The organism is Agrobacterium sp. K11, from assembly GCF_059429395.1.
This window is the reverse complement of record NZ_JCAHRB010000004.1, coordinates 221,816-334,902: the sequence shown is the minus strand read 5'-3', so window position 1 is coordinate 334,902 and position 113,087 is coordinate 221,816. Positions and strand designations below refer to the sequence as shown.

General features: G+C 58.7%; 102 protein-coding genes and 1 tRNA gene (2 of these 103 running past the window's edge). 49 read left to right on the top strand and 54 right to left on the bottom strand.

Translation table 11 applies throughout. From position 1 onward, the window contains the following. On the bottom strand, window positions 1-185 hold the 5' end (the start) of the coding sequence (hemF, locus tag AC5SEO_RS11290; RefSeq protein WP_003513531.1) for an oxygen-dependent coproporphyrinogen oxidase. 727 nt of this gene lie to the left of the window's left edge; only the first 185 of its 912 coding nucleotides appear in the window; it begins with the start codon at window positions 183-185; its stop codon lies beyond the left edge, outside the window. Between the two features lie 129 nt (window positions 186-314). Here hemF and AC5SEO_RS11285 point away from each other — a divergent pair, with 129 nt between their 5' ends. Further along, window positions 315-590, top strand: coding sequence for a hypothetical protein (locus tag AC5SEO_RS11285; protein WP_003513530.1), 276 nt, complete (start codon window positions 315-317; stop codon window positions 588-590). Between the two features lie 3 nt (window positions 591-593). On the opposite strand, the gene AC5SEO_RS11280 is transcribed toward AC5SEO_RS11285, so the two are convergent. Continuing rightward, window positions 594-2,246 carry a Na/Pi cotransporter family protein gene (locus AC5SEO_RS11280; protein WP_019565202.1) on the bottom strand — a complete coding sequence of 551 codons (1,653 nt, stop codon included), beginning with the start codon at window positions 2,244-2,246 and terminating at the stop codon, window positions 594-596. Between the two features lie 172 nt (window positions 2,247-2,418). After that, a complete protein-coding gene (locus AC5SEO_RS11275; protein WP_003513525.1) occupies window positions 2,419-2,892 on the bottom strand; it encodes a tRNA (cytidine(34)-2'-O)-methyltransferase in 474 nt (157 codons plus the stop codon). Window positions 2,893-3,117: 225 nt separating this feature from the next. Here AC5SEO_RS11275 and AC5SEO_RS11270 point away from each other — a divergent pair, with 225 nt between their 5' ends. The 3 genes from AC5SEO_RS11270 (at window position 3,118) to AC5SEO_RS11260 (ending at window position 7,734) form a co-directional block, all read left to right on the top strand. After that, window positions 3,118-3,273, top strand: coding sequence for a hypothetical protein (locus tag AC5SEO_RS11270; RefSeq protein WP_174068557.1), 156 nt, complete (start codon window positions 3,118-3,120; stop codon window positions 3,271-3,273). Window positions 3,274-3,655: 382 nt separating this feature from the next. Then, complete coding sequence (locus AC5SEO_RS11265) at window positions 3,656-5,506, top strand: ABC transporter ATP-binding protein (RefSeq protein WP_013636605.1); 1,851 nt, start codon at window positions 3,656-3,658, stop codon at window positions 5,504-5,506. 251 nt (window positions 5,507-5,757) lie between these two features. Beyond that, window positions 5,758-7,734 (top strand): ABC transporter ATP-binding protein, encoded by a 1,977-nt coding sequence (locus AC5SEO_RS11260; RefSeq protein WP_419459972.1) that lies wholly within the window; start codon window positions 5,758-5,760, stop codon window positions 7,732-7,734. Window positions 7,735-7,747: 13 nt separating this feature from the next. Here the strand turns inward: AC5SEO_RS11260 and AC5SEO_RS11255 are convergent, their stop codons facing one another. Then, complete coding sequence (locus AC5SEO_RS11255; RefSeq protein ID WP_112290417.1) at window positions 7,748-8,680, bottom strand: endonuclease/exonuclease/phosphatase family protein; 933 nt, start codon at window positions 8,678-8,680, stop codon at window positions 7,748-7,750. A 310-nt stretch (window positions 8,681-8,990) separates the two neighbouring features. On the opposite strand from AC5SEO_RS11255, the gene petA reads away from it, so the two are divergent. From petA to AC5SEO_RS11230, 5 genes are all read left to right on the top strand, one after another. Then, window positions 8,991-9,569 carry a ubiquinol-cytochrome c reductase iron-sulfur subunit gene (gene petA, locus AC5SEO_RS11250; RefSeq protein ID WP_003513514.1) on the top strand — a complete coding sequence of 193 codons (579 nt, stop codon included), beginning with the start codon at window positions 8,991-8,993 and terminating at the stop codon, window positions 9,567-9,569. A gap of 14 nt (window positions 9,570-9,583) precedes the next feature. Next, complete coding sequence (locus AC5SEO_RS11245) at window positions 9,584-10,867, top strand: cytochrome b (protein WP_019565206.1); 1,284 nt, start codon at window positions 9,584-9,586, stop codon at window positions 10,865-10,867. A gap of 22 nt (window positions 10,868-10,889) precedes the next feature. Further along, window positions 10,890-11,774, top strand: a complete 885-nt coding sequence (locus AC5SEO_RS11240; RefSeq protein ID WP_003513510.1) for a cytochrome c1 — start codon at window positions 10,890-10,892, stop codon at window positions 11,772-11,774. Window positions 11,775-11,853: 79 nt separating this feature from the next. Next, complete coding sequence (locus AC5SEO_RS11235) at window positions 11,854-12,246, top strand: GFA family protein (protein ID WP_003513508.1); 393 nt, start codon at window positions 11,854-11,856, stop codon at window positions 12,244-12,246. A gap of 90 nt (window positions 12,247-12,336) precedes the next feature. After that, window positions 12,337-12,879, top strand: coding sequence for an adenine phosphoribosyltransferase (locus AC5SEO_RS11230; protein ID WP_003513506.1), 543 nt, complete (start codon window positions 12,337-12,339; stop codon window positions 12,877-12,879). 13 nt (window positions 12,880-12,892) lie between these two features. Here the strand turns inward: AC5SEO_RS11230 and AC5SEO_RS11225 are convergent, their stop codons facing one another. From AC5SEO_RS11225 to ychF, 4 genes are all read right to left on the bottom strand, one after another. Next, entirely contained in the window at window positions 12,893-13,528 is a 636-nt protein-coding gene (locus AC5SEO_RS11225; RefSeq protein WP_065687145.1) for a class I SAM-dependent methyltransferase, read from the bottom strand. A 63-nt stretch (window positions 13,529-13,591) separates the two neighbouring features. Next, window positions 13,592-14,059, bottom strand: a complete 468-nt coding sequence (locus tag AC5SEO_RS11220) for a MaoC family dehydratase (RefSeq protein ID WP_003513502.1) — start codon at window positions 14,057-14,059, stop codon at window positions 13,592-13,594. Next, window positions 14,056-14,529, bottom strand: coding sequence for a MaoC family dehydratase (locus tag AC5SEO_RS11215; RefSeq protein ID WP_003513500.1), 474 nt, complete (start codon window positions 14,527-14,529; stop codon window positions 14,056-14,058). The genes AC5SEO_RS11220 and AC5SEO_RS11215 overlap by 4 nt, the downstream gene beginning before the upstream one ends. 321 nt (window positions 14,530-14,850) lie before the next feature. Then, complete coding sequence (ychF, locus tag AC5SEO_RS11210) at window positions 14,851-15,954, bottom strand: redox-regulated ATPase YchF (RefSeq protein ID WP_003513497.1); 1,104 nt, start codon at window positions 15,952-15,954, stop codon at window positions 14,851-14,853. 253 nt (window positions 15,955-16,207) lie between these two features. Between ychF and clpS the strand changes: the two genes are divergently transcribed. After that, a complete protein-coding gene (gene clpS / locus AC5SEO_RS11205) occupies window positions 16,208-16,519 on the top strand; it encodes an ATP-dependent Clp protease adapter ClpS (protein ID WP_003513495.1) in 312 nt (103 codons plus the stop codon). 11 nt (window positions 16,520-16,530) lie between these two features. On the opposite strand, the gene AC5SEO_RS11200 is transcribed toward clpS, so the two are convergent. From AC5SEO_RS11200 to AC5SEO_RS11180, 5 genes are all read right to left on the bottom strand, one after another. After that, on the bottom strand, window positions 16,531-16,983 hold the full coding sequence (locus tag AC5SEO_RS11200; RefSeq protein ID WP_038491777.1) for a GNAT family N-acetyltransferase: 453 nt from the start codon (window positions 16,981-16,983) through the stop codon (window positions 16,531-16,533). 6 nt (window positions 16,984-16,989) lie between these two features. Then, window positions 16,990-17,706 (bottom strand): aminoacyl-tRNA hydrolase, encoded by a 717-nt coding sequence (pth, locus tag AC5SEO_RS11195; RefSeq protein WP_003513491.1) that lies wholly within the window; start codon window positions 17,704-17,706, stop codon window positions 16,990-16,992. 102 nt (window positions 17,707-17,808) lie between these two features. Then, window positions 17,809-18,522, bottom strand: a complete 714-nt coding sequence (locus tag AC5SEO_RS11190; protein ID WP_013636596.1) for a substrate-binding periplasmic protein — start codon at window positions 18,520-18,522, stop codon at window positions 17,809-17,811. Between the two features lie 16 nt (window positions 18,523-18,538). Then, complete coding sequence (locus AC5SEO_RS11185; protein WP_013636595.1) at window positions 18,539-20,923, bottom strand: bifunctional diguanylate cyclase/phosphodiesterase; 2,385 nt, start codon at window positions 20,921-20,923, stop codon at window positions 18,539-18,541. Window positions 20,924-21,229: 306 nt separating this feature from the next. After that, window positions 21,230-21,841 (bottom strand): 50S ribosomal protein L25/general stress protein Ctc, encoded by a 612-nt coding sequence (locus AC5SEO_RS11180; protein WP_013636594.1) that lies wholly within the window; start codon window positions 21,839-21,841, stop codon window positions 21,230-21,232. Between the two features lie 300 nt (window positions 21,842-22,141). Here AC5SEO_RS11180 and AC5SEO_RS11175 point away from each other — a divergent pair, with 300 nt between their 5' ends. The 3 genes from AC5SEO_RS11175 to adh all read left to right on the top strand — a co-directional run bounded on the left by AC5SEO_RS11175 (window position 22,142) and on the right by adh (window position 26,984). Further along, a complete protein-coding gene (locus AC5SEO_RS11175) occupies window positions 22,142-24,226 on the top strand; it encodes a putative bifunctional diguanylate cyclase/phosphodiesterase (RefSeq protein WP_026330768.1) in 2,085 nt (694 codons plus the stop codon). Between the two features lie 107 nt (window positions 24,227-24,333). Further along, window positions 24,334-25,293 carry a helix-turn-helix domain-containing protein gene (locus AC5SEO_RS11170; protein WP_013636592.1) on the top strand — a complete coding sequence of 320 codons (960 nt, stop codon included), beginning with the start codon at window positions 24,334-24,336 and terminating at the stop codon, window positions 25,291-25,293. Window positions 25,294-25,466: 173 nt separating this feature from the next. Continuing rightward, entirely contained in the window at window positions 25,467-26,984 is a 1,518-nt protein-coding gene (gene adh / locus AC5SEO_RS11165; protein ID WP_003513477.1) for an aldehyde dehydrogenase, read from the top strand. A gap of 143 nt (window positions 26,985-27,127) precedes the next feature. Here adh and AC5SEO_RS11160 read toward each other — a convergent pair whose 3' ends face one another. Continuing rightward, window positions 27,128-29,395 (bottom strand): methyl-accepting chemotaxis protein, encoded by a 2,268-nt coding sequence (locus tag AC5SEO_RS11160; RefSeq protein ID WP_174068555.1) that lies wholly within the window; start codon window positions 29,393-29,395, stop codon window positions 27,128-27,130. Between the two features lie 190 nt (window positions 29,396-29,585). Here AC5SEO_RS11160 and AC5SEO_RS11155 point away from each other — a divergent pair, with 190 nt between their 5' ends. From AC5SEO_RS11155 to AC5SEO_RS11140, 4 genes are read left to right on the top strand one after another with little or no spacing between them, the layout of a single operon-like run. Then, complete coding sequence (locus AC5SEO_RS11155) at window positions 29,586-30,425, top strand: glycosyltransferase family 2 protein (protein ID WP_035251843.1); 840 nt, start codon at window positions 29,586-29,588, stop codon at window positions 30,423-30,425. A 20-nt stretch (window positions 30,426-30,445) separates the two neighbouring features. Then, window positions 30,446-30,733 (top strand): lipid-A-disaccharide synthase N-terminal domain-containing protein, encoded by a 288-nt coding sequence (locus AC5SEO_RS11150; protein WP_019565216.1) that lies wholly within the window; start codon window positions 30,446-30,448, stop codon window positions 30,731-30,733. Further along, window positions 30,708-32,216 carry an ArnT family glycosyltransferase gene (locus tag AC5SEO_RS11145; RefSeq protein WP_174068554.1) on the top strand — a complete coding sequence of 503 codons (1,509 nt, stop codon included), beginning with the start codon at window positions 30,708-30,710 and terminating at the stop codon, window positions 32,214-32,216. Before AC5SEO_RS11150 ends, AC5SEO_RS11145 begins: the two co-directional genes overlap by 26 nt. Beyond that, window positions 32,206-33,054, top strand: coding sequence for a phosphatase PAP2 family protein (locus AC5SEO_RS11140; protein WP_174068553.1), 849 nt, complete (start codon window positions 32,206-32,208; stop codon window positions 33,052-33,054). The genes AC5SEO_RS11145 and AC5SEO_RS11140 overlap by 11 nt, the downstream gene beginning before the upstream one ends. A 231-nt stretch (window positions 33,055-33,285) precedes the next feature. Here AC5SEO_RS11140 and AC5SEO_RS11135 read toward each other — a convergent pair whose 3' ends face one another. The 6 genes from AC5SEO_RS11135 to lgt all read right to left on the bottom strand — a co-directional run bounded on the left by AC5SEO_RS11135 (window position 33,286) and on the right by lgt (window position 39,341). Next, window positions 33,286-34,218 (bottom strand): ribose-phosphate pyrophosphokinase, encoded by a 933-nt coding sequence (locus AC5SEO_RS11135; RefSeq protein ID WP_003513466.1) that lies wholly within the window; start codon window positions 34,216-34,218, stop codon window positions 33,286-33,288. A 220-nt stretch (window positions 34,219-34,438) separates the two neighbouring features. Next, on the bottom strand, window positions 34,439-35,215 hold the full coding sequence (locus AC5SEO_RS11130) for a hypothetical protein (protein ID WP_174068552.1): 777 nt from the start codon (window positions 35,213-35,215) through the stop codon (window positions 34,439-34,441). A gap of 90 nt (window positions 35,216-35,305) precedes the next feature. Further along, window positions 35,306-36,457, bottom strand: coding sequence for a M24 family metallopeptidase (locus AC5SEO_RS11125; RefSeq protein WP_025594132.1), 1,152 nt, complete (start codon window positions 36,455-36,457; stop codon window positions 35,306-35,308). After that, window positions 36,458-37,252: a peptidoglycan editing factor PgeF gene (gene pgeF / locus AC5SEO_RS11120; RefSeq protein ID WP_019565220.1), complete on the bottom strand. Its 795-nt coding sequence runs from the start codon at window positions 37,250-37,252 to the stop codon at window positions 36,458-36,460. Between the two features lie 160 nt (window positions 37,253-37,412). Further along, entirely contained in the window at window positions 37,413-38,513 is a 1,101-nt protein-coding gene (locus tag AC5SEO_RS11115) for a class I SAM-dependent methyltransferase (protein WP_097100646.1), read from the bottom strand. Between the two features lie 15 nt (window positions 38,514-38,528). Then, the gene (gene lgt, locus AC5SEO_RS11110; protein WP_029658791.1) at window positions 38,529-39,341 is read right to left on the bottom strand and encodes a prolipoprotein diacylglyceryl transferase; all 813 of its coding nucleotides are present in this window, start codon (window positions 39,339-39,341) and stop codon (window positions 38,529-38,531) included. Between the two features lie 308 nt (window positions 39,342-39,649). On the opposite strand from lgt, the gene AC5SEO_RS11105 reads away from it, so the two are divergent. From AC5SEO_RS11105 to AC5SEO_RS11090, 4 genes are all read left to right on the top strand, one after another. Next, complete coding sequence (locus AC5SEO_RS11105; protein WP_003513446.1) at window positions 39,650-39,913, top strand: accessory factor UbiK family protein; 264 nt, start codon at window positions 39,650-39,652, stop codon at window positions 39,911-39,913. A gap of 432 nt (window positions 39,914-40,345) precedes the next feature. Continuing rightward, complete coding sequence (locus AC5SEO_RS11100; protein ID WP_006311131.1) at window positions 40,346-40,846, top strand: type III secretion system chaperone family protein; 501 nt, start codon at window positions 40,346-40,348, stop codon at window positions 40,844-40,846. Window positions 40,847-40,848: 2 nt separating this feature from the next. Next, a complete protein-coding gene (gene proC / locus AC5SEO_RS11095) occupies window positions 40,849-41,667 on the top strand; it encodes a pyrroline-5-carboxylate reductase (protein WP_174061042.1) in 819 nt (272 codons plus the stop codon). Window positions 41,668-41,694: 27 nt separating this feature from the next. After that, on the top strand, window positions 41,695-42,036 hold the full coding sequence (locus AC5SEO_RS11090; RefSeq protein WP_003513443.1) for a tRNA-binding protein: 342 nt from the start codon (window positions 41,695-41,697) through the stop codon (window positions 42,034-42,036). A 121-nt stretch (window positions 42,037-42,157) separates the two neighbouring features. Here AC5SEO_RS11090 and AC5SEO_RS11085 read toward each other — a convergent pair whose 3' ends face one another. The 4 genes from AC5SEO_RS11085 to AC5SEO_RS11070 all read right to left on the bottom strand — a co-directional run bounded on the left by AC5SEO_RS11085 (window position 42,158) and on the right by AC5SEO_RS11070 (window position 45,613). Continuing rightward, window positions 42,158-43,537 carry an ATP-binding protein gene (locus AC5SEO_RS11085; protein ID WP_003513442.1) on the bottom strand — a complete coding sequence of 460 codons (1,380 nt, stop codon included), beginning with the start codon at window positions 43,535-43,537 and terminating at the stop codon, window positions 42,158-42,160. A gap of 30 nt (window positions 43,538-43,567) precedes the next feature. Next, the gene (locus tag AC5SEO_RS11080; protein ID WP_003513441.1) at window positions 43,568-44,281 is read right to left on the bottom strand and encodes a response regulator; all 714 of its coding nucleotides are present in this window, start codon (window positions 44,279-44,281) and stop codon (window positions 43,568-43,570) included. Between the two features lie 2 nt (window positions 44,282-44,283). After that, entirely contained in the window at window positions 44,284-44,811 is a 528-nt protein-coding gene (locus AC5SEO_RS11075; protein ID WP_003513440.1) for a MarR family winged helix-turn-helix transcriptional regulator, read from the bottom strand. Window positions 44,812-45,013: 202 nt separating this feature from the next. Beyond that, window positions 45,014-45,613, bottom strand: coding sequence for a DUF1236 domain-containing protein (locus tag AC5SEO_RS11070; protein WP_003513439.1), 600 nt, complete (start codon window positions 45,611-45,613; stop codon window positions 45,014-45,016). A gap of 234 nt (window positions 45,614-45,847) precedes the next feature. Between AC5SEO_RS11070 and AC5SEO_RS11065 the strand changes: the two genes are divergently transcribed. Further along, complete coding sequence (locus AC5SEO_RS11065) at window positions 45,848-46,492, top strand: MBL fold metallo-hydrolase (RefSeq protein ID WP_174068551.1); 645 nt, start codon at window positions 45,848-45,850, stop codon at window positions 46,490-46,492. Window positions 46,493-46,584: 92 nt separating this feature from the next. Here the strand turns inward: AC5SEO_RS11065 and AC5SEO_RS11060 are convergent, their stop codons facing one another. The 4 genes from AC5SEO_RS11060 to AC5SEO_RS11045 form a co-directional block, all read right to left on the bottom strand. Then, window positions 46,585-46,800, bottom strand: a complete 216-nt coding sequence (locus AC5SEO_RS11060; RefSeq protein WP_003494703.1) for a cold-shock protein — start codon at window positions 46,798-46,800, stop codon at window positions 46,585-46,587. 443 nt (window positions 46,801-47,243) lie between these two features. Then, window positions 47,244-48,146 (bottom strand): DMT family transporter, encoded by a 903-nt coding sequence (locus tag AC5SEO_RS11055; protein ID WP_173993044.1) that lies wholly within the window; start codon window positions 48,144-48,146, stop codon window positions 47,244-47,246. Window positions 48,147-48,287: 141 nt separating this feature from the next. Continuing rightward, window positions 48,288-48,599 carry a hypothetical protein gene (locus tag AC5SEO_RS11050; protein WP_081307400.1) on the bottom strand — a complete coding sequence of 104 codons (312 nt, stop codon included), beginning with the start codon at window positions 48,597-48,599 and terminating at the stop codon, window positions 48,288-48,290. Window positions 48,600-48,744: 145 nt separating this feature from the next. Beyond that, entirely contained in the window at window positions 48,745-49,674 is a 930-nt protein-coding gene (locus AC5SEO_RS11045; RefSeq protein ID WP_112959332.1) for an EAL domain-containing protein, read from the bottom strand. A 209-nt stretch (window positions 49,675-49,883) separates the two neighbouring features. Between AC5SEO_RS11045 and AC5SEO_RS11040 the strand changes: the two genes are divergently transcribed. Continuing rightward, the gene (locus AC5SEO_RS11040; protein ID WP_003513431.1) at window positions 49,884-51,086 is read left to right on the top strand and encodes a pyridoxal phosphate-dependent aminotransferase; all 1,203 of its coding nucleotides are present in this window, start codon (window positions 49,884-49,886) and stop codon (window positions 51,084-51,086) included. Between the two features lie 60 nt (window positions 51,087-51,146). Here the strand turns inward: AC5SEO_RS11040 and AC5SEO_RS11035 are convergent, their stop codons facing one another. Beyond that, the gene (locus AC5SEO_RS11035; RefSeq protein ID WP_174068550.1) at window positions 51,147-52,253 is read right to left on the bottom strand and encodes a calcium:cation antiporter; all 1,107 of its coding nucleotides are present in this window, start codon (window positions 52,251-52,253) and stop codon (window positions 51,147-51,149) included. A gap of 197 nt (window positions 52,254-52,450) precedes the next feature. Between AC5SEO_RS11035 and AC5SEO_RS11030 the strand changes: the two genes are divergently transcribed. After that, the gene (locus AC5SEO_RS11030) at window positions 52,451-52,717 is read left to right on the top strand and encodes a DUF2188 domain-containing protein (protein ID WP_003513427.1); all 267 of its coding nucleotides are present in this window, start codon (window positions 52,451-52,453) and stop codon (window positions 52,715-52,717) included. 109 nt (window positions 52,718-52,826) lie between these two features. On the opposite strand, the gene AC5SEO_RS11025 is transcribed toward AC5SEO_RS11030, so the two are convergent. After that, complete coding sequence (locus AC5SEO_RS11025) at window positions 52,827-53,798, bottom strand: LysR family transcriptional regulator (protein WP_174068549.1); 972 nt, start codon at window positions 53,796-53,798, stop codon at window positions 52,827-52,829. A 63-nt stretch (window positions 53,799-53,861) separates the two neighbouring features. Between AC5SEO_RS11025 and AC5SEO_RS11020 the strand changes: the two genes are divergently transcribed. Further along, complete coding sequence (locus AC5SEO_RS11020) at window positions 53,862-54,899, top strand: NAD-dependent epimerase/dehydratase family protein (RefSeq protein WP_174068633.1); 1,038 nt, start codon at window positions 53,862-53,864, stop codon at window positions 54,897-54,899. Further along, the gene (locus tag AC5SEO_RS11015; RefSeq protein ID WP_025594112.1) at window positions 54,899-55,288 is read left to right on the top strand and encodes a DUF6220 domain-containing protein; all 390 of its coding nucleotides are present in this window, start codon (window positions 54,899-54,901) and stop codon (window positions 55,286-55,288) included. The genes AC5SEO_RS11020 and AC5SEO_RS11015 overlap by 1 nt, the downstream gene beginning before the upstream one ends. 56 nt (window positions 55,289-55,344) lie before the next feature. Here the strand turns inward: AC5SEO_RS11015 and AC5SEO_RS11010 are convergent, their stop codons facing one another. The 4 genes from AC5SEO_RS11010 to trxB form a co-directional block, all read right to left on the bottom strand. Further along, on the bottom strand, window positions 55,345-56,457 hold the full coding sequence (locus tag AC5SEO_RS11010; RefSeq protein WP_174068548.1) for an alkene reductase: 1,113 nt from the start codon (window positions 56,455-56,457) through the stop codon (window positions 55,345-55,347). 127 nt (window positions 56,458-56,584) lie between these two features. Then, window positions 56,585-56,875, bottom strand: coding sequence for an ArsR/SmtB family transcription factor (locus tag AC5SEO_RS11005; RefSeq protein WP_003513408.1), 291 nt, complete (start codon window positions 56,873-56,875; stop codon window positions 56,585-56,587). A gap of 598 nt (window positions 56,876-57,473) precedes the next feature. After that, window positions 57,474-58,370, bottom strand: coding sequence for a LysR family transcriptional regulator VtlR (locus AC5SEO_RS11000; protein ID WP_003513405.1), 897 nt, complete (start codon window positions 58,368-58,370; stop codon window positions 57,474-57,476). A gap of 24 nt (window positions 58,371-58,394) precedes the next feature. Next, complete coding sequence (gene trxB / locus AC5SEO_RS10995) at window positions 58,395-59,369, bottom strand: thioredoxin-disulfide reductase (RefSeq protein ID WP_174068547.1); 975 nt, start codon at window positions 59,367-59,369, stop codon at window positions 58,395-58,397. 254 nt (window positions 59,370-59,623) lie between these two features. Here trxB and AC5SEO_RS10990 point away from each other — a divergent pair, with 254 nt between their 5' ends. After that, window positions 59,624-60,091 carry an Lrp/AsnC family transcriptional regulator gene (locus tag AC5SEO_RS10990; protein ID WP_003513401.1) on the top strand — a complete coding sequence of 156 codons (468 nt, stop codon included), beginning with the start codon at window positions 59,624-59,626 and terminating at the stop codon, window positions 60,089-60,091. Window positions 60,092-60,122: 31 nt separating this feature from the next. Here the strand turns inward: AC5SEO_RS10990 and AC5SEO_RS10985 are convergent, their stop codons facing one another. After that, a complete protein-coding gene (locus AC5SEO_RS10985; RefSeq protein WP_174068546.1) occupies window positions 60,123-61,178 on the bottom strand; it encodes a glycosyltransferase family 4 protein in 1,056 nt (351 codons plus the stop codon). 91 nt (window positions 61,179-61,269) lie between these two features. Then, window positions 61,270-61,746: a transcription elongation factor GreA gene (greA, locus tag AC5SEO_RS10980; protein WP_003513396.1), complete on the bottom strand. Its 477-nt coding sequence runs from the start codon at window positions 61,744-61,746 to the stop codon at window positions 61,270-61,272. 221 nt (window positions 61,747-61,967) lie between these two features. Between greA and AC5SEO_RS10975 the strand changes: the two genes are divergently transcribed. The 3 genes from AC5SEO_RS10975 to AC5SEO_RS10965 all read left to right on the top strand — a co-directional run bounded on the left by AC5SEO_RS10975 (window position 61,968) and on the right by AC5SEO_RS10965 (window position 65,937). Continuing rightward, a complete protein-coding gene (locus tag AC5SEO_RS10975; protein ID WP_013636565.1) occupies window positions 61,968-63,200 on the top strand; it encodes a putative DNA modification/repair radical SAM protein in 1,233 nt (410 codons plus the stop codon). Beyond that, window positions 63,200-64,645 (top strand): UdgX family uracil-DNA binding protein, encoded by a 1,446-nt coding sequence (locus tag AC5SEO_RS10970; RefSeq protein ID WP_174068545.1) that lies wholly within the window; start codon window positions 63,200-63,202, stop codon window positions 64,643-64,645. Before AC5SEO_RS10975 ends, AC5SEO_RS10970 begins: the two co-directional genes overlap by 1 nt. A gap of 152 nt (window positions 64,646-64,797) precedes the next feature. Continuing rightward, entirely contained in the window at window positions 64,798-65,937 is a 1,140-nt protein-coding gene (locus AC5SEO_RS10965; RefSeq protein WP_003513393.1) for a GGDEF domain-containing protein, read from the top strand. An 83-nt stretch (window positions 65,938-66,020) separates the two neighbouring features. Here the strand turns inward: AC5SEO_RS10965 and carB are convergent, their stop codons facing one another. Both carB and AC5SEO_RS10955 read right to left on the bottom strand, forming a co-directional pair. Further along, window positions 66,021-69,509: a carbamoyl-phosphate synthase large subunit gene (gene carB, locus AC5SEO_RS10960; protein ID WP_003513392.1), complete on the bottom strand. Its 3,489-nt coding sequence runs from the start codon at window positions 69,507-69,509 to the stop codon at window positions 66,021-66,023. Between the two features lie 156 nt (window positions 69,510-69,665). Continuing rightward, window positions 69,666-70,532, bottom strand: a complete 867-nt coding sequence (locus AC5SEO_RS10955) for a LytTR family DNA-binding domain-containing protein (RefSeq protein ID WP_174068544.1) — start codon at window positions 70,530-70,532, stop codon at window positions 69,666-69,668. A gap of 48 nt (window positions 70,533-70,580) precedes the next feature. On the opposite strand from AC5SEO_RS10955, the gene AC5SEO_RS10950 reads away from it, so the two are divergent. Next, the gene (locus AC5SEO_RS10950; RefSeq protein WP_003513390.1) at window positions 70,581-71,069 is read left to right on the top strand and encodes a DUF2306 domain-containing protein; all 489 of its coding nucleotides are present in this window, start codon (window positions 70,581-70,583) and stop codon (window positions 71,067-71,069) included. A gap of 95 nt (window positions 71,070-71,164) precedes the next feature. Next, window positions 71,165-72,094, top strand: a complete 930-nt coding sequence (gene ypfJ / locus AC5SEO_RS10945; RefSeq protein ID WP_003513383.1) for a KPN_02809 family neutral zinc metallopeptidase — start codon at window positions 71,165-71,167, stop codon at window positions 72,092-72,094. Window positions 72,095-72,134: 40 nt separating this feature from the next. Here the strand turns inward: ypfJ and AC5SEO_RS10940 are convergent, their stop codons facing one another. Continuing rightward, on the bottom strand, window positions 72,135-72,614 hold the full coding sequence (locus AC5SEO_RS10940; protein ID WP_038491718.1) for a DUF2938 domain-containing protein: 480 nt from the start codon (window positions 72,612-72,614) through the stop codon (window positions 72,135-72,137). A 200-nt stretch (window positions 72,615-72,814) separates the two neighbouring features. Continuing rightward, the gene (mcpU, locus tag AC5SEO_RS10935) at window positions 72,815-74,905 is read right to left on the bottom strand and encodes a methyl-accepting chemotaxis protein McpU (RefSeq protein WP_174068543.1); all 2,091 of its coding nucleotides are present in this window, start codon (window positions 74,903-74,905) and stop codon (window positions 72,815-72,817) included. Between the two features lie 329 nt (window positions 74,906-75,234). Between mcpU and AC5SEO_RS10930 the strand changes: the two genes are divergently transcribed. Further along, window positions 75,235-76,632: an MATE family efflux transporter gene (locus tag AC5SEO_RS10930; RefSeq protein ID WP_003513377.1), complete on the top strand. Its 1,398-nt coding sequence runs from the start codon at window positions 75,235-75,237 to the stop codon at window positions 76,630-76,632. A gap of 39 nt (window positions 76,633-76,671) precedes the next feature. Here AC5SEO_RS10930 and carA read toward each other — a convergent pair whose 3' ends face one another. Beyond that, the gene (gene carA / locus AC5SEO_RS10925; protein WP_035198637.1) at window positions 76,672-77,877 is read right to left on the bottom strand and encodes a glutamine-hydrolyzing carbamoyl-phosphate synthase small subunit; all 1,206 of its coding nucleotides are present in this window, start codon (window positions 77,875-77,877) and stop codon (window positions 76,672-76,674) included. Between the two features lie 339 nt (window positions 77,878-78,216). Here carA and AC5SEO_RS10920 point away from each other — a divergent pair, with 339 nt between their 5' ends. The 4 genes from AC5SEO_RS10920 to AC5SEO_RS10905 all read left to right on the top strand — a co-directional run bounded on the left by AC5SEO_RS10920 (window position 78,217) and on the right by AC5SEO_RS10905 (window position 84,599). Beyond that, window positions 78,217-78,666 carry a GatB/YqeY domain-containing protein gene (locus tag AC5SEO_RS10920; protein WP_026330775.1) on the top strand — a complete coding sequence of 150 codons (450 nt, stop codon included), beginning with the start codon at window positions 78,217-78,219 and terminating at the stop codon, window positions 78,664-78,666. Between the two features lie 382 nt (window positions 78,667-79,048). Next, window positions 79,049-81,034, top strand: a complete 1,986-nt coding sequence (dnaG, locus tag AC5SEO_RS10915; protein ID WP_003513370.1) for a DNA primase — start codon at window positions 79,049-79,051, stop codon at window positions 81,032-81,034. Between the two features lie 394 nt (window positions 81,035-81,428). Next, window positions 81,429-83,483 carry an RNA polymerase sigma factor RpoD gene (gene rpoD, locus AC5SEO_RS10910; protein WP_003513359.1) on the top strand — a complete coding sequence of 685 codons (2,055 nt, stop codon included), beginning with the start codon at window positions 81,429-81,431 and terminating at the stop codon, window positions 83,481-83,483. Between the two features lie 195 nt (window positions 83,484-83,678). Beyond that, window positions 83,679-84,599 carry a DUF930 domain-containing protein gene (locus tag AC5SEO_RS10905; protein ID WP_038491710.1) on the top strand — a complete coding sequence of 307 codons (921 nt, stop codon included), beginning with the start codon at window positions 83,679-83,681 and terminating at the stop codon, window positions 84,597-84,599. Between the two features lie 178 nt (window positions 84,600-84,777). On the opposite strand, the gene AC5SEO_RS10900 is transcribed toward AC5SEO_RS10905, so the two are convergent. Then, a complete protein-coding gene (locus AC5SEO_RS10900; RefSeq protein ID WP_174068541.1) occupies window positions 84,778-87,330 on the bottom strand; it encodes an HWE histidine kinase domain-containing protein in 2,553 nt (850 codons plus the stop codon). Window positions 87,331-87,583: 253 nt separating this feature from the next. On the opposite strand from AC5SEO_RS10900, the gene AC5SEO_RS10895 reads away from it, so the two are divergent. Together AC5SEO_RS10895 and AC5SEO_RS10890 are read left to right on the top strand one after the other, a co-directional pair. Continuing rightward, window positions 87,584-88,009 (top strand): secondary thiamine-phosphate synthase enzyme YjbQ, encoded by a 426-nt coding sequence (locus AC5SEO_RS10895; RefSeq protein ID WP_038491704.1) that lies wholly within the window; start codon window positions 87,584-87,586, stop codon window positions 88,007-88,009. Between the two features lie 159 nt (window positions 88,010-88,168). After that, a complete protein-coding gene (locus AC5SEO_RS10890; protein ID WP_003513350.1) occupies window positions 88,169-88,546 on the top strand; it encodes a hypothetical protein in 378 nt (125 codons plus the stop codon). Window positions 88,547-88,716: 170 nt separating this feature from the next. Here AC5SEO_RS10890 and AC5SEO_RS10885 read toward each other — a convergent pair whose 3' ends face one another. Continuing rightward, on the bottom strand, window positions 88,717-89,460 hold the full coding sequence (locus tag AC5SEO_RS10885; protein WP_113291192.1) for an SIMPL domain-containing protein: 744 nt from the start codon (window positions 89,458-89,460) through the stop codon (window positions 88,717-88,719). Window positions 89,461-89,638: 178 nt separating this feature from the next. Between AC5SEO_RS10885 and AC5SEO_RS10880 the strand changes: the two genes are divergently transcribed. Further along, window positions 89,639-89,714 (top strand) — tRNA-Ile (locus AC5SEO_RS10880). A gap of 156 nt (window positions 89,715-89,870) precedes the next feature. Here AC5SEO_RS10880 and AC5SEO_RS10875 read toward each other — a convergent pair. Together AC5SEO_RS10875 and AC5SEO_RS10870 are read right to left on the bottom strand one after the other, a co-directional pair. Further along, complete coding sequence (locus tag AC5SEO_RS10875) at window positions 89,871-90,233, bottom strand: hypothetical protein (protein ID WP_003513347.1); 363 nt, start codon at window positions 90,231-90,233, stop codon at window positions 89,871-89,873. 212 nt (window positions 90,234-90,445) lie between these two features. Next, on the bottom strand, window positions 90,446-91,078 hold the full coding sequence (locus tag AC5SEO_RS10870; protein ID WP_003513345.1) for an outer membrane protein: 633 nt from the start codon (window positions 91,076-91,078) through the stop codon (window positions 90,446-90,448). 386 nt (window positions 91,079-91,464) lie between these two features. On the opposite strand from AC5SEO_RS10870, the gene AC5SEO_RS10865 reads away from it, so the two are divergent. Beyond that, on the top strand, window positions 91,465-91,917 hold the full coding sequence (locus AC5SEO_RS10865; protein ID WP_003513344.1) for a hypothetical protein: 453 nt from the start codon (window positions 91,465-91,467) through the stop codon (window positions 91,915-91,917). 202 nt (window positions 91,918-92,119) lie between these two features. Next, a complete protein-coding gene (locus AC5SEO_RS10860) occupies window positions 92,120-92,680 on the top strand; it encodes a dual specificity protein phosphatase family protein (protein ID WP_003513343.1) in 561 nt (186 codons plus the stop codon). Window positions 92,681-92,779: 99 nt separating this feature from the next. Here AC5SEO_RS10860 and AC5SEO_RS10855 read toward each other — a convergent pair whose 3' ends face one another. Further along, on the bottom strand, window positions 92,780-94,039 hold the full coding sequence (locus AC5SEO_RS10855; protein ID WP_162724322.1) for an AGE family epimerase/isomerase: 1,260 nt from the start codon (window positions 94,037-94,039) through the stop codon (window positions 92,780-92,782). A gap of 179 nt (window positions 94,040-94,218) precedes the next feature. Between AC5SEO_RS10855 and metH the strand changes: the two genes are divergently transcribed. Further along, on the top strand, window positions 94,219-97,992 hold the full coding sequence (gene metH, locus AC5SEO_RS10850; protein WP_495363860.1) for a methionine synthase: 3,774 nt from the start codon (window positions 94,219-94,221) through the stop codon (window positions 97,990-97,992). Window positions 97,993-98,062: 70 nt separating this feature from the next. Here the strand turns inward: metH and AC5SEO_RS10845 are convergent, their stop codons facing one another. Continuing rightward, complete coding sequence (locus tag AC5SEO_RS10845; RefSeq protein WP_174068540.1) at window positions 98,063-99,394, bottom strand: MFS transporter; 1,332 nt, start codon at window positions 99,392-99,394, stop codon at window positions 98,063-98,065. A gap of 79 nt (window positions 99,395-99,473) precedes the next feature. Further along, on the bottom strand, window positions 99,474-100,250 hold the full coding sequence (locus tag AC5SEO_RS10840; RefSeq protein ID WP_174068539.1) for an AAA family ATPase: 777 nt from the start codon (window positions 100,248-100,250) through the stop codon (window positions 99,474-99,476). Between the two features lie 200 nt (window positions 100,251-100,450). Between AC5SEO_RS10840 and AC5SEO_RS10835 the strand changes: the two genes are divergently transcribed. Then, a complete protein-coding gene (locus tag AC5SEO_RS10835; protein ID WP_174068538.1) occupies window positions 100,451-101,095 on the top strand; it encodes a hypothetical protein in 645 nt (214 codons plus the stop codon). Window positions 101,096-101,142: 47 nt separating this feature from the next. Here the strand turns inward: AC5SEO_RS10835 and AC5SEO_RS10830 are convergent, their stop codons facing one another. From AC5SEO_RS10830 to AC5SEO_RS10805, 6 genes are all read right to left on the bottom strand, one after another. Then, on the bottom strand, window positions 101,143-102,186 hold the full coding sequence (locus AC5SEO_RS10830) for a zinc-dependent alcohol dehydrogenase family protein (RefSeq protein WP_313595130.1): 1,044 nt from the start codon (window positions 102,184-102,186) through the stop codon (window positions 101,143-101,145). 75 nt (window positions 102,187-102,261) lie between these two features. Next, window positions 102,262-103,320: an ABC transporter ATP-binding protein gene (locus AC5SEO_RS10825; protein ID WP_174068536.1), complete on the bottom strand. Its 1,059-nt coding sequence runs from the start codon at window positions 103,318-103,320 to the stop codon at window positions 102,262-102,264. Window positions 103,321-103,333: 13 nt separating this feature from the next. Further along, window positions 103,334-104,116 (bottom strand): ABC transporter permease, encoded by a 783-nt coding sequence (locus AC5SEO_RS10820; RefSeq protein ID WP_003513330.1) that lies wholly within the window; start codon window positions 104,114-104,116, stop codon window positions 103,334-103,336. Next, on the bottom strand, window positions 104,113-104,997 hold the full coding sequence (locus AC5SEO_RS10815) for an ABC transporter permease (RefSeq protein WP_038491680.1): 885 nt from the start codon (window positions 104,995-104,997) through the stop codon (window positions 104,113-104,115). The genes AC5SEO_RS10820 and AC5SEO_RS10815 overlap by 4 nt, the downstream gene beginning before the upstream one ends. A 202-nt stretch (window positions 104,998-105,199) precedes the next feature. Then, window positions 105,200-106,306, bottom strand: coding sequence for an ABC transporter substrate-binding protein (locus AC5SEO_RS10810; protein WP_495363858.1), 1,107 nt, complete (start codon window positions 106,304-106,306; stop codon window positions 105,200-105,202). Window positions 106,307-106,594: 288 nt separating this feature from the next. Further along, on the bottom strand, window positions 106,595-107,473 hold the full coding sequence (locus AC5SEO_RS10805; RefSeq protein WP_495363856.1) for a MurR/RpiR family transcriptional regulator: 879 nt from the start codon (window positions 107,471-107,473) through the stop codon (window positions 106,595-106,597). 177 nt (window positions 107,474-107,650) lie between these two features. On the opposite strand from AC5SEO_RS10805, the gene AC5SEO_RS10800 reads away from it, so the two are divergent. The 5 genes from AC5SEO_RS10800 to AC5SEO_RS10780 all read left to right on the top strand — a co-directional run. Then, window positions 107,651-108,424, top strand: a complete 774-nt coding sequence (locus AC5SEO_RS10800) for an N-formylglutamate amidohydrolase (RefSeq protein WP_003513321.1) — start codon at window positions 107,651-107,653, stop codon at window positions 108,422-108,424. Window positions 108,425-108,636: 212 nt separating this feature from the next. Then, entirely contained in the window at window positions 108,637-110,151 is a 1,515-nt protein-coding gene (locus tag AC5SEO_RS10795) for an amino acid permease (RefSeq protein WP_003513319.1), read from the top strand. Window positions 110,152-110,215: 64 nt separating this feature from the next. After that, entirely contained in the window at window positions 110,216-111,580 is a 1,365-nt protein-coding gene (locus AC5SEO_RS10790) for a glutamine synthetase family protein (RefSeq protein ID WP_003513317.1), read from the top strand. Window positions 111,581-111,598: 18 nt separating this feature from the next. Next, entirely contained in the window at window positions 111,599-112,987 is a 1,389-nt protein-coding gene (locus AC5SEO_RS10785; RefSeq protein WP_003513315.1) for an aldehyde dehydrogenase family protein, read from the top strand. Continuing rightward, window positions 112,984-113,087 carry the 5' portion of an iron-containing alcohol dehydrogenase gene (locus tag AC5SEO_RS10780; RefSeq protein WP_003513312.1) on the top strand. 1,042 nt of this gene lie beyond the right edge of the window, so 104 of the gene's 1,146 nt are visible here — the first part of the coding sequence; its start codon is at window positions 112,984-112,986; its stop codon lies off the right edge, out of view. Before AC5SEO_RS10785 ends, AC5SEO_RS10780 begins: the two co-directional genes overlap by 4 nt.

The window sequence follows — 113,087 nt, the reverse complement described above, 5'->3', positions numbered from 1 at the left end:
CGCAGCCAGTCCTTCTGCACGAAGCGTCCCGGTTCCTGATCGGCGAGCGGGCCGCTCAGCTCGTCTTCAAGGGTTTCGAAGGAGGTAACGATGGTGTCGCGCAGATGCTGGAACCAGGCCTGGGCGGCGGCCTTCTTGTCTTCTATGTCCTCGGGCAAGCCCTTCGGCAAAGATGGCCGTTCCATGCATGTTCTCCTTTGGTGAAGTCGATTCCCTGTCGCATCTAGCAGGTGCTGGCCTTGCGCACAAATTCGACTCGCCAAGTTCACATGCGGGCACTATCTTTAGCGATGTAGGTGCCAGAGGTGAATATCATGACGAAATTTGCCGGACCGCCGCCCCTGGACGGGCTGAAGCGCAGGATCGCCAATCACCGCAAGGCGCGTGAAAGTGACGGCGGCGATCCGATGCGCAACGGCATGTTCGTGCGGCAGACCTTTTGTCTCAACCGTGAAGAAGCCCGTGCCAAGGCGCGCGAGTGGTTCGACAGTTTTCCGAAGGCCGCCTATTGGACCGAAGTGGAAAGCTGGCGGCAGCTGGAAGGCGACCGCATCGAATTCACCATGCGGCGGCTTCCTTCGGCAGACTAAGCTTTAAGCACGCGGTTCGGCGTAACGCAGGCGGCTTTCGATCAAAACGCCGCTTTCATCCAGAATGGGATGCGCCACAGACACGATATGGGCGTTTATGCGCTTCAGGTCGCGCAGCATGTCGAGATGCAGTGAACTCGTCTGCATGCTTTCCGTCAGCCCATCGCGCAGCCGCTCCAGATGGCGGTTGGACGACTGTTTTTCGAGGCGGCGTATATCCACCTTGCTTTCCATCAGCCGGCGGGCGAGATCGAAATCGCCGGTCACCAGAATGCTCTGGGCGGCCCGCAGATTTTCGATTGTCATGTCGAACAGCGTCTTCAACTCCTCATAACCGTCGTCGGAAAATTTGAAGCTGTTCAGCACCTTCTTGCGGATCTGCTCGCAAATGCCTTTTTCGATGATGTCGCCGATATGTTCGAGATTGATCGCGTAATCGATGATGGCGATCGAACGGCGCGCTTCGTCGTCTGCAAGCCCTTTGCGCCCAAGTTGGGAAAGATAGACCTTCACCTCCTGCTGACGGCGATCGACCTTCTTTTCGAGCAGGGACACCTCCTGAAGGGGTGCCAGATCATTATGCTTGAAGGCGTTTTCGGCGCGGATCAGCATGCGCTCGATAGCATCGCCGACGCTCAAGACCTCACGCGTGGCATTGGCGAGCGCCACAACAGGCGTATCCAGCGCCTGCTGATCGAGGAAATTCGGGCCATCTTCGGTTTTCGGATCGCCCGGCACCAGCTTTGCCATCAGGTCGGATATGAGGGCTGAGAAGGGCCAGGCAACCGCTGCCAGAATGACATTGAAGATGAGATGCGCATCAACAGGCAATTTGGCGGGCGAAAGCGGCAATTGCTGCAAAAGCGTTGCGCCATAGGATGCGAGTGGCATGGCGATGAGGCAGCCGATGGTGCGCACCACAAGGTTGCCGATGGTGATGCGCCGCGCCGAGGCCGGGCCGGAGAGCGTGGCGATGACCGGCGGAATGGCGCCGCCGAGATTGGCGCCGAGAATGAGAACGATGATGAGACCGGCGGACAGCGTGCCGGTAGCAGCAAGCGACAGGATAAGCACCACGACAGCGAGGCTGGAGGAGGAGACGAAGGCCAGCACGGCGGAGAAGATCAACGCGACGGGCCATGCGCCATCAAGCAGACCGATGAAGACGCCAAGGGCTGGCGAGGCACGCATCGGTTCGGTCGCGCCGCTCAACAGATGCAATGACAGAAGCATCAGGCCGATGCCGATGACCGCGGTTCCGCCACCTTGTCGGGCGTTTGAGCTACCCTTTTTGAGCACGATACCGGAGAGGATCAGCAGCGGCGACAGCCACTCCACACCGGCCGCGACAATCCAGGCGGTGACGGCGGTGCCGACATTGGCGCCGAGCAGCACGACCTGCGCCATGCGCGGCTTTATGAGATCGCGTTCTGCGAAGGAGGCGACGGTAAGCGCGGTTGCCGTCGAGCTTTGCAGCGCGACAGTGGCGAAAAAGCCGGAAAAGAAGGAACGCGGGCCGCTCTGGGTGCCCGTCGCCAATACACTTCGCAGTTTCATGCCGAAGGCACGGGTAACCCCGTCCTTGACCTGGGCAAGACCAAAGAGCAGCAGCGCGACTGCGCCGAGAAGGTTGACGATGACAATGGTGGATTGCATGCGACGTCTCCTCACACCCGCCGGCGGATGGCTGCGGCGAGGGCGATTTTTGTTGTCCGGCTAATAAGTATAGGAGCCTGAACGCCTTCGGTACAGGCCGGGTTGCGACAGTTTTGAAGCAAAAACGGTCAATTTTTGTATTTGCACGAAAAAATGGCGCTAAAAAAGGCGCTTAAGACCATGCGGTCTGGCGCAAAGCCTCGCCGGTGATCATCGCGGCGGACATTGCGACGTTGATGGAGCGCTGCCCCTCGACCATCGGGATGATGATTCGCTCCTGCGCCTTCTCATGCACGTGGTCTGGCACACCAGCACTTTCACGGCCGAAAAGCAGGATATCGTCGTGGCGATAGGCGATTTTCGTATAGGGCAGGGCGGCCTTGGTGGAGGCGAGAACGAGGCGGCGGCCGGTGGTTGCGCGCCACTCCTCAAACCGGTCCCAGCTGACGTGGCGCGTCAGCGCCGCCGCTGCGATATAATCCATGCCTGCCCTTTTCAGGTTGCGGTCGGAAATATCGAAACCGGCCGGCTCGATGATATCGACGCCGAGGCCGAGACAGGCCGCCAGCCGCAGGATCGTGCCGGTATTGCCGGGAATATCCGGCTGGTAGAGGGCAATCCTGATTTCGGGTCTGATATCGCTCATGGTCTTCTCACCGCGTTTGGAATGCCGGAGCGCTTATCACGGGCGGCGGGTTTGTGACAGATGCAGCCCGAGAGGACCGTTTCGAAGAGTGCCGTATTCATTCGCGTGACACACAGTCGGGCTACCCATTAACCAACGTGTCGTCAGGCCGATCCGGCATATCCGGTTGCGTCGGATCGGCGTTGTTTCGATCCGGGTTCCACGCAGCAAAAACAGGAAGATATCATGTCCGAACGGGTGAATTTCGTCCATTTGACCGACCTGCATGTGGGCAATCTGCAGGTGCAGGACGATGATCTCTATTCCGACACCTCGGCCACGCTGGCCGATGCTCTGGCGCAGATCAAGGCGCTCGGGCAGGCGCAGGACGCCGCCGAGTAAGCTGCGTATCCAGGCCTCACGACGGGCGGAGACCTTCGCGGGCCATCTCCGCCCGTTCGGCAGAATTGGTCGCAATCGAGAGCTTTTCTGACGCGTTCGGCATCTTTGCGGCTGGTCAACGATTAATTTTTGCGCTACAAGGCGACATCTTCAACACCAGCTAGGGAGGTTCTGATGCAAAATGACATTCGTATTCGCCTCCCGGCCCCAGTAGTGCAGCTGCTGGCCTAGGTGTTACCCCCGCGGTTCGACCGCGTTTCCCATAGTTTGATTCGTCATGTGGCTGTTGCGGCCATATCCAATACTTTTCTGTTCCGTCGTGAGCCATATTTGCGCTTGCTCACGTTTCACGATGGGGCGATTGCTTGCCGGAGCTTGGCCTATGTTTGGCTGGTTTGAAAAACGCCTTGATCCTTTTCCCTCTTCGGCGCCGTCTGTGCCGCCGAAGAAGCTTTTGCCGTTCGTGTGGCATTATGTGCAGCCCGCATGGCCGTGGCTCCTGCTGCTCGGCCTGATGTCCATGGGTATCGCCGTTGCGGAAGCCATGCTCTACAAATTCCTCGGCAGCATCGTCGACTGGCTTTCCACGGCCAATCGCGAGACGTTTTTTGCCGATGAGGGCTGGCATCTGATGGTCATGGCTGGGCTGGTGCTCTTCCTGCTGCCACTGATGGGCGCTATCCACACCATGACGATGCACCAGACGCTTGCCGGCAATTTCGGCATGATCGCGCGCTGGAAGATGCATCGTTTCCTGCTGCGCCACTCCATGAACTTTTTTGCCAACGAATTTGCAGGCCGGGTTTCGACCAAGGTGATGCAGACGGCGCTGGCGATCCGCGAAGTGGCGCTGAAGGTGATCGACGTGTTCGTCTACGCTATCAGCTTCGTCGTCTCGATGCTGTTCATGGTTGCGGCCGCAGACTGGAGGCTGGTCATTCCGCTGCTGGTGTGGCTCGGCATCTATATGGGTATCCTCACCTATTTCGTGCCGAAGCTCGGCCGGCTCGCACAGGAGCAGGCCGATGCGCGCTCGATGATGACGGGGCGTATCGTCGACAGCTATACAAACATCTCGACGATCAAGCTGTTTTCGCATGCGGGCCGCGAGGAAAGATATGCGCGTGAGGGCATGAACGTGTTTCTCGGAACCGTTCACCGCCAGATGCGCAAGATTTCCGGCTTCAACATCCTGATCGACCTCAACAATGCGGTCGTGCTGTTTTCCACGGCCTCGCTCGGTCTTTATTTCTGGATGCAGGGTTCGGTCACGGCCGGCTCGGTTGCCATTGCCATAAGCCTTGCCATGCGCGTCAACGGCATGTCGCAATGGATCATGTGGGAAGTCACCTCGCTGTTCGAAAACATCGGCACCGTCTATGACGGCATGTCGATGATGACGAAGCCGCACGACATCGTCGATGCTCCGAAGGCGCCTCAGCTTGCGGCACCGCAGGGCGCGATCCGTTATGATAACGTCCGCTTCCACTACGGCAAGAACAAGGGCGTGATCGACGGGCTGACGCTGGATATCAAGCCTGGCGAGAAGGTCGGGTTGGTCGGGCGTTCCGGTGCGGGCAAGACGACGCTGATGAACCTGCTTCTGCGCTTCTACGATCTGGAAGCGGGCAAGATCACCATCGACGGACAGGACATCTCCAAGGTGTCGCAGGACAGCCTGCGCGAGTTGATTGGTGTGGTGACGCAGGATACTTCGCTGCTGCACCGTTCGATCCGCGACAACATCGCCTATGGCCATCCCGAGGCCACCGACGAGCAGGTGATCGCGGCGGCAAAGCGGGCGAATGCCTGGGACTTCGTGGAAACGCTTGTCGATATGCATGGCCGCCAGGGTCTCGATGCCCAGGTGGGCGAACGCGGTGTAAAGCTGTCCGGTGGCCAGCGTCAGCGTATCGCCATTGCCCGCGTGTTCCTCAAGAACGCGCCGATCCTGGTGCTTGATGAAGCGACCTCGGCGCTCGACTCGGAAGTCGAGGCGGCGATTCAGGAAAATCTGTTCTCGCTGATGGAAGGCAAGACGGTGATCGCGATCGCCCACCGTCTGTCGACGCTGACCGAAATGGACCGGCTCATCATCCTCGACAAGGGCCAGATCGTGGAATCGGGCAGCCATGCGGAACTGGCGGCGATGGGCGGTATCTATGCCGATCTATGGCGGCGACAGTCCGGCGGCTTCATCGCCGACCACGAAGCGGAAGTGGCTGCCGAGTAAGGAGAGCTCGAAGGGCGGGAAGCATGGTTTCCCGCCCTTTCGTTTGCGGTTCGCGTTGTCTATGTAGGCGAGTTAAACCTCTCCTCCGTCATGCCGGCCTTGAGCCGGTTTCCAGCCACGGCGCGTCTGCGCCGTGAAAGGAGTCTCGGCGATCAAAGACTTGAATCGCGCTTGACCCCGGATCTAGTCTTTGGTGACGGAGTGAGGATGCTGCGAGTGCGCGAAATCCAGGTGGATCTATCCAGAGCCCGGTGGAACATTCTTCGCCCTTTTTCATTTCCCGAACGTTACCGAAATATAATCTCTTCCCGAACGCTCTGCGGCTGTTCCCGCTCCGGGAATCCGCCTATATCCGGATCATGGTCATTACCCGCATCTTCGAGTTTTTCGAGAACTGGATAAAGCCCTTCGCCCGAAAGGACGATTTGCGGCCGCCGGAAAAGACGTCCGGTTTCATCTGGTTCTATATCTCGCAGGCCAAGGCGCCGTTTCTTGCCATGCTGGTGCTGGGCGGGTTGACGGCTGCGATTGAGGCTGCGCTTTTCTGGTTCGTCGGGCGGCTGGTCGACATTCTCTCGACCGTCAAGCCGGAAGAGGGCTGGTCTGGACTGCTGTCAGCCCATGGCGGCGAACTCGTCGGCATGCTGGTATTGATCGGCATCGTGCGTTTTATCGTCACCATGGTGACCGCGCTGGTGGACCAACAGATCATCACGCCCGGCTTTTACAATCTAGTGCGCTGGCAATCGTATATGCATGTGGCGCGGCAATCGCTGACCTTTTTCCAGAATGATTTTTCCGGCCGCATCGTCACCAAGGTCTGGTCGGGCGGGCAGGCGGCAGGCGATCTTGTCACCTCGCTGATGGAAAGCGTCTGGTTCGTCGGCATCTACTCCGTCTCGATGCTGCTGCTGATCGGCGGACTGGACTGGCGGCTTGCCGTCGTCGTCCTCGTCTGGGTGCTGATCTTCTCGCTGCTGGCGCGTTATTTCGTGCCGCGCATCCGCTCCCATTCGAAAGAAACGGCGGAGGCAGCCTCCATGCTTTCCGGCCGGATGGTGGATGCATACAGCAATATCCAGACGCTCAGGCTGTTCGGGCGCGACGATGCCAATGACCGCTACATGCGGCAGGGCTTCGATATCTTCCAGAACGCAACGATGACGTTCACGCGGTTCATCACCGGTGTGCGCGCCTCCATGGCGCTGCTGTCGGGTGTGATGATCACGTCGATGGCGGCGCTGTGTATCGACCTTTGGCTGTCCGGCAAGATCAGTTCCGGCGCTGTCGCGTTCACGCTCGCACTGGTTCTGCGCCTCAACTTCCTGCTCGGGCGATTGATGACGCAGTTCAACGGCATCATGCGCAATTTCGGCACGGTGCAGAATGCGGCGGAGCTGATTTCGCAGCCGATCGGCCTCGTGGACGCGCCGGATGCGACAATGCTGGACGTGAAAAGTCCAAGTATCCGCTTCGAAAACGTCAGCTTCCATTATGGGCGGGCGAATGGGGTCATCGATAATCTTAATCTCGATATCAAGGCGGGGGAGAAGGTCGGCATCGTCGGACGCTCCGGCGCGGGCAAATCCACCCTCGTCAATCTGCTGCTGCGGTTTTACGATGTCGAGAAAGGCCGCATCCTCATTGATGGGCAGGATATCGCCAAGGTCACCCAGGAATCACTGCGCGCCCATATCCGCATGGTCACGCAGGATACATCGCTGCTGCACCGTTCTATCAGAGACAACATCATGTTCGGGCGCACGGATGCCACCGAAGCGCAATTGCTGGAGGCGACGCGCCGGGCCAAGGCGGATGAGTTCATTGCACGGCTGGAAGACCAGCGTGGACGCACGGGTTTCGACGCGCATGTTGGCGAACGCGGCGTGAAATTGTCCGGCGGTCAGCGCCAGCGCATCGCCATTGCCCGCGTGATGCTGAAGGATGCACCGATCCTCGTCCTCGACGAGGCGACGTCTGCGCTTGATTCGGAAGTAGAAGCGGCGATCCAGAGCAATCTGGATGAGTTGATGCAGGGCAAGACAGTGCTGGCCATCGCCCACCGTCTTTCAACGATTGCTGCTCTCGACCGGCTGATCGTCATGGATCAGGGCCGTATCGTCGAGCAGGGCAGCCATTCAGATCTCGTCTCGCAGGGCAGACTTTATTCGGAACTCTGGGCGCGACAGTCGGGCGGCTTCCTTGCTGTGGAAGAGGCGGCCCAATAGGGCCTGTCGCCAGCTATTTCCCGATCATGAAATCCGCCATCAGGCCGAAATGATTGGAACCGAGGCTGTCGGGCAGACGGGTGGTTTTCAAGAGCGTGGCCGGTTCGCGGGCGAAGATATGGTCAATCGCGATGCCGAAGCGACCTGCCTTCGTCGGCCATGTGGCGGGTTCCCATGGCGCTTTCTTCAGGTCGTTGGCGGCGAGGAAGTCGCGCATGTCGGGAGCGATGCTGGCCGAATTGAAATCTCCGGCCAGAATGAGCGGCCCGGTGACACGAAAGAGAATTTCGCTGACTTCGTCCAGTTCGTCCCGGTGATAGTCGTCGAAATAGGGTTTGGTGATGTGACCTGCAGCGAGCGTCAGCTTCGTGCCGTCGAAATCGATGCTGGCGATGGCGAAACGGTCGCGGCGCAGATCGCTGAGGCTATGGAAACGGCCCTCCAGCAGCGGTCGCTTCGACAGAATCAAAAGATCACAGGTCGGTGTTCCGGCATAACAACCGAGCCTGTGGGGGTAGGTTTGCTGCAGACGCGGCAGAACCGATTCCAGCGCAGCCGCCTCGAACAGATAGACAGCATCCGCGTCTGATTCGAGAATCCTGTCGGCAATCGCATCCGCATTGGCGGCGTTATCCATCAATACGTTTAAGGACAATAGCCGGAAGGGTCTGGCGCCAGGTGCCGCATTGGCGCTTGTCGAGAATTCCATGAGCATGGCGACGGCGTGGATGGCGAGCGCAAGCGACCAGATGATGAGGAAAGCGGAAATCGCGTCACGCGTCAGCCAAAATACCAGGCATGACACCAGGATACAGACGAAGGCGATGTGAAGCTGGAAACTGGTGACGAAGGCTAAAAGCCAGAAATCCGTCACATAACGCAGGCTGGCGATGAAAAGTACGGCAGCCACGACCGTGGAGACCATGCACGAGAGCTTCGCCGTCATCCGAATCCCTGCTTTCCAAGCTCTCCCTTGATGTCTCGTAACATGCCGCAAGGGTGGGCACAATGTTGCCCGCTTGCCGGGGCTTAGGAAAAAATGAGAAACAAATCCGCCCCTTCTGGCAGAATTACGGCAGCTTTGTGTGCTTTGCTCTTGCCAAGTCAGTCAATATTTTGCGATCAAACAGAATGACGCGGTTTCTCAAACGCCGCGAGGATGACCGAGACGGTGGGACGGAGATTGTCTTGGATCAAATCATAGCGGGAGGACTCATGCGATTTACGGCAAAAACAGCGCAGAGGATGGTGTAGCGGTGAGCGAGCACGTAACCAATCACGACGCCTCGGGTGAACCGACCCGTCGCGATTTTCTTTATCTAGTAACCGGAATGACGGGCGCCGTTGGTGCCGCCGCAGTGGCGTGGCCCTTTATCGACCAGATGCGTCCAGACGCATCGACGCTGGCGCTTGCCTCCATCGAGGTGAATGTCGCGGCGGTCGAGCCGGGCATGTCGCTGACCGTGAAGTGGCGCGGCAAGCCGATTTTCATCCGTAACCGCACGGAGAAGGAAATCGGCGAAGCCAATGCGGTCGCTCTTGCCGATCTCAAGGATCCGGTGGCGCGCAACGCCAACATTGCCCCCGACGCGCAGGCGACGGACATTGACCGTTCCGCCGGTCAGGGCAAAGAAAACTGGATCGTCATGATCGGTTCCTGCACCCATCTCGGTTGCGTTCCGCTCGGCCAGGCCGGCGATTTCGGCGGTTGGTTCTGTCCCTGCCATGGCTCGCATTACGATACGGCGGGCCGCATACGTAAGGGCCCGGCGCCGCAGAACCTCGCCATCCCGACATTTGCATTCACATCCGATACCGTGATCAAGATCGGATAAGGGGACAGATATTTATGAGTGGTCATTCCAGTTATCAGCCGTCCACCGGCATCGAGAGGTGGATCGATTCGCGGCTTCCCTTGCCGCGCATGATCTATGACAGCTTCGTTGCCTATCCTGTCCCGCGTAATCTGAACTACGCCTACACATTCGGCGCGATGCTGGCTGTCATGCTGATCGTGCAGATCCTCACCGGCGTCGTGCTTGCCATGCATTACGCCGCTGAAACGACGGTTGCCTTCAATTCCGTCGAAAAGATCATGCGCGACGTCAACCACGGCTGGCTGTTGCGCTACATGCACGCCAACGGTGCGTCGTTCTTCTTCATCGCGGTTTACCTGCACATCGCCCGTGGACTTTATTACGGCTCCTACAAGGCGCCACGCGAAATCCTCTGGATTCTCGGCTGCGTGATCTACCTCCTGATGATGGCGACGGGCTTCATGGGCTACGTGCTGCCGTGGGGCCAGATGTCCTTCTGGGGCGCCACGGTCATCACCGGCTTTTTCTCGGCTTTCCCGGGTATAGGTGAGTGGATTCAGCAGTTCCTGCTCGGCGGCTTTGCGGTGGACAATCCGACGCTCAACCGCTTCTTCGCGCTCCACTACCTGCTGCCCTTCATGATCGCGGGTGTCGTCATCCTGCATATCTGGGCGCTGCATGTGACCGGCCAGACCAATCCGACCGGTGTGGAAGTGAAGAGCAAGACCGATACGGTACCCTTCACGCCCTATGCGACGTTGAAGGATGCACTCGGCGTTTCGGTGTTCCTCATCGCTTATGCGTGGTTCGTCTTCTACATGCCGAACTTCCTCGGCCACCCTGATAACTACATCATGGCGGATCCGTTGAAGACACCGGCGCATATCGTGCCCGAATGGTATTATCTGCCGTTCTACGCGATGCTGCGCGCCATCACCTTCAATATCGGGCCGATCGATTCCAAGCTCGGTGGCGTTCTCGTCATGTTCGGCGCAATCATCGTGCTGTTCTTCCTGCCCTGGCTCGATACCTCGAAGGTTCGCTCCGCCGTCTATCGTCCCTGGTACAAGCTGTTCTTCTGGCTGTTCGTGGTCAACGCCATCCTGCTCGGCTGGCTGGGTTCGCGTCCGGCGGAAGGCCTTTATGTCATCATGTCGCAGATCGGCACGCTTTATTACTTCGGTTTCTTTCTCGTCATCATGCCGATCCTCGGTCTGGTCGAAACGCCGCGGCGTATTCCGAATTCGATTACCGAGGCCGTTCTGGAAAAGAACGCCGCCAAGAAGACTGCCGCGCCAGCGGCCGCCCAAGTCTGAGCGCGAAGGAAGGATGACGACAATGAAGAAGCTTGTAACGAGCATCGCGCTTATCGCTGCCATCGGCTGTTCCGCCGCCGCTTTTGCGGCGGAGGAGAGCCACGATCTCGCCACCAAGACCGAGCATGCGATCGCCGGCGGTCACTTCCCGGTCATCAAGCCCGAGGAGCAGAGCTGGTCTTTTGCCGGACCTTTCGGCAAATACGACAAGGGCCAGCTGCAGCGCGGCCTGAAGGTCTACAAGGAAGTCTGCTCTGCCTGCCATTCGATGAGCCTCGTTTCCTTCCGCACGCTGGGCGATCTCGGTTATTCGGAAGAGCAGGTGAAGGCCTTTGCTGCGGAATATGAAGTGCAGGACGGGCCGAACGCCGACGGCGAAATGTATAATCGCAAGGCTGTGCCTTCCGACCATTTCCCCTCGCCATTCCCGAACCACGAAGCGGCTGCTGCTGCCAATGGCGGAGCTGCACCACCGGACATGTCGCTGCTTGCCAAGGCGCGCGGCGTGGAGCGTGGCTTTCCGCAGTTCGTCATCGACATGATTCCGATCATCGGCGGTTATCAGGAAGGCGGCCCGGACTACATCCATGCGCTGCTGACCGGATACCAGGACGCGCCCGCCGGCGTTGAAGTGTCGGAAGGCACGCATTTCAACCCGTATTTCGCCAGTGCCGTGGCGCTGAAGATGGCGCCGCCGATCAGCGCCGATCAGGTGACTTACGACGACGGTGCGCCGCAGACGGTGGATCAATATTCCAAGGACGTGTCCGCTTTCCTGATGTGGGCCGCAGAACCGCATCTGGAAGCACGCAAGCGCACCGGCTTCATGGTCATGGTGTTCCTGTTCATCTTCACGGCGCTGATCTATCTCACCAAGAAATCGGTCTACGCCAACAAGGAACATTGACCGGCTTCAAATGCCTGCAATCATTGGCCCCCATGGTCTTGCCCTGGGGGCCTTTTCATGTGTCGAAGGAGGATGAGAAATGGCGAAAGTCCGGAGCGGTGGCTGCCTGTGCGGTTCCGTCCGTTTCGAGGCCACGGGTGAACCCGGCAATCCGCACAGCTGCTCCTGCGATATCTGCCAGCGGCACTCCGGCGCTTCCAGCCTTGCCTGGGTGGAGTTTGCGAGCGATGCAGTGGTCTGGACGGGAGAGCGCGGTGCGCCCATGGTTTTCCGGTCTTCCGATTATTCCAGCCGTGCGTTTTGCGCAGTCTGCGGCAGCACGCTTGGCGCCATCGACGATGCACCGACTGTCGCCCTCGTTTCCGGCTCTTTTGACGACAGAAATGACGAGGCGCTACGGCCTCTGTCGCATTCCTTCGCGGATGTATGCCCGGTCTGGGCGCGGATCGAGGGAATGTCGGGGCAGGAATGAGCGACGGTCCTTTTTAGTTGGTCCGCAGCCACCAAGTTGATAGGGTGGCCCGAACCTTCTGATCCATTTCCCAATCTAACTGGAAATACCATGACCGTTATCGCTTCGGAGCTTTCCGCTGCCATCCGCTCCATTCCCGACTATCCGAAGCCGGGCATCATCTTCAGGGACATCACGACTCTGCTTGGCAATCCGCGCGCTTTCCGCCGTGCCGTGGACGAGCTTGTGCAGCCCTATGCGGGGACGAAGATCGACAAGATCGCTGGCATGGAAGCGCGTGGCTTCATTCTGGGCGGAGCGGTGGCGCACCAGCTTTCCGCCGGTTTCGTGCCCATCCGCAAGAAAGGCAAGCTGCCGCACACCACCGTGCGCGTGGCCTACAGCCTTGAATATGGTGTCGACGAAATGGAAATGCATGTGGATGCCGTGCAGCCGGGCGAAAAGGTGATTCTGGTCGACGACCTGATCGCGACCGGCGGCACAGCCGAAGGCGCGGTCAAGCTCTTGCGGCAGATGGGCGCGGAAATCGTTTCGGCCTGCTTCGTCATCGATCTGCCCGATCTCGGCGGCCGCAGGAAGCTGGAAAACCTCGGTGTCGAAGTGCGGACACTGGTGGAGTTTTCGGGGCATTGAGGCCGGTTTCCGGCTAGGAATGTTGCGACAGGCCGGCGTTTTTTCCGGTCTTTCGTAGTGCGATCCATGTCCAGTGGACGCCCATGGCGCGATTACCCGCCTGAATGGAAGCAACTTCTACCTGTCGTATCAACGTGAACCCCAGACGGGCTGCATTGCCCGTCGTTTCCGCTGGTGAAATGGAAAAAGCACGGCGGCCTTCGGGTGCGGGGCCGTGACGCAGGGACATGATCAGCAATCCGCCCTCTGCCGTCATCTCCGAGAGGCTTTCCATGGCGGTTTGCCGTGCCTCGTCATCGATATGGTGCCAGACGCCGCACAGCGTAACCAGATCGAACGGGCCGTGGCGGCGCGCTTTCATCAGATCGGGCAAACAGTCGTCAAGCCAGGTTATCTTGTGCGAGAGGTGCAATCTCTTTCCGGGTTCACGCAGTTCCTTGACCGGCTCTATCGCCAGAACATCATGGCCGCATTCGGCAAACCAGGCGGCATCGCGACCGGTGCCGCTGCCAATATCCGCGACGCGGGCCGGTGTGACCGGCAACAGATCGATGACCGGTGCGTAGATTTCCCGGCAATCCAGTCCATCGAACCTGGCAATCAGGTCCGGCGTTGCCGCTTCAGCATAACCCTGTAGGATATCGTTCATTCTTGCCTTCCCGCCGCGACGCCGATTCCGAGGGTATCGCGCGCGGGCTATCTCGGCCAGCCGCTATTCGAACTCCAGAACCCCGCTCTGGAAGGTCATCACGGTTTCTCCGGACTGGTTCACACCCTCGTTGAAGGTGGTGTTCAGCCAAACCCCGGCTCTTGATTCCAGCGGTCGGGCATCGAGCAATGTGACGAAATAGGTCACGTCGTCTCCGGCGAAAACCGGCTTTTTCCATTTGAGTTCACGAAAGCCGGGGGAGGGGCCAAGTTTCGGCGGTTCAAGGCCAAGTTGTTTCAGCCTCTTCACTTCCTTGCCCCAATGGGAAAGGAAACATTTCATCCAGCCAGCGCCGGTGTGCCAACCGGAAGCGCAGAGCGCGCCGAAGACGCTGTTTTTCGCCGCTTCGGCATCGAGATGAAAGGGCTGCGGATCGAAATCGCGGGCGAAACGGACAATGTCTTCGGCGGAAAAATGCAATGTGTCGAGGGTGACGCGTTCGCCGATCGGGGAAAGTTCTGCCAGTCTCATGCCGCAAGGCCTCCGTCCGCACGCATCAGGAACATCACGGTGTTTTCGCCGTGCGATACCAGAACGCCGCGCTGGTTATAAAGCTCATGGCGAAACTTCACGAGGCCGATGCCGGGGCGTGAGCTGGAGGTGCGCTGTTCCAGAACAATGGATTTTCCCGAAAGCGTATCGCCAGCCAGAACCGGCTTTTTCCAGTCGACATAATCGATGCCGGGGCTGCCTTGCGATGTCGAATCGCTGATATAGCTCTCCGCCATCATTCGCATCAGCAGGGCGCAGGTGTGCCAGCCGGATGCCGCCAGCCCGCCGAGAATGCTCTGGCGGCCAGCCTCTTCGGACAGATGCATGGGCTGAGGATCGAACTCGCTGGCGAATTCGATGATTTGTGCTGCAGAAATCGATTGCGGTCCCAGGGGAAATTCCCGTCCAACGGAAAAATCCTCATAGGCATATGTCGCGACCGGCGCCATGGCTTCCTCCCTTGCCTAGTCGATGTCACCGGCATCTAAAATGATTTTTCCCTTTACGTAAAGGTCAAATCGAGAGTGCGTTTGCGGCATAGGGAGATGCTGTTGAGAGAGCGAGTGCGTCATGCTGCCTTCTCCCAGTGGAGGAGAAGGCCGCGATAGCGGAATGAGGGGCAAGGGTCGTGAGATTCGCCAGCGTTGCCTCCTCATCCGATCCTCCGGGCTATCTTCCCCCGCCGGGAGAAGAAACAAGCCACAGGTCTGTGTCACTTCGGTCAGCGCGTCAAAAGACGCGATGTGACCGCCGCCGCGCTTAAGACCAGATCAGGTATTAAAGCGGAAGTGGATGACGTCGCCGTCCTGGACGACATATTCCTTGCCTTCGTCGCGTCCCTTGCCGGCTTCCTTGGCACCAACTTCGCCCTTGTAGGCGATGTAGTCGTCATAGGCGATGGTAAAGGCGCGGATGAAGCCGCGTTCGAAATCGGTATGGATGACGCCGGCGGCAGCGGGCGCTTTGGTGCCGCGCACGATCGTCCAGGCGCGCGTTTCCTTCGGGCCGACGGTGAAATAGGTGATGAGGTCGAGCAGGTGATAGCCGGCGCGGATCAACCGGTCGAGACCGGCTTCGGTGAGCCCGAGGGCCGAGAGGAATTCTTCGGCTTCATCGGCCGGAAGCTGCGCGACTTCGGCCTCGATCGCCGCCGAGATGATCACGCATTCGGCGCCCTGTTGCTTTGCCATCTCCGCGACAGCCGCGGTGTGCTCGTTGCCGGTGGATGCGTCGGCTTCAGAGACGTTGCAGACATAAAGCACCGGGTGCGACGTCAGGAGATTGAGGCCCTTGAGGATTTCGATTTCCTCGTCCGCCAGTGTCTTCAAAAGCAGACGTGCCGGTTTTCCGTCGTTGAGCAGAGCAATTACGGCTTCCATCACCGGCAGTTGGGCCAAGGATTCCTTGTCCTTGCTGGTGGCGCGCTTGCGCGTCTGCTCGACACGGCGTTCCAGGCTTTCGAGGTCGGCGAGCATCAGTTCCGTCTCGATCGTGTCGGCATCGCCAACCGGATTGATGCGGCCTTCCACATGGGTGATGTCGTCGTCCTCGAAGCAGCGCAGCACATGCACGACGGCATCGACTTCGCGGATATTGGCGAGGAACTTGTTGCCGAGACCTTCACCCTTCGATGCGCCGCGCACCAGGCCGGCAATGTCCACGAAGGAAATGCGGGTCGGAATGATTTCCTTCGATCCGGCAATGGCCGCGAGCTGCTGCATGCGGGGGTCCGGCACGGCAACTTCGCCGGTGTTGGGCTCGATGGTGCAGAAGGGATAGTTGGCGGCCTGCGCGGCCGCCGTTTTCGTCAGCGCGTTGAAGAGGGTGGACTTGCCGACATTCGGCAGCCCGACGATACCGCATTTGAAGCCCATGGCTTGAAACCTGTCCGTTTGAAAGAATTCGTTGAGGAGCCTTTTGCGGAAAGGGCAGGGCAAGGTCAAGCCCGGGGGCCGATTTGGGCGGGCAAAGCCCCGCGAATGGCGCGGAATTTTGCGCGAGTGCGGGGCCGGGGTTGTCGATGCTGCGGTTGCGGCGCAATATGCGCCGGTCGAGCAACCGATCTTTCGTCATCAACGGGGATTTTCCCCATGGGCTACAATTGAGTGACAATCACGGGCGACAATGATGAGTGACAGTCCTGTTGATCTCAAACCGAAACCGAAAGTCAAACCGAAGCTGGAGCGGCCTAAGCTCTACAAGGTCATTCTGCTGAATGACGACTATACGCCGCGCGACTTCGTCACCCTGGTGTTGAAGGTCGTTTTCCACATGGGCGAGGACACCGGCCACCGGGTGATGATGACGGCGCATCGCTTCGGGAGCGCGGTCGTCGTTGTCTGCGAGCGCGACATTGCCGAGACCAAGGCCAAGGAGGCGAACGATCTTGGCAAGGAGGCCGGGTTTCCGCTGATGTTCACCACCGAGCCGGAGGAGTGACGGCTTTATGCTCAATCCCGCCGGATCTGAAAACCCGTCTTGTTCTGAATGAAACCGCAGCTTTCGTAGAAGGCATGTACCTCAGGACGCTGCCGGCCGGTCAGCAGCATCACCTTGTAGCAATTTGCGGCAAAGGCGGTCTCGATGGCGTGGCGCACGACTGCGCGGCCATATCCCCGGCCGCGACGGGTTTCCAGCGTCACCACATTTTCGATGAAGGCATAGGGACGGGCAGCGCGCGTCAGGTTCGGGATGACGAGAAGCGTGGCGGTTGCAACGGGTTCCTGGTCTTCCATGGCAAAGAACACGGTGAGGCCGGGTTGGCCGAGCATGGCGGCGAAAACCGTGCTTGCCTCTTGCGTCGTCAGTTGCGGGTCCGAAGGGTTCAGCGCCTGGTAAAGTTCGAGCAGTTTCGGCAGATCGTCCGGGCCAGCTTTGCGAAGGCTCATGGTCTCTGAAGACATCTGCGCTCAATCCTTCTTGCCGAACATCCGCTTCAGCATCTCCGCCATCGGCCCGGTTTCCGGCAGTTTTTTCGGTTGGGCGTTGTTGCGCGCCTGATGGATGTGGGATTGCGCGGCGGGCTTGGCCGCCTTGGCCGGTTTTTCCGTTTCCGGCTTGCTGCCGGTGGCAAGCGCCAGCTTGTTCATCAGCTGCGAATCCTCTGATTTCACCAGCATGGCGGCATTGTCGGCAATGGCGTCCAGCAGCGGATCGAGCCAGACGCGGTCGGTCTTGGCGAAATCACCGAGAACGTGGCCATGCACTCGTTCCTTGTCGCCGGGATGGCCGATGCCGAGGCGCAGGCGGCGGTATTCCTTGCCGCAATGGGCGTCGATCGATTTCAGGCCATTATGGCCGCCATGGCCGCCGCCGGTCTTGATGCGCGCGCGGCCTGCAAGCAAATCGAGTTCATCATGGATGACGATTATGTCTGCCGGTGCAAGCTTGAAAAAACGCATGGCCTCGCCGACGGATTCACCCGACAGGTTCATGTAGGTGAGGGGCTTCATCAGCAGAACTTTCTCACCGCCTATTTCGCCTTCGGAAATCTCCGCCTTGAATTTCCGCGCCCAGGGCGAGAAGGAAGGCAGGCGCTGCAGCGCATCCACGGCCATGAAGCCGATGTTGTGACGGTTTCCCGCATATTGGGCGCCGGGGTTACCAAGGCCTGCGATGATCTTCATGGAGCATGTCCGCTTTTTTGCCTGACGATGCTGTTGTCACCACCCCGAAATGTTCCGGCTGTCAATCTTTTTATGGATTTTTTGGATGTGGCGAGCGGGCGCTCAAGGGCTGACGAGTTTGTAGCGGTCGAATATGCTCTGTTGCGTTCCATCGGCGATCAGTCTGTCCAGGCGCGCCTGCAATTTTGCAATGACCTCGTCTGGAACGCTTTTGTTGCATGCAAGACCCAGCTGTTGCCGCGCCAGCGTTATCACTTCCCTGAATTTGCCTGGGGGTTGGCTTTTGAAAGTGCTTTCCGACATGGGCATCAGGTCGATGCGGCCTGCGTTCAGCTTGTGAAGCGTGATTTGGAAATCAGCGCCGACATCCACATGCTCGAAACCGAGGTTGCCAAGAAGGACCTCGGTGTAGTCGCCACGCTGGGTGCCGACCCGGTATTTCCTCGCGTCTTCCAGACTGGAGACGTTGATATCCGCATTCTGGCGCGCCACGAGGATGTTGCGGTCGCTATGGATCGGTGAGACCCATTTGAAAAGCTTTTCCCGTTCGGGCGTTCTCGCCGTGGCAAAGACGCAATGCATCGCCTTCGTTGTGGCCAATGCGATTGCCCGCGCCCAGGGCATGACGGCAACCTCGTAATCGGTGCCGGTATCCTCAAGTACGATCCTGAGCTGGTCGATATAAACGCCCGCCACGCTGCCGTCGTCGTTTTGCAGATTATAAGGCGGGTAAACCTCGGTGGTCAGGAAAAGCTTGGCTGCGCTGGCCGGGCCGGCAAGAGCAAGAAAGATCAGACAAAAGCGGATCAATCCCATGGCTGCTCCCACCCGTTTACGCCTGTCGCGCCGCGGCGCGGTCTGCGCCGTTATCCGCATTCAATGCAGCGATCAGCCGTTCGATGGGCTGCGGTCGCGCAAAATAATAGCCCTGTCCGTAATCCGCGCCTATCACTGTCAGAAGCTCCTTCTGCTCTTCCGTCTCGACGCCTTCGGCGATGACGGAGCAATTCATCTTGTGTGAGATTGCGGCGATACCCTCGACCAGCATGCGGCTGCGCTGCCTTATCTCCACCGTGTCGTCGCAGATCGAGCGCGTGAAGGACTGATCGATCTTGACGATGTCGACCGGAAAGCGGCTGAGATAGCTTAGCGACGAATAACCGGTGCCGAAATCGTCCAGCGCGATGCGGCAGCCCAGCTGGTGAATGGCATTGAGGATCGCCCGGATTTGCGGATCGTCCTTCATGATGACTGCCTCGGTTATCTCGATAATCAGCCGTTTGGGGAGAATGCCGTAGCGGTGAAGGACGCCGGCGATACGGGTCGGCAATCCCGGTTCGAACTGCAGCGGCGAAAAATTCACCGCCACATAGGATTGCTCCATGCCGGGCAGGTGCGACAGTCTGGCCAGATTGGCGATTGACTGGTCGAGGATGACATTGCCGATGCGATGGATGGTACCGTTTTCTTCCGCAAGGCTTATGATCGTGGCGGGAGAAAGCAATCCCTTTTCCGGATGGTTGAGACGCAACAGTGCCTCGAAACCCGCCGTCTGGCCGGTTGCAAGATCTTGAATCGGCTGGAAATAAGCCTCGAACCAATTGTCGGAAAGCGCCTGCGCGATATCCCGTTCCAATTCCGCATGTTCGCGCGCCCGGTCCATGATCGAGCTGTCGAAGATCTGCGAGCCGTTCTTGCCCGTTCTCTTGCGGGTATACATGGCCATGTCGGCATTCTGCAAAAGTTCGGACGCGCTTGCGGCATGCAGCGGGTAGATCGCCATGCCGATGCTGGCGCTGAGACGGATGCTGTTGCCTTCGATCTCGAAGGGCGTGTCCAGCATGGTGCAAATCCGCTCGCAGAACAGCTGGGCGCGCTCCTCCACCTTGTCGCCGGCAAGCAGGATGGCGAACTCGTCGCCGCCCAGACGCGATGCGCTGTCCAGCGGTGTCAGCAGTGGTTCGATTTTCAGCGTGAATTCCCGCAGAACCGCATCGCCCGCCGCATGGCCGAGATTGTCGTTGATGGCCTTGAACCGGTCGAGGTCTATGAAAAGGCATGCCAGTTCGCTGCCGTTCCTGTCGGCGTCACGGATCTGTACGTCGAGAATGGCCTCGAAACCCTGGCGATTGAAGAGGCCGGTCAAATGGTCGGAAATAGCCTGCTGGCGGTTGCGCTTTTCCGACTGGCGCAACTCCGTCACGTCAGTCATGACGCAGAGATATGTGCCCTGATGTGCGTTGCCGGAATCAAGGGCTTTTTCAAGGATGAGGGCGTCCATAACGCTGCCATCCATGCAATGAAAACGCACCGTGATACCCGCATGTGCGGCGTCGGGCGAATGTTGCGCCGCCTTGCGCTGCAGGAAAAGGGACCGGTCATCCGGGTGGATGAGGTCGGCGAAATTCAGGCCGAGTATTCTGGCCCGATCATAACCTGTCGCCTGCACCCAATAGTCGCTGACCGCGGCAATCCTGTCGTATCTGTCAAGCGAGAACAGCATGGCGGGTGTGCGATTGTAGATTTCCGTCTTCCGCTCATGGGCATGCTTGATTTCCAGCTCTTCCTTTTCAAGCTGGGTCTGCATTTCGTTGAAGCTTTTTGCCAGCCTGCCGATCTCATCCTTCGAGCGCCAGTCGACATGGTGGCGGGAGCCGACGCGGCGTGTCGCTTCTATCGCTGCCGCCAGCCGCATCAGCGGACGGATGACCATGAAGCGGTTGCCGGCGATGGCCGCAAGAACGGTGGTGAGAATGGCGAGAATGAAAATTGTGATGAAGGCCAGTTCGGTGCGGCTGAGAGAGGTCAGAAGACCGATATCGTCGTAATAGACTGTCAGTTGCCCGACGGTGACGACACCGTTTGTGCTTTTGTAGGTCACTTCGCGGGTCGTGGAGGCTGCATCCTGAATGATGTCGCTGCCGGCCGTCTGGATGATGTCCAGCTGGCCAGAGGTATCCTTGACCTCGACCATGCGGATCACGGGGTCGGAAACGAGGGTGCCGGTAATCTGATTTATGGTGTCGTCGTCGAGATCCCATAGCGGGCGGGCGAGCGCCTGCGCATTGGTTGAAAGCAGGATCTCAAGGTGATTGCGCTGGCTACGGATAGCCTCGTGATAGGAGAGGGTCAGCAAAAGGGTGAAAAGCGGGGCGACCACTGTGAGAAGTGCACCGGAAACAATCGCGATAAAGCGACTTTCGACGGAATGAGCCATGTTCTATTGCAGTACCCTCTACCCCAGATAACTGCGCCCCGTTTCCGCCCCGTCCGGAGAGACATCCTTGAGGTTTTCGGCAACGGCCTTGTATCCTCACTGTATTTCTTCAACCCGTCCGGTGTTTTCACGATAACGCAATGGGCATCGTTTCATGGAATTGTTAATTCACGCTGAAACGGGACCGGCATCCTGCACGCGGCGAGAGGTTTTTGCTTTTAAAGTTCATAAAAACTAAAAGGCCCGTTCCGAAAAACGGAACGGGCCTTTTAGCTCAAATCTATCTGGCCTTATGGCCGCAGATTATTATTCAGAAGCTTCGCCGGCTTCTTCTTCTTCTTCAGCAACGCCGCCAGCCGGAGCAACGATCGTTGCGATCGTGAAGTCACGGTCGGCGATTACAGGCGAGATGTTCTTCGGCAGCTTCACATTCGAAATGTGAACGCTGTCGCCGATCTTCAGACCGGAGAGATCAACCGTGATGAATTCCGGAATGTCGTTGGCCGGGCAGTGGAATTCCACCGTGTGGCGAACGATGTTCAGAACGCCGCCGATCTTGATTTCCGACTTTTCTTCGTTTTCGAAGTGAACCGGAACTTCAACGTTGACGAGCGTGTTGCCCGAAACGCGCAGGAAGTCGACGTGCATGGTGAAGTCGCGGACCGGATCAAGCTGGTAGTCCTTCGGCAGGACCTTGATCTTCTTGCCGTCGACGTCGATTACCGCCACAGTCGTCATGAAGCCGCCAGCGTGGATACGCTTGGTTACTTCGTTGGTCGACAGAGCGATGGAAATGGGGGCCTGCTTGTCACCATAGATGACAGCGGGAATCAAACCGTTGCGGCGAAGTTCACGAGAGGACCCCTTACCAACTCGTTCGCGCGCCTCGGCCTTGAGCTCATACGATTCTTTGCTCATGGCAATTCCTTTCGAGGTTATATGGAGAGTTCATGCCCGCGGGCGCTGAACTGGAGAGGCTAAAAGCCATCTCGCCCGCGTTGCCTCCAAGGGTGTCTACACGGGTGCGGGCGCTATAATACAAACGGAAGACAAAGACAAGAGCGGCCGTTTTCCACGGATGCTATGCTGTGATTTTATTAGACTTGTCTAATTCACTCGTGCATTGCAACTTTTAATATATGCTTATCCATTCATATAAACCGGCTGCAAACTTGGCAAGTGATAAGGCTGCCTGGAATTCCAATTGCGTAGATGACAATGCTTAAAGTTCTCCAGTGCCTTACCGTCGATCATGACTTCCGATACACCACAGCAGCGGTCCTCGTCTGCATGCTGGGGAGCTTCGTCACGATGCGTCTTTTCTCGAGGGCGCGTCAGGCGAGGGGTTGGCAAAAGGTCAACTGGCTGTTTCTGGCTGGGGTCAATGGTGGTTCGGCGATATGGACCACCCATTTCGTGGCGATGCTGGGTTATGTCGCTGCCGGGGAGGTGGGGTACGATCCCTATCTGACCGGGCTTTCGCTTCTTATCGCCATTGCCACAACGACAACCGGCTTTGCCATTTCCGCCTATGGCGGACGCACAGCCCTGGTGGAAGCGGGTGGTGCGACAGTCGGTCTCGGTATTGCGGCCATGCATTATACCGGCATGGCTGCCTATCAGATCCAGGGCATGATTTTCTGGAACCAGACCTACGTCATCGCTTCGCTGGTGCTCGGGGCTGTATTCGGCGCGCTCGCGGTCAATCGCATCGCGCGCCCAGTCAACCGGTTTTGCCAATATAGCTCGGTTGCGTTCCTCATCCTGGCCATCGCCTCCATGCATTACACCGGCATGGCCTCGATGTTGTTCGAGTTCGATCCGCGCATCGTCATTTCGGAAAGTCTGCTGCCGCCCGCCATCATGGGTGGGGGCGCCATCGCCGTGACGCTTCTCCTGCTGGCGCTCGGGCTTTCCACCTATGTCATCGACGCCCAGTCCACCCAGCAGGCGGTCGCCCGCTATCGTCATCTTTCGTTGCACGATCCACTGACGGGCATTCCGAACCGCGCGGCATTTATCGAACATCTCAACCGACGCACGCGCCATCTCTCCATGGGCGCACACACGGCGCTTTTGTCCATCGATCTCAACCGCTTCAAGGAAATCAACGACGTTCACGGCCATGCGGCGGGCGATGCCGTGCTGCGCGCCATTGCCGACCGCGCAAGTTCCGTTCTGAAAGCCGGGGAGTTTCTGGCGCGTATGGGCGGGGATGAATTCGTGGCAATGACCCATTCCTATTATACCCGCGCCGATGGTGCGGAATTCGCCCAGCGGCTGATCGAGCAAATCAGCAGGCCGGTCGAATGGAACGGGCAGACGTTTTCGGTCGGCGCGAGTGTGGGCATATCGGTGCGCAATACCGGCGCCATTGACGCCGACACGCTGATGGCGCAGGCCGATGTCGCCATGTATCGGGCAAAAGGCGGGAATTCCGACACGATCTGCTTTTACGACAAGTCCATGGATGAAGCCGCACGCGAACGCAACGCGCTTGCCGTGGCCATGCGCAGCGGTCTCGCCAACAGCGAGTTCGAGCTTTATTACCAGCAGCAGAATGATACCAAGAGCGGCAGCATCGTCGGTTTCGAGGCGCTGTTGCGCTGGAAACATCCGGAACGCGGTATGATCTCGCCCGTCGAATTCATTCCGATCGCGGAGCAGACCGGCTTTATCGTCGAATTGGGCGAATGGGTTCTGCGCGAAGCCTGCGCGCAGGCGGCTCTCTGGAAAAAATCGCTTTCCATCGCCGTCAATGTCGCCCCGCAGCAGCTTGCGGACAATGATTTCCCCGAGAAGGTCGAGAAGATTCTTAGGGAGACGGCGCTTGCACCGGAGAGGCTTGAGCTTGAAATCACCGAAGGCAGCATCATCGCCGACCACCGCCACGCGCTGATCACGATCCGCAAACTCAAGGCGCTCGGCGTCAAGATCGCCATGGACGATTACGGCACGGGCTATTCCTCCCTGTCGACCCTGCAGAGCTTTCCCTTCGACAAGATCAAGATCGACCGGGCCTTTATCGATGGCCTGTCGACCAATGTTCAGTCGGAGGCGATCGTTCGCTCCACGCTCATTCTGGCGCATAGCCTCAATATTCCGGTGCTTGCGGAAGGTGTCGAGACCAAAGCCCATATCGAGTTCCTTCGCCGCGAAGGCTGCCTGCAGGTGCAGGGCTTCTTCTTCGGCAGGCCCGGTCCCTTGACCTCCATCGCCAATCTCGTCGACGACACGTTCCTCTCGACGGAGGACGAGCCGGAGGTCACCACCACCGGCCAACGCTATTTCAAGGCGGTATGATATCAGGCGCAGCCCGCGGTTGCGCTGACGGATGCAGGTCGCAAAGTTTTTAGTTGAAACGTGAACGCTTCCAGCGCACCATTGCCGAAAAGCTTTGGGAGGAGCGAATGCCGACAGACATCGCCCATGCGGACCGCGTGTATGAAACAGCGCGCCAACGTTCCGCAGCCGCAAGTTCTCCGATCATCGCCTCATGGCGCCGTTGCATGGTCACGCACCGTCTTGCGCCGGAGGAAAACCGCAAGCCGATCTTTCTTACCGACGTCGAATTCCGCCGCGCACGCGAAAGTGCGGCGGGCCTGATTGCCGAAAGCACGGATGAACTCGACCGCATTTTTCACAGTGTCGGCAAATCCGGCTGCTGCCTGCTTTTGACCGACGCCCAGGGCGTCGCGCTGGAGCGCCGGGGTGCTGCCGGCGACGATCGTGATTTTCGGGCGCTCGGTCTCTGGTCCGGCGCCGTCTGGAGCGAAGCGAGCGTCGGAACCAACGGTATTGGAACGGCACTTGCCGACGAACGTTCGGTGGTGGTCTATCGCGACCAGCATTTCTTCACATCGAACACGGAACTCTGCTGCACCACGGCCCCGATCCGCGACCATACCGGCCGGGTGACGGGCGCTCTCGATATTTCCACGTGCCGCGACGACATCAACGAAATGACGTTTTCTTTCGTCACGCAGGCGGTGCGGGATGCCGCGCAGCGTATCGAGGGCAATCTCTTCCGCCGGGCCTTTCCCGGCGCGCGCATCGTCGTGGTGCCTACGGGTTTCAGTCCGGCACTTTCGTTGCTTGCCGTCGATCAGGACGATCTCGTGCTTGGGGCGACGCGCGCGGCGCGCCTTGCGCTGAAGCTCGATGACCATCGCATTGCGCAGGGGCTGCCCGCCGCCGATGTGTTGCAGGAACAGCGTCACGACGGCGGTTCCGATCTTGAGGAGGCGGAACGTTCGGCTTTGCGCCGGGTTCTGTCGCGCACCAATGGCAATGTCACGCAGGCCGCGTCCCTGCTCGGCATCAGCCGCGCCACGCTTCATCGCAAGATGAAGAAATTCGACGTGCATTGAGGCTATCCGAGACAATACCCGCTCAATTCAGCGGGATCGGAGCGGGTTTGTCGCAGATGTGAGACAATGTGCGCTGCGGAACCGCGCGGTGCCACTACCCGCCACGATCATCTAGGCCCACCTTCCTGTCATGCGGTCCGTCGCGGATCGTTTTCATCAGGGAGGATGAAATCATGAATATTCAGGTTCAGCACAAAGCTGGCGAAGCGCCCTTCAAGCTGAAATACGGAAATTTCATTGGCGGCAAATGGGTGGAGCCGAAATCCGGCCGCTACATGGACAATCTGTCACCGGTAACGGGTCACAAGATTTGTGAGGTTCCGCGCTCCGATGCGGCCGATATCGAACTCGCACTGGATGCCGCCCACCAGGCGCGGGAGAAGTGGGGCAAGACGAGCGTTACCGAACGTTCCAACATCCTGCTCAAGATCGCCCAGCGCATCGAGGACAATCTGGATCTCATCGCACGGGCCGAAACCTGGGATAACGGCAAGCCGCTACGCGAGACCACCAATGCGGATATTCCGCTGACGATCGACCATTTCCGCTATTTCGCGGGCTGCATCCGCGCGCAGGAAGGCACGATCGGCGAAATCGACAATGACACTGTCGCTTATCATTTCCATGAGCCTCTCGGTGTCGTTGGCCAGATTATTCCGTGGAACTTCCCGATCCTTATGGCCGCATGGAAACTTGCACCGGCACTCGCCGCCGGCAACTGCGTGGTACTGAAGCCGGCGGAACAGACGCCTGCTTCTATTCTGGTGGTGATGGAGCTTATCGAAGACCTGCTGCCGCCTGGCGTGCTCAACATCGTCAACGGCACTGGTGTTGAAGCGGGCAAGCCGCTGGCGCAGAGCAAGCGCATCGCCAAGATCGCCTTCACCGGCTCCACCCCGGTCGGCAAGGAAATCATGCGTTATGCGGCCGACAATGTCACAAACATCACGCTGGAACTTGGCGGCAAGTCGCCGAACATCTTCTTTGCCGATGTGATGAATGAAGACGACGCTTTCCTTGACAAGGCGCTTGAAGGTTTCGCCTTCTTCGCGCTTAATCAGGGCGAAGTCTGCACATGCCCGTCGCGTGCGCTGGTGCATGAATCGATCTACGACCGCTTTATGGAAAAGGCGATCAAGCGCGTTCAGGCCATCAGCCAGGACGACCCGCTCAATCCGTCGACCATGCTGGGTGCGCAGGCCTCGCAGGAACAGTTCGACAAGATCATGCGCTATCTGGATATCGGCAAGAAGGAAGGCGCAAAGGTTCTGACTGGCGGTGACCGCAAGACGCTTACGGGCGATCTTAAGGACGGCTACTATATTCAGCCGACGGTCTTCGAAGGCAACAACAAGATGCGGGTTTTCCAGGAGGAAATCTTCGGTCCTGTCGTTTCGGTCACCACCTTCAAGACGGTGGAAGAAGCGCTCGAAATCGCCAATGACACGGTTTACGGTCTTGGCGCTGGCGTCTGGAGCCGCGATACCAATATCGCCTATCGCGCTGGTCGTGGCATCGAAGCGGGCCGCGTGTGGACCAATTGCTACCACGTCTATCCGGCCGGTGCCGCCTTTGGTGGTTACAAGCAGTCGGGCATCGGTCGCGAGACCCACAAGATGATGCTCGATCACTACCAGCAGACCAAGAACCTGCTCGTATCCTACAGCCCGAACAAGGTTGGCTTCTTCTGAGTTCCTCCCCGGAAGCCGGCGACGGATCGTCCTGATTTCCGGCCGCCGGCGAGTTCCCAGGGGCTTCGGTCCCTGGGAACCCGGATGAAGTTCAGCAAAATAAAAGGCCGGAGGTTTTGCCTCCGGCCTTTTTTTGCTGCGGACTATGCCGCGTAACGCTGGTCGCGGTTTCGGGTGGCACCTACGGAGAACTGGCCCACCTGTTCGGTCAGGCCATCAGCTTCGCTTGCGAGCGAGAAGGCCGCAGCCGTCGTTTCCTCCACCATCGCCGCGTTCTGCTGCGTCACATGGTCAAGTTCGTTGACGGAGGCGTTGATTTCGCCGAGGCGGCCGGATTGTTCGCGCGAAGCTGTGGCGATTTCACCGATCTGATCGTTGACCGACTGGATGCGTTTCTGGATCTGCTCGAGGCTTTCTCCGGTTTTCAGCACCAGTGCCACGCCGCTTTCCACATCGCCCGCAGAGGTGGCGATGAGCGTCGTGATATCCCGTGCGGCAGCCGCCGATTTCTGCGCGAGTTCCCGCACTTCCTGTGCCACGACCGCAAAGCCCTTTCCGGCCTCACCGGCGCGGGCGGCCTCAACTCCGGCGTTCAGCGCCAGAAGATTGGTCTGGAAGGCGATCTGGTCGATGACGTCGATGATCTGGCGGATCTTGGACGACGACGTCTCGATACGCTCCATGGCGACGATCGCTTCTTTGACGACAGCGGTGGATTTATGGGCATCCTGCATGGTTTCCGCCGTCGTTCCGACTGCGACGTCGCAGCGGGAGAGGGAAACGTTGACGGCCTGCGTCATGTCTCCAAGTGCGGCGGCTGCTTCCTCTAGGGCGGCCGCCTGGCGTTCCGTGCGCCGCGACAGATCTTCCGATGCGCTTTTCAGCTCGCCGGAGCCTGAGCGGATGGCATTGGCGCTTTCGCCGATGCTTGAGATCGTCGCATCCAGCCCCGCTATGGAGTTGTTGAAATCGACGCGCAGATGGTCGAGCGACGGCACGAAAGGTTTTTCAATGCGAAGATCGAGCCTGCCCGCAGCAAGATTGGCAAGGCCGGTCGCAAGCGCATCGACTGCTTCTTCCAGCTCCTTCGCACTTCTTGCCTTTTCCATCTCACGCTGGGCACGTTCCTCGTCCAGTTCCTCGCTTTTGCGATGGGACTCGGTTTCCATGCGCTGCTTGTCGAGAATGCCCTGGCGGAAGGATTCCAGTGCGCGCGCCATGGTGCCGATTTCGTCGCCACGGGAAACGGCCTTGATCTCAATATTATGGTCACCACCGTTCAGACGTTCCATCAACCCGGCAAGGCCGGTCAGCGGCTTGGTCAAGCTGGTGGAAACGAAAATGCCGATGAGTGTCATGACGGCAAGCACCGCAAGTGTCGCAAGCGTTGCCCAGAAGGCGAGATCATTGGCCGCTGCCAGCACCTTGCTCTCCTGCTGGCCGATGGCCAGAAGATGCTTCTGTCCGAAAACGGAGACCGGACGATAGGCGTAGAAGATGCTGCCCGCAGGGGTCTTCGCCATGACCGTTCCGGCTTCGCTGGCACCTGTAAGTGCCGCGAGACTTTCGGAAACGGCGACTCCAGCCCCACCGGAGAGCACGCCCGCGCGAAGTTTGCCGTCAGCGCTCAGAAGAACGGCGTCGTCGATGGACTTGCCGGTTTCCTCAGGTGTTACCACCGCACCGATACGGTCTGCTGAAATGCGCATGATGACGGCGCCCTTGCGCTGCAACTGGCCCCAGTTCGAGACTGCAAGCGGCATGCCGATCAGGGCCGAGTCATTGGTGCTGTCATCGTTGAACCCAGTTGTGCTGATGACACCGTCCTTGCCGGCCTCTATGCGGTCGAACAATTCCTTGATCGTGCTGTTTTGCGGTTCCGTCACATTGGTCAGGAAGTTCTTGCCCTTGGTCACGGAATAGATAATGAGGCCTGCCTTGTCGATGACGTAGATGTCGCTGACCCGGGTGTTGCGCCAGACGCTGGCAATGGCCGCGTTGATCGTGGCGTGGCGAATGGCATAGAGCAGCCGCAAACCTTCACCGTTGAAGGAGGCGCGCTCCTCCTCGGATACGCCCTCGCGGCGGAATGCCTGAATGATCGCATCCTTTTCCGTCGGTACGACCGTGGTCATGGTTTCCAGCGCCTGAGCGATCGCAGCGTTCTGCGACAGCTCGGAAATGCTTTGTTCGACGCGCAGCGTATAGGCATCAAGCTGTTTGGACTGGTTTCCCGCAACCGTCTCGAGCCTGATCTTGCTGGCGTCGATCAGGCCGGACTTGCCCATTTCGTATGACAGCAGCCCAACGGCCAGGCACGAAACCAGCGTCGCGCCCGTGACGAGCGCTGCGAATTTGGCTTTGATTGACAATGATTTAGCTGTGACAGCAGTCGGATTTGCACCCGGCATCCTGTTTCCTCCCCCCAAAAGAACGTTGCGGTACCGTCGCAACAATTGTTTACGGTCGCGTTAAGCTTGGCGGGGAATTGTATGATTATTTCCCGCATACCGTGAAAAAATCCAAGGCCCTGGCCGGCCATTCTCCGTAATAAAACTGCAATGGAACGGGCGCATACCGTGCGAAGTTCAACGGCTGTTCATATTCATGCAAGCTTTTCGCGCTCCTGCTCTTGCCACTATCGACGATGTTTGCGGAACACCCGCGGCTGGATATGACGGAGCCCCTTTGAGATCGATCCCGGATTTCGCGGTTATCGTACCCATGCACAATGAGGAAGCGAGCGTGGAAACGCTTGTCGCTGAGATCGTCGCTGCCTGCCAGCCGGTCGGTCCGTTCGAGATTATCGTGGTGGACGACGCATCTTCCGATCGCACGGCGGATGTGGCGCTTTCGCTTGCCGGGCGTTATCCGATGCTGCGGCTGGTGCGGCATGACCGGCAGGGCGGGCAATCGGCTGCGATCCACAGCGGTGTGCAGGCAGCGCGCGCGCCGGTTGTCTGTATGCTTGACGGAGACGGGCAGAACCCGCCGGACAATCTGCCGGCGCTTCTTGCGCCGCTTCTTGCCTCGAACGCGCCGAGCCGGCTTGCGCTTGTGGCCGGGCAGCGCGTCGGCCGGCGCGATACGCTTGCAAAACGTCTTTCCTCCCGCTTCGCCAATGGCTTGCGGGCGCGGATATTGAAGGACGGCACGCGGGATACCGGCTGCGGCCTCAAGGCTTTCCGTCGCGACGCCTATCTCGCCCTGCCCTATTTCGATCACCACCACCGCTATTTTCCGGCGCTCTTCAATCGCGACGGCTGGCAGGTTGCCCATGTCGACGTCACGCACCGGGCGCGCCTCCATGGCAATTCCCATTATACCAATATCGGCCGCGCGCTTGTCGGCATCCACGACCTGATCGGGGTTGCCTGGCTGTTGCGGCGGCGCAAGCGGGCAAGTTGGGCCGAAACCTTCAAAACGGAGACATCGCCGTGAACGCACCGGCCTTATGGTCCATGCTGCATGTGAACAGCTGGAAGGAATTTCTCTGGGTCTGCACCGGCTTTATGGGCCAGATGCTGTTCACCATGCGTTTTCTGGTTCAATGGATTTCGTCGGAACGGGCGAACCGCTCGGTCATTCCGGTAGCCTTCTGGTATTTCTCCATCGTCGGCGGTCTTGTGCTGCTATTATACGCGATCTGGCGTCGCGATCCCGTTTTCATTCTGGGACAGGCCTCCGGCCTGTTCATTTATGCCCGAAATCTCTGGTTGATCCATGCAGAACGCCGCCAGCATGCATGAGGCCGCAGCTCTGCCTTACGCGCAGGCGAATGAGCAGCGCCAATGGATGACGTTTGCGCTTGCGGCAATCGTGCTCGTCACCGTGCTGCGCGTCCTCGGGCTTGCTTTGAACCGCACCGATCTTTTCGTTGATGAGGCGCAATATTGGCTGTGGGGCCGGGAGATGGCGTTCGGCGCCTATTCCAAGCCACCGCTGATCGGCTGGATCATTCGCGCCGCCACCACTCTGAGCGGCGGCGAGAGCACCTTCGACGTGCGGCTCGCCGCGCCGGTCATCCATGGCATAGCGGCCGCGGCGATCCTTGCGCTCGGGCGCATGATCTATGATGCGAAGCTCGCCTCGCTTGCCGCTGTCATCTACCTCACGCTGCCCGCCGTGACGCTCGGCAGTCTGCTGATCTCGACCGATACGCCGATGATGCTGTTCATCGTGCTGTCGATGATCTGCGTGCGCAAGCTCGCGGAAGCACGCGCTGCCGGTGTGTCCGCGATGCTCTGGAGCATTGCGCTCGGTCTAAGCTTCGGCCTCGGGCTGATGTCTAAATATGCGATGATCTATTTTCTGCCCTGCTTCATCGCTGCAGGCTGGCTGTGCGTGGGCTGGCGCATCCGTTGGCGTGACGCCGGTATTGCTGTAGTTGTCTGCGCCGCCGTCATCGCTCCCAATCTTTGGTGGAATGCTGCGCATGATTTCATGACCGCGCGCCACACGGCGGACAATGCCAACTGGCATGGCGTTAAGCTGAAAATTGGTCCGGCGCTCGAGTTCTTCTTCTCGCAGGCGGGTGTTGTCGGGCCGTTCGTCTTCATCGGCATGATCGTCGCGACGTTCAGGGCGAAAACCGCTGAAACCCGGGCGCTTGTCGCCCTTTCGGTACCGATCGTGCTTCTGATCACGGCACAGGGGCTGATGTCGCGGGCGCTCGCCAACTGGGCGGTGGGGGCTTATGCCGCGGGCGTGCTTCTGGCGGTGCCTGTCCTGGCATCCCGGCGTTGGCTAACCGTTTCCAGCCTTGTGCTCGGCGGCATCGTTGCCATCGCACTGCCGCTGATGACGATTGCCGGAACGGAATTGCGCTTGCCGAATGGCGACCTGGCGATGAAGCGCTATCTCGGCAGCTCGGAGCTTGTGTTGACCGGCATTTCAAGGGCGCGAGAGGCGGGGGCGGATGCAATCGTCGCTGCAGATCGCTCCATTCTGGCCGAGCTTTTTTATCAGCTGCGGGACGAAAAGCTGCTCATGCCGCGCGCTCTGCCTGAAACCGGCGTTCCTTCCAGCCACTACGCGCTTCTTTACCCGCTGAAAGCCGGAGAGGCGACAAATCCCGTCTATCTTGCGAGGGCGGACAGCCTGCCGGGCTGTCTCGATGGCCAGGCGCCGCTGTCGACCTGGGTTGCCGGGCCGGGCTCGTTCGAGGGCGAGGAAATCGGTCTCTGGCGTCTGCCGCCACAATGCATCCCGAGGGTTGCCGATGGACAATGATCTTTCGCATATGCGGATCACGATCTGGGTTACGTTCGCCACATTGGCGCTCGTCATCCTGTTCGCGACCTTCCCGTCCATCGACCTCGAGTTTTCTTCCCTGTTTTTCTCGCCCGAAGCGCGCCTGTGGGCTGGAAGCCTGCCGGTTCCGGAATGGTTTCGCGATACGTTGCGGGAGTTAACGGAACTGGCCGCACTTCTGGCCTTCATCGTTCTGGTCGGCAACATCAGGCTGGGCGCGCTGCAGCGCACCGGCTGGCGCGTCTGGGCCTTTCTCTGCGGGCCTGTGGTGCTCTGCGCCGGGCTTCTGGTAAACGGGGTGCTGAAGGCCAATATCGGCCGCGCCCGCCCGTTCAGCGTCAGCGATTTCGGTGGACATCAGCTTTTTACGCCGCCTTTCCAGTTCAGCACGCAATGTTATTCAAACTGTTCGTTTTCCTCCGGGGAAACGGCGCTCATAGCGAGCTTTTTCCTGCCGCTCTGCGCGCTTGTCTGGAACCGCCTGCAATGGGGCGGGCGTCTTTTCATGGGGAGCACTGCCGCCGGCGCCATCATCCTCATGTCCGGTCTGCGTATTGCAGCTGGCGGGCATTTTCTCAGCGATGTGGTGATGTCCGTGCTGTTTTCCGCCCTGACGACGCTGTTCCTTTACCGGGCGCTGGCAATTGCCCGTCATCGTCATCTGTTTACCGGCGATGCCGTTACGGCCGATGCCACCAGCCTTTGGCGCAATGGCAGCCATGCTGTTCGCACCCGCGCTCGGCGCTGGTGGCCGAAAATCAAGGCCGCCGCCACACGGCTGCAACGACCGCCGGATGCGGGCACGGCATCTTCCTGAGTGGTGCAGATGGAGTGCTGCGATCTGTGCGGATGCTGAGATAGCTGGCAAAGTTGATAAGCTTTCTTCTCATCATGCCAATCTTTAACCAGCATCCAGCCACGGCGCGGACGCGCCGTAAGAAAGGGTCTCACGCCATCAAAGACTTGATCGCACTGGACCCCGGACTAAATCCGGGGTGACAGTATGCGGATGCAGTGATTTTGCAGATGTACGAGAGAAACGATTGCTTCAGTCGAACAGGCCGGAAACCGACTGTTCCTGCGCGGTGCGGTTGATCGCTTCGCCCAGAAGGCCCGCAGTGCTGATCACGCGGATATTGTGCGCGGACTGGACGCTGGTGGTCGGCTGGATGCTGTCGGTGATGACGAGTTCGCGCAGCTTCGATGAAGCCACGCGGGCAACGGCGCCGCCGGAAAGCACGCCGTGCGTGATATAGGCGGTGACGCTGGTTGCGCCCTTTTTCAACAGCGCTTCGGCAGCATTGCAGAGCGTGCCGCCGGAATCGATGATATCGTCGATCAGGATGCAGTCCTTGCCGGATACGTCGCCGATGACGTTCATGACTTCGGATTCACCCGGACGGTCACGGCGTTTGTCGACGATGGCCAGCAGACAGTCCAGACGCTTCGACAGGGCACGGGCGCGCACCACACCGCCAACGTCAGGCGAAACGACCATGACGTTGTTGGTGTCGTAGTGGTCCTTGATATCGCGGGCCAGAATGGGCGCTGCGAAGAGGTTGTCGGTCGGAATATCGAAAAAGCCCTGGATCTGGCCGGCGTGAAGATCGAGCGTCAGAACGCGGTCGGCGCCGGCTTCGGTGATCAGGTTGGCGACGAGCTTGGCGGAAATCGGTGTGCGGGGGCCGGCTTTGCGATCCTGGCGGGCGTAACCGAAATAGGGAAGTACTGCCGTGATGCGTTTTGCCGAGGAGCGGCGCATGGCATCGATCATGATGAGCAGTTCCATCAGATGATCGTTTGCCGGAAACGAAGTGGACTGGACGAGAAAAACGTCCTCCCCGCGTACGTTTTCACTGATTTCTACGAAAATTTCCTGGTCAGCAAACCGCTTTACGGTGGCATTTCCCAAGGGAACGTTGAGATACTTGCAGATCGCTTCGGCAAGGTGCCGGTTCGAATTGCCTGCGAAAACCTTCATTGCGCCCGCCTGTTTCCATGCAATCGCCTTGCGCCACGGGAAAGTGTCTGCCGTAACCAAGCGTCGTTCAAGGGGAGGAACATCCGGCTGAAAAGCCTTTGCCGGATACGCCTTGTTGCCATGCGCGCCTTAATAGCGTTGTTGCTTCCGATTGCAAGAGGACTCCGTGCTTTCGCAATGATTTTCATGAAATCTCTGTGACTTCTCCCGCCGTTTCATCTCATCCCCTTTGAGACTGCTTCCATGACGAATACTCGTTGAGCGTTTTTGCGGCGATATCCTGCATGACCCTGTCGGTCGCGGCGGCCCAGGGATCGCTGCCCTTGGCTGCCACCGTTTCCTGCCCCTGCAGGCGATGGAGCCTGACACCATTGGCATCCAGAACGTCCCAGACGTAGATGATGTTGACCTTGCTGCCATCGGCGAAGGCGGAGAAATATCCCTTGAGGATGTTCTCTGCCGAATTGTCGTTGGAGGCGCGGATTGTCAGCCCCTTTGCCCGCGCCTCGGCGCCCAGTTGCCGCGAAAGCGGCGTGACGGCCTGAACGGGCGCGCCGATGATCGGCAGGAAGCGGATGGTGTTGCCGGAAGCAGCGGGGGCAAGTGCAGCCGTCTGCTGTGGAGGCGGCGGCTGGGTGCTGGCGGGTGAGTGGCCTGCAGATTGTCCGGTAGACTGGGTCTGACCAAGAGGTTCGCCGTACTCATTGCCGTTGGAAAGCGCCTGTGCCTGCGCCTGCAGGGAGTTCTGCGGTGCGTAAGCGGGCACGGAAGAGGCGGTTGCCGGTGCGCCTGCGGGCGCGCGGTCGGCAGCGGCAGCCATCTGGTCGAGATCGCCCTGCGTCACCGGTGTCGATTGCAAGCTGTTGTGCCCGACATTCACCTGCGGCGTCAGCGCCTCCGTGGTGTTGCAGGCCGACAGGGTCAACGCCAGCGCCGGAATGACGAGGACCGAAACGACAAACGTCTGGAAAGGGCGGGTAAACCCTGTCCGGCTCATGCGACGTTTCCTCTCATGTTCCGCTCCTTCTTGCCCAAGGTGGCGGCAATGTAGGGCCGGTTTTCCCGCTCTGTCAAACCCGGTGCAGATTTAAGCTGTGAGAAGATCGAGGCTATGGCGCGAGAGCGGTTCCGGCGCGCCTTCCGTGGTGAGGTAGGTCTGGCCGAGGGTCATGGCGGTGCCGGAATCGGAATCCATCACGATCATGTGCACGAACAGGGTCATGTCGCTGGCGATTTCCTGCGAGTTGCCGGCATGGAACATCTGATGCTCCATCCATGACGGTGAGAAACGCGCGCCCAGCGAATAACCGCAGGAGTTCAAACGATGGCGGGTCAGTCCACGCTCGTCCATGACGCGGGCGTGCACGTCGAAGACATCGCCGAAGGTCTTGCCGGGCCGCAGCACCTCTTCGATGTCGGTGAGGTTTTGCAGGCAGGCGCTGTAAAGCTCCTTCTGGCGGAAGTCCTGTTCGCCGATCACCACCGTGCGCATCATGGCGGCGTGGTAGTGGGCGCTGACACCCGCCCATTCCAGCGTCAGCTGATCCTTGTCATCGAGCCTGCGGCGCCCGGCCTTGTAACGGCACAGCAGCGCGTCCGCGCCGGAGCCGATGATGAATTCATTGGCGGGATAGTCACCGCCGCCGGCCAGAACCGCTCCCTGCATTGCCGAGAGGATCGCGGCTTCGTCCGCACCGGGCTTGATGAGCTCCAGTGCAGCGTCCAGAGCCTCATCCGCAAGTCTGCCTGCCTTCCTCGCATAGGCGATCTCGGCTGGGCTCTTGATGAGCCGCAAGCTGCTGACCAGATAGGAGGCGTCGATCATCTGGCAGAAGCTGGCAAGCTGGTTGTCCAGCAGGCGGGCGACGCGCCCGGTCATGCCGTGGGTGTCGTATTCCACGCCGATCTTGGCGCCAAGGAGATCGAGATCGCTGAGGAGGTTCTTAAGATCGAGCGTCGGGTCGGCATTGGGCCGGTCGACCCAGACGAGAATATTCTCGATCGTCGAAGTATTCCGGGCCTGCCGCATATCCGCTGAACGGGTCAGAAGCATCATGGAGCCGTCCGACTTGACCACCAGCGTCTGGAAGAAGCAGTAGCCGAAGGTGTCATAGCCGGTAAGCCAGTACATGCTTTCCTGGGCGAAAAGCAGAATGGCGTCCAGCTTCTCTTCCGCCATCTTCGCAATCAGCCGTTCGCGGCGGGCATCGAATTCCGAGAGCTCGAAGTGCAGGGCCATTTAGTCCTCCAGAATTGCGATTGCGGAAATCTGCCGCCCGTAGTCGGGCTCGGCACGGTGGGTCGTGCGGCGGTAGGAATAGAAGCGTTCTTCATCGGGATAGGTGCAGAGGCCGAGGTTTTCCGCTCTCACGCCCGCATTGACCAGCCGGTCCACCGTAAATTGCTTGAGGTCGAATAGCGCATGGCCGCCTTTGTCCGAAGCGGTGAAATAGGCCGCATAGGCGGGATCGAAATCGGTGAAGCGCGCCACATATTCAGGCCCGACCTCATAATTGGCCTGGCTGATGGAGGGGCCGAGGGAGGCGGAGATGCGCTCGCGGCTGGCGCCCAGCTTCCTCATGGTCTCGATCGTGTTTTCGAGCACGCCGAACAATGCACCCTTCCAGCCGGCATGGGCGGCACCCACAACGCCCGCTTCAGCATCAGCAAAGAGGATCGGGCCGCAATCGGCGCTCAGAACGCCGAGCACGAAACCCGGTGTCGCCGTTACCATCGCATCGGCCTGCGGGCGGCTGCCGTCATAGCTTTCATCGACCACAAGGACATCAGGAGAATGGACCTGATGCACGGTGGCGAGACGTTCCGGAGACAAGCCGAACCATTGCGTGACGCGCCGGCGGTTTTCCTGCACCAGTTCCGGCTCGTCATTCGAACCGAGGCCGACATTGAGGCCCTGATAAAGCCCCTCGGAGACACCGCCTTGCCGGGTGAAGAAACCGTGACGGACACGGTTTTCACTCAAGGCGGCAAGCAGGGGGCTCTGGATGGGGAGCGGCAGCGTTTCGTTCTGCATGGTGCGGGAGTTCCTTGGAGAATGTCGCTGTTGGCCAGTGGGATGCGTTAAGCGAGATGTTTCCTGTTGCCGCGGCGTTGCGCGGCGTTTGTCTGGTGCAGTGTGTCTGCGTTCGCTTGCTTCGTTCTGGGCCGATGTTGGCCCAGAGGTGATTGCACTGTCAATCCACCGCGCGAAACGGCATGAGATGGAGCGCGGGACTTGAAACGGCGATGACCTTGAAAAGTTCCCCCATCCTGCCAGCCCCTTCGCCAGCGAGACGGTTGACCGCTTCGGCGATTTCAAGCGTCTGGTCGGGTGTAGCTTTTGCGGCAAGGGCGGTTGCCCGTTCCTTCAGGCCAAGACCATAAAGAAAGTCGCCCTGCCTGATGCCGCCATTGACATGAACGCCGTTTGCTTCAGCCGTCCTGATAAGGCTTTCGAAATCGACATGGCTGGTCAGATCGGCTTGCCCGGGATGAGAAAGCGGCGGGTCGAAGGCATGGTTGCGCATGGCCTGCAATGTGTCGCCATACCCGGCGACCAGATGGCCGTAGTCGATCGCGAGTGCGGTGCCGCCATATGCGGACAGGCGCTGGCAGATTGCGGTCATTACGGCTTCGCGGGCGGGTGCGATCTCGAATATGCTGCCAATCGGCTGCCGTTCCGGGCCGGGCGGCAGCAGAGCCGGGTCGATGCCGGCAAGCCCAGTCGAGAAGACCAGTTCACCATCGGTACCAAGACTGACCACCCGTTCGCGGAAACCCTGCGGCGTTTTCACGAATTGGCGGATTGGGATGGCGTCGAAAAGCTCGTTGGCGACGAGGAGCAGGAAACCTTCCGGCACCGCATCGAAACTGTCATGCCATGTCAGCCGTTCGGCATGCGCAGCGAGCGTCTCTTTCTGGATGGCGCAAAGGCGAGGGCTGGTCTCCACCAGATGCACCCGCATCGTCTCGTAAAGCGGTGGGGCGATGCGGCGGATGACGCGCAGCATGTCAGACATCATGGTGCCGCGGCCGGGGCCGATTTCCACCAGACGAATATCTGCGGGTGCGCCATGGCGCTGCCAGGCGTGAACCACGAAAACGCCGAGCATTTCGCCGAAAAGCTGACTGACTTCCGGAGCGGTGATGAAATCACCCGATCGGCCGAAAGGCTCGCGGCTCCGGTAATAACCGTGTTCAGGATCGGCCAGGCAAAGCGAGAAGAAATCGGTGACGCTGAGCGGGCCGTTCAGGCGGATGAGAGATTTGATGCGTTGCGCAAGCGGTGTCGTCATGGCAGGCCATTCCGCTTAAGCGCGTATTTTAGCGCGCCGCGCACGCAAGACGGCCCAGAGGCCAAGAAGGAACATCGGCGTGGAGAGTACCATGCCCATGGTCAGCCAGTTGCCCGCGAGATAACCGATCTGGGCGTCCGGCTCGCGGAAGAATTCCACGAAGATGCGCGACAGCGCGTAACCGCAAACAAAGATGCCGGTTACGATACCAGGTGTCTTGAGCGCCCTGAAAACGTAGATGGTGACCGCCAGAATGACGAGGAGAACGAGGCCTTCAAGTCCCGCTTCGTAAAGCTGGCTGGGGTGACGCGCAAACGGCCCGCCGGTCGGGAACACGACGGCCCAGGGAACGTCGGCGATACGTCCCCACAATTCGCCATTGATGAAATTGGCGATGCGTCCGAACAGCAGGCCGACAGGTGCGACGGCTGCGATGATATCGAACATGCTCCAGACAGGGATGCCGTTCTTGCGGGCGAAGAGGATCATGGCGATGGTCGTGCCGATCAGGCCGCCATGGAACGACATGCCGCCGTTCCATATCTCAAGTGCTCTTATAGGGTTTGCGGCGACGGCGCCAAGATCGTAAAACAGGATGTAGCCGATGCGCCCGCCAAGCACGATGCCGCCGGCTGCCCACAGGATGAAGTCGTCAAGATGCTGCGCGGAGATCGGCGATGTATCGTTTGGCCACAGGCGAGGCGTAAGCGCAAGGCGGCGGGCATAAAACCAGCCGAGCATGATGCCGGCGACATAGGCAATGCCGTACCAATGGATCGCCAGAGGCCCGAGAGACAGGGCAACCGGATCGATATTCGGAAATGGCATGATGGCAAGTTGGGTGGGAGCGGCTAACAATCCGTATATTCCGTCATCGTTGCTGGGCGGACAACAGAATGACCCATTGCCTCAAGGAGCCGGGCGATGATGCTCTCCGGTCTCTTTACGCGAGGAAAATGGCGATTGCCGCAGCGCCGGTCAAGATTATTCTTCAAGGGACGCTTTGCGATGCCGAAGGCCATTGCAAGCCATGTGGATTTTTCGATTTTGCTTGCAAGGCGGCTGTCGAGTGCCTACCTGAAAGGCATCAACAGCAGGGAACGGAACGCTCCCTGAACCGACGAAGGAACAGGGCCATGAGCACGACAGGCACCAATCGTTTTCTGGATGAATTCGCCAAGCTGATGACCGATGCGGCGGGCGCTGCGCAGGGAATGCGCAAAGAGGCCGAGGCTGCCTTGCACGCACAGGCGGATCGCTGGCTGAACAGCCTCGACGTGGTCAAGCGCGAGGAATTCGACGCGGTGCGCGAGATGGCGATAAAGGCGCGCGATGAAAACGATGCGTTGCGCGCTCGCATCGAGGCTCTGGAAGCAAAGCTTTCTGCTGCCAAGGATTGATTCTTTTCGCGCTTTTTCATCAATAGGTCCCGGATCGCCTGCGATTCCGGGACTTTTTGTTTGCGGGCCATGCAACCCGAAATTATTCCCTCTCGATCCGGACCTGCCTCCATCGTTAATTTTTTGAGGCCTGTGGACACTTCCAAAAAACGCAATTGCCAGAGTCGCTTATGTATCTCGCCTGAGGTGATGGGGGAGAAGATATCCACTGTTCAAAAAGTAAAAATGCTGCCCGAGGGGTGGCAGCAGGACTCGGCCATTATACACTGATTTTAAATGATGATTCGAAACGAACCTGGTAAGCTCCACACAGGGTGAATGTGTAACTCTGTTGGTGTCGGGCAATCGTCTCAAGTGTTGAATCCGGTTTGTGTGTGCGTTTTGTGCCCGGCGTTCAAAACAGAACATCCATACCGGATGAGAAGGTGCCGCATGAGCCTGATAGAATTTGAAATTGAGCGCCAGTCCAATCCCGTGGACATGATCGAGATTGTCGCCGCCTCGAACGACTGGTCGTTCGAACGTTCCGGCGAAGACGAGATCGCCATGACGGTGGCGGGCCACTGGGCCGATTATCACGTTTCCTTTTCCTGGATGGAAGATTTTGAGGCACTGCATCTGGCGTGCGCCTTCGACATCAAGGTGCCCGATCAGCGCGTCAACGAAGTCATTCGCCTGTTGTCTCAGGTCAACGGCCAGGTACTGATGGGTCATTTCGATCTGTGGCGGCAGGAAGATGTTGTGATCTTCCGCCAGTCGCTGCTTCTGGCTGGCGGTGCGGAGCCTAACAACCAGCAGGTGGAAGTGCTGCTTTCCAGCGCGCTTGAGGCATGCGAACAATATTATCAGGCATTCCAGTTCGTCGTATGGTCGGGGCTGGATGCGAAAAGTGCAATTGAAGCGGTCATGTTCGAGACCGTCGGAGAAGCTTGAAAATGGTCTACAGGGCTTCCGGTCCTCTCGTCCTCGTTGGGGCGGGCAATATGGGCGGCGCTTTGCTTTCGGGCTGGCTGAAAAAGGGTGTGCCGGGTTCGCAGGTTATCGTCATCGATCCGCGCCCCTCCGACGCCATGCGCACGACAATTGCGGAAGCGGGCGCCACGCATAGCGAAAGCGTGCCTGACGGCGTGAAGGCGGGCATTCTGTTTGTCGCGGTAAAACCGCAGATGATGGAAGCAGTGCTACCCTCCCTCAAGCCCTTGCTCGGACCCGAGGCCGTGGTGGTTTCGATTGCGGCCGGCACCACCATCGGCACTTTCGTTTCGCATTTCGGCTCGGTCGCCGCCGTGCGGGCCATGCCGAACACGCCGGCCATGGTTGGCCGTGGCGTGACGGGCGCCTATGCCAACGAATTGGTGACGCCGGCGCTAAAGGCCGTGGTGGATGGATTGCTGAAGGTCAGCGGTCCGGTCGAATGGGTGGAAACCGAAAGCGATATCGACGCGGTCACCGCGGTTTCGGGAAGCGGTCCGGCCTATGTCTTCTATCTGGTTGAATGCATGGCGGAAGCCGGTCGCAAGGCCGGTCTGCCGGCGGATATAGCCATGCGGCTGGCGCGTGAAACCGTGGCCGGTGCTGGCGAACTCCTGCATCAGTCTTCTGACGAGGCGGCGCGCCTGCGCCAGAACGTTACCTCGCCGGGCGGTACAACGGCCGCCGCACTTTCGGTGCTGATGGCCGAAGACGGCATGCAGCCCCTGTTTGACAAGGCGATCGCTGCGGCGAAAAATCGCGCCGAAGAACTGGCTGGTTGAAGACGAGCAGGCTGGCGGGAGCAGGGCATGAGCAGTGAAATTTCCTATGCCGATTTCGAGAAGGTCGATATCCGTGTCGGCACGATCGTTGAGGCAGAGCCATTTCCGGAAGCACGCAAGCCGGCGATCAAGGTGAAGATCGATTTCGGCCCCGAGATCGGCATCAAGAAATCCTCGGCGCAAATCACGGTGCACTATACCCCGGAAAGTCTGATCGGCCGGCAGGTGCTGGGTGTGGTGAATTTTCCGCCGCGCCAGATTGGCCCGTTCCGCTCCGAAGTTCTGACACTGGGGTTTGCCGATGGCAACGGCGACATCGTGCTTGCCGCGGTCGAGCGGCCGGTGCCGAACGGCGAGAAAATGTGCTGAGAAAGCGCAACAACACGCAACCCGAAGATTGCGCAGGCTTAACACTCTTTCTCCGTCATTCCGGTTCAAGGCTGGAATGACGGATGCGGGCGAGCCGCATCACATTTTTCTCTCCGCTGCTCTACGCCGGAATTTTGACGATTACCCGCAATCCGCCCATCGGGCTGTCGTCCAGCGATACGTCACCGCCATGGCTGCGGGCGATGTCTCGGACGATGGAGAGGCCGAGCCCGGTGCCAGAGGCGTTGAGGTTGCGTGCCTCGTCCAGCCGGAAGAACGGCTTGAAGACATCCTCCCTTGACGCTTCCGGAATACCCGGCCCGTCATCATCAAACGTCATGATGATGGAGCGTGGAGCCTTGCGGATGTCGATATGGAGCTTGCTGGCATAGCGCCGGGCATTCTCCGCGAGATTGGCGACGAGGCGGGAGAGGGCATTCGGGCGCGCGATGATCTGGTCGATATTATAAAGCTCGTAGCTGAATTTCTTGCCGTGCAGCTCGAAATCATAGTCGATTTTTTCCAGAAGTGCCGGAAGCTCCAGCGTGCCGACATCCTCCTCGACATCGGTGCGGGCAAAGGTGAGGTAGGCCTCCAGCATCGACTGCATATCCTCGACATCCTTGTCCAACCCTTCCAGATCAGGATTGTCGCCGGCAAGCGCGAGTTGCAGCTTGAAACGGGTGAGGATGGTGCGCAGGTCGTGGCTGACACCGTTCAGCATGGCAGTGCGCTGTTCCATCTGCCGCTCGATGCGTTCGCGCATCAATATGAAGGCAAGTCCCGCCCGCCGCACCTCGTCTGCGCCGCGTGGGGAATAGGCGCTGATCTTCTGGCCCCTGCCGAAGTTTTCGGCCGCCTTGGCAAGCGCTTCGATAGGCTTGATCTGACCGCGCAGGAACAGGATGGAAATGGCGATCAGAACCAGCGATGCACCGACCATCCAGACAAGGAAGATATGCGTGTTGGAGGCATAGGCGGCGCTGCGACTGGTAAAGACGCGGAGTGTCTTGTCTTCGAGCTGGACACGTATTTCAACCAGGGAACCGTTGCCATAAGTATCGATCCAGAATGGCCGGCCGATTTGCTGGGTCAGCTGATTGGCGAGGATCGTATCCAGAATGGAAAACAACGGTTCTGGTCTCGGGGCCGGCAAATCGGCCTTCGGCTCGATGTAGATGCTGAGACCCAGCTTCTCGCGAGCGATGCGGATGACGCGCTGATAGTCGTCTTCTTCCTCATCAGTTTGCAGAAGCTCGATGATCGCTGCGATATCGCGCGTTACGGCGGAGGAAAGGCGCTCGGTAACCAGCTGCCAGTGACGCTCCATGAAAACGGCCGCGACAACGCCCTGAAGCAGGATCATCGGCAGGATGATGATAAGCAGCGAGCGCGTATAAAGCCCGGTGGGCAGCCAGTGGCGAAGCCATCTGGTAAATGCGCGCCAGGTCTTCGCTACGCCGCTGTTCCTGACAGTGATTAGAAAATCGAGGCTCGCCATGGCTGTGCGCCCGCCTTTCGTTTGTCCTTGTCAATCCACGCTCAGGCGGTAGCCGATGCCACGCACCGTTTGCAGATAGACCGGGTTGGCAGGGTCGTCCTCGATCTTGCGGCGAAGGCGGTTGATCTGCACGTCGATTGTTCTTTCGCCCACTTCGGATTCCGCCTCGACCAGCTCGTGCCGTGGAATGGTATCGCCGGCGCGAAGCGCAAAGAGCAGCATGATCTCCTGTTCGCGATCCGTCAGGCGGATCGTTTCAGCGCCGCGCCGCAATTCCTTCCTGGGTATAGAGAAGCTGTAGGGGCCGAACATGATCTGTTCGATCTTGGGCGTATCCGGCGAAGTGTTGCGCCGCAGGATGTTGTTGATACGAAGGACAAGTTCGCGCGGATCGAAAGGCTTCGCGAGATAATCATCCGCGCCGGCTTCCAGCCCAGCAATTCGGGAATCCGCCTCCGAGCGGGCGGTCAGGAGAATGACCGGCACGGATTTGTTCTCATTCAGCGACCGGGTGAGCGAAAGCCCGTTTTCCCCCGGCATCATCACGTCGAGAATGAGAAGGTCGAAACGGATGCCGACCATCTTGCGCCGGGCTTCTGCCGCATCTGCTGCGACGGAGATGCGGTATCCCTTGTCGCCGAGGAAACGTTGCAGAAGATTGCGAATGCGGGCGTCGTCATCGACGATCAGAAGGTGGGCCGCATCGTCATCGGCTGGAGGGAGTTTTGTCGTTGCCGTGGCCATCGTCAGTCGCCTTCCCCCGGTGTCGGGCTGCGCATCTGCGCCAGAAACTTGCGAACGCAAGCGCGGGCGTCGGGTCCAAGCCCTTCCAGCGCACGGTCGATCCGGCGCGACTGCGGCTCGCTCAGCGCCAGCGCCAGTTCGCGCCCTGTCAGCGTTGGATAGAGCCTGCGCTGGCGGCGGTCTTCCGGGCCAGCCATCTGGCGGATATAACCGTCGTCGATCAATTGCTTGAGCACGCGGGCAAGGCTCTGCTTGGTGATCTGCAGGGTGTCGAGCAGGTCCGCCACCGTCATGCCGGGCTGCCTGCTGACGAAATAGACCACCCGGTGATGCGCGCGCCCATATTCCAGTTTCGAAAGAATGACATCTGGATCGGAGACGAAATCGCGATACGCGAAGAACAGCGCCTCTATCGTATCGAAGTCGATCTTGCCGTCGTCAACCTTCGGGAGTGCCGGTGTCTGCCTGGCGGCTGCGGTTTTGAGCGATTGCGGTGGCACTGCGGTTCCTTCATATTCTGCGGCTGACATACGTCGATGCGCCAATATTCTGTAAACATAGCCGAAAATGCGTCCGCTCGGGAGGATGCCGCGATCATTTTCTGTTGCGGTGGATAATATGCTGCGGGTGCCGGTGCAACTGGAATCCTGACTGGCCTTTACCGGAAATAGAAAAGAGCGCGGAAAGCCCGCGCTCTTCATTGGTTTCATGCTGCCGGTATCGAGTTCGCGTCTACTGGTAGACGTAGACAATCCGGCGCGTCGATGGCTCCACCAGAACAGGCACGTCGTTCACCTGAACGTAGCGATACTGGTAATCAGGGATTTCCACGAGCCGGGTATCGGAGGGCAGGGTGCTGCCGACCGCTACCTCGCCATCAAAGGTGACAGTGTCCGCAGGGTGCTCGTCAATATAGGAGATGACTGTTTCGGGCGGATTGACTTCACCGACACGGCCAAGGTTCGGATCGCCGGGGTTGGGTTCTGCCTGTACGCTCGAGGTCTTCTCGTAAGTCACGACCGGCACGCTGATATCGGAGCGGCGCTGTTCGAGAATGACGGGAGAGCCCTCATACATAACATTCAGATAATCCGCATGTGCCCAGCCGCGCAGGCCGTTGACTTCGATGCGGCACCAGCTGCTGCCGTCCATGCAACCATCAAGAACCGCATTGCTGCCACGGGTGGCAAGGCCAAGCTCAGGATAATCCTCGCCTGGGCCCGAACGAACGGAAACGTCCGATGCTGTTGTGGCGACCATGGCGGCGTTTGCGTAACCGGCCATCAGGGCGAAAGCGCCGCCAGCCATGAGCATTTTAAGCGTCTTGTCCATGTGTCTCACTCCTTTTAAGACTGGACCTACAACGTCGCAGCCTTCAGGGCGTTCCACATTTTTCACAGATACCTCCCGTCTCGAGCGGGAAAATTTCCGATATCTAATTGAATTATCTCATAGTTTTTGAGAGTGGCAAGGTCACCGGAAACCGTTGCTTTTTCCTCCGCCATTGTGCCGGAACCGGCCGCAGGCTATAGGAGGCGGGATTTGTCACACAGGGAGACACGGGATATGGGAAAGTTGCAGGCGGGCATTATTCCGGTCACGCCGTTCGAGCAGAACTGCACCATTCTCTTCGATGAGGATACGAAGGAAGGCGTTGTCGTCGATCCCGGTGGGGATGTGGATGTCATTATTCAGGTGGTTTCCGAAAACGGCATCGCGCTCAAGGAAATCTGGCTGACGCACGGCCATCTCGACCATGCCGGCGGCGCCAAGGAACTGCGCGAGAAGCTTTCCCTGCCGGTGATCGGCCCGCATGAGGACGATCGACCGCTGCTCGAGAGGATCGAGACGCAGGCCGAGAAATACGGCATAAGCGGCCTTCAGAACGTTTTGCCGGACAGGTGGCTGAATGAGGGCGACACGGTATCTTTCGGCGATCATGTCTTTGAAGTCTACCACTGCCCGGGTCACGCTCCAGGTCACGTCATCTATTATAATCGCGACCAGCAATTCGCCCATGTCGGCGATGTGCTGTTTGCGGGGTCGGTGGGGCGTACCGACCTGCCGGGCGGGAACCACGAGCAACTGATGGCGTCCATTCGCGACAAGCTGCTGCCGCTGGGTGATGATGTCGGATTTATCTGCGGCCATGGCCCCGGCGGGCGGCTTGGCGAGGAGCGGCGCACCAACCCCTATCTCAAGGGGATCTGAGTTTCCGGGCGCGTATTGGCGCCTCCGGATTGGGCATAAAAAAACCCGGCATTCCTGCCGGGCTTCAACTAGAAATGAAAGCCGTTTTAGGGTTAGCCAGCAATCTGCAGATTGACTGCCTTCGGGCCCTTGCCGCGACGATCCGGTTCCGTGTCGAAGCTCACTTTCTGATTTTCTGAAAGTCCGGACAGGCCGGAAGCCTGTACGGCAGAGATATGAACAAAGATATCAGCGCCACCATTGTCTGGCTTGATGAAGCCGAAGCCTTTGTCTGTGTTGAAGAATTTTACGGTGCCAGTTTCGGCCATGCATCAGGTCCTTTTCGCTCTGCCCGCGTTCAGCTACAGGCAGCATTACAGTTTTGCCCCGCGAGGGCGTTGGCAGGCAGCTCTTGACTATTGAGAAAAAGGACCTTCACAGCGGGAAGTAATGGCGTTCTCATCCAACGTTTTTCGTCCCACCGCCCGAGGTTTATAGCGTCCCCAGTGCGCAAATTTATAGGCCTTCCCATGCTCGCAAATTGCCCGAACCGCAGTAGATTGCTGCGTTTATGGAAAATTGGCAAGCAAAAGTTTTCACGGGCTTTTTGTCGGATAAAAACCTGCGGTAGAATTCCTGCGCGTAGTCGCACATTTTTTCCGCATATTTGATAATTGATGAAATAATTGCCGGTTGCCTTCGGTTTCCGGGCAAAATTTTGAATGCGGCGGTACGATTTTTCCTCGAAACAGAAAAATCAGTTCTTTCTGCGTCAGGCCGTTCCAACGGCGGTTTTTTGCCGTTTACGCGTCAGTTCCGGCACCAGTTCGACGATCAATATAGCGGCGAAAATGATCACGCAGCCGATATAACCGGCGCTGGAAATGGTTTCATTCAGGAAAATCGACGCCAGCAAGGCACCGAAAAGCGCCTCTGAAGACAGAAATATCGCAGCCTGCGGCGCGGTCGTATACCGCTGGGCGACGACCTGCAAAACGAAGGCGAGGCCGGAGGATACGAGGCCGACGTATAGAATTTCCGCCAGCGACCCCTCTATGGACGCCATGCTGATGGGTTCTACCGCAAGGCCGATCATGCAACTCAAGAGAGAGCAAATCGCAAACTGAGTGCATGAGAGCGCAAGCGGCCGTCCGCTTTCGGAAACGAAACGACCTGCGAGCGTAATCTGGATTGCCCAGAAGAAGGCGCAGATGATGCTGAGAATATCGCCCTGCGTCAGCGCCTCGAATGCGCCGCCCGAGAGCAGGAATATTCCGCCCAGCATCATCAGGGCGCCGGGCCAGACGATCCAGTGGGGATGGCGCCGGTAAAGAACGACGGCGATCACGGGCACGAAGATGACGTAAAGTCCCGTCAGGAAGCTGGAATTGGTGACGGTTGTAGTCAAAAGCCCGACCTGCTGCGTCGTCGCGCCGCCGAACAGGGCGAGGCCCACAAGGATGAAGCCGCCGATTTCCCTGCGACGTGGCGACGATTTTTTCGAGCGGTTTTCCATCAGGGCGAATGGCAGCACGGCGATGGCGGCAATGGCGAAGCGCAGACCGACAAACCAGAATGGCCCGATCGAGGCCATGGCGGATGATTGTGCGACGAAACCGCCTCCCCAGATCGCCGCGGCGAGCAGAAGCAGCATGTTGGCCTGAATACGCGTCATTGATGGCACCAGCACAGCAGGGGCCCGAAGATCATTCCGTCGCGGCCTTGGCATTTCGGGGATTTTTGAAACGTCGTTCTGACGACTCCCCCTGTGCTTTAGCAGCAACACGCCGATGCCGCAAGTCGAGGAGAGGGCGGTTTACTTGTGGCGGCGGGCCTCGTCCTTCAGGCTTCGCCGGGTAAGCGCGAGGCCGCCTATGCCGAGGCTTATGAAGGCTGCGGCCGAGAAGATAACCAGCAACAGGTGCCCGCCCGCCCGCGCGGTTGCCGTCACCTGCGGAATAGAGGATGTCTGCAGGGTGTCGATTGCCTGAGGGGCTGCATTGGCCGAGGTTGCGATCCCGGCGGCCATGGTGACGACGACAAGAAAGGCGGCAATGGCCATCCAGAGGGAAAACAGCGTTCTCTGCGCCCTTAACCGTTCAACTGATGTCCTGTCGTTGGTAAACATGGCGATCGCCTCTTGTCCCTGTTCTCAAAGGATAAAAGAGGCTTCGAAATGGACGGCTTGGAGACCGAATTCAGGCGTTCCGCAGTATTTATTGTGGCAATATCGTGGCAAAGCTGATTTCGGGACAATTTCGCTGTCAACGGCCTCAAAGGCCGCGTTTTCCGAAGGTTCTGGTCTGGCGCAGGGTATGCGGCTCGGCGAGGCGTTCTTCACGCGGGAATGCCGGTGTCGCAGCGCTTCTGTCCGACCTTGGCGAGGGTGAAAAATATCCGCTGCCGAGTTCGGGAAAGCGAGCGTCGAAACTCGTCGGCGCTAGTTCGGGTTTTGCCAACACGTATCCCTGCATCAGCAGGACGCCGAGGTCCTCGCAGATATCCACCTGCCTGCCGGTTTCGAGTCCTTCGAACACCGGCTCTATCCCATCGTCGCGAAACTGGCTGACGATGACGCGCAGAAGGGCGGCGCCTGCCGAATTCTGCATGAAATCACGCACCCAGCCTGCCTCGAATTTCACATAGTCCGGCTTGATGAGTTTCACCCGGTCAATGTCGGAATCGCCCGCGCCATAATCGTCCAGCGCCACGCGAAAACCGATGTCATGCATGTGATAGGCGAAGTCGGCGACCATCTGCGTATCGGAGACTTTTTTCTCGGAGATTTCGCAGACGATGCGGTCTGCCGTCATGCCGGCCTCGTGGGCGGTAAGGCGCATGCGCTCCACTTCCTGACGCATCTTGGCCGGGGTCTGGAACAGGCCCGGATGGAAGTTGACGAAAACGCGGGCGCGCGAACGATTGAGCCTGCCGGTATTGAGAATGTGGATCGTGCGCAGAATACTGTCGATATTCTCTATATCTTCAGGCGCCACCAGCGAGAAGAATTCACCCGGTGTCACCGGTTCGCCGTTGCGATGGGGGCGCACCAGGCCCTCGAAGGAATCGATGTCGAGAGCGCCGTTCATCGTTCGGCGAAAGATGGGCTGCAGGGCTGATTTCAAGTTGAAGGTGCCATAGGCCGTGGACCATGTGCCATCGACCTCGCGGACAAGACTGGAAAAGATGCTTTTGGGCGCCATTTTTCAACCAGCTACAGAGACACGACCTCTAGCCGGAGAATATAGCGCATCAAGCGTTACTTCCGGGTTAAGGAAGGTTTAAATTCTTCCCCGTGTCACATATGCTGCTTTTGACCTTGAAAGAGCGCCTGTCTTTCGACATAGAAAATGCCGCAGAAGACAGGATTTTCCGCCTCTGCCGATGTCAACCACAACAGGACCGATTAAAAATGGCCTTCCTTGCCGACATTCTCTCCCGCGTAAAGCCATCCGCCACCATCGCTGTTACCCAGAAAGCCCGTGAGCTTAAAGCGAAGGGCCGCGATGTGATCAGCCTTGGCGCCGGCGAGCCGGATTTCGATACGCCCGAAAACATCAAGGAAGCCGCCATTGACGCCATCAAGCGAGGCGAAACGAAATACACGCCCGTTTCAGGTATTCCTGAACTGCGCAAGGCGATCGCCGACAAGTTCAAGCGCGAAAACGGTCTGGACTACAAGCCGGAGCAGACCATCGTCGGCACCGGTGGCAAGCAGATCCTTTTCAACGCCTTCATGGCCACTCTCAACCCGGGTGACGAAGTCGTCATTCCTGCACCTTACTGGGTCAGCTATCCGGAAATGGTGGCGATCTGCGGCGGTACGCCTGTCTTCGTCGACACGACGCTCGAAGACAATTTCAAGCTGAAGCCGGAAGCGCTGGAAAAGGCGATCACGCCGAAGACCAAGTGGTTCGTTTTCAACTCGCCGTCCAACCCTTCGGGCGCTGCCTATTCGCATGACGAGCTGAAGGCATTGACGGACGTGCTGGTCAAGCATCCGCACGTCTGGGTGCTGACTGATGACATGTACGAACACCTGACCTACGGCGACTTCAAATTCGTCACGCCGGTTGAGGTGGAGCCTTCGCTCTATGACCGCACGCTTACGATGAACGGCGTCTCCAAGGCCTATGCCATGACCGGCTGGCGTATCGGCTATGCAGCCGGCCCGCTGCCGCTCATCAAGGCCATGGATATGATCCAGGGCCAGCAGACCTCGGGCGCCAGCTCGATTGCTCAGTGGGCGGCTGTCGAAGCGCTGAACGGCACGCAGGATTTCATTCCGGCCAACAAGAAGATTTTTGAAGGCCGCCGCGATCTCGTCGTCTCCATGCTCAACCAGGCGAAAGGCATCAATTGCCCGGCTCCGGAAGGCGCATTCTACGTCTATCCGTCCTGCGCCGGCATGATCGGCAAGACCGCGCCGTCCGGCAAGGTCATCGAGTCGGATGTGGATTTCGTCTCCGAGCTTCTGGAAGCCGAAGGTGTTGCCGTCGTGCAGGGATCGGCGTTCGGCCTCGGCCCGAACTTCCGCATTTCCTACGCCACGTCGGAAGCACTGCTGGAAGAGGCCTGCAAGCGCATCCAGCGCTTCTGCGCCGATTGCCGCTGATCGGTCTAGGGATATTGAATAACAAAGCCCGGCAGCGATGCCGGGCTTTTTTTGTTGCGGCTAAAGCCCGAGAAACAACAGCATGATGAAGGTTGCGAAGAGGATGAAATGCGTCATTCCCTCGATCGCGTTGGTTTCACCGTCATTGAGGTTGATGGCGGCGGCGATGAGGGTAATGAAGACCATGACCGTCTGAACCGGCGTCATCGCCATGATGAACGGCTGACCGGTGTAAAGTGCGATGCCCTCCATCACAGGGACGGTGAGGATGACCGTCGAAAGCGATGCGCCCATGGCGATATTGACCACGGCCTGCATGCGGTTGCGCAATGCGGACCTGAGCGCGGTCAGGATTTCCGGTGATGCGGAGATCGTCGCGACCACGACGGCCATCAGTGCCGGTGGCGCGCTTGTGCCCTCGAGGCTCTGGCTTAGGAAGGCCGCCATGAATTCCGCCAGCACGCCGATCAGTACGACGCCCGCGATGATGAGACCGATGGAGAGGGGCACGCTGCCCTCTTCCTCGTCCTCCGTGTGATCGCCGGATGGATGACCGCTGGGATGAGCCTTGCGGGGATAGGCGTAGCTGAAGAAATAGCTGTGCGGACCAACCTGCATTTTCAGGAACAGCGCATAAAGCGCGATCATTGCGACGATGGTGAAGGCGGAATAGACGTGCCAGCTTTCCTTGGGGATGAATTCCGGCACGATCATCGAGATGCCCATGGCAGTCAGGATCATGACGCCGTAGGTCTTGCCTGAGTCGTCATTGTAGGGCTGCTCGCCGTGGCGAAGGCCTCCCAGCAGGGCGGCCAGTCCCAGAATGCCGTTGATGTCGATCATCACGGCGGAATAGATCGTGTCACGCACGAGCGTCGGCGAGTTGGATTCGCTCATGATGATGGCAAGGATCAACACTTCCACCGCCACGGCAGACAGCGTCAGGATCATCGTGCCATAGGGGTCGCCGACCTTGGCGGCGAGGATTTCGGCGTGGTGGGCAACCCGCATCGACACCAGAACGATCATCCCGATCAGGGCGATCGCGGCAATCAGCGACGCCGTTTTGCCGGCCTCGAATATCGCATGTTCGGCCATATAGGCGACGGCTGCCACCGGTATTGCCAGCAGCAACATGCGCTCCTGCTTTAAAATAGAACCCGCCATCGATTTCCCTTCCCCTGAGAGTGTGAGGCTGTGACGTATCGTCGTTAAGATCAAGCAGGATTTGCGCTTGAGTGCTTTTGGTAGGATAGTGGTACAGTCAAGGACATGCTGCTCATGCCGTGTTGTCCCCCGTTGGGTGCAATGCTTGAAGCGCGGTTGTGGTTGCGATGTCGCCTACTGAAACAGGAGGAACATGCATGACAAAAGTGGTATATGAAGTCGTGGAACATGACGGTGGCTTCGCCTACCGCATGAACGGCGCTTATTCCGAAACATTTCCTACCTATGCCGATGCGGTCGAGGCCGCGCGCATCGTTGCTGCCGAACAGCAGGTGGGCGGCGATGATGAGGAAATCAGCTATCAGGACGAACGCGGCCAGTGGCATGAGGAATACAGCCAGGGCGGCGACCGGCCGGAGGCGGAAGTGGTCGACAAGATTTCACCGCCGGCCAGACCGTTTTGATGGAGTGCGTCAACATTTCCGGTGAGAACAGCATCACCCTTCATGCTTCGCCGGTCTGTCTTGCGGATTTGCGGGCGCAAGGCCGTGCGGCATCGATGCTGTAATGGCGCTAGCGTCGTTGCGGCGGGGCGCCCGGATCGGTTTCCTTCAGGTGGGCCTTCAGGCCGTCGACAAGGGCGCTGAACACGGCACGGCATCGCGGCGAGGTCTTGAGATTTTCATGCATCGCGACCCATGCGTGCAGCGGGATGTCGGTTTTCGGAAGGACCTGGACAAGCCGCGGATCCTTGCGCGCCAGGCCGATCTGACAGACGCCGATGCCTGCGCTGGCGCGGATCATGGCAAGCTGGGCGAGGTTGCTGTCGGCGCGAATTTCGAAGGAAATTTCTTCGATATCGGGTATTTCCGGATCGAGCGAGCGCATGCGCTGGATCGCCGCCCTGATGAAAGGCGTCTTGCGGTCGAAACCGATCATACGGTGGTTGTTCAGTTCTTCCATGTTTTTCGGGATGCCGGCTCTTGCCAGATAGTCGCGTGTCGCATGAAATCCCAGACGGAAATTGCCGATATAGCGCATGACGATGGCATCCTGCTGCGGTTCGGTCATGCGGATGGCGATATCAGCCTCGCGCCGCAAAAGGTCTTCCAGCGTGTCGGAGAGTGAAAGTTCTATTTCAAGCCGGGGGTGAATCTCCTGCATGGAAGCGATGATCGGCGGCAGCATTTCAACGCCGATGATGTCCGATGCGCTGATACGCACGGTTCCTTCGATCTTGCCGACCTCGCCGGAGGCCGCCCGCATAAGGGCTGCGGCCGTCGCCGCCAGATTTTCCGCATAGGGCCGGAGCGCCAGCGCCGCTTCCGTCGGCATCAGCCCGTGCGGCGAGCGGATGAACAGCGGAAAGCCGATGGCCTCTTCCAGCGCTCCGATATGTCGCCCAGCTGTCGGTTGGGTAATGCCGAGTTCGCGGGCGGCGGCGGAAAGCGAGCCGTCGCGCAGCACGCTGAGGAAGGTGCGGTAAAAATCCCAGCTGACATCGCGGCTTCTGATTATAAGATTTTGTATAGCGGCTCCACTCATTTGGACAATTTCGTATATCGCCTGATGGCCCGATACTCCAGCCCAGAAGAAGGAGTAATGGCAATGATATATGAAATCCACGCAAATACAGCAGAGAATAAGCGGCCTCTGGCGCTGATTGTTGGGGCGAATGGTGGCGTCGGCAGCCATGTCTCAAAGATGTTGTTGCAGCGCGGCTGGCGGGTGCGGGCGATGACTCGCCGATCGGCACCAGTTGATGCCGTCGATGGCATCGAGCGCGTGACCGGCGATGCCATGAACCGGGAGGATGTGGTGAAGGCGGCAAAAGGCGCCGGGCTCATCGTCCATGCGGTCAATCCTCCGGGGTATCGCAACTGGGACAGCCAAGTGCTGCCGATGCTCGACAATACCATTGCCGCTGCCGAGGCCTGCAGGGCAAGGATCGTGTTTCCAGGCAGCATCTATAATTTTGGCCCGGATGCCTTTCCGCTTCTGACGGAGGACAGCCCGCAAAAGCCTTTCACCCGCAAGGGCGCCTTGCGCGTTGAAATGGAGCGGCGTTTGAAAATGGCGTCGATGCGCGGCGTGCCGGTCCTGATCGTCCGCACCGGTGATTTCTTTGGTCCTGACGCGAAGAACAACTGGTTTTCGCAGATGCTGGTGCGACCGGGCAAACCGGTTCGCAGCGTTCAGAATCCAGCAGTACCGAATGCCGGGCATCAATGGGCCTATCTGCCGGATGTTGCGGAGATAATCGGGCGGCTGCTCGATCGCTCGGACGAGCTTCAGACGTTTGCCGTCTACCACATGGAGGGTGTCTGGGATTTCGACGGGCTGCAACTGGTTGGGGCAATCGAGCGGGCCGTCGGCCATCCGGTCAAGATGCGGCGGCTTTCGTGGTTAGCCGTCGGGCTGGCTGCACCGTTCGTTCCCCTGTTCCGCGAAGTCATGGAAATGAAATATCTCTGGCAGATGCCGATCCGGATGAGCAACCGCAAGCTTGTCGAATTCCTCGGGGCGGAACCGCGAACGCCGATCGATGCGGCGGTATCGGCAACATTGGCGAGCCTTGGGTGTCTCGCCGAGGTGCAGCAACCGGCGGGCCTTCATCATGCGACCGATGCCGGGGGTAGGGTGTGATGGTTACAGTGGCTAATGGATTTTCCCGGCGGCGCCGTATGTTCGCCGTGATTTCGGCAGGCGTGCCGGTGTTGATTTTCGCGCAGGTGCTGCTGGCCGGGCTGTCGATCTATTATGACGGATCGCTGCTTGTGGTTCACAAAGGGCTTGGCATGCTGATCGCCGTTCCCATTGTATCCCTAGTCGTGCTCGCCCTTCGTCATGATGACCTCCGGCCAAACCTTGGGCGCGCGCTCGTGCTGCTCGCTCTCTACTGCCTTCAGGTGGCGTTGATGAGCATCGGTCGGGAAACGGGCAGTGGCTTTCTGCAGGCGCTGCATGTGGCCAACGCCTTCGTGATGGGCGCATTTTCAGACTTTGCTGCGCGGCAGGCGCGAGGCCTGTCCTGAAACGGCAAAACGCCGCACCGCTGTGGAGCGGTGCGGCGTTTCAAGTTTAGCACTGATCAGCCAAGAGCCGGGTAGTCGGTATAGCCTTCAGCCCCGCCACCATAGAAGGTCGGCTGGTTCGGCTCGTTCAGCGGCGCGTTGTCCTTGAGACGGCGCACCAGATCCGGGTTGGCGATGAAGGCCTTGCCGAAGGCCACGGCATCAACCTTGCCGCTTTCCACCGCCTCGATGGCGCTCTCACGGTCGTAGCCATTGTTGGCGATCCACAGGCCCTTGCCGCCCGCATTGCGATAGGCGGCCTTGAAGGCTGCGTAATCGAAGGGCTTGTCGCCCTGCTTGAAGTCGCGCGGACCACCGGTCGCACCTTCAACAACATGGATGAAGGCGAGATTGCGTTTGCCGAGTTCTTCCGCAACGTAATTATAGAGTGGCTGCGGGTCGGCCTCGAAAATGTCGTTGGCGGGCGTGACGGGGGACAGGCGAATGCCGGTGCGGCCTGCGCCAATCTCTTCTGCAACCGCATCCACGACTTCCAGGAGGAAGCGGGCGCGGTTTTCGATCGAGCCGCCATATTCGTCGGTGCGCTGGTTGGTGCTGGATTTCAGGAACTGCTCGATCAGATAACCGTTGGCGGCATGGATTTCGACACCGTCGAAACCAGCCTCAAGTGCGGCGGGCGCGCCGGTCCGGTAATCTTCAAGGATAAGACCGATATCGTCGATGGTCAGTGCGCGTGGCTCGGAGGTTTCCGCAAACGCGCCGGTGCCGTCATCATTGATGATATAGGTCTTGGACTTGGCGATAATCGCGGAAGGGGCGACCGGCTGTCCGCCATGCGGCTGGAGCGAGGTGTGGGAAATGCGTCCCACGTGCCAAATCTGCGCGACGATCTTACCGCCGGCGACATGCACGCCATCCGTGATCTTTTTCCAGCCCTCAACCGCTTCCTTCTTGTAGAGGCCCGGAACATCCGCGTAACCCTGACCTTGCTGGGAAATCGGCGTGCCTTCGGTCACGATCAGCCCGGCTGTTGCGCGCTGCTCGTAATAGGTGGCGTTGAGATTGTTGGGAATTGCCCCCGGCGAGCGGTTGCGGGTGAGGGGAGCCATGACGATACGGTTGGCGAGTGCGATATCGCCGGCCTGTGCCGGTTCGAAAAGACTTGTCATGCGACTTCACTTTCTGGTCGGTTGGCGAAATTGCGCGGCTGGCGCGCTTTCCTAATGTATGGGCATCGGAGAGAAAACCGCCTTGCAGTTTCCGGTCCGACGCCCCGGTCTTATAAGCTTGGGAGGCTCAAAGATTGGCTTGCAGATAATTGCGGAAGGCGTCGATGGTTTCCTCGTTGCGTTCGAAAAACACCCATTGCCCAACTTTCTTTGACCTTATCAGGCCAGCTGCCTGCAAAACCGCCAGATGTGAGGAGACCGTCGATTGCGACAGGCCGCTGATCTGGAACTGATTGGCGCATACGCCCATGCTGAGCGGATGGTCCTGACAGAAGTGACTTTCAGGGCTCTTAAGCCACTCGAGGAACTTCAGCCTTGCGGGGTGTGAAAGGGCTTTGAGGATTTCCTCCGGGTTCATCTGCGTTTCTCTAATATCTGACATGTCCGATATTTATATCGATAGTTTTCGATATACAATTCACGTCTCTGTGAGGTAGTCGCCCGGGCCGAAAACAGCGCGCAAAAAAATGGCCGCCGGATTTCTCCGCGGCCAATGAGTTTGAAGGTTAAAACCTCCAGAGGGGAACAGCTGTCGCGTGCATAGGCAGGCGTGACAGCTGATTGAAATATGGGAGTGGCAAGAATGCAAAACAAGGTTGCATCATGCGATATTTCGCCAAATTGGAGAAAATTCTTGCGGGTAAAAAAAGAGGGCCGCCGGATAAATCCAGGGCCCTTTAAGTGTGAAGGTCAAAAACCTCCAGAGGGGAACAGCTGATGCGGTGGAACTGGGAGGAAAAGCCACCGTGTGCATCAACTGAGAGCGATATGGTGCTTTTTTGTGCACGAAACAACTCTTTTTTGTGCAGGTCAGGCATGCGTGCGATGCAGGTCTAGATATTTCCGGTATAATTTATGTGCAAAGCTGAAGTGCGGCGCGTCTGGCGCGCCGCCATCTTGGGAAGGCCAACTCCATGAATTAGTATGATATTTTGTGGCGCTGGCCTATTTAAACGTCAGAAGTTCCAGTTCCGTGCCTTGGCAACGACGAAGTCGCGGAAGGCTTTCAGTTTTGCAGCGTTTTTCATCTCGTCCGGGTAACAGAAGTAGGTGTCGAACGAGGGAATATCGGCGGCAAGCGACAACTGAATCAATCCCGGATCGCGCCCGACGATGTAATCCGGCAAACAGGCGATACCTATTCCCAGCAGGCAGGCGCGCTTGATCGAGGTCTGGCTGTTGATCTGAAGATGCGGAATGCGGGTGTTGTCCGACGAGCGTCCCGCATTTTCCAGCCAGTTGACATCAAGCAGATAGTTGGGTGCCGGTTCGCCGAAGGAGATGATGCGGTGGTTGTCCAGATCCTCGATCGACTGCGGCTCGCCGTGGCGGTTGATGTAGGACGGCGCCGCATAGACGTGCATGTGCACCGTGAACAGCTTGCGCTGGATAAGGTCGGACTGTTGCGGCTGGCGCAGGCGGATGGCGCAATCGGCGTGGCGCATGTTCACATCCAGCTCCTCATTGTCGAGGATGAGCTGGATCGACATTTCCGGATAGAGCTGCAGGAATTCCTGCACCTTGTCCGTGAGCCAGCCCTGGCCGAGACCAACCGTCGTCGTCACGCGCAGCTTACCGCTCGGCTTCTCCGTCGTTTCGGTCAGTTGCATCTTGACGGTTTCGAGCTTTAGCAACACGTCATGGGCGGTGCGATACAGCAGTTCGCCCTGCTCGGTGAGGATAAGACCTCTGGCGTGGCGGTGAAACAGCTTCACGCCAACATCCTGTTCCAGCGCGCTGACCTGGCGGCTGATGGCCGACTGGGACAAATGCAGCTTGTCGGCAGCGTGGGTAAAAGACCCCGCTTCGGCTGCGGCATGAAAAATGCGCAGTTTATCCCAGTCCAATGGCATTGCCATGCCTATCCTGCCTTTCGGTTATTCGGCTGCTACCGCAAGCGGCTGCTGCGCGGTGAGGTACCGTTCTGCTTCAAGGGCGGCCATACAGCCCATACCGGCGGCAGTGATGGCCTGACGGTATATGTCGTCGGTAACGTCGCCGGCGGCGAAAATACCTTCCACGTCGGTAGCGGTGGAATCGGGCGCGGTCCACATGTAGCCATTGTCCTTGAGCTTCACCTTGCCCTTGAACAGTTCGACGGCCGGCGCGTGGCCGATGGCGACGAAGACGCCGTCGATGGGCGTATCGCTGATCACACCGGTCTTGGTGTCACGCAGTCGCACACCCGAAACAGAGGGTGGCATTGGTGGCTTGGCGGGAGCGCCGGTGATTTCGGCGATTTCCGTGTTCCACAGGATCTTGACGTTTTCCTTGGCCAAGAGCCGTTCCTGAAGGATTTTCTCCGAGCGGAAACTGTCGCGGCGGTGCACGACGGTTACGGACTTGGCGATATGGGCGAGATAGAGCGCTTCCTCCACGGCAGAGTTGCCGCCGCCGACCACGATCACATCCTTGTTGCGATAGAAGAAACCGTCGCAGGTGGCGCAGGCGGAAACGCCAAAGCCCTGAAAGTGCTGCTCACTCTCGATACCGAGCCACTTGGCCTTTGCGCCTGTTGCGATGATCAGCGTGTCGGCGGTCCAGACCTGACCGGAATCGGTCTTGACCACGAATGGGCGCGTGTTGGTTTCGACTTCGGTCACGAGGTCGCTGACGATTTCCGCACCCACATGCGTCGCCTGCTTCAGCATCTGGTCCATCAGCCAGGGGCCCTGGATCGGATCGGCAAAGCCCGGATAGTTTTCGACGTCGGTGGTGATCATCAGCTGGCCACCCTGTTCCATGCCGGCAATCAGCACGGGTTTCAGCATTGCGCGGGCCGCGTAGATCGCCGCGGTATAACCGGCGGGACCAGAGCCAATGATCAATACCTTGGTATGGCGGGCAGACATGGAAACAATCCTTTTTAAAGTAGCGGGGCCTTTCGGCAGCAGAACATTCCAGCCGAAGCACGGTGGACAGGCCGCAACCCCTTCGTTGCCCGGTATTTAAGGTTGTCTAGTGCCTTTATTCAAGGGCAGCCTTGCGTTACCAACAAGGCAGTTGTGGATGCGCGCGCAATTTTGTGACCGGCCGGCGGCATATTGTTGCGAATCCTGCGCCTGGTAGTACAAGGAAGTTCTCCGGCTTAACGAGGAACCTCTCCGTGACCAGCGTCGAACTCGATGCCATCGATCTGAAAATCCTGCGCGAATTGCAGCGCGACGGGCGCATGACCAACGTGGAGCTGGCCGAACGGGTCGGTATCTCCGCGCCGCCGTGCCTCAGGCGCGTCCGCAAGCTGGAAGAAGCCGACGTGATCGAGGGTTATCACGCCATGTTGAACGCGCCGAAGCTCGGTTTCGATCTCGTTGCCTTCTGCATGGTCGGCCTCAAGCGCCAGTCGGACAGCAATCTGAAAGCCTTTGCAGCGGCGACGGCCGGATGGTCGCTGGTGCGCCAGGCCTGGATGGTATCCGGCGAAAGCGATTTCCTTCTGCATTGCATCGCCAGAAACCTGACCGAGTTTCAGGATTTCGTCATCGAGGTTCTGACAGCGGACGAAAACGTCGACACCGTGCGCACCATGCTCACCATCCGTCAGGTCAAGCGCGTCGGTCTGGTGGAAATCTGATCGGCGGACCTTTGAGTGATTGCGCCGGCGCTTACCCGCGCCGCAACGCGTCGTAGATATTGCCGAGGCTTGTCGCCTCTTTTTCCAGCGGAAATGCAGTGCGCACATGCGAAAGTCCGGCACGGGCATGGTCCCTGGCGAGAGCAGGATCGGCAAGATAGGTTTTAATGGCATCCCGCAGGGACGCGTAGTCGCCGGCCTCAACGACCATGCCGGTCTCGCCCTTGACGATCATTTCCTCATAGGCGCCGGCATTGCTGGCAACGACAGCCGTCTCGGACGCCATGGCTTCCAGTGGTGTCAGGCCAAAGCCCTCGTTGCGTGACGGTGCGACATAGAGGGTTAGCCGCCGATACCAGGGCTTGATGTCGTCCACCTCGCCCTGAAACGCGATGCGGTCCGCAAGGCCGGCTGCTGCGACATCGGCCACGAGCTTGTCGGCGAAGGCCTTGTGCTCTGCGGTCACGCGGCCGGAGATGACGGCTGTCCATTCGGGATAGTCGGGCAGAAGTTCGATCATGGCGCGCACGAAAAGGTCTGTTCCCTTCTGGTGGCGCACCCGTCCGAAACATCCGATGAGAAATTGCCCAGGCAGGCCGGTCGAAGCGATCGTATCCTCCGGGCCGGTTGCGGGATGAAACAGCTCGGTATCGACGCCATGCATGACGACGCCGTGTGGTACTTCCAGAAACGAGCCTGAGCGGCCGCTTGTCGCGACGACCGCATCCATTTTTGAAATCAGAAAGCGGGTATAGGCGGAATGTCGCCTTTGCGCCGCCGAGGTGAACATCAGCTTCACCTTCATGCGCAGCACGTCACGCATGAGAATGCCCGGCAACATTTCGAGATTGCGGCGGGCGTGCCAGATGCGCGGACCGCTGAGCGTGCCGTTTTGCCAGAGCCGCCACAGATCACGGAAGCGCACATGTGGCAGATGCTGCGGCAGGCCCGGGCCGATGACGGCCACTTTCTGACCCAGCCGGTTTTGTACCGGAATAAGCTGCACGATGGTGGAGGTAACGCCGGAGAGCCTGCGCTTGAAGTTCGGCGCAAGCACCTGCACATCTTTCAGACTGGCGTGGGACAAGATGGGCTTCCGTCTTTGCGGCTAAGGCAGGATGTTCAGTTCAGGATATCAATGCAATGCGCCCGATGGGCGCATTGCATGAAAGGGCAGATCAGCCCCACTGTACGGCGAGAATCTCGTAACCCTTGGCGCCGCCCGGTGCATTGACTTCGATGCTGTCACCGACTTCCTTGCCGATGAGGGCGCGGGCGATGGGCGAGGAAATGGAAATGCGTCCAGCCTTCACATCGGCTTCCTGGTCGCCAACGATCTGATAGATTCTTTCCTCGTCGCTATCCTCGTCGATCAGCTTGACGGTGGCGCCAAACTTGATCTTGGAACCGGACATCTTGGAAAGGTCGATGACTTCCGCGCGTGCGGTCAAGTCTTCGAGTTCAGTGATGCGGCCTTCGTTATGGCTCTGGGCTTCCTTGGCAGCGTGGTATTCGGCATTTTCCGAAAGGTCGCCATGGGCGCGCGCCTCCGCAATTGCCTCGATGATACGGGGACGCTCCTCCTGCTGGCGAAAGCGCAGCTCCTCCTGCAGCTTGATGAATCCACCGTGCGTCATCGGTACTTTTTCTACCATTTTTTTATCCTTCGCAGTCCTGTCGCTTTACTTGCAGACACAAAAAGAAACAGGTTCCGGAGGGGAACTCCGGAACCATGCCAAAATCATAACTAAGCCGACTATATCAGAAGACGACAACGAAATGCCAGCAAATTTGAGACGGGCATTTTCTTGCATTCGTTCAGGGCTTTAACAGATGAGATTGACATTTTTCAATAGAACATATAGTGAACATAACCATGAAGAAGTCAATCAGGCAACGGCTGGCCATTCTTTCCGATGCGGCCAAATACGATGCGTCCTGTGCCTCCAGCGGCACGACGAAACGCAGCTCTGCTGCATCCGGCGGACTTGGCTCCACAGAGGGGTCAGGCATATGCCATGCCTATGCACCGGACGGGCGTTGCATTTCGCTCCTGAAGATACTGCTCACCAATTTCTGTATCTATGATTGCGCCTATTGCATCAATCGTTCTTCGAGCAATGTCGAGCGGGCGCGGTTTACTGCCGAGGAGGTGGTGTGGCTGACGCTGGAGTTCTATCGGCGCAACTATATCGAGGGGCTGTTTCTCTCTTCCGGTATTATCCGCTCTTCCGATCACACGATGGAAGAGATGGTGCGGGTGGCGCGGGAACTGCGCGTCACGCATGGCTTTCGCGGCTACATCCATCTGAAATCCATTCCCGAAGCATCGCCAAAGCTTATTGAGGAAGCGGGGCTTTACGCCGACCGGCTGTCGATCAACATCGAATTGCCGACTGATAGCGGCGTCAGCCGTTTTGCGCCGGAAAAGCAGCCCGCCAATATTCGCCGCTCGATGGCTGATATCCGCCTGAAGATTGAGGAGGCGGGGGAGCCGACTGTCAGGACGCGAAAGACCAAACGTTTTGCGCCTGCCGGACAGAGCACGCAGATGATCGTTGGGGCGGATGGGGCTGATGACAGCACCATTCTGTCCACCAGCGCCCGGCTTTATGGCAGCTATGGTTTGCGGCGCGTCTATTATTCGGCTTTCAGCCCCATTCCGGATTCGTCGAAGAACCTGCCGCTCATCAAGCCGCCTTTGATGCGGGAACACAGGCTTTATCAGGCCGACTGGCTTTATCGTTTTTATGGGTTCGACATTGGTGAAATAACCGCGATCGGCGGTAACGGAATGCTCGATCTCGATATAGATCCGAAGCTTGCCTGGGCGCTGAAAAATCGCGACCGTTTTCCAGTGGACGTGAACGTGGCGGATCGCGAAATATTGCTGCGCGTGCCCGGCTTCGGTACCAAGACGGTCGCCTCGATCCTGTCTTCACGCCGGTTTCGCCGATTGCGGCTGGAGGATATCGCCCGCTTCGGCGTTTCCCTGAAAAAGGTGAAGGCCTTCATCGTTGCCGAGGGCTGGACGCCGGGCAAGCTGACTGAACGGCCGGATTTGCGAGCGATGTTTGCTCCGCAGCCCGAACAATTATCGCTGCTGTGATGTACGGCCCGGTTCTGGAAGGGCGGGGCGATTTCGGCGAGTGGCGTGATGCGGCGCGCGCGGCTCTCGCCGCCAATGTGCCGCCGGAGGCGATTGACTGGCGGTTGCGGGATGAGAAAGCCGGGCTTCTCGATTTTGCCGGAGAGCCTTTGCCGGCGGCCCGTGCGGATGACGTGCAGGTGTCCGTTCCAGCCTCCTTCGTGACGTTGGCGCAAGCGATTATCTGTCATAGCGATCCGGGTCGTTTCGCACTGCTTTACCGGTTGCTGTGGCGGCTGAAGCGGGATCGCGCCCTGTTGCAGTTCAAGTCCGATGCGGATGTTTCCGAAGCCCGGCAGCTTGAAAAATCGGTCCGCCGCGATTGTCACAAGATGACGGCCTTTGTTCGCTTCAAGGAATTATCCTTGCCGCAGGGGAAGGGCGCGCGGCGGCGCTTCGTCGCATGGTTCGAGCCGGATCACTTCATCGTCGAGCGCACTGCCCCGTTTTTCCAGCGGCGGTTCACGGATATGGACTGGCTGATCGCGACACCGAACGGTTCCGCGCGGTGGGACGGAAACGTGCTGGAGACATCGCGGCAGGCCGCGTCCAAGCCTGAGCTGACGGATGAAACGGACGAGCTGTGGCGAACCTATTATGCCAATATATTCAATCCGGCGCGTCTGAAGATAAAAGCGATGACGGCAGAGATGCCAAAGAAATACTGGAAAAATTTGCCGGAAGCCGAGCTTATTCCAGGTCTCGTTCTCGGTGCCGAGGCGCGGGTGCTGGAGATGGCGGCAAAGGCTGCGAGCCAGCCGCAACCATTCCATCACCGCCTGCAGGCCGCGGCCTCGGCGCGTGAAGAGCCGCCACCGGCGCCGGACGGTACTCTCGCTTCATTGGCGCGGGAGGCTGGCCAATGCACGCGCTGCGCCCTGCATTGCAAGGCAACGCAGACAGTATTCGGCATGGGACCTGAAGATGCGAAAGTGATGATCGTCGGGGAACAGCCGGGAGATCATGAGGATCTTGCCGGAAAACCTTTCGTCGGTCCCGCTGGTCAGCTGTTCGACCGGACGTTGGTTGAGGCCGGTATTGACCGCAAAAAGCTTTATGTCACCAACGCCGTCAAACACTTCAAATACGAGGCCCGCGGCAAGCGGCGCATTCACCAACGACCGGATGCGGGCGAGGTGCAGCAGTGCCGCTGGTGGCTTAACAAGGAAATCGAGCTGGTACGGCCGAAGCTTATCGTTGCCATGGGTGCAACTGCGCTTTATGCGCTGACAGGCGGAAAGGAAAAGGTCTCCGAGGTTCGGGGTCGCCCGATACCGATGCAGGAGGAGCGGACGCTTTTTGTCACGGTGCACCCTTCCTATCTTCTTCGCCTTCCCGACTCGCAGCAGAAGAAGGAGGAAATGCAGAATTTCAGGAATGAAATTGATTTTATAAGATTATTCTAATATACTGTTTTGTGTGTTGCTATGCTATATTGGATGATCATCGATGTCTTCATCGATATGATTAAATTTTTGTTTATTGGTTATTTTTATTGAAATTTTATACTTGATGCCATAATTCAGATATTTATATTTATTCATTGCGTGGATGTATGATGCTCGGCGAACTAGATCTTGCAACAGTGATACTGATGCAAAAGTGTTCTTACATTGTTGGAATGCTGAGTTTTATATATCTGAAGCTCACAAATCGTGGTTTGCACGGCCCGACAGCTCTTGCAGCAGGCTTCGCAGCCATGGCTGCCGGCTCCACGCTCGCTGGGTACGGCGAATGGGGAATAATGTCTCCGGCCTTGTGGCAATTCGGCAGCATCGTATTCGGTATCGTGGGTTATGCGCTGATCTGGCTTGGCCTGAAAATCGTGAGCGATGGACGTGCTGCCAGCAGGGGGACAGTATCAGCTGTCTGTTTGATTGCCTTGCTGGCAATTGTCCTTGCACAGCAGGTGGCTGACAATAACGCTTATCGTGCGGCCCTGTTCAACGGCTGTGCGGCTGTGGCCTATCTTGCGGGAGCGGGCGGGCTTTTTGCGCGGTGGCGCAAGGAGCCACTCCTGTCCCGCTTCGCGCTGGGCGCGATTGCGGGTATTTCCGGCCTGATTTCGTTGTCGGTGGCAAAGAGCGTGCTTTTGCCCCAATACGCCGCCATCGATCTGGTCAATGCGTTTTTCTTGATCATCATGTTGAACTTCGCCATTGCGCTGTTCGTGATGATGCTGGTAGCCGAGCGGTCAGAGCGGAAATTGCTGGTTCTCGCCAACACCGATCCTTTGACGGGCGTCAAGAACCGTCGTTTTTTCTTCCAGGCCATGCCGGCGGTGCCGGGTCCCCACGATGCGGCGATGCTGCTCGATATCGACCACTTCAAATCAATCAACGACCGCTTCGGCCACGCCGTCGGCGACAGCGTTCTTCAGGAAGTCGCGAAGCGTATCGGCGGCAGCATACGCGGTGGTGACGTGCTGGCGCGTTACGGTGGCGAGGAGTTCATCATCTTCCTGCCGGGTGCCGGTGTTCAAAAGGCTTGCATGATCGGAGAACGCATTCGCGATGCGATTGCGATAACCGAAGTCGATTGCGGCGGTTTGCGTGTCGGCGTGACGATCAGCATCGGCGTCGCAACCAGCGGCGATATGCGCTGCGATCTTCAGACCCTGGCGGAAATGGCGGACCGCGCCCTTTACCGCGCCAAGACGGATGGGCGCAATTGCGTGCGCGAAGCCCTGGCGGCGTGAGGCTTTTGAGCTTTTTGTGAGACAATGCAAAACGCCGCAGGCATGACCCGCGGCGTTTCCATGATCTTTGTTGTCGGCTGATTTTACAGGAAGTAGCTCTGCAAGGGCTTCACTTCCAGGTTGCCGGCCTTAAGCGCCTTGATGGCAAGGGCTGCTGCTTCCGCACCGGCCATCGTCGTGTAGTAGGGCACCTTCTGCATCAGCGTTGCGCGGCGCAGCGACTTCGAGTCGGAAATCGCCTTGTTGCTGTCGGTGGTGTTGATGACCAGCTGGACCTGACGGTTGCGGATGGCGTCTTCGATATGCGGACGACCTTCCTGCACCTTGTTGATCTTCTCGGCGTTGATGCCCTGTTCAGCAAGGAAACGCTGGGTGCCGCCGGTTGCCAGTACCCTGAAGCCACTCTCGACCAGAATACGAATTGCGGGCAATACGCGGTCCTTGTCGTCGTCGCGCACCGAGACGAAGACGGTGCCGGAGCGCGGCAGGTCGACGCCGGCGCCGAGCTGGCTCTTGGCGAAGGCGAGTGCGAAATCGGTGTCGAGGCCGATGACTTCGCCGGTCGAGCGCATTTCCGGTCCGAGCAGAATGTCGACGCCGGGGAAGCGGGCGAAGGGGAAAACGGCTTCCTTGACGGCGATGTGCTTCAGGTTGCGCGGGTCGGGTTTCTTGCCGTAAGCGGCAATCGCCGCATCAAGCTTTTCGCCGGCCATGACGCGGGCAGCGATCTTGGCGATCGGCGCACCGATGGTTTTTGCAACGAAGGGCACCGTGCGGGAGGCGCGCGGGTTGACTTCGAGAACGTAGATCGTGCCGTCCTTGATCGCGTACTGAACGTTCATCAGGCCACCGACGTTGAGCGCCTTTGCAAGCGCCGTCGTCTGGCGTTCCAGCTCGTCGAGGGTTTCCTTGCTCAGCGAACGGGACGGCAGCGAGCAGGCCGAGTCGCCCGAGTGGATACCGGCTTCTTCGATGTGCTCCATGATGCCCGACACGAAGACGTTTTCGCCGTCGCACAGTGCATCGACGTCGACTTCGACGGCGTTGGTCAGGTAGCTATCGAACAGAAGCGGGTTCTTGCCGAGCAGGGTGTTGATCTGGCCGGTCTTGTCGTTCGGGTAACGCTGCTTGATGTCCTCTGGCACGAGGCCCGGAACCGTGTCGAGCAGATAGGTCTGGAGCTGGCCTTCCGAATGGATGATCTGCATGGCGCGGCCACCCAGAACATAGGACGGACGCACGACCAGCGGGAAGCCGATTTCCGAAGCGACGAGGCGCGCCTGTTCAACCGAATAGGCGATGCCGTTGTTCGGCTGGGCGAGGTCGAGCTTCATCAGCAGCTTCTGGAAGCGGTCGCGGTCTTCGGCAAGGTCGATCATGTCAGGCGCGGTGCCGAGGATCGGAATACCGTTCTTTTCCAGCGCTTCGGCCAGCTTCAGCGGCGTCTGGCCGCCGAACTGCACGATGACGCCGACCAGTTCGCCCTTTTCCTGTTCGGCGCGCATGATCTCGATCACGTCTTCGGCCGTCAGCGGTTCGAAATAGAGGCGGTCGGAGGTGTCGTAGTCGGTCGAAACCGTTTCCGGGTTGCAGTTGATCATGATCGCTTCGAAGCCTGCATCCTTCAGCGCGAAGGCAGCATGGCAGCAGCAATAGTCGAACTCGATGCCCTGGCCGATACGGTTCGGACCGCCGCCGAGGATGACGACCTTCTTGCGGTCGGAAACCTGCGCTTCAGAGCGGGCGGCGCCGACGAAGGGGATTTCATAGGTCGAATACATGTAGGCGGTGGGCGAGGCGAATTCTGCCGCGCAGGTATCGATGCGCTTGAAGACCGGGCGAACATTGAGGCTGTTGCGCAGTTCGGCCACTTCTTTTGGGCGCTTGCCCGTCAGAATTGCCAGGCGGGCGTCGGAAAAGCCCATGGCTTTGAGCATGCGCAGGTTCTCTGCGTCCTGCGGCAGGCCTTGCTCACGGACACGGGCTTCCATGTCCACAATTGCCTTGAACTGGGCGATGAACCAAGGGTCGATCTTCGAGTTTTCGTGGACTTCTTCTTCCGTCATTCCCATGCGCAGCGCCTGGGCGACCATGCGCAGGCGATCCGGCGTCGGCGTGCCGATGGCGGCGCGGATGGCGTTCTTGGAGCCTTCGCCCTCTTCGAAGCCGGGGATTTCGATTTCATCGAGACCGGTGAGGCCGGTTTCCATGCCGCGCAGCGCCTTTTGCAGCGATTCTGCGAAGGTGCGGCCGATGGCCATGACTTCACCGACGGACTTCATGGCCGTGGTGAGGATCGGCGAGGCGCCCGGGAACTTCTCGAAGGCGAAACGCGGGATCTTGGTGACGACGTAGTCGATCGACGGTTCGAACGAGGCAGGCGTCGCGCCGCCGGTGATATCGTTTTCCAGCTCGTCGAGCGTATAGCCGATGGCGAGCTTGGCGGCGATCTTGGCGATCGGGAAGCCGGTCGCCTTGGAGGCGAGAGCAGACGAGCGCGAAACGCGCGGGTTCATTTCGATGACGACGAGGCGGCCGTCTTTCGGGTTGACGGCGAACTGCACGTTCGAGCCGCCGGTTTCCACGCCGATCTCACGCAGCACCGCAATCGAGGCGTTGCGCATGATCTGGTATTCCTTGTCGGTCAGCGTCAGCGCTGGCGCAACGGTGATGGAGTCGCCGGTGTGGACGCCCATCGGATCGATGTTTTCGATGGAGCAGATGATGATGCAATTGTCCGCGGTGTCGCGGACCACTTCCATCTCATATTCCTTCCAGCCGAGAACCGATTCTTCGACCAGCACCTCGGTGGTCGGCGAAGCGTCGAGGCCGCCCGAGACGATGTCAAAGAATTCGGAGCGGTTATAGGCAATGCCGCCGCCGGTGCCGCCGAGCGTGAAGGATGGGCGGATGATGGCTGGCAGGCCGACATGGTCGATCGCCTGGGCGGCGATTGCAATCGCATGCGCCATGTAACGCTGCTTGCGGTCGGTCTCGCCAAGGTTCCACTGGTTTTCCAGATCGTCCAGCGCCTTGTCCAGTTCCGCACCGGAAAGCTTCGCCTTGAGTTCGGCGCGGGCAGCTTCGTGCTTCTTGCGGTCGGCGTCCTTGATTTCAGTGGCGTTGGCCAGCATGGACTTCGGCGTTTCGAGGCCGATGCGAGCCATGGCCTCGCGGAAGAGGGCGCGGTCTTCAGCCATGTCGATGGCTTCGGGCTTGGCGCCGATCATTTCCACATTGTAGCGGTCGAGAACGCCCATGCGCTTCAGGGACAGCGCGGTGTTGAGCGCGGTCTGGCCGCCCATGGTGGGCAGCAGCGCGTCCGGACGTTCCTTGGCGATGATCTTGGCAACGACTTCCGGGGTGATCGGCTCGACATAGGTTGCGTCGGCGAGGCCCGGATCGGTCATGATGGTGGCCGGGTTGGAGTTGACCAGAATGACCCGGTAACCCTCTTCCTTCAGCGCCTTGCAGGCCTGGGTGCCGGAATAGTCGAATTCACATGCTTGGCCGATGACGATCGGTCCTGCGCCAATGATGAGGATGGACTTGATATCTTGGCGCTTCGGCATGGCTCTCTCGTTCCGCGTTTTGGTTGCGCAAAACACCAGCCAGGGTGAAAGATCACCGGCCGGGGCGCGCAATTCAAAGTTTTCAGGCTAGAAGCGGCTTATAGGCAAATGTTTTTGAGAACGGAACCCCATAAATTCCGGAATCGACAGAAACTCTTAACCCGCCGGTGTATGCGCGGCGAAACGGGCCTGCACGGCCGCGCTATGGGAGCGGCTGACGGGTATTTCCGAGCCGTCTCTTGTAGTGACGTGCAGACGGCCAGCCTGTTTACGTAACGAGACGACGTCGGAAATGGCAATCCAGTGGGAACGGTGCACCTGTAAGCCTTCCGTGAGGCCTATTTCTTTCAGCGCATCGGCAAAACGCAGCAGAACGAGCTGATGGCCGCGCGTGGTGACGATTTCGGTATAGTGGTCCTGCACCGACAGCCGCAGCAATTCGCCGCGCTTTTGCGGCGGCAGCCGCTCCAGCAGCGGCGCGATGCTTTTCACCTCACCTTTGGCATCTCCATTCGGGTCCGCAACGGCATCCGTTGCCGTTGCGCGTGACTGGCAGGCCGTGAGGTAGCTCAGCAGGCAAAAGATGGCGCAGAGCGGCAGGGCCGACAGGCTGCTTTTCAGAAAGGCAGCGAAACCCATTTCCCTGCCGGAAAAGATTTGGTTCATGATGGAAAGCAGCAGCCCGATGGGCAGGGCTGCCGTCAGCGAGCCGATCATCATGCGTGTCAGCATATTTTCAATGCTGCTGGCAAGGATGGTGTTGGCGAGGATGGAAAAGGATATTGCGAACGTCCATGCGCCAGCCTGAACGATTGTCCAGTAAAGCAGCCGGTCGGCGAAACTCATGGTCTCACTTGTCCCGAAAGGGCCGGTCAGAATGAAGATCGCCAATATGGCAAGGAAGGTCAGCCACAGTCTGCGCGATTGCAGGATGGCGTGCATTTCACGAAGCGTGGACTGCAAAGAGAGGTGATCCACGAAGTTTTCCTGCGGTTGACGCCAATGCGTTTTTCTTTCGCGCATGTTTTGCCGAAGTTAGCGATAATTTCAACCGGGTCAAAACGCTTCACCATGTCACTCCAGCCTTTGCTAGACGCACCGCTTGCCGTGCAATTCCATGTCGCCACCGTTGTTCCGGCCGCGATTCTCGGTGCCTTCATTTTTCTTCGCCCAAAAGGAACCGCCATCCACCGGCTACTCGGCAGGATTTGGGTGACGCTGATGGTCATGACGTCCGTTTCGACCTTCTTCATTCATGAATTGAGGGTGTTTTACGGTTTCAGCCCGATTCATCTTTTATCGGTTCTCACCATATATGGCTGTCTGCAATCGGTCCTTTTCGCGCGCAGGGGCGAAATCAGGCGCCATATGAGGATCATGCAGAGTGTTTATCTCGGCGGTATCGTCATCGCAGGCGGTTTCACCTTCGTTCCGGGGCGGATCATTCACGAGGTTGCTTTCGGTGACGGTCAGCCGGGTCTTGTGGTGCTTTTCGCGGGCGTGTTCGTGTTTGCCCTGCTGTCTCTGACCGTCTTCACGCAAAGGCGGCGAGCCTCCTGAACGAATGCACCCACCTCCGCTTTCTTCCGGAACAAGATGTATTATAGTGCCGTTATAAGGTTGCCTGTTGAGGCGACGTTTGCGGAGAGAAAAGCATGGAATGGAGAGGGCGCCGCCAGTCGGACAATATCGAGGATCGGCGCGGCATGTCGGCGGGATCGGGGCCATCCGGCAACGATCCTTTTTCGCGTGGCGGAATGCGCGTGCCGATTGGGCGCCGCGGCGGCGGTATCGGCATTGGCGGTCTTCTGCTGATCTTGCTGATAAGCTGGGTGCTTGGCATCAATCCGCTGACGCTGCTTTCGGGCGGAGACATTTCACTGGATGGGGGCGGTACCACGCAGCAATCCGGCCAGCAGGCGGGCACTCGGCCGCAGGGCCAATCGTCCGACGAGACGACGGCTTTCGTGCGCACCGTGCTGGCTGAGACGGAAGATACGTGGAGCGGCATTTTCCAGTCCGCCGGCGAGACCTATCAGAAACCGACCCTTGTGCTGTTTTCCGGGCAGGTTGCGTCTGCCTGCGGTTCTGCCTCTGCGGCCAGCGGCCCGTTCTATTGCCCTGGTGACCGCAAGGTTTATCTCGACACCAGTTTCTTCAGTGAACTGGACAAGCGTTTCGGCGCGTCTGGCGATTTCGCGCAGGCTTACGTTATTGCGCATGAGGTGGGCCACCACGTCCAGAACCTGACCGGTGTCCTGCCGGAGTTCAACCGCCGCCGCCAGTCCATGAGCCAGGTGGATGCCAACAAGATGTCGGTGCGTGTGGAGCTTCAGGCCGATTGTTATGCCGGTATCTGGGGCAAGTTCACCGAACAGAAGGGAATTCTGGAAACCGGTGACCTTGAGGAAGCGCTCAACGCTGCCCACCAGATCGGCGACGACACCCTGCAGAAGCAGACTCAAGGATATGTGGTGCCTGACAGTTTCAACCACGGTACGTCGGCGCAGCGCATGGAATGGTTCAAGCGCGGCTTCCAGAACGGACGCGTCGAGGACTGCGACACCTTTTCGGCGAATATCTGAGAATCAAATGAACGAGGGGGCTTTTCAGCCCCCTTTTTATTCAGCGCATCAACAGCGCCACGGCATACATGCCAAGCGCGAAGATCGTATGGGCAACGAGGTTGAGAAAGCGAACCTTGTTCGGGTTCGGCGTCTTCGATGCCGCCCAGCCGATGCCGAGGCCAGGTTGCAGTAGGAACCAGCCCGCGCCGACTGTGACGATGCCCACGATCCAAGGCTGAATGAAGGACGGCTCTGAAAACCACGAGGCCGGCACTATCAGGGCGAGAATGATGCCGTAGAGAATGCCGACGGCATAATGCGAGACCCAGCCGAGCGCCAGTTCATGCTCGTAAGGTGCGGCCGTTGCGATAGTATCGTGGAATATCCTGCCCTTCGGCACATGCCAGAACCAGCGGCCGACCGGTGCCCAGTTCGGGGCGGACTGGCCGAAAAACCGGTGCAGCACAATCGCCCATATATCCATAAACACGGTGCCACCCACCCCCATGGCAATACCGCGCCAAATCAAATCCAGCATAGATCCCTCCGCAAATCATGATCGATCAAGCTCTAGCTGATCGTGTGAGTGGCGGGAACAGGGTTTTTCGCGTGCTGAGGGCGGACAAGAAAAATGGCCGGATCGCTCCGGCCATAATGAAGACTGAAACGTCTCCTCCGTCATGCCGGACTGGATCCGGGGTAACGGTGCGATTGTCTCACCAGTGAGCTATTTTCGGTCTACGCAGCACGCCCATATTCAGCCTGCCGCCGCGTTGCCGTGGCGAGCTGGAACTGCGCAAGCAATTCGTTGAGCGCCGCCGCTTCCGAGGCGAGGCCGTGGCTTGCCGCAGTCTGTTCTTCGACCATGGCGGCATTCTGCTGGGTGCCCTGATCGATGGTGTTGATGGCGGTGTTGATTTCCTGAAGTCCGGTGGACTGTTCGCGCGACGACGTTACGATGGCGTCGATGTGGCGGTTGATCTCCTGGACTTCGCGCACGATGGTTTCCAGCGCCTTGCCGGCATTGCCGACGAGATCGACACCGGATTGCACCTGCGATGTTGAGGCGTTGATCAGCGTCTTGATCTCCTTCGCGGCATTTGCCGAGCGCTGGGCAAGCTCGCGCACTTCCTGTGCGACGACGGCGAAACCCTTGCCTGCCTCACCGGCGCGGGCGGCTTCCACGCCGGCATTCAGCGCAAGCAGGTTAGTCTGGAAGGCGATTTCGTCGATCACGCCAATGATGTTGCTGATCTCCGACGACGATTTTTCGATGCCTTCCATGGCGCGAACAGCGTCCTCGACGATGATGCCGGACTGCTCGGCATTGTTGCGCGTGCGGTCGACCAGACGGCCTACCTCTTCGGCACGGCGGGCGGAATCCTTGACCGTCGTGGTTATTTCCTCAAGCGCGGCCGCAGTCTCCTCGACAGAGGCGGCCTGCTGCTCGGTGCGCTTGGCCAGATCGTCGGCAGACTGGCGGATTTCTCCAGCACCGGCATCGATTGCGCGTGCATTCTGGCCGACTGTGCTCAAGGCAACGTTCAGCTTGGCGACGGAGTTGTTGAAGTCGTCGCGCAAGCGGTCGATGCGGGTCACGAAAGGTGTCTCGATCCGGTAGTTGAGGTCGCCGTTCGAAAGGTGCGTCAGTCCCTTTGCCAGCGAATCGACTGCGAACTGGATGTCGGCCGCGTCTTTCGCCGCCAGTCGTTCGCGTTCGTTGCGCTCCTGTTCGGAAAGCGTGCGGTTCTGTTCGGCGTCGCCTTCAAGACGCAGACGTTCCGTGGCGTTCGATTTGAATACTGCAACCGCCGCAGCCATCGAGCCGATCTGGTCACTGCGCTCCTGGCCGGGAATGGCGACATCGAGATTGCCGGCGGCAAGCCTTTCCATGGCAGCAGTCATCTGCGTGACGGGGCGAACAATGAAACGGCTGAGAACGGTTGCCAGCAGGGCGATCATGATCGCGGCGGCAAGGATTGTCGCGATGGTTGCCGCGAGGCGAAATTGGCCGATCGCGCTGTAGGCGACGTCGGAATCGACAACGAAACCGAGATACCAATCGACCGAGGGCAGACCGGCGACGGGAATGAAGCTGGTGATCTTGCCCTTGCCGTCGATCTCGGTTTGCGAAATCGCGGAAGAAATTGCCGGTGTATCAACCTTGAAGAGATCGGTCAGCGGCTTGTCGACGAATTTCGCATCGGGATGCATGAGGATCTTGCCGTCCTTGCTGACGAGGAAGGCGTATCCATCCTTGCCGGCATCCACCGACTTGATCATCGATACCAGCGAATCCAGCGAGAAGTCGCTACCCGTCACGCCGGCCAGCTTGCCGTTGATGGACACGGGAATGGCGGCAGTGATGATAAGGCCGCCGGTCGACGCATCGCTATAGGGCTCGGTCAGTACTGGCTTGCCGGCCTTGACGGCGTCCAGATACCAGGGGCGCTTGCGCGGGTCATACCCTTCCGGCAATGGCAATTTCGGGAAAGTCGTGAAACTGCCGCTTTCGGCATTGCCGAAATAGGTGGACATGAACTGAGCCGTCAGCACGTCGTTCTGGAGGAACTGCAGCTTGGCGTCGTCATCTGGGAGCTTGGCGAGCGTCTTTGCAACCGTTTCGGTCAGCATGATGCGCCCGTTCAGCCAGTTGGCGATGCTTTGCGCTGCCTGCTTGCCGGACGAATCGATATTTTCCGCCACGGCTTGCGTTGTCACCTGGTGCTGAAGACTGTCGATATAGAAGGAAAAGCCGGCAAAAGCGGCGACGACAAGCGATGACGCCGCAAACAGAATGCGCGTCATGAGATTGGTTTTTTTGGGCAAGCTACACGTCCTTGGAACCAGATGTGCCCATTCGGCTCATCTTGGAAAATAATGGGAAAGACATGCCTCAATGGCGGGAACATTCTGCGTCATGCAGCTTATGGTTTGAAAGAACTTCGCGATATTCTAATGCGTAAAGTGAAATGGTAAAATTCGGCTAAATTTGTTTTATGTCACGCCGTTTCGGCCCAAGTGGACGTAAAATTGCCGTTCTGCGTAAATTTTGATCATTGATCCGCAAAGGTTGCGTGCAGGAAGGGAATATTTTATTCATCACCTGCTGCCATTGCGCAATTCGCGGGCAATGGCCAAAATTCAGGTGAATTACAATGTCTTCGTCGGTTGTTGCAGAAACCGTTCCCTCTGGATCGGGGTCGTGGCTTTCGCATTTCAAGGCTACGCTTGCGCTTGGAATTCCGCTTGTCGGTGCGCAGCTCGCGCAGCTTGGCATCCACACTACAGATATGGTCATCGTTGGTCAGCTCGGAGCTGAGAAGCTGGCGGCCATGGTGCTGGCCGGGCAGTTCTTCTTCGTTGTCTTCATTTTCGGCTCGGGATTTTCCGTGGCCGTGGTGCCAATGGTAGCGCAGGCTTACGGGCAGGGCGATGCGACAGCTGCCCGCCGCTCGCTGCGCATGGGCATGTGGGTTGCAATCGCGTACTGGATTCTTGCCCTGCCGATATTCTTCAACGCCGAGCGCATTCTGGTCTATCTCGGGCAAAACCCCGAAGTTGCGGCGTTGACCGGCCATTATCTCGCCATCGCCAAGTTCGGCCTTTTGCCGGCGCTGCTTTTTTACGTGCTGCGCGGGCTTGTCAGTGCCATCGGCCGTGCCGGTATCATTCTGTATGTCACCATCATCATGTTGGTGCTGAACGGCTTGATGGCCTATGCGCTGGTCTTCGGCCATTTCGGATTGCCGGTGATGGGCATGAACGGCGCGGCCGTCGTCGCCGTCATCGTCAATGCCTTCAGCTTCATCTTCATCGTCGCTTATGTGCAGACGCGTGAGGAAACCAGGAAATACGAGCTGTTCGTGCGCTTCTGGCGGCCGGACTGGCATGCGCTGTTCGAAGTGCTGCGCCTTGGCCTGCCTATCAGCATCACCATCCTTGCCGAAGTGACGCTGTTTGCGGCCGCTTCGATCCTGATGGGACAGATTGGCACCGTGCAGCTTGCGGCGCATGGCATCGCCCTGCAGCTTGCCTCCATCGCTTTCATGATCCCGCTCGGCCTGTCGCAGGCGGCGACCGTGAGGGTCGGTGTCGCGTTCGGTCAGGGTGATTTCAGGAACCTCGTGCGCGCCGCCATCATGGTCTACGCGATTGCCTGCGGCATTGCCGTTTGCGGCGGCATCCTGTTTGCGGCTGTTCCGGAATTTCTGGCGAAGTGGTTTCTTGACGCGAAGTTGCCGGAAGCGGCGGAAGTGCTTGCCTACGCAAGCAGCCTCGTAGTGATCGCCGGCATCTTCCAGCTGGTCGATGGTATCCAGGCCGTGACAGCAGGTTTGCTGCGCGGATTGAAGGATGCGCGCATTCCGGCGATGCTGGCGCTGATTTCCTATTGGCCGATCGGGCTGGCGCTGGCCTGGACCATGGCCTTTCCGCTCGGCTTTGGCGGACGCGGCGTCTGGTTCGGTTTCGTGATCGGCCTTTCGACGGCGGCCGTTCTCCTGACTATACGTTTCGTCATTCTGGTGAAGCGTGAAATGAAAACGGCCCGCTGAAAGCGGGCCGTATATCTTTCCTGATTTTCCGAAGATGTCTCAGCGCTCGGCGAGCGCTGCCTCACCTTGTCTCTCGCGCAGCAGGTTGACGAAGCGGCGGAAGAGATAGTGGCTGTCCTGCGGGCCGGGCGATGCTTCCGGATGGTGCTGGACGGAGAAGACCGGCTTGCCGACGATGCGCAGGCCGCAATTGGTGCCGTCGAACAGCGACGTGTGGGTTTCTTCGACGCCATCAGGCAGCGACTTGGCGTCAACCGCAAAACCATGGTTCATGGACACGATTTCCACCTTGCCGGTGGTGAAATCCTTGACCGGATGGTTGGCGCCGTGGTGGCCCTGGTGCATCTTTTCAGTCTTGGCGCCGACGGCCAGGCCAAGCATCTGGTGGCCGAGGCAGATGCCGAAGATCGGCAGGTCGCTGTTGATGAGGTTCTGAATGACCGGTACGGCATATTCGCCTGTCGCTGCCGGGTCTCCCGGACCATTGGAAAGGAAAACGCCATCCGGCTTCAATGCCAGAATGTCTTCGGCGGATGTCTGGGCCGGAACCACCGTGACCTTGCAATCGAGACCGGCGAAGAGGCGCAGGATGTTGCGCTTGACGCCGAAATCCACGCAGACGACATGGTACTTCGCATCGGCTTCACTCAGCGTGCCGTAACCCTCGTTCCAAACCCAAGGCGTTTCCGTCCAGGTGGAGGATTGGCCGGATGTGGCTTCGATGGCGAGGTCGAGGCCGACGAGACCGCTCCATGCCTTGGCTTCCGCCTTCAGCGCCTCGATGTCGAACACGCCGTTGGGATCATGGGCGATCACCGCGTTCGGTGCACCGTTTTCGCGTATCCATGCCGTCAGCGCGCGCGTGTCGATGCCGCAAAGGCCGATGACGCCGCGGGCTTTCAGCCAGGCATCCAGATGCTTGGCGGCGCGGAAGTTCGAAGGGTCGGTGATGTCGGCCTTGAAGATGACGCCGACTGCGCCCCGGCGGGCGGCTGGCGTCAGGTCTTCGATGTCTTCCTCATTGGTGCCGACATTGCCGATGTGCGGGAAGGTGAAGGTGACGATCTGGCCGAGATAGGACGGATCGGTCAGGATTTCTTCGTAACCGGTCAGTGCGGTGTTGAAGCAGACTTCGGCCTGTACCTTGCCGGTTGCGCCGATCCCCGTTCCCTCGATCACTGTGCCATCGGCAAGAACAAGCATTGCGGTCGGTTTGCGGGTAGTCCAGGGCGCTGTCTCGGTCATCTCGTTCCGTTTCTGCCGCTTCGCACCCCGCCTCTTGAAAGGCAGGGGGAGAGGGGCCATTTTTTGTCGCAGGCTTCGTGACATAAAGGGGCGCGCGAAAAACTCGCGTTTTGACCCTTCGTTAAAATCTCGTGCAGGTGCCGGAAAATAACGAAAGCTGCTTAAACGGTCAACCGCAGGCTCAAGATTTACGCGGAATTAAACCTTCGCACATTCAAGGGCTTATGCATTTGATTTGCTTGAGCGGGTTTGCTCGGTTATGTCGTTTCGAAAAATAAGGTGGAAAGTTTCCGTGTCGAGACGCTGCGGAATGCACTTTCCCAAGGAGAAGAAGAAATGATGCGCGACACGTTCGCTAATACTCTGAAAGACGCGCTGAAGGCTCGTGACGCCCGGCGTACATCGACCGTGCGTCTCATCCAGGCGGCCATCAAGGATCGCGATATTGCCAATCGCGGCGTGGGCAAGGACCCCGTCACCGACGACGAGATCATGCAGATCCTGACCAAGATGGTGAAACAGCGGGAAGAGTCCGCCAGCATCTATGATGGTGCCGGTCGCGCCGAGCTTGCCGCTCAGGAGCGCGAGGAAATCGTCATCATCAAGGAATTCATGCCGGAAGAAATTCCGGCCGAAAAGGTGCGCGAATTGTGCCAGGCCGTCATCAGCGAAACCGGCGCCTCCGGCCTGCGTGACATGGGCAAGTGCATGAATGCGCTCAAGGAGCGCTATCCCGGCCAGATCGACTTCGCGAAAGCCTCCGGCGTCGTCAAGGATTTGCTGAAGTAGGTTTCGCCCGTTCGGAAAAAGTAAAGGCAGGGCAGCCATGGCTGCCCTGCCTTTTTGCTGCCGACGAAGGCGCATTTCGGCGGATCAAAATGCGGTCACGCGCAGGCGTTTTTCGGGGGACGTGCCTGCGGGCGTCAGCAGCTTTATGAGAATGTCCGGGCGCTGCCTTTGAATATGTTTTATACCTCGGCGACGGTTGGCTCAAATTACAAAAACATAATTTTTTGTGATGATGCGCTGCCATAAATTTGCCCGAAGCGGGCGACAGCGGCGATGCGGTTTTAGTGCGATGGCCTGTGAATATCGGGTATTCCGGTTCTTTGGGTTTGGTACTGACCCCTTTCTGCGCTTATATGAAAGACTGGCCTCGAACAGGTAACCCATGCGATTTTCCAATTCTTTTCTCGATGAGATACGCGACCGCGTGAACATCTCCGATGTGATCGGCAGACGTGTGTCCTGGGATAAGAAGAAGACCAATACGCCGCGGGGCGATTATTGGGCCTGCTGCCCGTTCCATGGCGAAAAAAGCCCGAGTTTTCATTGCGAGGATCGCAAGGGGCGATACCATTGTTTCGGTTGCGGTGTTTCCGGCGATCATTTCCGGTTTCTCACCGATCTCGAGGGGTTGAGTTTCCCCGAAGCCGTTCAGCAGATCGCCGACATGGCCGGCATCTCCATGCCGCAGCCCGATCCGCAGGCTGAGAAGCGCGAGCGCGAGCGCACCTCGTTGCAGGACGTCATGGAAATGGCGACGCTGTTCTTTCAGGATCAGTTGCAGACCGCGCTTGGTGCGCGGGCGCGGGCTTACCTGCGCGATCGCGGGCTGACTGGGCGCACCATCGAGACATTCAGGCTCGGTTTTGCACCAGATAGCCGCAATGCGCTGAAGGAGCATCTGGCGAGCAAGGGTGTGGCGCGCGAACAGATGGAAGCCTGCGGGCTGGTGGTGCATGAAAACGTGCCGGTTTCCTATGACCGCTTCCGCGACCGCATCATGTTCCCGATCCTGTCGTCGCGCGAAAAGGTGATCGCTTTCGGCGGCCGTGCCATGGCGGCGGATGCAGTGGCCAAATATCTGAACTCCAACGAGACCGAGCTTTTTCACAAGGGCAATGTTCTCTACAATTTCGCCCGCGCGCGGCGCGCCTCGCAGGCTTCCGGCGGCACCGTCATTGCCGTCGAAGGTTATATGGATGTCATTGCGCTTTATCAGGCGGGTGTCGAAAATGCTGTCGCCCCGCTCGGCACGGCGCTGACGGAAAGCCAGCTTGAGCTCCTGTGGAAAATGTCGCCGCAGCCGATCCTCTGCTTTGATGGCGACGGCGCCGGCATTCGTGCCGCCAACCGCGCAGCCGATCTCGCCCTGCCGCATATCAAGCCTGATCGTTCGGTGAGCTTTGCGCTTTTGCCCGACGGAAAAGACCCTGATGATCTCGTGCGGCTGGAGGGGCGTGCGCCTTTTGACCGTGTGCTTTCCGAGGCAAAACCGCTCGCGGCGATGATCTGGAGCCGCGAGACGTCTTCGGTGACTTTCGATACGCCTGAAAAGCGTGCCCAGCTTGAAAGCCGGCTGCGGCAGATTGTTGCCGTCATCGGCGACGAGGCCGTGCGGCGTTTTTACCAGCAGGATATGCGCGACAGGCTGAATGCCTTCTTCCAGCCGCGTTTTCAGCAGGGCGGTTCGCAGGGTGGAAATTTCCGTCGCGATGGCCAGCAGGGTAATGGGCGCGGGTTCCAGAGGAACGCTTCCGGACGGGGTGGAGCCATGGCTGCGCCGGCCAGCAACATTTCCGACCGGCTTACCCAGTCCGGTCTGGTCAGGGGGCACCAGACCAAGCCTTCACTTCGCGAAAGCGTTCTCGCAATCACCATCGTCAATCATCCCGAACTGCTGCTTGAGGAATATGACGAGATCGCCGCGATCGATTACGAAAACCGCGATCTGCAACGCCTGTGGTCGACTGTGCTGACCTTTGCTGCGGAAAGTGCGGCCGAGATTTCGCGGGCAGGGCTGATCGAGCGCCTGTCGCAGCAGGGTTTCGAGGTGCTTTTGAAAACCATGGACCAGCAGGTGCGCAATGCGCGCCTGTGGACGGCCACGGAACAGGCGGCGCTGGAAGATGCGCGTGAGGGATATGTGCAGGCGCTTTCCCTGCACAAGAGGACGAAATCCCTGCTCTGGCAGAAGCGCGAGCTGGAACGGGAAATAGGCGAGGCGACGGACGACGAACGCGGCACGCTTCTGGTGCGGGCGCTGGCCGAAGTTCAGCTGGAAATCGGCCGAATGGAAAATCAGGAAGCGATCATCGATGGTTTCGGCGTCATGTCCGGCCGGGTAAAGGGTCCTGCTGTCGGCCATGGCTGAGGACTGCGGCCAAGAATAGAAAGACGTGTGGGGTTGCCTTTTGCTGCAAGCGCCCTAAATAGGGGGTAGTCTGGTGATAACTCGCAAAATGCGGCCCTTTTTATGAATTTCCGTGGCTGTCTCGCCCTCAAAGGCTTGACGGGGCGGGAAATAGCGGGAATCACCAATTCAGGAATAGTAAGGTGGAATGAGCCTTGGCGGATAGAAATTGCATGAGCAAGCATTTTCGGGTGCACTGTCTTTGCATTCTGCCTGAGGCTGCCGTGGTTAATCGGCAATTAAAGATCACTCCGTTAGGTGTCTGACAGTGATTCGCTGTTATCAGCCGGATGCTCTCAAGGCGAACGGCGATGCGGCGGAACAGGTGTTAGCGTCAGGGAAAGCGACGAGATAGATGGCAACCAAAGTCAAAGAAAACGAAGAAGCAGAAAACGAACGCGACGGTGCGACGGACGGTCCGCTTCTCGATCTTTCGGATGACGCGGTCAAAAAGATGATCAAGGCCGCCAAGAAGCGCGGCTATGTGACGATGGACGAGCTGAATTCCGTCCTGCCGTCCGAAGAAGTGACGTCCGAGCAGATCGAAGACACGATGGCGATGCTGTCCGATATGGGCATCAACGTTATCGAGGACGAGGATGCCGAGGAAGCACCGGGCGAAGCCGAAAGCGACGATTCCGATAACGAAGAGTCCGAAGGCGGCGAACTGGCACCTTCCGGCGGTACCGCGCTTGCGACCGCGAAGAAAAAAGAACCGACCGACCGTACCGACGATCCTGTGCGCATGTATCTGCGCGAAATGGGTTCCGTAGAGCTTCTGTCGCGCGAAGGCGAAATCGCCATCGCTAAGCGCATCGAGGCCGGCCGCGAAACGATGATCTCCGGCCTTTGCGAAAGCCCGTTGACGTTCCAGGCGCTGATCATCTGGCGCGACGAACTCAACGAAGGCACGACGCTGCTGCGCGAGATTATCGATCTCGAAACCACTTATTCCGGCCCGGAAGCCAAGGCTGCCCCGCAGTTCCAGAGCCCGGAAAAGATCGAGGCGGACCGCAAGGCCGCCGAAGAGAAGGAAAAGACCCGCAGACTGCGTGCGCCCTCCGGTGACGAGGATGTGACTGATGTGGGTGGCGATGGCCTGCCGCCGGAAGAGGAAGAAGAGGACGACGACGAGTCCAACCTTTCGCTTGCCGCGATGGAAGCCGAGCTGCGTCCGCAGGTCATGGAAACGCTCGACACCATTGCCGACACCTACAAGAAGCTGCGCAAGCTTCAGGACCAGCAGGTCGAGGCTCGCCTTGCCTGCACGGGGACCCTGTCCTCCGGTCAGGAGCGCCGCTACAAGGATCTCAAGGACCAGTTGATCACGGCTGTGAAGTCGCTGTCGCTGAACCAGAACCGTGTCGACAGCCTTGTCGAGCAGCTTTACGATATTTCCAAGCGTCTGATGCAGAACGAAGGCCGGCTGCTGCGCCTTGCGGAATCCTATGGCGTCAAGCGCGACAGCTTCCTCGAGCAGTATCACGGTGCGGAACTCGATCCGAACTGGATGAAGTCGATTGCCAATCTGGCCGCCCGCGGCTGGAAGGAATTCGCCCGCGAGGAAAGCAACACGATCCGCGAGATCCGTCAGGAAATCCAGAATCTGTCGACGGAAACCGGTATTTCCATCGCCGAATTCCGCCGTATCGTTTCCATGGTACAGAAGGGTGAGCGCGAAGCGCGTATCGCCAAGAAGGAGATGGTCGAGGCCAACCTGCGTCTCGTGATCTCCATCGCCAAGAAATACACCAACCGCGGCCTGCAGTTCCTCGATCTCATTCAGGAAGGCAATATTGGCCTGATGAAGGCGGTGGACAAGTTCGAATATCGCCGTGGTTACAAGTTCTCGACTTATGCGACATGGTGGATCAGACAGGCGATCACCCGTTCGATCGCCGACCAGGCGCGCACGATCCGTATTCCGGTTCACATGATCGAGACGATCAACAAGATCGTTCGCACCTCGCGCCAGATGCTGCACGAGATCGGCCGCGAGCCGACCCCGGAAGAGCTGGCGGAAAAGCTGGCCATGCCGCTTGAAAAGGTGCGCAAGGTTCTGAAAATCGCCAAGGAGCCGATTTCGCTCGAAACCCCTGTGGGTGACGAAGAGGATTCGCATCTCGGCGACTTCATCGAGGACAAGAACGCGCTGCTGCCTATCGACGCCGCCATTCAGGCCAACTTGCGCGAGACGACGACCCGCGTTCTCGCCTCGCTGACGCCGCGTGAAGAACGTGTTCTGCGCATGCGTTTCGGCATCGGCATGAACACCGACCATACGCTGGAAGAAGTCGGCCAGCAGTTCTCGGTCACGCGCGAACGTATTCGCCAGATCGAGGCGAAGGCACTTCGCAAGCTGAAGCATCCGAGCCGCTCCAGAAAGCTCAGAAGCTTCCTCGACAGCTAAGCCTTTGCCTGCTTTAAAATTGAACCCGGTCAGTCACCTCTGGCCGGGTTTTTTGTTTCCCGCACTGGCGATCTCTGCGACAAGCCTTATGTGTAAAAACAAAGCGTTCCGCGTTTTCGGAAATGCTCAGGTTCGATTTGGCTCGATAACATGCAACAGGTTTCGGCAAGCAGATGGCGAGGGAAGGGATGGGCGGTGCCCGTCTCCGTGTTGCTGCATCTGGCTGTGGTCGCGATCTTTCTTTTCGAGCTGCCCGAACGCATAGCCGAACCGCAGGAGCCGGAAAGCATCAGCGTTGATCTGGTGCCGCCGCCTGAGGAAAAGAAGCCGGAAGAAGCCAAGCCTCCCGCCGCCGAGCAGGCAAAGCAAGAAAAGCCGCAGCCTCCACCACCGCCGCCCGCTCCGCCGGCAGAGGAGCCGAAACCTTCGCCGCCCTTGCAGGCGACGCTGCCGGCGATCGCCATGCGGCCGGAGGAGACGCAGGCGGACCCAGAGGACAAGCCAGGTAAGGCGGAGGAAGCGGACAAGACCGAGCCTTCCAAGGAGCCTGAAAGCCAGCCTGAAAAGACGGCTGAGGACAAGCCCGCGCCATCTGCCGCCAACGGCGATCTCAAGGCTTCCGCCGAACAGGGAGAAATTGCGGTTTCACCCGTCAAGCAAGAGGCTGAGCCGGAAAAGGCGCCTGTGCCGCAGGAGAAACCGGCTGACGAAAAACCTGCCGAGGTGGCAAAGGAGAAGCCCGCGAAACTTCCGGCCGCGAAACAATTATTGTCTTCGTCGCTGCTTTCTCCGGCCCAAAGACGCCAGATGTTTGGTGATCTGCCGCCCCGCCGCCGCATTGTTCAGCTTTGCAGCACGGAGGCTCTGGCGCAAATTCAGGGCGCGGGTTTTGCCGCCCGTGGCATGATACCCTATTCGGATACGGGCGGGAGGATATCGGGGAATTCGATTGATGCTTCCGGCGGCGCATTCAACACCGGCAATAGCTGGCACGATGTGTCTTTTCAGTGCGAAGTCGATCTGGATAACTACGCCGTGACGGCCTTCCGGTTTAAAATTGGGAACGCCTTAACACCAGATGAGGCGAAAAAGCGGGGCTTCACCCGATTTCAATGAAGGCTAGTTTTTTTAAACTTTTGGTTTGCTGACGAAGGTTTCCGTCCGCCACTCCGTCATCCTCGGGCTTGTCCCGAGGATATGCAACCGACTGATCTCGTAGACGTGTTTAAATCCTTGGGACAAGCCCAAGGATAACGTCCAGTCTGGACATATGTCGGCCAGCAGGGCTAGGAGCTTACACCCTCTCCGTATCCCCGACCAACAGCCCGATACCCGCCATCAGCGCATCTTCGTCGTACGGCTTCCTGATAACAGGCACGTTGCCGAAGTCGTCAGGCACCATGCTGGCATCGGCATAGCCGGTGGCGAACAGGAAGGGGATGCCGCGGCGGTGAAGCTCGCGTGCGACGGCGATGGAGGTGTCGGAACCGAGATTGATGTCGAGGATAGCCACATCCGGCACGTAGCTCTTCAGCTTCTCGATGGCCATTGCCGAGGAGGTCGCGGTTTCGATTGTCTTGATGCCGTTGTCTTCCAGCATGTTTTCCACATCCATGGCGATCAGCATCTGGTCTTCTACGAGCAATATTTTCAACGTTTCCTCCCGGTTGGACCGTCTGGGTTGTGGTACGGTGTCATCCTCCGTCTTCATCTCGGAAGCTGTCATGACTGCTGAGATATGGCGGGAGGGCAGGAGAATTTCCGCCTCCAGCCCATCAGGCAAATACCGGATGGTGCTGCGTCCACCCAGATCGTAGGGGATGCTGCGGCTGATGAGCGCCGTGCCGAACCCGGAGCGTGATGGTGTGGGCAGCTTGGTAGGCAGAGTTTCGCGCCAATGTATCAGGCAATCGCGGTTTTCGTCGACTTCCCAGCGCAGATCCAGTTTTCCGCCGGTCTGCGCAAGCGCGCCGTATTTGGCAGCATTCGTCGCCAGTTCATGCAGTACGAGGGCCATGACGGAAAATGCGCGCGAATCGAGCGTAACCTGTGGTCCGGCGAGATCAACAATAGCCTCGGCTGAACGGTGCGGCGACAATTCGGCGTCCAGCAGGTCGCGCAACGACCCGCCGCCTTCACCGCGAATGATCTGGTCATGGGCAAAGGACAATGCCTGGATACGACCCTTCAGCGCACCGACATATTCCTGAAGGGTTTTACCCTCCTGCGAGGGATTGCCGACCAGCGATTTGATAATGGCGAGAACGTTCTTGACGCGGTGGTTGAGTTCCTCGTTCAGCATGCGCTGGCGCACTTCCGCGCGCTCCCTTTCGCCCGCCATCAGCTCGCTGTGATGGAATGCGACCTCGACCAACGCTATTCTTGCGGCTTCGGCAATTTCCCGGTCCGCATCTGACCATGGCTGCGCCTGCAGGCGCACGGTCTCCTTCCAGATCGCGAAGCTCTTGCGCGGCGTGAGACGATCGCCGAGCGGACCGGTCTCATAGGATTTTTCCGGGTTGCCGGCCCAGTTCAGGTTCTGCACGATCTCCCTGCGGAAAAACAGCAGATAGTCGTTTTTGACCTGCGACAGCGGAATGGCGAGCATTCCGGCTGCGATATCTGCATAAATCTCCGCTTCCGGTATGGCTTGCGAGATGGCATGGGTTGCCCAGACCCTTCCCTCACTGACAGAGGTTACGAAGCGCGCCAGCCTTGGAATGGCATCCGCGGGCGGCGTTGCGCCGTGGCCGTGCCAGTTGTTGTCCACCCAAAGACCGACGCCGTCGCATGGCATCAGATCGGCAAAATCCTGGAAACTGTCGATCAGCAGTTCCTCGATGTGTGCGTGATGGGCGGCGAGCCGGAGGAAGCGGTCGAGAGCGGCATGGGCGTGGTTGACGGTATCGAGTTTGCGCTTCTGCTTAAGGACCTGCAAATGCATGGAGAAAAACTCTCCAAACATTTCTGCGGCGATCCTGACTGACATCGTCAGAACGCGTGGCGAATAATGGTGGCAGGCGATAAGACCCCACAGGGCGCCATCGACGATCACCGAAATCGACATGGAGGCACCAACGCCCATATTGCGAAGATATTCGCAATGGATGGGAGAAACGCTGCGCAAATGCGCGAATGACAGATCAAGCGGTTCACCAGACACATCGATGGCGGGCAATACGGGAACTCGTATTCCGCTGGCGTCGGAGATGATGCGCAGTGTGTTTTTAAGATAGAGCGTGCGGGCCTGCTGCGGTATGTCGCTTGCCGGAAAATATTGTCCGAGAAAGCTTTCCAGTTCCGGCTGCTTTGCCTCCGACACGACCTTGCCTGCACCGTCATCCTCGAAACGGTAGATCATCACCCGGTCGTAACCCAAGGTCGCCTTTACCAGCCGGGTTGTTCTCGAAATCAGGCTTTCGACCGTGTCTGCCTCGCGAATGCGGTCCACCATCTTGCGTGCGGTGCCAAGCGGCTGGATCTCGCTCCCCGACGGTTCGAATTCGATGATCGTCGTGGATTTATAGCGGTGGAGCGCAATATCGAAGCTGCGACCATCGCGCAGTTCCATATTGGGCAGCATGGCAGGGCGGGTGGTTCTGCCAGTTACCGTGAGTGCGTTGCGAAGGTCATGGACGAGATTTTTACCAAGCACTTCTTCGGCGGTTCTGCCGTTGATATCGCCATCGACGCGCAAAATCTCGCGACAGTTTTCCGAGTGTCGTAGGACAATGCGCATGGCGTTATCGCAAGCGATCAGGCAGCCGTGCGGTTGTATATAACCTGGAATGTGGATGGGTTCGCGGTCGCAATTTGTCAGGTCGACATTATAATCAGTGGATGCCATGAATCTATCTCTCGCACCCTCTGCCTGTCTTGCACTGAAAATAGTTTAGTCGTCCGCAGACGGGAAAGCCTGAATGGTTCATTCTGATAGTGCCAATCCTTCCCCGTTTTTTTGCAACCGTGACGCCGGTATTCCGTTCTATTAAAGGCAGCCGCCATGTCATGGAAGCACGCCTTTTCGCCATCAGTTACAATTCGACATGGTCCAACGTTTGCAGTGCCTAATTTGTTCCGAATTTTCTAAAGGAAATAACGTGCCGCAGAAGAAAATGACCATTACCACCACCCACGGGCAGGGGCTCTACGAATTTACGTCCGAAGCCGAGCGCTTTGTGAAGGAGGCAGGCGTGGACGAAGGCCTTTTGACCGTCTTCGTCAGGCACACATCCTGCTCCCTGCTTATCCAGGAAAATGCCGATCCGGATGTCCGACGCGATCTGGCGATATTTTTTTCCCGCCTCGTGCCACCTTCCGACGATGTCTCCATGCGCTGGGTCGTCCACACGCTCGAAGGCCCTGATGACATGCCTGCTCACATCAAATCGGCCCTGACCGCGGTTTCCATCGGAGTACCGATCAGCGATGGCAGGCTTACCCTTGGCACATGGCAGGGCCTTTATCTTTTCGAACATCGCGACCGGCCGCACCGCCGTGAAATCGTTCTGCATATCTCCCCATGATTCCCGTCAAAAGCCCTGCCTTTTCCTTTCGTTTTCCCGTTAATGTCTCTGAACGTCTGCTGAACATGCGGTTCTGTCGGCGTTCAGGCGGGCGGGTCTAGGGTCTCGTCAATCGCCGGGGGACGTCCCTGCCGGCGCAGAAACAAACGGAGTGAGTTCATGTTCAGCACCTTCGCAAAAGCCGGCCTGGCTGCCCTCATCGCCCTCGGCGGAATTTCCGTCACCGCCCCAGCTGCTTCGGCTGGCCCGGATGTTCAGCTCAGAGTTCAGGTTCAGGATGGATACGGTCATGACAGAGGCCGCGGCCCGGGCTGGGGTCGTCCCGATCGTCCTGGTCCGGGTTGGGGCCGTCCTGACCGCCCGCGTTACGGTTGCTCGCCACGGCTTGCGGAGGAAAAGGCTAGCCGCATGGGTCTTCGCCGCGCGCGCGTTGTCGATGTATCGCCGCGCCGTGTCGTGGTTGCAGGCTTCGACCGTCGCGGCCCTGACCGCATCTTCTTCGCCAATGAGCGTGGTTGCCCGGTGATCCGTCGCTAAACGGCTGATATTGATCCGCGGAAATCCCCCGCCCTTCGCGCGGATCGAAAAAATGCCCCTCGCTTGTTATGACAGGCGGGGGGCGTTTCTTTTTGTGGCCTCTCGGGTGGCGGTTACGCGCAGCCGTTCGGCAAATGCGGGCGGCGGGCAGTGCCGCCGCTCCGACTGTTTTATTCGCCCAGGGCGAAGGTGACGTTGACCACAACGCTGTAGTTGTTCTCACCCGAAGCGATCGGCACGTTGTCGGCCTCCTTCGCCATCGAAGCGCGCATCATGGTCTGCGGCACCGGCATGGGGCGCTGCATGTTCTCGCTGATTTGGATCACGCGTCCAAGCTTCACGCCCGCCGCTTCCGTCAGCGTTTTCGCTTTGGCCAGCGCATCGGCAACGGCTTGCTTGCGGGCCTCGGTCACGGTTGCTTCCGGCTTGTCATTGGTGAAGGTAATATCGCCGCCTTGGTTGATACCGAGCTTGACGGAGGTATCGAGTATCTCGCCCAGCTTCTTCAGGTCGCGTACGCGCACGGTCAGTCCGTTGGAAACTTGATAGCCGGTAATTTCCGGTGCGACGTAAACGCCGTCTTTCGGTTCATAATGCTTATAAAGCGGCTGCACGGAGAAATTGCTCGTCTGCAGGTCGCGGTCTTCGATGGCGGACGCCTTCAGCGATTTCAGAACCTCGGCGAGCGCCTTGGAATTCTCTGTCAGAGCCGCAGCCGCCGTTTCCGCCTGCTTTACGACACTGAATGACAGGATCGCCATATCGGGCGCGATTGCCGATTGACCTTCGCCGGAAACACTGATGGTTGCTTCGCGCGGGGTGGCATCCTGCGCAAGAGCATTACCGGCAAGCGGCATCATTGCTGCTGCGGTCAATGCACTAAGTGCGAAAAGGCGGGCCTTTGTCGTCGTCATGGTGTTTCCTCGTTGATTGTGTCCCTTTGCAGGGTATTGCCTTAGATTGTGAAGCTAATACGGCAACGGCAGCTTGCGATAGCATCAATGGCTTGTCGGGCCGTAAAAATTACGTTAGAGCGTGACCCACCGGATTCGAACCATTGCGAAGCCGGTGTTTCGGATAATTTTTCCGAAAGGGCCTGTAGCTCAATGGTTAGAGCCGGCGGCTCATAACCGCTTGGTTGGGAGTTCGAGTCTCTCCGGGCCCACCATTTTCCTTATATTTTGAACAAGTTGGTGCGATTCCGTATAGCAAGTCGATACATCATCGATCATTGCGCATTCCTTGGATTTTGCTCATCCAACAAAAAATCCGACCAGCCATTCAGACTGATCGGATTGTTCATTACGGATTTTCAGCTATGGGGTCAGTCGCAGACCCGCATGCTTTCGGTGTGCCAGCCGCCATCATAGGAATTGGGAACGCGGCGGTCTTCGAACCAGCAGCGTGGGCGGGGCGGCGGTGGTGGCTCGTAGTAGCGGGGACCGCTGTTGCCGCCGTTGGCGATTGCGCCGCCGATCAGGCCGCCGATAACGCCTGCAGCCAGTCCGCCGGCAATCGCAGCACCATCATTGTGGCGGCGGTGTTCGCGATAGGGCGGTGGGGGCGGGCCGCCACGGTCGTAGCGCGGACGATAGGGATAGTCCTGCGCGGCAGCGGTGCCGTAGGACGCGAAGACGCTGCCGGTGGCAACCAGCGCGGCAAGGGTTGTAAGAATGATCTTTTTCATCGAGGGCTACTCCATAAGCCTGCTTCGGGAGATAGAGGCTCATTATGCCCGCATGATGGCACGGGCCGGCTGAACGGTCCGTGAATATCTCATTTTTGCGATGTTCACATTTTCCACGTTTTTAGAGTCTCAGGGCGAAGCTGGTGCGGCGTTCCGACAAAGAAAAAGCCCGGCACTTGGCCGGGCTCTTTTGCTGACGTTTGACGACGCTATCAGAACTTCACACCAAGGCCGACCTTGACGGTGCTCTGGTCGAAATCGGTGTTGACGCCGAAGATGTCCTTGTCGCCATAGTCATTGTAGCGATATTCAATTCTGCCGAACACATTGTCGGTGAAGGCATAGTCCAAGCCAGCGCCGACGGTGTAACCGTTGAACGTGGTGCTATCCTTGCCGGCGCCAGGCGTTTCGATGAAACCGCGCGTCGCTGTCCAGCCGGCGGTACCATAGATCAAGGCACGGTCGAAAGCGTAACCGACACGGCCACGAACAGAGCCCTGCCAGTCGGTGCCGATGTTCACGCCGGCATAGTCATTGTCGTTCCAGTTATAATCGACATCGCCTTCGATACCGAGGACGAAATTATTGTCGAACTGGTAATTGTAACCGGCAAAAGCGCCCAGAATGCCGCCATCGAAACTATCCGACGCGACAGGGCCGCCAGCCGAAAAATCGCCGTTCGCCCAGCCTGCGCCGCCTTGAATACCAAGATACGGACCAGACCAGGTAAATACCGGCAGGGTTTCCTGCGCGACCGGAGGCGCCGGTGTTTCGTAGACGGCATCCGCAGCCATCGCGGTGCTGGCGGACAGGGCCAAGAGTGACGTTACGATCAGCGTTTTCATCGTTTTTCTCCCTAAGCTGATTGACTTCTATAACATATATTAGGTGCATTTAATATGGGTCGGAGATCGGCGGTTCCAAGGGGCAGATTGTTCCCTCGCGTTGCCGGCCTTCCTTGCCCAAATCGCGACGTTTTTTACCGCCCCGTCATGCTGTTCTGATGCGGCGAACGCCTTCAACGGCGTTTGGTTCCTTTCGCCGCCTTGTCAAAGCGAAGGGAGAGGGGTCACGCTTGGTTGTCTTGACAGCGGGGGGCACGACCATAGAGTTGTGCCTGTCTGCGGCAACGCCGGTGCTTCGACACCTGGATAGGGCTGATGTTGCGGGCAGGAATGGGCAAGGGAGGACAGGATCGCATGCGGGTTAGTTTTCATGGGGGAGGGGCGACGTGATTGTCGGAGCCGTTCTCAGTGCCATTCTTCTTCTCACCCTCATCGCGTTTCCGCGGCACCTCAAACCGGTCGTCATCTGCCTGCTGTTGATCTGGGGAACCACTGCCGCCTTTGTCATTTACGACTGGCAGCGCGGTAGCCAGCGGCTCGACCATGTGATTGCGACGGCTAGCTTCGATGCGGCGTGCACGGATGCGGCATTGCCGATCCGCGTCAGCTTCCGCAACGACAATAATGTTGCCGTGCAGCGCCTGACCTATACGCTTGAAGGGTTCGAGCCCGCCTTCCGCGCCTCCGTCGCCTTCGATCCCTATCAGGTGAGTGAAAGGCGGATCGAGGCCGGGGAGACCTTTGCCGCGTGCCGCTCTTTCCGACTGCGCAACAATGAAACGGTAGATCCGCAACGGCTGGAATGGCGCGTCACCATCGTTTCTGCGGAATTCGATTGAACGGCTGTCGCTGCTTCCGACCCTCACGGTTTCTTGAACATTTTCGTGCTGTCGCCTGAACCCCTTGTTTCGCAAGGGGTTCGTAAAGGTGCCCGCGTCGTTGCCGGCCACGCCGAGGCCGCTTTCGCCGTTGCGGGACTTGTTTTCGCCGATTTGCAATGCCACCTGCCCACCCGTCCGATGAATATTGCGGGTTTAGGTTTTGCGTATAGTTCTGAAGTTTCTGAAAATTGCCGCCATTGGCCTGGTGGCTCTGCCGGTTCTGGCCGGCGCGCATATGGGCATCGGCCAGCTGACCGGAAATTTTCACGAGGTCATTCCCGGCGAACTTTATCGTTCGGCCCAGCCGAGCGGCAAGGACATCACTGCCTATGCCAAGGCCTACGGCATCAAGACGATTATCAATCTGCGCGATGAAAAGCGTGAAGGCTGGTATGACGCCGAAAGCCAGGCAGCGAAAAACAACGGCGTCCGGCTGGTCGATTATCCGCTGAGTTCAAGCGAGAAGGTCTCGGTGGAGGAAGCGGAAACGCTCGTCGCCGTGCTGCGCAACGCTGAAAAACCGATCCTCATCCATTGCGAACACGGCGCCAACCGAACCGGGCTCGCCTCCGCGATCTATGTGAGCGCCGTTGCCGGCAAAAGCGAGGCTGCCGCCGAGTTCCAGCTTTCACCCTATTACGGACATGTGCCGATCCCGGGTATCGGCCGTTATGAAATGTACCAGTCCTGGGATGATTTCGAGGAAACTATCGGATTTTGAGGCGCCTCGATATGCCGACACCCCGGATTTGATCCGGGGTCCCGCATGATCACGTCCGGTATGACGGAGCGTGTCAGATGCTTCATTCTTGCAGCGGCCTCAATAGGAGCCGCCGCCTTCCTTGATCACTTTCGTCAAACTTCCCGTTGCCGGAAATAGCGGGATCAGGCAGGCCTGAAGCGCGTGGTAGATGTCGCCCTTGCCGGGGAAAAGCGTGTTGGCTGGAACCAGATTTTCCGTCAGCTCCTCGTGCCAGCCGCCATTGTCGTGGTCGATGAAATTGTTGGCGATCGTGCTCCAGATGCGGCGGTAGCTGTCTTCGTAGAATTCGTCCGCCGGCAGATTTTCGTTGAGGAAGTGGGCTGCACCCGCCGCCTCGCACATGGGCCACCAGAGCTTTGCCGTCTTGTCGGGATTGTCGTGCCAGTCGAGCGTATAAAAGAAGCCGCCTTTTTCGCGGTCCCAGCCAAGCGCCATGGATTGCACGAAGAGCGATTTTGCCGCCACCGGCATCCAGTCGTGGCGGCGTTCGCCCAGCACCCACAATTGCAGTATGAGGCGCGCCCATTCCAGCCAGTGGCCGGGAGTGGAGCCGGAGGGGCGGAACATTTCGTTGCCACGATACTCCTTGTCGAGCGTCCAGTTCTCGTCAAAATGCTCCGGCACGCGGAAATCCAGCTCACCGGCGCGGCGGCGGATGACGAGATCGGCGATGCGTTCGGCCTTCGTCAGGTAATTGCTGTCGCCGGTCGCCTCATAGGCGGCCATCAGCGCTTCGGTCAGATGCATGTTGGAATTCTGGCCGCGATAATTGTCGATGGGTGACCAGTCGCGGTTGAATTCCTCGGCGATAGCGCCGTGTTTTTCTTCCCAGAAACGGGTTTCCAGAACCTCGGTAATATCGGCCAGCATCTTGTCAGCAAGCGGGTGGCCGACAGTTTTGGCGGAGGAAGCGGCCAGAAGCACGAAGGCGTGACCATAACCCTGTTTGGTGGCGTCCACCGGGCCGCCATCGTTGACCTGCCAGAAATAACCGCCGTGCTCGCTGTCACGATGATTGTTCCAGAGGTAGGTCATGCCGTGGTCGACGATATCGCCGCAGCCCGGCCGTCCGAGCAGGTGGCCGATGGAGAAGCAATGCACCATGCGTGCCGAGGCATGGATGCCGCGCACGGGATCGTTTTTCTGCAGCGGCGCACCCTTTGCGTCGAGATCGAAGAAGCCACCGGCCGGATTGACGGCGCGGTACTGGAAGAAGTCGAAAAGCCCATCGGCCTGTTTGACCAGCCACTGGCGATGCCATGGCAAGGTGTTCCAGTTCCGGTTGTTGTGGTCGTCCTCGGGCATTTCGTCCTCCATACGGTTTGCTGCTTCGGCTTATATCCTTGCTGCATAAACCTGTCATCTGTCAGTGAAATTTCGTAGTCTGCCGCAACGACGCAAAGCCATACCTATACCTTGAAGATATATTGACATAAACATATCTTTATGTGACTTGACGGCTTGCGATCTTGCAAATCGAAATGAGGAGTGCGCCCGTGTTTGACGATCTGTTCGGCCCTGAAGGGGCAAAGCGCGACGGCGCGGAAATTTTGCGCGCGCTGCGCCAGGCCGCCAGCGAACGTATCCTCATTCTCGATGGCGCAATGGGCACGCAGATTCAAGGACTGGGGTTTGATGAAGATCATTTTCGCGGTGATCGTTTCATCGGCTGCGCCTGTCACCAGCAGGGCAATAACGACCTTCTGATCCTGACCCAGCCGGATGCCATCGAAGAAATCCATTATCGCTATGCGATGGCGGGCGCGGATATTCTCGAAACCAACACGTTTTCGTCGACGCGCATCGCGCAGGCGGACTACGAGATGGAAAACGCCGTCTACGATCTCAACCGCGAAGGGGCGCAGATCGTCCGCCGTGCTGCCCAGCGAGCTGAGCGCGAAGATGGCCGCCGCCGCTTCGTTGCGGGCGCTATCGGCCCGACCAACCGCACCGCCTCGATTTCGCCTGATGTCAACAATCCTGGTTACCGTGCCGTCAGTTTCGACGATCTGCGCATCGCCTATGGCGAGCAGATCGACGGTCTGATCGATGGCGGCGCGGATATCATCCTCATCGAGACGATCTTCGATACGCTGAACGCCAAGGCCGCAATCTTCGCCTGCGAGGAGCGCTTCGAGGCCAAGGGCATCCGTCTGCCGGTGATGATATCAGGCACGATCACCGACCTTTCCGGCCGCACGCTGTCCGGCCAGACGCCGTCTGCTTTCTGGAACTCGGTGCGACACGCCAACCCCTTCACCATCGGCCTCAACTGCGCTCTTGGTGCAGATGCCATGCGTCCGCATCTGCAGGAGCTTTCGGATGTGGCCGACACCTTCGTCTGCGCCTATCCGAATGCCGGCCTGCCGAACGAATTCGGGCAATATGACGAAACGCCCGAGATGATGGCGCGCCAGGTGCAGGGTTTTGCCCGCGACGGTCTTGTCAACATCGTCGGCGGTTGCTGCGGCTCGACGCCCGAGCATATCCGGGCGATTGCCGAAGCCGTCAAGGATTACAAGCCGCGCCCCATTCCCGAGCACAAGCCCTTCATGTCGCTTTCGGGTCTCGAACCCTTCGTGCTGACCAAGGACATTCCCTTCGTCAACGTTGGCGAACGTACCAACGTCACCGGCTCGGCCCGCTTCCGAAAGCTGATCACCGCCGGCGATTACACGGCGGCGCTGGCTGTCGCCCGCGATCAGGTGGAAAACGGTGCGCAGATCATCGACATCAACATGGATGAGGGCCTGATCGACTCGCAAAAGGCGATGGTGGAGTTCCTGAACCTCATTGCCGCCGAGCCTGATATTGCCCGCGTGCCTGTGATGATCGACTCATCCAAGTTCGAAATCATCGAAGCCGGTCTGAAATGCGTGCAGGGCAAATCGATCGTCAATTCGATTTCGCTGAAGGAAGGCGAGGAGAAGTTTCTCCAGCAGGCGCGGCTCGTCCACAATTACGGTGCTGCGGTCGTGGTCATGGCATTTGACGAGGTCGGGCAGGCGGATACCTATCAGCGCAAGGTGGAAATCTGCACGCGCGCCTACAAGCTTTTGACTGAAAAGGCGGGCCTGTCGCCGGAAGACATTATCTTCGATCCAAACGTGTTTGCGGTGGCCACGGGTATCGAGGAGCACAATAATTACGGCGTGGACTTCATTGAAGCCACCAAGACCATCCGCGAAACCATGCCGCTCACGCATATTTCCGGTGGCGTTTCCAACCTGTCCTTCTCCTTCCGCGGCAATGAGCCGGTGCGTGAGGCGATGCATGCCGTGTTCCTCTACCACGCCATCCAGGTCGGCATGGATATGGGCATCGTCAATGCCGGGCAGCTTGCGGTTTACGACAACATCGATGCGGAATTGCGCGAGGCCTGCGAAGATGTGGTGCTGAACCGCCGCGACGACGCGACGGAGCGGCTGCTTGACGTGGCGGAGCGTTTCCGCGGCACGGGTGAAAAACAGGCGAAGGTGCAGGATCTTTCCTGGCGCGAGCTTTCCGTCGAAAAGCGGCTGCAACACGCGCTGGTCAACGGCATTACCGAATTCATCGAAGCCGATACGGAAGAGGCGCGCCAACAGGCCGCCCGCCCGCTGCACGTTATCGAAGGGCCGCTGATGGCGGGCATGAACGTGGTCGGTGACCTGTTCGGCTCTGGAAAGATGTTTCTGCCGCAGGTGGTTAAATCCGCCCGCGTGATGAAGCAGGCCGTCGCCGTTCTGCTTCCTTACATGGAAGAGGAAAAGCGCCTGAATGGCGGTGAGCAGAACAAGGCCGCCGGCAAGGTGCTGATGGCGACCGTGAAGGGTGATGTGCACGATATCGGCAAGAACATTGTCGGCGTCGTTCTTGCCTGCAACAATTACGAGATCATCGATCTCGGCGTGATGGTGCCGACGACGAAAATCCTTGAAACGGCGATTGCCGAAAAGGTCGATGTGATCGGTCTTTCCGGCCTCATCACGCCATCACTTGATGAAATGGTGCATGTGGCGGCGGAAATGGAGCGGCAGGGTTTCAACATCCCGCTGCTGATCGGCGGCGCAACGACGAGCCGCGTGCATACGGCGGTGAAAATCCATCCGCGTTACGAACAGGGCCAGGCGATCTATGTCACCGATGCCTCGCGTGCGGTGGGCGTCGTCTCCGCACTTCTCTCCGCCGAGCAGAAGCCAGCCTATATCGACGGCATCCGGGCTGAATATGCCAAGGTGGCGGAGGCGCACGCCCGCAATGAGCGCGAAAAGCAGCGTCTGCCGCTTTCCCGCGCCCGCGAGAATGCGCACAAGATCGACTGGTCGACCTATAGTGTCGTGAAGCCGCAATTCTTCGGCACCAAGGTGTTCGAGACCTATGACCTTGAGGAGCTGTCCCGTTACATCGACTGGACGCCGTTCTTCCAGACCTGGGAGCTGAAGGGTCGTTATCCCGCTATCCTTGAAGACGAGAAACAGGGCGAGGCCGCGCGGCAGCTTTATGCCGATGCGCAGGCGATGCTGAAGAAGATCATCGAGGAAAAATGGTTCCGGCCGCGGGCTGTTATCGGCTTCTGGCCCGCCAATGCGGTGGGCGACGACATCAGGCTGTTCACGGATGAAAACCGCTCCGAAGAACTGGCGACCTTCTTCACGCTGCGCCAGCAGCTTTCCAAGCGTGACGGACGCCCCAATGTGGCGCTTTCCGATTTTGTCGCGCCTGTCGATAGCGGCGTTGCGGATAATGTCGGCGGCTTCGTCGTCACGGCGGGTATCGAGGAGGTGGCGATTGCTGAACGCTTCGAGCGGGCCAATGACGATTATTCGTCGATTCTCGTCAAGGCGCTGGCCGACCGTTTTGCGGAAGCCTTTGCCGAACGTATGCATGAGCGGGTGCGCAAGGAATTCTGGGGTTATGCGCCCGAAGAAGCTCTTGCCGGCGATGAGCTGATCGGCGAGGCCTATGCCGGGATCCGCCCTGCGCCGGGTTATCCGGCCCAGCCTGATCACACCGAAAAGAAAACCCTGTTCTCCCTGCTCGACGCCACCAACGCGGCGGGCGTGGAGCTGACGGAGAGTTATGCCATGTGGCCCGGCTCCTCCGTCTCCGGCCTCTATATCGGCCATCCCGAGAGCTACTATTTCGGTGTTGCCAAGGTGGAACGCGATCAGGTGCTGGACTATGCGCGTCGTAAGGACATGCCGTTGGTAGAGGTAGAGCGCTGGCTCGGACCGGTGCTCAACTACGTACCGGTAAACGGTGCCGAGGAGATCGACAGCGCGGCCTGACGTTTCGGCCACCGTTGTTGCAATAAAAAGCGCGGGTCCTGCCCGCGCTTTTTTTGTATCGTCGTTGGGCTTACGACCTTAAGGCCGCCAGTTCCTCTATGCCGACATGGCTTTCGATCTCGCTGCCGCGCAGATAGAGGTAAACGCCGATGCAGAAGGCGAGGGCGGCGATGAACACCAGATACCACGCATGCGCCATTGGATTGACGGCTAGCGCCATCGTTACGCCAATCGGTGTCAGCCCGCCGAAGATGGCATAGGAGACGTTGTAGGCGAAGGAGAGGCCCGAGAAGCGGACCGAGGCCGGGAAGGCGCGCACCATGACATAGGGCACTGCACCCGCCATGCCGACCGACAGGCCCATGACGCCGTAAAGCACGAACATGGTTTCTAGCGATGTGCCGGCATAGCTGTAGAAAGTGAAGGTGGCGATGCCGAAGAAGATGCTCGCGGCCATGAAGAAAATGCCGGAGCCGACACGATCGATCAATGCGCCGGCGATGATGACGCCGAAGATGAGGAACAGCGTGCCGAAGCTGGTGCCTGCCAGCGCCTGCGTCGGTGTGTAGCCATAGAGCTTCTGCAGGAAGGTTGCCGTCATCAGCGTGGTAACGACGATGGCTGCGGACAGAACCCAGGTCAGTAGCGCGGAAATGATCACGCCGCGCATATGGTGCTTGAGCACGAGGCCAAGCGGAAGCTTGTCCGTCAGCGACTTCGACTTTTTCATCTCCATGAAGATCGGTGTCTCTTCCAGCCAGCGGCGCAGATAGACGGCAATCAGGCCGAATATGCCGCCGAGCAGGAAGGGAATGCGCCATGCATAGGCCGCCACATCTTCTGCCGAGAAGAGGGAATTGATGGCAAAGGCAATCAGCGAACCGAGCATGATGCCGAAAGAGAGGCCGGACGTCAGAAAACCGCAGGCGAGCCCGACGCGGCGAAAGGGCACGTGCTCCGCAACGAAGGTCCAGGCACCCGGCACTTCGCCGCCGATGGCCGCACCCTGCAGCATGCGCAGGACGATGAGCAGGATGGGGGCCGCAATGCCGATGGTGGCATAGGTCGGCATCAGCGCCATGCCGAGCGTCGAAAGCGCCATGAGCAGGATGGAGAAGGCGAAGACGCGTTTGCGGCCATAACGATCGCCATAATGCGCGAGAACGATGCCGCCCAGCGGCCGCACCAGATAACCGGCGGCGAAGATGCCGAAGGTCTGGATCATCACCAGCCAATCGGGCATTTCCGGCGGGAAGAACAGATGGCCGATGACGGTGGCGAAAAACACGAAAATGATGAAATCGTAGAACTCCAGCGCGCCGCCGAGGGCCGAAAGGCCGAGAGTTCTGTAGTCCTGCCTGTTCAGGGGCCGGGCAGCTGCCGGTGTGGTGGTGGGAGACATAAGCCTGCTTCTTTTTCTAATTCACATGTTGCTAATGGGCATGCGGCAAGCGATGCGCGATTTCAAGCCTTATCAGCTCCTAATCGCTCAGGAATTTTGATGGACGATCAAGAAAGCGCCGCAGGAAACTGATGTTTTCCAGCTCATCATAAAGACGCTCGGTGATGCCGCTCTCGTCGAAGTAATAAATCGTCGCTTCGGGAATGGCCAAGAGTACCGGCGAATGGGTTGCGATGATCAACTGCCCGCCACTATCTGCCGTGTGACGGACGAGGGCTGCAAGCTCCAGCTGCTTTTGCGGTGAAAGAGGGCTTTCCGGTTCATCGAGAAAATAAAGGCCGGCGCCGTGCAGGCGCTGCTGCATGATATCGAGAAATCCCTCGCCATGCGAACGCCGGTCTATGACGTTGCTTCTGACGATATGCCTGAAAGTGTCCGGTGTCTCCTCGGGAAAATCTTCGCCTCTTTTCAGGGCTTTTTCCCGCTCCCAGCGAAAGTCATCCAGGGTCTCTTCATTCTGCTTGCGGACGTAGCCAAGCACGTCTTCGGCGCGCATGAACATGCGGATTTTCGGGTATTTCTTGCGGGCGAAATAGAATGCCTTCGCCACGGTTTCCGCATGCTGAAGATAGAGGTCGCCGGCAACCTGTCCATGATTGCCGATGGCATAGGCCGTCATTCCGGCCGCCAGCCCTTCCAGCAGCGTGGATTTGCCGGAGCCGTTATTGCCCGCGAAAAAGGTGATCGGCGTCTTGAATTCGAGGCGTTCCAGCTGGCGCAGCGCCGGAACGGTAAAGGGGTATTCGTCCCTTCGGTCCGGAGTTTCCTTCATGGTCACGCTGTCGAGAAACAGCATTTTCAATCCTCTTTATCGATGCTTCTTTTTCTGTGCGTCCGTTTGCGGCGGAAGAGGAGTATATTATATTGGTGTATATTATAAGTATCAAAATTACATCTGTGTATTTTCAAAGTAATTAAATGAATAATCATCGATTAAATTTTATATTAAGGCGATTGTAGAAATATATCCCGATATTTTTGTATTGCGGGGAAGATATGAATCAGATTGCGCTGGTTTACGTCGCCATCATATTTTTGTTCGCGTCTGCTGTGGATGCCGATGCCAAGCGTTTTCGGTTTTTTGCGGTGCCTGGCTTCAGTCGCGGTGAGACGATCGACAGGGTCTACGACTTGCCCAATCAAACGACTTTCGTGGTGGAAGGGAAGTTCTTTGACCTCGGCTATCTGAACAGCAGTAGTGGCGACGCTTATGTTCTTTATAATGGCGACCAATACGTGAAGTTGGACGAGGTGGGCCTTAAGGGCATTTCCAGTATGCTTGGATTTGACCCTACCGTCGAGGACCGCAAAAAACGTGCGGCGGCTTCGGAGGCGGCTAAGCCTATAGGGAGACTGATAGGTGGGTTTGTGCTGCTCGTGGGCCTGTTCGTGCTCCTGCGCAGGGGCATTCGCTGGTACTATCGGTCGGGTAGCAGAAACGCTCGTCTCGAGCGTGAAGATATCGAGGCGGTCGTCGAATTACCGGAACCCCGTCCGCCGACCATACGTCAGCAACGTGCGCCAGTTACCCAGGATTATACGCCCGCTCTCAATGAGGTTGCACCGCCGACCAGAAGACCGGAGGCCGCGCCAAATCGCGCGGGGATGGCAGTCCGGCCGTTCGGACGCAGGAATGCCTGATGCCGTCTAGACAAACGGCATTTTCCGGGACGTTCCGGCTGTGACTGTTATTCGAACCGGTCGATGATGCTGATGCCACTTTCCTGGAAACGGTCCATGGCGGGAAGGGCGGTGATGGCATCGGAAAGGGTGATGTGGCGGCCGATCAGTTTTTCGGGCGCGAGCTTACCGCTCTCGATCATCGCCAGCATGTCTTTGTAGCGCCATGCCTGCATGCCGTGGCTGCCGTAAATCTCCAGCTCGTGGGCAATCACCCGGGCCATGGGGATGGCTGGCATGGCGTGATCGGCCAGCATCAGCCCTACCTGAACGTGGCGCCCGCGCCGGCGCAGGTTGCTGATGGAATTGCAGCAGGTCTGCGGGTGGCCAAGCGCGTCGATAGAGACATGCGCGCCGCCGCCGGTCACTTCGCGCACCGCCTCCGTGACGTCGGCAACCGAGCGGCTGTTGATGGTGGCGGTTGCGCCGAGTTGGCGGGCAAGTTCGAGCTTGTCTTCCGCAATGTCGATGGCGACGACCTGAGCGCCGAGGCCTGCGCCAATCATGATGGCGGAGAGGCCGACGCCGCCGCAGCCATGTACCGCCAGCCACTCGCCGCCTTTCAGGCGACCCTGGTCCGTCACAGCCCGGAAGGACGTGGCGAAACGGCAGCCGAGACCGGCGGCAGTGGCGTAGCTCATCGTATCAGGCAGATGAACAAGGTTCTGGTCCGCGTAATCGATGGCGACATATTCGGCGAAAGAACCCCAATGGGTGAAGCCGGGCTGGAACTGCGTCTCACACACCTGTTGATTGCCGGAGCGGCATTCATGGCAACGGCCGCAGCCGGAAACGAAGGGAACGGTGACACGGTCGCCTGTCTTGAACCTGGTAACGTTCTTTCCGACCGCAGCGATAACGCCGGCGAATTCGTGGCCGGGGACATGCGGCAGGCGAATATCCGTATCGTGGCCCATCCAGCCATGCCAGTCGCTGCGGCAGAGGCCCGTCGCCTTCACCTCGATGACCACGCCGTCGTCGGTCGGCTCCGGATCAGGCAGGGATGCCACAATCGGGGTCTCGCCGAACAGTTCGTAAAAAAGCGCGCGCATCCTGGCCTCACATTGTCGGTAAGCAGATTTGAATTATACCTGCTCTATCTGCTTCCGACGCTGGAGAAAAGCCATTTAATCTTTGATCACCATAAGATCACCAGCCGCGAATTTAAGCGTTACTTGTTCGCCCAGGGCGGGCGGTGCGGTTCCGGGATCGTTGAACATGTCGAAAGACAAGGTCGAACCGCCGAGGTCAAGACGGGTTCGTATTACCGAACCCAGGAACTGGCTTGAGGTCACGATACCGGAAATAGCCACGTCTCCCTTCGCGTCAGCGCCTAGAGCTCCTGCTTCCGGGCGCAAGGCGAGGGTGATTTTTTCACCGTTTGCAACATCGACCGGCTTGTGGAGCGTCACGTTCTGCTCCCCGACACGGATTGTGCTGGTAGAGGAATCGACGACGGTTGCGTCGATCAGGTTCAGCGTGCCGACGAAGGAGGCGACAAACCGGGTCGTGGGCTTGTTGTAGATATCGAAGGGCGAACCGATCTGGTCGGCGCGGCCGGAATTCATGACAACGATACGGTCGGAGATCGACAGGGCCTCTTCCTGATCGTGGGTCACGAAAATCGTGGTGATGCCGAGCTTTCTCTGGATCTGGCGGATTTCTTCGCGCAGCGATACGCGGATCTTGGCATCGAGCGCGGAAAGCGGCTCGTCCAGCAGAAGCACTTCCGGCTTCGGGGCCAATGCGCGGGCAAGCGCCACGCGCTGCTGCTGGCCGCCTGACATCTGGTAGGGGTAACGATCCGCCAGATGTTCCAGATGGATGAGCTGGAGCATTTCCTTCACGCGCGCATCGATCTCGGCTTTCGGCTTGCCGGCGACTTTGAGGCCAAAGGCGACATTTTCGTAGACGTTCATGTTGGGGAACAGCGCATAGGCCTGAAACACCATGCCGATATTGCGCTGGTTCGGTCTGAGCGTCGTCTGGTCCTTGCCGTTGATGACGATCGATCCGCCGGTCGGGATTTCGAAACCGGCGATCATGCGCAGCACGGTGGTCTTGCCGCAGCCCGATGGTCCGAGAAAGGAGACGAACTCGCCCTTTTCGATGGCCATGTTGAAATCATGGACGACCTGTACGGAGCCGAAGGATTTCTTGATATTGCTAAGTGTCAAAAAGCTCATGAAAATCTTGTCCTCAGGCCTTGGGAGGCGCGCCCTTCTGGTAGCGTGAAACGAGTTGGATCAACCCAAGGCAACCCCAGGTGATGCCGAAGGAGATCACGGCAAGTGCAGCCGGTTCATAGGCGCGGTTGGCGCCAAGCAGCTGCATATAGGGGCCAAAGGCCGGGCGGTTCAAAAGGGCGGCCATGGTGAATTCACCGATGACGATGGCGAAGGTCAAAAACGCACCTGATAGCACGGCGACCAGAACATTGGGCAGGATGATGCGCGACAGAATGGTCGTCCACCCCGCGCCAAGGCTCTGCGCCGCTTCCGTCAGCGTCGAGACGTCGATGGTCCTCAGACCAGTATCGACGGCGCGGTACATGTAGGGCAAGGCGAGCGTGGCATAACCGAACATCAAAAGCAGGTTGGTGCCGAAGGTCGTGCCGGTCAGCGGAAGCCAGCTGGAGGTGTTGTAAAGCCTGATATAACCGAACACGATGACGATGGCCGGGATGACCAGCGGCAGGAGCGTGATGAATTCGATATAGGGGCGCAGGCCCGGCAGTTTGAGGCGGACCCAATAGGCCGTGGGCACCACCAGCAGCACACCGAAAACGATGGTGAAGAGAGCCATCACCACCGAATAGCTGAAGGTTTCCTGAAAACGCGGGTCGGTGAGCACCTTGCCATAGGCGTCGAAGGAATATTCACCGCGGCGCATTTTCAGCGAGAAGTTGGTCATGCCGATCAGCGGCAGGGCGAAATAGAGCAGGCCAAAGATCAGCGCGCCCCAGGCGAAGAATTTCTTCATTTGAGCCACCTTTCGCTACGGGCGCGCAGCCAGATGTAAAGCGCATTGGCAATGCCGGTGACGACGATCATGCCGAAGGCGAGAGCGTAACCCAGATGCGGATTGCCGAGAACGTCGCCGCGGATCTGCGCGAAAAGCAGGATGGGCACGATGTTGAGCGACGAGCCGGTAAGCGCGATCGCGGTGGCCACCGCACCGAAGGCATTGGCAAACAGCAGCGACATGGTGCCAAGCAACGATGGCAGGAGGATGGGGAAGGCCACCATGCGCCAATATTGCACGCCGGTCGCGCCAAGGATTTCCGCAGCTTCGCGCCACTCGCGCTTCAATCCGTCAAGCGCCGGCGTGATGATGAGGATCATCAGCGGAATCTGGAAGAACAGATAGGTGACTGTCAGGCCCCAGAAGGACAGGATGTTGAAGCCGAGGAGTCTAAGATCAATGCCGATCTGCGTCTTCAAAAACACGGTGAGTAGGCCGACCGGGCCGAGTGTGGCGATGAAGGCGAAGGCGAGCGGCACGCCGGCAAATTGCGATGCGACGCCCGAAAATGTCAGGAGTGGTCCGCGAATGCGCTGCGGCAGACCGCCCAGAACCACGGCGGCGGCGACGGCAAAACCAATCAGGCAGCCAAGAGCCGCCGAGGCGAGGCTGATCTTGATCGAAATCCAGTAGGCCGCGAGGATGGACGAGGTGAAAAGCCCGGCGACGTTTTCCAGCGTCAGGCTGCCATCGGGACGCTGGAACGCACCGACCACGATTTTCATCGTCGGAAAAATCAGAAACAGCAGAACAAAAACAGCAAAAGGTACGACGCCTAACCAATGAAGCGGCAACTTTCTGCCCGCATCGGATGGTCCGCCGGAGTTGGTTGATGGCATGCCTGGTCCCCAAACGCCGTTTTCAAACGGTCTGTCTATAAAGTTCTTTATTATCGCACGTCCGGTAAAAACGGAATCGTCAGACGCACTTTCGATCTTTGTTTTGTGCAATTTCCGGGGGTAAAACCTAGGGAGTTTTACCTGAAATGCTTTCAAAGAAGCACCCCGGCTTTTTGAAAAGCCGGGGTGTATTTTTCAAAGGTTACTTCACGTTCGCGCCGACGACGCTGTCCCAGCCGCCGGTAACGGCGGCCTTGTTGGCGTCGACATCTTCGAGCGTCGGGAAGATTGCCTTTTCATAGGCTGCTGCCGGCGGCAGGCTGTCGATCAGTTCCTGCGGAACCTTGCCGGCCTTGACCATCGCGTTGAAGCGGATCGGGTGGCAATAACCCTTCAGCCAGCCGAGCTGACCGTCGTCGGAGTAGAGGTGTTCCATCCAGAGCTTGGCAGCGTTCGGATGCGGGGCGTAAGCGGAAATGCCCTGAACGTAAACGCCAGCCAGAACGCCTTTTTCCGGAACCACGACTTCCGTGGGCGGGTTGTCGTTCAGTGTCTTCTTCCAGGAGAGCGCGTTATAGTCCCAGGCGACGATGATCGGGGTAGCACCCTGTGCCAGCGTGCCAGCCTTGCCGATGACTGGCAGGAAGTTGCCAGCCTTGTTGAGCTCGGCGAAATATTTCAGGCCAGCCTCACCGGGTTCCTTGCCGGACTTCGCACCGCTGGCAAGACCGGCGGCGAGAACGCCGAGGATAGCCTGGTTGGAAGCGCGCGGATCGCCGGCAAGCGCTACCTGACCGGAATATTCCGGCTTCTGCAGGTCGGCCCAATCCTTCGGCACGTTCTTGACGAGGTCCTTGTTCACGAAGAAGGACATCACGCCGTAATAGTCGCCGTACCAGTAACCTTCCGGATCCTTGACGTTGTCAGGGATTTCGTCCCAGGTGGAGACCTTGTAAGGCTGCAGCAGGCCTTCGGCCTTCATCTGCGGGCCGAAAGCGAGACCGACGTCGACAACGTCAGGAGCCTGCGGGCCCTTGTTGTCCTTGTTCGCCTTTACCGCTTCAACTTCATCGGCAGAGCCGGCGTCGGGGTTGAGTTCGTTGACGGTGATTTCCGGATATTTCGCCTTGAAAGCGGCGATGACGTCGCCGTAACCACACCAGTCGTGCGGCAGCGCGACGGTGGTCAGCATGCCTTCCTTCTTGGCGGCAGCGATCAGTTCGGCGCTTGGCGCAGCGGCAGCGATCGCGGTGGAGGCCATTACCAGAGCGGTGGTGGCAGCAAGCAGTCGACGGCAATGAGAGATCACTTTTTTCTCCTCTTCGTGTTCTCGTATTACGGACGCTGATACGGATTCTGGATGAAGCTAATGTGACGGCTGGATTGCAATTTATTTATCCGGATTCCGTCACTTTACGCCCATTTTCCGCCATCACCCGGCTTTGTGCCTGCAATCGCGGGGTAATCCCATCATCATTCGTGTTGGACAGATATGTTCCCCAGCTTGTTTTTATCCCGCTTTATCGCGCTGGTAGCGATTTCGGGTATCCAATCAGCCGGCGGTTTCCGCGTCAAGCACTGTGCCGGCTACTAATGTTCATGTCCGGTCCGGCCTGCGGAACAGACGCGTCTGCTCGAACAGGCCTTCCAGCGCGTTCATGCGCTCCTTGGTTTCATCCCAGGTACTGCTCTGCACTGCTTCGATCAGCGCTTCGACGACAAACAATGTAACGACCGATGAATCCCATGCCGAGGGGGCTTCGATCTTCACACGGAAGGTGTGCAGCGCGTGGCGCGCCACCGGCGATGTCCACTGATCCGTGAAAAGAATGATCTGTACGCCGTTTGCCTTCGCCACCTCGGCAAGCGTCGTCATGTCGTGCTCATAACGGCGGATGTCGAAGATCACCAGCACATCGCCGGCGCTCATATTCAACATATATTGAGGCCAGGCGCTGGAGTTGGACGACATCAGCGTCGTCTTTGGCCGGATCACCTGCATATGCGTGAAAAAATATTCGGCAATCGCTCCGGTGATGCGCCCGCCGACGAAATAGATGCTGCGTTTGCGGTCCGAGAGCAGCCTTGCGGCATTGTCGAAGACCGCGGTGTCGAGATCGCTCAAAGTGTCGCGCAGATTGCCCGTTATGGCGTCGGCGAAACGGTTGAGAATATGCAGACCCGGCGCATTGGTGGCCCAGCGGTCATGTTTGGCAACCGGGCCGGAGATCGTCGCTTCCAGTTCCTGGTGCAGATGGGCCTGAAACTCCGGGTAACCTTTATATCCGAGCTTCTGCACCATGCGCGCTACCGTCGGCGTCGAAACACCGGCATTTTCGGCAATCGTGGTGATGCTGCCGAGACCCGAGACGGGGTAGTTGCCGAGAAGGCTCTCCGCCAGCTGTTTTTCCGAACGGGTCAGCGCGTCATAGTGGGCATGGATGACATCCGACACGGTGGCCGTCGTACTGCGCAAATCTTTCCCCTTCCGGTCTTTTTGCCGGTGTATGGGCGAATATAAGCATCTGTGCCAGCTATCGAGTCAATGGGGAAAATGAAGAGAAAATTTCAAAATTCCATTTGACACTCGCGATAATGTGAAGAATTCTTTTCGTCATCGGCGGGATGGCAGGTTTCGGGGCGGGATGCGTGCATGACGGTGCGTTCACGGTTTTTCACGGAAGCGGAAGGACAGGCTGTCGGCGTCGAGAACGCCGCAGCAAAGGGCGACGTCGTTCTCGTCTGCGAACATGCTTCAGCCACCATCCCGGAAAAACTCGGTACGCTCGGTCTTTCGCCGGACGTGCTTTCGAGCCATGCGGCCTGGGATCCGGGCGCCTTGGCGGTTGCGAGGCTGCTTTCGCAGAAGCTCGATGCCACGCTCGTCCATCAGCGGTTTTCGCGTCTGGTCTATGATTGCAACCGGCCGCCGGAATCGCCTTCTGCCATGCCGGTCAAAAGCGAGATTTACAATATTCCCGGCAATCTCGATCTGAGCGATGCGGAACGGTTTGCCCGAACCTCGGCGCTTTACGTGCCGTTTCACGACCGTGTCAGTGAGATTATTGCTGAGCGGCAGGACCGCGGCCGCAAGGTGGTGGTAGTGACCATTCACAGTTTCACGCCGGTCTACCACGGTCAGTTCCGTGAAGTGCAGATCGGCATCCTGCACGATACTGACAGCCGGCTGGCCGATGCGATGCTGGTGGGCGCCGAGGGTTCTGCGCTCACGGTAAAGCGCAACGATCCCTACGGTCCGGAAGACGGTGTAACGCATACATTGCGGCTGCATGCGCTGCCGGACGGACTTTTGAACGTCATGATCGAGATCCGCAACGATCTGATCGCCAATGAAGGAGACCAATCGGCAATTGCCGATTTTCTCCACGAGCTTATGGGGAAGGCGCTCTCATCAATCGATGAGTGAGGGAGCAATGGGGCGGCTTATGGTGAAAACACCGCGGCCGACCGTCAATGAGACTGCCGCAATCGACAAAAGCCGGAACGGCATGAAGCGGCAAGGGAACAGCAGATGCGTGCGGCGCAGTGCGGGAAACCTCCCGGGCGATGCCGGAAACTGGGGGCACAATCGGCCAATAACGGCTGGCTGGCTTTTTTTTCTATTAAGGAGAGAAGGGCATGGACGGTTCATCATCAGGCGTCAGCTACAAGAAGGCTGATGCATCCTATTTCGAAAAACGCGGACTATCCCGATACGCGGGCGTGTGGTCGCTGTGGTCGCTTGGCGTCGGCGCGGTCATATCAGGGCATTTTTCCGGATGGAATTTCGGCTTTTCCACCGGCGGCTGGGGCGGCATGCTGGTGGCGGGCATCATCATTGCCATCATGTATCTCGGGCTGACATTCTCGATTGCGGAAATGAGCCCGGCGCTGCCGCACACGGGTGCCGCCTATTCCTTCGCCCGCACGGCCATGGGCCCGTGGGGCGGTTTCGTCACGGGACTTTGCGAGAATGTCGAATATGTGCTGACGCCGGCGGTCGTCGTTACCTTCATCACCGCCTATGTGAACTCCATTCTCGGCCTCGATCCGGCCTATTCACCTTTCGTGTGGATAGCCTTCTACGCGATCTTCCTTGCTCTCAACGTCTTCGGACTTGAGCTTTCCTTCAAGGTCACCCTGGTCATCACGCTGATTTCACTCGGCGTTCTGGTGTTCTTCTGGGTCAGCGCCATTCCGAACATGGATTTTTCGCGTTACGCGCTTAATATCGGTGTCGGACCCGATGGCAAGGCTGTGGAGCTGCCGGAAGGCAACGGTTCCTTTTTCCCATTCGGTTTTTCGGGCGTTCTTGCCACGCTGCCTTTTGCGGTCTGGCTGTTCCTCGCCATCGAGCAGCTGCCGCTGGCGGCTGAAGAATCCGTTGATCCGAAACGCGATATGCCCAAGGGTATCATTCTCGGCGTCATCACGCTGATGGTTTCGGCCTTCATGATCGTGCTGCTGAACCCGTCACTACCGGGCGTCGGCGCCTTTCATCTCAGCTCGTCGCTTGAACCGCTGCTGGATGGCTTCAAGGCGATCTACGGCGATGGCGGCGTGGTGCTGCTTGGTCTCGTGGCGCTGACAGGCTTGATCGCCAGCTTCCATACGATCCTCTATGCGCAGGGCCGCCAGATCTATTCGCTGTCGCGTGCGGGTTACTTCCCGACAGTGCTGTCAATCACTCATTCGAAATACCGGACGCCATACGTTGCCAATATTGCCGGCGCGCTCGTCGGCCTTGCGGTCATGCTCGTCATCTGGTTCTCGCTAGGTGCGGAACAGGGCGGCAGCATCATCGGCAGCGTGCTTTTGAACATGGCCGTGTTCGGTGCGATGTTCTCCTACATCCTGCAGGCGATTTCCTTCATCCTGCTCAGGAAAAATCTGCCGCATATCGAGCGGCCGTTCCGCTCGCCCTTCGGCATTCCGGGCGCGGTGTTGACAATCATCATCGCCATCGTGACGCTGCTCTATCAGATCCAGGATCCGAACTTCACCAAGGGTGTGCTGTGGGTAGCCGTATGGTTTGCGGTTGCCATTGCCTACTTCGCCTTTGTCGGACGCCATCGCCTCATCCTGTCGCCGGAAGAGGAGTTCGCGCTGGAGCACAAGCAGGCTGCCATGGCAGCGGCGGCTGCAAAGGCCTGATGCTCGAACTGACGGGCGGCCGCATACCGGCCGCCTGCTCGCCACATGAAAAGGGATGGACAAAATGACGAGCTATACATTCGACGCGCTGAAGATGGATGTGGCCGAAGGGCGCATCGACACGGTTCTGGCCTGCCTTGTCGACATGCAGGGGCGTCTGATGGGCAAACGGTTCCAGGCGGAGTTTTTCGTTGAAAGCGCCTTTGAGGAAACCCATAGCTGCAACTATGTGCTTGCCACCGACATGGAGATGGAAACCGTTCCCGGTTACAAATCCTCAAGCTGGGAAAAGGGCTATGGCGACTATACGCTGAAGCCCGACCTTTCGACGCTGCGGAAGGTGCCGTGGCTGGAAGGCACGGCGCTGGTTCTGTGCGATGTGCTCGATCACCACACCCATGAAGAAGTGCCGCATTCGCCGCGCGCGCTGCTGAAAAAGCAGGTGGCGCGGCTGGAGGCGATGGGGCTTAAGGCCTATATGGCCACCGAGCTCGAATTTTTCCTGTTCGACCAGACCTTCGATGCGGCACGCGCCAGCGGCTACAGGGACCTGAACCTCGCCAGCGGCTACAACGAAGACTATCATATCTTCCAGACGACCAAGGAAGAGGACGTCATGCGGGCGCTGCGCAAGGGCCTGCAGGGTGCGGGAATTCCGGTCGAGAATTCCAAGGGCGAGGCGTCTCCCGGTCAGGCGGAAATCAATGTGCGTTATGCCGAGGCGCTGACCATGGCCGACCGGCACGCCATCATCAAAAACGCCACCAAGGAGATTGCCTGGTCGAAGGGTAAGGCGGTGACGTTCCTTGCCAAGTGGAACTACAATGCCGCTGGCAGTTCCTCGCATATCCACCAGTCGCTTTGGAGCCTGGATGGCAAGCCGGCTTTCCTCGACAAGGACGGCGAACACGGCATGTCGGATGTGATGCGGCATTATGTTGCCGGGCTTCTGGCGCATGCCAGCGACATCACCTATTTCCTGGCGCCCTACATCAATTCCTACAAGCGTTTCATGGCTGGCACCTTCGCGCCGACCAAGGCGATATGGAGCCTCGACAACCGCACGGCAGGATACCGCCTTTGCGGCGCGGAAACCAAGGGCATCCGTATCGAGTGCCGTGTCGGCGGGTCGGATCTCAATCCCTATCTCGCCATGGCAGCTCTTCTTGCGGCGGGCATTGACGGCATTGAAAATAAACTCGAACTTGAGCCCGCTTTTGTCGGTGACGCCTATGGCGGGAAGGACGTGCGCGAGATACCCAAGACATTGCGCGACGCGACCGCCTTCCTGGACGGATCGAAAATGCTGCGTAAGGCCTTTGGCGACGACGTGGTCGATCACTACGTGCACGCCGCAAGGTGGGAGCAGGAAGAATACGACCGCCGCGTGACCGACTGGGAAGTGGCGCGCGGTTTCGAGAGAGCCTAATCATTACGGGAAAACATCATGACCATGATCCAGAATATCTCGCCCATCGACGGCTCGGTTTATGCCGAGCGGGAGGCGATGTCGCTGGAAGCGGCGCGCGCCGCCGTTTCGAAAGCGCGCAAGGCGCAGAAGGACTGGGCGCGACGTCCGCTTGAGGACCGCATTCAGCTGGTTCTCAAAGGTGTGGCGCGCCTCAACGAAATGGTGGCCGAGGTGGTGCCGGAACTGGCGCATATGATGGGCCGCCCGGTTCGTTATGGCGGCGAGTTCAAGGGCTTCAACGAGCGCTCCAATTATGTCGCCTCCATTGCGGCGGATGCGCTGGCGCCGCTCGTCATCGAGGAAAGCGGCAATTTCGAACGCCGCATCGAGCGCGAAGCACATGGCGTGGTCTTCGTCATCGCGCCGTGGAACTATCCCTACATGACGGCGATCAATACCGTTGCCCCGGCTCTGATGGCCGGCAACACAGTCGTCATCAAACATGCGGCGCAAACGCTTCTCGTCGGCGAGCGGATGGTGCGGGCTTTCGTCGAGGCGGGCGTGCCTGACGATGTCTTCATCAATGTCTTCCTCGATCACGGCACAACCTCGGCGCTGATTTCCGAGGGCCTGTTCAATTTCGTCAACTTCACCGGTTCGGTGGAAGGCGGCCGGGCCATCGAGCGCGCCGCTGCCGGCACCTTCACCGGTCTCGGGCTTGAACTCGGCGGCAAGGACCCCGGCTATGTGATGGAGGATGCCGATCTCGACGCTGCCGTCGATACGTTGATGGATGGCGCGACCTATAACTCCGGACAATGCTGCTGCGGCATCGAGCGTATCTACGTCAACGAAAACCTCTATGACGCATTCGTCGAGAAGTCCGTGGCGTGGGTGTCCAACTACAAGCTCGGCAATCCGCTGGAACAGGAAACGACACTCGGGCCGATGGCCAACAAGCGTTTCGCCAAGGTGGTGCGCGCACAGATCGCTGATGCCGTCTCAAAGGGCGCCAAGGCTTTGGTCGATCCCAAGCTTTTCCCTGCCGATGACGGCGAGAGCGCTTACGTCGCTCCGCAAGTGCTCGTCAATGTCGATCATTCCATGGAGTTCATGACCGAAGAAACCTTCGGCCCCGCTCTTGGCATCATGAAGGTGAAGAACGACGACGAGGCCATCGCCCTGATGAATGACAGCAAATATGGCCTCACTGCCTCGCTCTGGACGCAGGATGCAGCGCGTGCCGGGCGTATCGGCCGTGAGATCGAAACCGGCACCGTGTTCATGAACCGTGCGGATTATCTCGATCCCGCGCTCTGCTGGACAGGTGTGAAGGAAACGGGCCGTGGCGGCTCGCTTTCCGTTCTCGGTTTCCAGAACCTGACCCGACCGAAATCCTACCATCTGAAGAAAGTCACGAAATGAATATCGTCGCCAACTGGAGCTATCCCACCGCCGTCAAGCTTGGCCGTGGCCGGATCAAGGAACTGGCGGAAGCCTGCAAGACGCTCGGCATCAAGAAGCC

Excerpts from the sequence above, each read along its gene's own strand:
- AC5SEO_RS11230 (WP_003513506.1), top strand. The coding sequence starts at position 12,337 with ATGACCGTTATCGCTTCGGAGCTTTCCGCTGCCATCCGCTCCATTCCC.
- AC5SEO_RS11060 (WP_003494703.1), bottom strand. The coding sequence starts at position 46,800 with ATGGCCGAAACTGGCACCGTAAAATTCTTCAACACAGACAAAGGCTTC.
- AC5SEO_RS10940 (WP_038491718.1), bottom strand. The coding sequence starts at position 72,614 with ATGCTGGATTTGATTTGGCGCGGTATTGCCATGGGGGTGGGTGGCACC.
- AC5SEO_RS10970 (WP_174068545.1), top strand. The coding sequence starts at position 63,200 with ATGTACGGCCCGGTTCTGGAAGGGCGGGGCGATTTCGGCGAGTGGCGT.
- AC5SEO_RS11065 (WP_174068551.1), top strand. The coding sequence starts at position 45,848 with ATGGGAAAGTTGCAGGCGGGCATTATTCCGGTCACGCCGTTCGAGCAG.
- AC5SEO_RS11255 (WP_112290417.1), bottom strand. The coding sequence starts at position 8,680 with ATGACGGCGAAGCTCTCGTGCATGGTCTCCACGGTCGTGGCTGCCGTA.
- AC5SEO_RS11220 (WP_003513502.1), bottom strand. The coding sequence starts at position 14,059 with ATGAGACTGGCAGAACTTTCCCCGATCGGCGAACGCGTCACCCTCGAC.
- AC5SEO_RS11020 (WP_174068633.1), top strand. The coding sequence starts at position 53,862 with ATGATATATGAAATCCACGCAAATACAGCAGAGAATAAGCGGCCTCTG.
- AC5SEO_RS10950 (WP_003513390.1), top strand. The coding sequence starts at position 70,581 with ATGTCACTCCAGCCTTTGCTAGACGCACCGCTTGCCGTGCAATTCCAT.
- ychF (WP_003513497.1), bottom strand. The coding sequence starts at position 15,954 with ATGGGCTTCAAATGCGGTATCGTCGGGCTGCCGAATGTCGGCAAGTCC.
- AC5SEO_RS10900 (WP_174068541.1), bottom strand. The coding sequence starts at position 87,330 with ATGGCATCCACTGATTATAATGTCGACCTGACAAATTGCGACCGCGAA.
- AC5SEO_RS10800 (WP_003513321.1), top strand. The coding sequence starts at position 107,651 with ATGACGGTGCGTTCACGGTTTTTCACGGAAGCGGAAGGACAGGCTGTC.
- AC5SEO_RS11275 (WP_003513525.1), bottom strand. The coding sequence starts at position 2,892 with ATGAGCGATATCAGACCCGAAATCAGGATTGCCCTCTACCAGCCGGAT.
- AC5SEO_RS11035 (WP_174068550.1), bottom strand. The coding sequence starts at position 52,253 with ATGGCGGGTTCTATTTTAAAGCAGGAGCGCATGTTGCTGCTGGCAATA.
- AC5SEO_RS10870 (WP_003513345.1), bottom strand. The coding sequence starts at position 91,078 with ATGAAAACGCTGATCGTAACGTCACTCTTGGCCCTGTCCGCCAGCACC.
- AC5SEO_RS10820 (WP_003513330.1), bottom strand. The coding sequence starts at position 104,116 with ATGAAGAAATTCTTCGCCTGGGGCGCGCTGATCTTTGGCCTGCTCTAT.
- AC5SEO_RS11045 (WP_112959332.1), bottom strand. The coding sequence starts at position 49,674 with ATGGCGCCCAAAAGCATCTTTTCCAGTCTTGTCCGCGAGGTCGATGGC.
- AC5SEO_RS11215 (WP_003513500.1), bottom strand. The coding sequence starts at position 14,529 with ATGGCGCCGGTCGCGACATATGCCTATGAGGATTTTTCCGTTGGACGG.
- AC5SEO_RS11135 (WP_003513466.1), bottom strand. The coding sequence starts at position 34,218 with ATGAAGGTTTTCGCAGGCAATTCGAACCGGCACCTTGCCGAAGCGATC.
- AC5SEO_RS11175 (WP_026330768.1), top strand. The coding sequence starts at position 22,142 with ATGCTTAAAGTTCTCCAGTGCCTTACCGTCGATCATGACTTCCGATAC.
- AC5SEO_RS11225 (WP_065687145.1), bottom strand. The coding sequence starts at position 13,528 with ATGAACGATATCCTACAGGGTTATGCTGAAGCGGCAACGCCGGACCTG.
- AC5SEO_RS11005 (WP_003513408.1), bottom strand. The coding sequence starts at position 56,875 with ATGAACCCGGAGGAAATCCTCAAAGCCCTTTCACACCCCGCAAGGCTG.
- AC5SEO_RS10830 (WP_313595130.1), bottom strand. The coding sequence starts at position 102,186 with ATGCGCGCGCTTTTTTACGAACTGTTCGGCGAGACCCCGATTGTGGCA.
- AC5SEO_RS11160 (WP_174068555.1), bottom strand. The coding sequence starts at position 29,395 with ATGCCGGGTGCAAATCCGACTGCTGTCACAGCTAAATCATTGTCAATC.
- AC5SEO_RS11150 (WP_019565216.1), top strand. The coding sequence starts at position 30,446 with ATGCTGCATGTGAACAGCTGGAAGGAATTTCTCTGGGTCTGCACCGGC.
- greA (WP_003513396.1), bottom strand. The coding sequence starts at position 61,746 with ATGGTAGAAAAAGTACCGATGACGCACGGTGGATTCATCAAGCTGCAG.
- AC5SEO_RS11285 (WP_003513530.1), top strand. The coding sequence starts at position 315 with ATGACGAAATTTGCCGGACCGCCGCCCCTGGACGGGCTGAAGCGCAGG.
- AC5SEO_RS11115 (WP_097100646.1), bottom strand. The coding sequence starts at position 38,513 with ATGACGACACCGCTTGCGCAACGCATCAAATCTCTCATCCGCCTGAAC.
- AC5SEO_RS11185 (WP_013636595.1), bottom strand. The coding sequence starts at position 20,923 with ATGGCTCATTCCGTCGAAAGTCGCTTTATCGCGATTGTTTCCGGTGCA.
- AC5SEO_RS11125 (WP_025594132.1), bottom strand. The coding sequence starts at position 36,457 with ATGGCCCTGCACTTCGAGCTCTCGGAATTCGATGCCCGCCGCGAACGG.
- AC5SEO_RS10975 (WP_013636565.1), top strand. The coding sequence starts at position 61,968 with ATGAAGAAGTCAATCAGGCAACGGCTGGCCATTCTTTCCGATGCGGCC.
- AC5SEO_RS10840 (WP_174068539.1), bottom strand. The coding sequence starts at position 100,250 with ATGCTGTTTCTCGACAGCGTGACCATGAAGGAAACTCCGGACCGAAGG.
- AC5SEO_RS10875 (WP_003513347.1), bottom strand. The coding sequence starts at position 90,233 with ATGAAAAAGATCATTCTTACAACCCTTGCCGCGCTGGTTGCCACCGGC.
- AC5SEO_RS11280 (WP_019565202.1), bottom strand. The coding sequence starts at position 2,246 with ATGCAATCCACCATTGTCATCGTCAACCTTCTCGGCGCAGTCGCGCTG.
- AC5SEO_RS11265 (WP_013636605.1), top strand. The coding sequence starts at position 3,656 with ATGTTTGGCTGGTTTGAAAAACGCCTTGATCCTTTTCCCTCTTCGGCG.
- AC5SEO_RS10930 (WP_003513377.1), top strand. The coding sequence starts at position 75,235 with ATGTCTTCGTCGGTTGTTGCAGAAACCGTTCCCTCTGGATCGGGGTCG.
- AC5SEO_RS11040 (WP_003513431.1), top strand. The coding sequence starts at position 49,884 with ATGGCCTTCCTTGCCGACATTCTCTCCCGCGTAAAGCCATCCGCCACC.
- ypfJ (WP_003513383.1), top strand. The coding sequence starts at position 71,165 with ATGGAATGGAGAGGGCGCCGCCAGTCGGACAATATCGAGGATCGGCGC.
- AC5SEO_RS11025 (WP_174068549.1), bottom strand. The coding sequence starts at position 53,798 with ATGAGTGGAGCCGCTATACAAAATCTTATAATCAGAAGCCGCGATGTC.
- proC (WP_174061042.1), top strand. The coding sequence starts at position 40,849 with ATGGTCTACAGGGCTTCCGGTCCTCTCGTCCTCGTTGGGGCGGGCAAT.
- AC5SEO_RS10890 (WP_003513350.1), top strand. The coding sequence starts at position 88,169 with ATGTTCAGCACCTTCGCAAAAGCCGGCCTGGCTGCCCTCATCGCCCTC.
- AC5SEO_RS10885 (WP_113291192.1), bottom strand. The coding sequence starts at position 89,460 with ATGACGACGACAAAGGCCCGCCTTTTCGCACTTAGTGCATTGACCGCA.
- carB (WP_003513392.1), bottom strand. The coding sequence starts at position 69,509 with ATGCCGAAGCGCCAAGATATCAAGTCCATCCTCATCATTGGCGCAGGA.
- trxB (WP_174068547.1), bottom strand. The coding sequence starts at position 59,369 with ATGTCTGCCCGCCATACCAAGGTATTGATCATTGGCTCTGGTCCCGCC.
- AC5SEO_RS10815 (WP_038491680.1), bottom strand. The coding sequence starts at position 104,997 with ATGCCATCAACCAACTCCGGCGGACCATCCGATGCGGGCAGAAAGTTG.
- AC5SEO_RS11200 (WP_038491777.1), bottom strand. The coding sequence starts at position 16,983 with ATGTCTTCAGAGACCATGAGCCTTCGCAAAGCTGGCCCGGACGATCTG.
- AC5SEO_RS11180 (WP_013636594.1), bottom strand. The coding sequence starts at position 21,841 with ATGAGCAAAGAATCGTATGAGCTCAAGGCCGAGGCGCGCGAACGAGTT.
- AC5SEO_RS10965 (WP_003513393.1), top strand. The coding sequence starts at position 64,798 with ATGCTCGGCGAACTAGATCTTGCAACAGTGATACTGATGCAAAAGTGT.
- AC5SEO_RS11235 (WP_003513508.1), top strand. The coding sequence starts at position 11,854 with ATGGCGAAAGTCCGGAGCGGTGGCTGCCTGTGCGGTTCCGTCCGTTTC.
- lgt (WP_029658791.1), bottom strand. The coding sequence starts at position 39,341 with ATGCCATTTCCGAATATCGATCCGGTTGCCCTGTCTCTCGGGCCTCTG.
- AC5SEO_RS11145 (WP_174068554.1), top strand. The coding sequence starts at position 30,708 with ATGCAGAACGCCGCCAGCATGCATGAGGCCGCAGCTCTGCCTTACGCG.
- AC5SEO_RS11085 (WP_003513442.1), bottom strand. The coding sequence starts at position 43,537 with ATGGCGAGCCTCGATTTTCTAATCACTGTCAGGAACAGCGGCGTAGCG.
- AC5SEO_RS11000 (WP_003513405.1), bottom strand. The coding sequence starts at position 58,370 with ATGCCATTGGACTGGGATAAACTGCGCATTTTTCATGCCGCAGCCGAA.
- AC5SEO_RS11055 (WP_173993044.1), bottom strand. The coding sequence starts at position 48,146 with ATGACGCGTATTCAGGCCAACATGCTGCTTCTGCTCGCCGCGGCGATC.
- AC5SEO_RS11170 (WP_013636592.1), top strand. The coding sequence starts at position 24,334 with ATGCCGACAGACATCGCCCATGCGGACCGCGTGTATGAAACAGCGCGC.
- AC5SEO_RS11100 (WP_006311131.1), top strand. The coding sequence starts at position 40,346 with ATGAGCCTGATAGAATTTGAAATTGAGCGCCAGTCCAATCCCGTGGAC.
- pth (WP_003513491.1), bottom strand. The coding sequence starts at position 17,706 with ATGAAGATCATCGCAGGCCTTGGTAACCCCGGCGCCCAATATGCGGGA.
- AC5SEO_RS10845 (WP_174068540.1), bottom strand. The coding sequence starts at position 99,394 with ATGTCTCCCACCACCACACCGGCAGCTGCCCGGCCCCTGAACAGGCAG.
- AC5SEO_RS10920 (WP_026330775.1), top strand. The coding sequence starts at position 78,217 with ATGCGCGACACGTTCGCTAATACTCTGAAAGACGCGCTGAAGGCTCGT.
- AC5SEO_RS11015 (WP_025594112.1), top strand. The coding sequence starts at position 54,899 with ATGGTTACAGTGGCTAATGGATTTTCCCGGCGGCGCCGTATGTTCGCC.
- AC5SEO_RS11070 (WP_003513439.1), bottom strand. The coding sequence starts at position 45,613 with ATGGACAAGACGCTTAAAATGCTCATGGCTGGCGGCGCTTTCGCCCTG.
- AC5SEO_RS11010 (WP_174068548.1), bottom strand. The coding sequence starts at position 56,457 with ATGACAAGTCTTTTCGAACCGGCACAGGCCGGCGATATCGCACTCGCC.
- AC5SEO_RS11075 (WP_003513440.1), bottom strand. The coding sequence starts at position 44,811 with ATGTCAGCCGCAGAATATGAAGGAACCGCAGTGCCACCGCAATCGCTC.
- AC5SEO_RS10790 (WP_003513317.1), top strand. The coding sequence starts at position 110,216 with ATGACGAGCTATACATTCGACGCGCTGAAGATGGATGTGGCCGAAGGG.
- AC5SEO_RS10835 (WP_174068538.1), top strand. The coding sequence starts at position 100,451 with ATGAATCAGATTGCGCTGGTTTACGTCGCCATCATATTTTTGTTCGCG.
- AC5SEO_RS11080 (WP_003513441.1), bottom strand. The coding sequence starts at position 44,281 with ATGGCCACGGCAACGACAAAACTCCCTCCAGCCGATGACGATGCGGCC.
- AC5SEO_RS11050 (WP_081307400.1), bottom strand. The coding sequence starts at position 48,599 with ATGTTTACCAACGACAGGACATCAGTTGAACGGTTAAGGGCGCAGAGA.
- AC5SEO_RS11105 (WP_003513446.1), top strand. The coding sequence starts at position 39,650 with ATGAGCACGACAGGCACCAATCGTTTTCTGGATGAATTCGCCAAGCTG.
- AC5SEO_RS11140 (WP_174068553.1), top strand. The coding sequence starts at position 32,206 with ATGGACAATGATCTTTCGCATATGCGGATCACGATCTGGGTTACGTTC.
- AC5SEO_RS11245 (WP_019565206.1), top strand. The coding sequence starts at position 9,584 with ATGAGTGGTCATTCCAGTTATCAGCCGTCCACCGGCATCGAGAGGTGG.
- AC5SEO_RS11030 (WP_003513427.1), top strand. The coding sequence starts at position 52,451 with ATGACAAAAGTGGTATATGAAGTCGTGGAACATGACGGTGGCTTCGCC.
- AC5SEO_RS11240 (WP_003513510.1), top strand. The coding sequence starts at position 10,890 with ATGAAGAAGCTTGTAACGAGCATCGCGCTTATCGCTGCCATCGGCTGT.
- AC5SEO_RS11190 (WP_013636596.1), bottom strand. The coding sequence starts at position 18,522 with ATGGGATTGATCCGCTTTTGTCTGATCTTTCTTGCTCTTGCCGGCCCG.
- dnaG (WP_003513370.1), top strand. The coding sequence starts at position 79,049 with ATGCGATTTTCCAATTCTTTTCTCGATGAGATACGCGACCGCGTGAAC.
- adh (WP_003513477.1), top strand. The coding sequence starts at position 25,467 with ATGAATATTCAGGTTCAGCACAAAGCTGGCGAAGCGCCCTTCAAGCTG.
- pgeF (WP_019565220.1), bottom strand. The coding sequence starts at position 37,252 with ATGCAGAACGAAACGCTGCCGCTCCCCATCCAGAGCCCCCTGCTTGCC.
- carA (WP_035198637.1), bottom strand. The coding sequence starts at position 77,877 with ATGACCGAGACAGCGCCCTGGACTACCCGCAAACCGACCGCAATGCTT.
- AC5SEO_RS10825 (WP_174068536.1), bottom strand. The coding sequence starts at position 103,320 with ATGAGCTTTTTGACACTTAGCAATATCAAGAAATCCTTCGGCTCCGTA.
- AC5SEO_RS10955 (WP_174068544.1), bottom strand. The coding sequence starts at position 70,532 with ATGCGCGAAAGAAAAACGCATTGGCGTCAACCGCAGGAAAACTTCGTG.
- AC5SEO_RS10785 (WP_003513315.1), top strand. The coding sequence starts at position 111,599 with ATGACCATGATCCAGAATATCTCGCCCATCGACGGCTCGGTTTATGCC.
- rpoD (WP_003513359.1), top strand. The coding sequence starts at position 81,429 with ATGGCAACCAAAGTCAAAGAAAACGAAGAAGCAGAAAACGAACGCGAC.
- AC5SEO_RS11270 (WP_174068557.1), top strand. The coding sequence starts at position 3,118 with ATGTCCGAACGGGTGAATTTCGTCCATTTGACCGACCTGCATGTGGGC.
- AC5SEO_RS11130 (WP_174068552.1), bottom strand. The coding sequence starts at position 35,215 with ATGAGCCGGACAGGGTTTACCCGCCCTTTCCAGACGTTTGTCGTTTCG.
- AC5SEO_RS11090 (WP_003513443.1), top strand. The coding sequence starts at position 41,695 with ATGAGCAGTGAAATTTCCTATGCCGATTTCGAGAAGGTCGATATCCGT.
- AC5SEO_RS10795 (WP_003513319.1), top strand. The coding sequence starts at position 108,637 with ATGGACGGTTCATCATCAGGCGTCAGCTACAAGAAGGCTGATGCATCC.
- AC5SEO_RS10855 (WP_162724322.1), bottom strand. The coding sequence starts at position 94,039 with ATGGAGGACGAAATGCCCGAGGACGACCACAACAACCGGAACTGGAAC.
- clpS (WP_003513495.1), top strand. The coding sequence starts at position 16,208 with ATGAGTGACAGTCCTGTTGATCTCAAACCGAAACCGAAAGTCAAACCG.